General features: G+C 68.9%; 99 protein-coding genes (1 of these 99 running past the window's edge). 41 read left to right on the top strand and 58 right to left on the bottom strand.

Translation table 11 applies throughout. The annotated features are described in order from the left end of the window. Window positions 1-1,006: cbb3-type cytochrome c oxidase subunit I (locus ACPCXD_RS15610; RefSeq protein ID WP_423660235.1), on the bottom strand; the 1,006-nt coding region annotated here is incomplete at its 3' end. 266 nt (window positions 1,007-1,272) lie between these two features. On the opposite strand from ACPCXD_RS15610, the gene ACPCXD_RS15615 reads away from it, so the two are divergent. The 3 genes from ACPCXD_RS15615 to fadD1 are packed head-to-tail and all read left to right on the top strand — an operon-like array spanning window position 1,273 to window position 5,128. After that, entirely contained in the window at window positions 1,273-2,625 is a 1,353-nt protein-coding gene (locus ACPCXD_RS15615) for an NAD(P)-binding domain-containing protein (protein ID WP_160874718.1), read from the top strand. Beyond that, on the top strand, window positions 2,607-3,506 hold the full coding sequence (locus tag ACPCXD_RS15620; protein WP_423660236.1) for an alpha/beta hydrolase: 900 nt from the start codon (window positions 2,607-2,609) through the stop codon (window positions 3,504-3,506). The genes ACPCXD_RS15615 and ACPCXD_RS15620 overlap by 19 nt, the downstream gene beginning before the upstream one ends. Window positions 3,507-3,559: 53 nt before the next feature. Further along, window positions 3,560-5,128, top strand: coding sequence for a fatty-acid--CoA ligase FadD1 (gene fadD1, locus ACPCXD_RS15625; RefSeq protein ID WP_423660238.1), 1,569 nt, complete (start codon window positions 3,560-3,562; stop codon window positions 5,126-5,128). A 51-nt stretch (window positions 5,129-5,179) separates the two neighbouring features. On the opposite strand, the gene ACPCXD_RS15630 is transcribed toward fadD1, so the two are convergent. The 5 genes from ACPCXD_RS15630 to ACPCXD_RS15650 all read right to left on the bottom strand — a co-directional run bounded on the left by ACPCXD_RS15630 (window position 5,180) and on the right by ACPCXD_RS15650 (window position 9,326). Continuing rightward, window positions 5,180-5,905, bottom strand: coding sequence for a hypothetical protein (locus ACPCXD_RS15630; RefSeq protein WP_230825567.1), 726 nt, complete (start codon window positions 5,903-5,905; stop codon window positions 5,180-5,182). 145 nt (window positions 5,906-6,050) lie between these two features. Further along, a complete protein-coding gene (locus ACPCXD_RS15635) occupies window positions 6,051-6,563 on the bottom strand; it encodes a hypothetical protein (protein WP_106200338.1) in 513 nt (170 codons plus the stop codon). Next, entirely contained in the window at window positions 6,560-7,417 is an 858-nt protein-coding gene (locus ACPCXD_RS15640; RefSeq protein ID WP_059382904.1) for a ParA family protein, read from the bottom strand. Before ACPCXD_RS15640 ends, ACPCXD_RS15635 begins: the two co-directional genes overlap by 4 nt. Window positions 7,418-7,512: 95 nt before the next feature. After that, complete coding sequence (locus ACPCXD_RS15645; protein WP_225623746.1) at window positions 7,513-7,956, bottom strand: hypothetical protein; 444 nt, start codon at window positions 7,954-7,956, stop codon at window positions 7,513-7,515. A gap of 167 nt (window positions 7,957-8,123) precedes the next feature. Continuing rightward, window positions 8,124-9,326, bottom strand: coding sequence for a hypothetical protein (locus tag ACPCXD_RS15650; protein ID WP_106200339.1), 1,203 nt, complete (start codon window positions 9,324-9,326; stop codon window positions 8,124-8,126). Between the two features lie 791 nt (window positions 9,327-10,117). Here ACPCXD_RS15650 and ACPCXD_RS15655 point away from each other — a divergent pair. After that, entirely contained in the window at window positions 10,118-15,595 is a 5,478-nt protein-coding gene (locus ACPCXD_RS15655; RefSeq protein ID WP_423660403.1) for an ATP-binding protein, read from the top strand. Between the two features lie 205 nt (window positions 15,596-15,800). Here ACPCXD_RS15655 and ACPCXD_RS15660 read toward each other — a convergent pair whose 3' ends face one another. Further along, complete coding sequence (locus tag ACPCXD_RS15660; RefSeq protein WP_189637380.1) at window positions 15,801-15,962, bottom strand: hypothetical protein; 162 nt, start codon at window positions 15,960-15,962, stop codon at window positions 15,801-15,803. Between the two features lie 97 nt (window positions 15,963-16,059). Next, window positions 16,060-16,839: an alpha/beta fold hydrolase gene (locus ACPCXD_RS15665; RefSeq protein WP_229567611.1), complete on the bottom strand. Its 780-nt coding sequence runs from the start codon at window positions 16,837-16,839 to the stop codon at window positions 16,060-16,062. A gap of 674 nt (window positions 16,840-17,513) precedes the next feature. On the opposite strand from ACPCXD_RS15665, the gene ACPCXD_RS15670 reads away from it, so the two are divergent. The 3 genes from ACPCXD_RS15670 (at window position 17,514) to ACPCXD_RS15680 (ending at window position 20,908) form a co-directional block, all read left to right on the top strand. Further along, a complete protein-coding gene (locus tag ACPCXD_RS15670; protein WP_106200346.1) occupies window positions 17,514-18,347 on the top strand; it encodes a 3-oxoacyl-ACP reductase family protein in 834 nt (277 codons plus the stop codon). A gap of 46 nt (window positions 18,348-18,393) precedes the next feature. Beyond that, window positions 18,394-20,277: a ketoacyl-ACP synthase III gene (locus ACPCXD_RS15675; protein ID WP_423660240.1), complete on the top strand. Its 1,884-nt coding sequence runs from the start codon at window positions 18,394-18,396 to the stop codon at window positions 20,275-20,277. 244 nt (window positions 20,278-20,521) lie between these two features. Then, window positions 20,522-20,908, top strand: coding sequence for an excalibur calcium-binding domain-containing protein (locus tag ACPCXD_RS15680; RefSeq protein ID WP_016694206.1), 387 nt, complete (start codon window positions 20,522-20,524; stop codon window positions 20,906-20,908). A gap of 83 nt (window positions 20,909-20,991) precedes the next feature. Here ACPCXD_RS15680 and ACPCXD_RS15685 read toward each other — a convergent pair whose 3' ends face one another. Genes ACPCXD_RS15685 through ACPCXD_RS15700 form a run of 4 tightly spaced genes read right to left on the bottom strand, consistent with a single transcriptional unit; the run spans window position 20,992 to window position 24,531 of the window. After that, a complete protein-coding gene (locus ACPCXD_RS15685; RefSeq protein ID WP_160874738.1) occupies window positions 20,992-21,705 on the bottom strand; it encodes a maleylpyruvate isomerase family mycothiol-dependent enzyme in 714 nt (237 codons plus the stop codon). A 12-nt stretch (window positions 21,706-21,717) separates the two neighbouring features. Continuing rightward, complete coding sequence (locus tag ACPCXD_RS15690; RefSeq protein WP_016695623.1) at window positions 21,718-22,539, bottom strand: fumarylacetoacetate hydrolase family protein; 822 nt, start codon at window positions 22,537-22,539, stop codon at window positions 21,718-21,720. 5 nt (window positions 22,540-22,544) lie between these two features. Then, the gene (locus tag ACPCXD_RS15695; protein ID WP_016695624.1) at window positions 22,545-23,615 is read right to left on the bottom strand and encodes a cupin domain-containing protein; all 1,071 of its coding nucleotides are present in this window, start codon (window positions 23,613-23,615) and stop codon (window positions 22,545-22,547) included. A 58-nt stretch (window positions 23,616-23,673) separates the two neighbouring features. Next, entirely contained in the window at window positions 23,674-24,531 is an 858-nt protein-coding gene (locus tag ACPCXD_RS15700) for an IclR family transcriptional regulator (RefSeq protein ID WP_160874742.1), read from the bottom strand. Between the two features lie 117 nt (window positions 24,532-24,648). Here ACPCXD_RS15700 and ACPCXD_RS15705 point away from each other — a divergent pair, with 117 nt between their 5' ends. From ACPCXD_RS15705 to ACPCXD_RS15720, 4 genes are all read left to right on the top strand, one after another. Further along, window positions 24,649-25,836, top strand: coding sequence for an MFS transporter (locus ACPCXD_RS15705; protein WP_423660405.1), 1,188 nt, complete (start codon window positions 24,649-24,651; stop codon window positions 25,834-25,836). Between the two features lie 84 nt (window positions 25,837-25,920). Beyond that, window positions 25,921-27,117 (top strand): FAD-dependent monooxygenase, encoded by a 1,197-nt coding sequence (locus ACPCXD_RS15710; RefSeq protein WP_160874744.1) that lies wholly within the window; start codon window positions 25,921-25,923, stop codon window positions 27,115-27,117. A 148-nt stretch (window positions 27,118-27,265) separates the two neighbouring features. Continuing rightward, window positions 27,266-28,423, top strand: coding sequence for a helix-turn-helix transcriptional regulator (locus ACPCXD_RS15715; protein ID WP_160874746.1), 1,158 nt, complete (start codon window positions 27,266-27,268; stop codon window positions 28,421-28,423). A gap of 3 nt (window positions 28,424-28,426) precedes the next feature. Further along, window positions 28,427-29,530 carry a glycosyltransferase gene (locus ACPCXD_RS15720; RefSeq protein WP_160874748.1) on the top strand — a complete coding sequence of 368 codons (1,104 nt, stop codon included), beginning with the start codon at window positions 28,427-28,429 and terminating at the stop codon, window positions 29,528-29,530. A gap of 53 nt (window positions 29,531-29,583) precedes the next feature. On the opposite strand, the gene ACPCXD_RS15725 is transcribed toward ACPCXD_RS15720, so the two are convergent. Together ACPCXD_RS15725 and ACPCXD_RS15730 are read right to left on the bottom strand one after the other, a co-directional pair. Next, a complete protein-coding gene (locus ACPCXD_RS15725) occupies window positions 29,584-30,039 on the bottom strand; it encodes an SRPBCC family protein (RefSeq protein ID WP_160874750.1) in 456 nt (151 codons plus the stop codon). 73 nt (window positions 30,040-30,112) lie between these two features. Continuing rightward, the gene (locus ACPCXD_RS15730) at window positions 30,113-30,913 is read right to left on the bottom strand and encodes a DUF5602 domain-containing protein (protein WP_160874752.1); all 801 of its coding nucleotides are present in this window, start codon (window positions 30,911-30,913) and stop codon (window positions 30,113-30,115) included. Between the two features lie 210 nt (window positions 30,914-31,123). On the opposite strand from ACPCXD_RS15730, the gene lhgD reads away from it, so the two are divergent. Further along, complete coding sequence (lhgD, locus tag ACPCXD_RS15735) at window positions 31,124-32,320, top strand: L-2-hydroxyglutarate dehydrogenase (RefSeq protein WP_160874951.1); 1,197 nt, start codon at window positions 31,124-31,126, stop codon at window positions 32,318-32,320. An 88-nt stretch (window positions 32,321-32,408) separates the two neighbouring features. Continuing rightward, window positions 32,409-33,068, top strand: coding sequence for an SDR family oxidoreductase (locus ACPCXD_RS15740; protein WP_085470453.1), 660 nt, complete (start codon window positions 32,409-32,411; stop codon window positions 33,066-33,068). A gap of 69 nt (window positions 33,069-33,137) precedes the next feature. Here ACPCXD_RS15740 and ACPCXD_RS15745 read toward each other — a convergent pair whose 3' ends face one another. From ACPCXD_RS15745 to ACPCXD_RS15780, 8 genes are all read right to left on the bottom strand, one after another. Beyond that, window positions 33,138-35,036, bottom strand: a complete 1,899-nt coding sequence (locus tag ACPCXD_RS15745) for an FAD-dependent monooxygenase (protein WP_423660246.1) — start codon at window positions 35,034-35,036, stop codon at window positions 33,138-33,140. Window positions 35,037-35,038: 2 nt separating this feature from the next. Beyond that, window positions 35,039-36,376 carry an MFS transporter gene (locus tag ACPCXD_RS15750; RefSeq protein ID WP_423660248.1) on the bottom strand — a complete coding sequence of 446 codons (1,338 nt, stop codon included), beginning with the start codon at window positions 36,374-36,376 and terminating at the stop codon, window positions 35,039-35,041. 154 nt (window positions 36,377-36,530) lie between these two features. Continuing rightward, window positions 36,531-37,463, bottom strand: a complete 933-nt coding sequence (locus ACPCXD_RS15755) for a LysR family transcriptional regulator (protein ID WP_026061793.1) — start codon at window positions 37,461-37,463, stop codon at window positions 36,531-36,533. Between the two features lie 48 nt (window positions 37,464-37,511). Next, on the bottom strand, window positions 37,512-38,864 hold the full coding sequence (locus ACPCXD_RS15760; RefSeq protein WP_423660251.1) for a permease prefix domain 1-containing protein: 1,353 nt from the start codon (window positions 38,862-38,864) through the stop codon (window positions 37,512-37,514). Next, window positions 38,864-39,226, bottom strand: a complete 363-nt coding sequence (locus ACPCXD_RS15765; protein WP_016691962.1) for a PadR family transcriptional regulator — start codon at window positions 39,224-39,226, stop codon at window positions 38,864-38,866. The genes ACPCXD_RS15760 and ACPCXD_RS15765 overlap by 1 nt, the downstream gene beginning before the upstream one ends. A 95-nt stretch (window positions 39,227-39,321) precedes the next feature. Beyond that, window positions 39,322-40,242: a hypothetical protein gene (locus tag ACPCXD_RS15770; protein WP_423660253.1), complete on the bottom strand. Its 921-nt coding sequence runs from the start codon at window positions 40,240-40,242 to the stop codon at window positions 39,322-39,324. A 48-nt stretch (window positions 40,243-40,290) separates the two neighbouring features. Beyond that, window positions 40,291-42,366: a hypothetical protein gene (locus ACPCXD_RS15775; protein WP_160874762.1), complete on the bottom strand. Its 2,076-nt coding sequence runs from the start codon at window positions 42,364-42,366 to the stop codon at window positions 40,291-40,293. A 144-nt stretch (window positions 42,367-42,510) separates the two neighbouring features. Next, entirely contained in the window at window positions 42,511-42,708 is a 198-nt protein-coding gene (locus ACPCXD_RS15780) for a hypothetical protein (RefSeq protein WP_059382923.1), read from the bottom strand. A gap of 210 nt (window positions 42,709-42,918) precedes the next feature. On the opposite strand from ACPCXD_RS15780, the gene ACPCXD_RS15785 reads away from it, so the two are divergent. Then, window positions 42,919-43,824 (top strand): hydroxymethylglutaryl-CoA lyase-like TIM-barrel protein, encoded by a 906-nt coding sequence (locus tag ACPCXD_RS15785; protein WP_277371257.1) that lies wholly within the window; start codon window positions 42,919-42,921, stop codon window positions 43,822-43,824. Further along, window positions 43,821-44,780: a glycerate kinase family protein gene (locus tag ACPCXD_RS15790; protein WP_258260333.1), complete on the top strand. Its 960-nt coding sequence runs from the start codon at window positions 43,821-43,823 to the stop codon at window positions 44,778-44,780. The genes ACPCXD_RS15785 and ACPCXD_RS15790 overlap by 4 nt, the downstream gene beginning before the upstream one ends. 24 nt (window positions 44,781-44,804) lie before the next feature. Here ACPCXD_RS15790 and ACPCXD_RS15795 read toward each other — a convergent pair whose 3' ends face one another. The 6 genes from ACPCXD_RS15795 to ACPCXD_RS15820 all read right to left on the bottom strand — a co-directional run bounded on the left by ACPCXD_RS15795 (window position 44,805) and on the right by ACPCXD_RS15820 (window position 52,262). Beyond that, window positions 44,805-45,806, bottom strand: a complete 1,002-nt coding sequence (locus ACPCXD_RS15795) for a hypothetical protein (RefSeq protein ID WP_423660256.1) — start codon at window positions 45,804-45,806, stop codon at window positions 44,805-44,807. Between the two features lie 83 nt (window positions 45,807-45,889). Then, window positions 45,890-46,384 carry an LppA family lipoprotein gene (locus ACPCXD_RS15800; protein ID WP_160874770.1) on the bottom strand — a complete coding sequence of 165 codons (495 nt, stop codon included), beginning with the start codon at window positions 46,382-46,384 and terminating at the stop codon, window positions 45,890-45,892. Continuing rightward, a complete protein-coding gene (locus ACPCXD_RS15805; RefSeq protein WP_301847133.1) occupies window positions 46,381-47,967 on the bottom strand; it encodes an alpha/beta hydrolase in 1,587 nt (528 codons plus the stop codon). The genes ACPCXD_RS15800 and ACPCXD_RS15805 overlap by 4 nt, the downstream gene beginning before the upstream one ends. Before the next feature lie 128 nt (window positions 47,968-48,095). Further along, entirely contained in the window at window positions 48,096-50,621 is a 2,526-nt protein-coding gene (locus ACPCXD_RS15810; RefSeq protein ID WP_160874774.1) for an ABC transporter permease, read from the bottom strand. A gap of 11 nt (window positions 50,622-50,632) precedes the next feature. After that, complete coding sequence (locus tag ACPCXD_RS15815) at window positions 50,633-51,394, bottom strand: ABC transporter ATP-binding protein (RefSeq protein WP_160874776.1); 762 nt, start codon at window positions 51,392-51,394, stop codon at window positions 50,633-50,635. Window positions 51,395-51,485: 91 nt separating this feature from the next. Further along, entirely contained in the window at window positions 51,486-52,262 is a 777-nt protein-coding gene (locus ACPCXD_RS15820; protein ID WP_160874778.1) for an SDR family NAD(P)-dependent oxidoreductase, read from the bottom strand. 78 nt (window positions 52,263-52,340) lie between these two features. Between ACPCXD_RS15820 and ACPCXD_RS15825 the strand changes: the two genes are divergently transcribed. Then, window positions 52,341-53,111: a deoxyribonuclease IV gene (locus ACPCXD_RS15825; protein WP_145692635.1), complete on the top strand. Its 771-nt coding sequence runs from the start codon at window positions 52,341-52,343 to the stop codon at window positions 53,109-53,111. Between the two features lie 100 nt (window positions 53,112-53,211). Here the strand turns inward: ACPCXD_RS15825 and ACPCXD_RS15830 are convergent, their stop codons facing one another. From ACPCXD_RS15830 to ACPCXD_RS15840, 3 genes are read right to left on the bottom strand one after another with little or no spacing between them, the layout of a single operon-like run. Next, the gene (locus ACPCXD_RS15830) at window positions 53,212-53,823 is read right to left on the bottom strand and encodes a TetR/AcrR family transcriptional regulator (RefSeq protein WP_145692636.1); all 612 of its coding nucleotides are present in this window, start codon (window positions 53,821-53,823) and stop codon (window positions 53,212-53,214) included. Continuing rightward, window positions 53,820-54,575: an ABC transporter permease gene (locus ACPCXD_RS15835; RefSeq protein ID WP_145692637.1), complete on the bottom strand. Its 756-nt coding sequence runs from the start codon at window positions 54,573-54,575 to the stop codon at window positions 53,820-53,822. The genes ACPCXD_RS15830 and ACPCXD_RS15835 overlap by 4 nt, the downstream gene beginning before the upstream one ends. Then, the gene (locus ACPCXD_RS15840) at window positions 54,572-55,309 is read right to left on the bottom strand and encodes an ABC transporter ATP-binding protein (protein ID WP_145692638.1); all 738 of its coding nucleotides are present in this window, start codon (window positions 55,307-55,309) and stop codon (window positions 54,572-54,574) included. The genes ACPCXD_RS15835 and ACPCXD_RS15840 overlap by 4 nt, the downstream gene beginning before the upstream one ends. A 125-nt stretch (window positions 55,310-55,434) precedes the next feature. Here ACPCXD_RS15840 and ACPCXD_RS15845 point away from each other — a divergent pair, with 125 nt between their 5' ends. Further along, entirely contained in the window at window positions 55,435-56,025 is a 591-nt protein-coding gene (locus tag ACPCXD_RS15845; RefSeq protein ID WP_145692639.1) for an AMIN-like domain-containing (lipo)protein, read from the top strand. Window positions 56,026-56,085: 60 nt separating this feature from the next. On the opposite strand, the gene ACPCXD_RS15850 is transcribed toward ACPCXD_RS15845, so the two are convergent. After that, entirely contained in the window at window positions 56,086-56,829 is a 744-nt protein-coding gene (locus tag ACPCXD_RS15850) for an IclR family transcriptional regulator (RefSeq protein WP_237451159.1), read from the bottom strand. Window positions 56,830-56,949: 120 nt separating this feature from the next. On the opposite strand from ACPCXD_RS15850, the gene ACPCXD_RS15855 reads away from it, so the two are divergent. Both ACPCXD_RS15855 and ACPCXD_RS15860 read left to right on the top strand, forming a co-directional pair. Beyond that, complete coding sequence (locus ACPCXD_RS15855; RefSeq protein ID WP_016933927.1) at window positions 56,950-57,765, top strand: SDR family NAD(P)-dependent oxidoreductase; 816 nt, start codon at window positions 56,950-56,952, stop codon at window positions 57,763-57,765. Window positions 57,766-57,795: 30 nt separating this feature from the next. Continuing rightward, window positions 57,796-58,710, top strand: coding sequence for an NAD-dependent epimerase/dehydratase family protein (locus ACPCXD_RS15860; protein WP_016933928.1), 915 nt, complete (start codon window positions 57,796-57,798; stop codon window positions 58,708-58,710). Between the two features lie 60 nt (window positions 58,711-58,770). Here ACPCXD_RS15860 and ACPCXD_RS15865 read toward each other — a convergent pair whose 3' ends face one another. Beyond that, window positions 58,771-59,205, bottom strand: coding sequence for a nuclear transport factor 2 family protein (locus ACPCXD_RS15865; RefSeq protein WP_037223305.1), 435 nt, complete (start codon window positions 59,203-59,205; stop codon window positions 58,771-58,773). Between the two features lie 222 nt (window positions 59,206-59,427). On the opposite strand from ACPCXD_RS15865, the gene ACPCXD_RS15870 reads away from it, so the two are divergent. After that, the gene (locus tag ACPCXD_RS15870) at window positions 59,428-61,329 is read left to right on the top strand and encodes an ABC transporter ATP-binding protein (protein WP_423660261.1); all 1,902 of its coding nucleotides are present in this window, start codon (window positions 59,428-59,430) and stop codon (window positions 61,327-61,329) included. Continuing rightward, entirely contained in the window at window positions 61,326-61,841 is a 516-nt protein-coding gene (locus ACPCXD_RS15875; RefSeq protein WP_016691982.1) for a mycothiol transferase, read from the top strand. Before ACPCXD_RS15870 ends, ACPCXD_RS15875 begins: the two co-directional genes overlap by 4 nt. Window positions 61,842-61,847: 6 nt before the next feature. Here the strand turns inward: ACPCXD_RS15875 and ACPCXD_RS15880 are convergent, their stop codons facing one another. After that, window positions 61,848-63,728, bottom strand: coding sequence for a DEAD/DEAH box helicase (locus tag ACPCXD_RS15880; RefSeq protein WP_423660263.1), 1,881 nt, complete (start codon window positions 63,726-63,728; stop codon window positions 61,848-61,850). Window positions 63,729-63,886: 158 nt separating this feature from the next. On the opposite strand from ACPCXD_RS15880, the gene ACPCXD_RS15885 reads away from it, so the two are divergent. The 3 genes from ACPCXD_RS15885 to ACPCXD_RS15895 all read left to right on the top strand — a co-directional run bounded on the left by ACPCXD_RS15885 (window position 63,887) and on the right by ACPCXD_RS15895 (window position 67,927). Beyond that, window positions 63,887-65,203, top strand: a complete 1,317-nt coding sequence (locus tag ACPCXD_RS15885; protein ID WP_088896712.1) for a TrpB-like pyridoxal phosphate-dependent enzyme — start codon at window positions 63,887-63,889, stop codon at window positions 65,201-65,203. 67 nt (window positions 65,204-65,270) lie between these two features. Then, a complete protein-coding gene (locus ACPCXD_RS15890) occupies window positions 65,271-65,972 on the top strand; it encodes a phosphoribosyltransferase (RefSeq protein WP_423660265.1) in 702 nt (233 codons plus the stop codon). Between the two features lie 152 nt (window positions 65,973-66,124). After that, complete coding sequence (locus ACPCXD_RS15895; RefSeq protein ID WP_145692645.1) at window positions 66,125-67,927, top strand: AMP-dependent synthetase/ligase; 1,803 nt, start codon at window positions 66,125-66,127, stop codon at window positions 67,925-67,927. 72 nt (window positions 67,928-67,999) lie between these two features. Here ACPCXD_RS15895 and ACPCXD_RS15900 read toward each other — a convergent pair whose 3' ends face one another. Genes ACPCXD_RS15900 through ACPCXD_RS15910 form a run of 3 tightly spaced genes read right to left on the bottom strand, consistent with a single transcriptional unit; the run spans window position 68,000 to window position 70,541 of the window. After that, complete coding sequence (locus ACPCXD_RS15900; protein WP_160874788.1) at window positions 68,000-68,632, bottom strand: alpha/beta fold hydrolase; 633 nt, start codon at window positions 68,630-68,632, stop codon at window positions 68,000-68,002. A gap of 27 nt (window positions 68,633-68,659) precedes the next feature. Beyond that, window positions 68,660-69,865, bottom strand: coding sequence for an alanine racemase (locus ACPCXD_RS15905; RefSeq protein WP_423660267.1), 1,206 nt, complete (start codon window positions 69,863-69,865; stop codon window positions 68,660-68,662). A gap of 31 nt (window positions 69,866-69,896) precedes the next feature. Further along, window positions 69,897-70,541 (bottom strand): TetR/AcrR family transcriptional regulator, encoded by a 645-nt coding sequence (locus ACPCXD_RS15910; RefSeq protein WP_026061099.1) that lies wholly within the window; start codon window positions 70,539-70,541, stop codon window positions 69,897-69,899. A gap of 75 nt (window positions 70,542-70,616) precedes the next feature. Here ACPCXD_RS15910 and ACPCXD_RS15915 point away from each other — a divergent pair, with 75 nt between their 5' ends. Continuing rightward, window positions 70,617-71,924 carry a D-arabinono-1,4-lactone oxidase gene (locus ACPCXD_RS15915; RefSeq protein WP_160874792.1) on the top strand — a complete coding sequence of 436 codons (1,308 nt, stop codon included), beginning with the start codon at window positions 70,617-70,619 and terminating at the stop codon, window positions 71,922-71,924. Between the two features lie 27 nt (window positions 71,925-71,951). Here the strand turns inward: ACPCXD_RS15915 and ACPCXD_RS15920 are convergent, their stop codons facing one another. From ACPCXD_RS15920 to ACPCXD_RS15935, 4 genes are all read right to left on the bottom strand, one after another. Continuing rightward, window positions 71,952-72,884 carry an adenosine deaminase gene (locus tag ACPCXD_RS15920; RefSeq protein ID WP_423660270.1) on the bottom strand — a complete coding sequence of 311 codons (933 nt, stop codon included), beginning with the start codon at window positions 72,882-72,884 and terminating at the stop codon, window positions 71,952-71,954. 46 nt (window positions 72,885-72,930) lie between these two features. Beyond that, complete coding sequence (locus tag ACPCXD_RS15925; protein WP_423660272.1) at window positions 72,931-73,692, bottom strand: crotonase/enoyl-CoA hydratase family protein; 762 nt, start codon at window positions 73,690-73,692, stop codon at window positions 72,931-72,933. Window positions 73,693-73,770: 78 nt separating this feature from the next. Next, a complete protein-coding gene (locus ACPCXD_RS15930; RefSeq protein ID WP_016691993.1) occupies window positions 73,771-74,814 on the bottom strand; it encodes a class I adenylate-forming enzyme family protein in 1,044 nt (347 codons plus the stop codon). 131 nt (window positions 74,815-74,945) lie between these two features. After that, window positions 74,946-76,424, bottom strand: coding sequence for a DHA2 family efflux MFS transporter permease subunit (locus ACPCXD_RS15935; protein ID WP_423660407.1), 1,479 nt, complete (start codon window positions 76,422-76,424; stop codon window positions 74,946-74,948). A 94-nt stretch (window positions 76,425-76,518) separates the two neighbouring features. Here ACPCXD_RS15935 and ACPCXD_RS15940 point away from each other — a divergent pair, with 94 nt between their 5' ends. Both ACPCXD_RS15940 and ACPCXD_RS15945 read left to right on the top strand, forming a co-directional pair. Beyond that, complete coding sequence (locus ACPCXD_RS15940) at window positions 76,519-77,214, top strand: GNAT family N-acetyltransferase (RefSeq protein ID WP_120284080.1); 696 nt, start codon at window positions 76,519-76,521, stop codon at window positions 77,212-77,214. Between the two features lie 25 nt (window positions 77,215-77,239). Beyond that, a complete protein-coding gene (locus tag ACPCXD_RS15945; RefSeq protein WP_159418872.1) occupies window positions 77,240-78,259 on the top strand; it encodes a glutathione S-transferase family protein in 1,020 nt (339 codons plus the stop codon). 32 nt (window positions 78,260-78,291) lie between these two features. On the opposite strand, the gene ACPCXD_RS15950 is transcribed toward ACPCXD_RS15945, so the two are convergent. Together ACPCXD_RS15950 and ACPCXD_RS15955 are read right to left on the bottom strand one after the other, a co-directional pair. Continuing rightward, window positions 78,292-78,756 (bottom strand): VOC family protein, encoded by a 465-nt coding sequence (locus ACPCXD_RS15950; RefSeq protein WP_301847083.1) that lies wholly within the window; start codon window positions 78,754-78,756, stop codon window positions 78,292-78,294. Further along, window positions 78,753-79,613, bottom strand: a complete 861-nt coding sequence (locus ACPCXD_RS15955; RefSeq protein ID WP_423660274.1) for an AraC family transcriptional regulator — start codon at window positions 79,611-79,613, stop codon at window positions 78,753-78,755. Before ACPCXD_RS15955 ends, ACPCXD_RS15950 begins: the two co-directional genes overlap by 4 nt. A 57-nt stretch (window positions 79,614-79,670) precedes the next feature. Between ACPCXD_RS15955 and ACPCXD_RS15960 the strand changes: the two genes are divergently transcribed. The 7 genes from ACPCXD_RS15960 (at window position 79,671) to ACPCXD_RS15990 (ending at window position 93,061) form a co-directional block, all read left to right on the top strand. Further along, window positions 79,671-80,405 (top strand): hypothetical protein, encoded by a 735-nt coding sequence (locus ACPCXD_RS15960; protein WP_016691999.1) that lies wholly within the window; start codon window positions 79,671-79,673, stop codon window positions 80,403-80,405. A gap of 2 nt (window positions 80,406-80,407) precedes the next feature. Further along, the gene (locus ACPCXD_RS15965) at window positions 80,408-81,214 is read left to right on the top strand and encodes an alpha/beta fold hydrolase (protein WP_160874794.1); all 807 of its coding nucleotides are present in this window, start codon (window positions 80,408-80,410) and stop codon (window positions 81,212-81,214) included. A 115-nt stretch (window positions 81,215-81,329) separates the two neighbouring features. After that, window positions 81,330-82,418: an ABC transporter ATP-binding protein gene (locus ACPCXD_RS15970; protein WP_229568276.1), complete on the top strand. Its 1,089-nt coding sequence runs from the start codon at window positions 81,330-81,332 to the stop codon at window positions 82,416-82,418. Beyond that, window positions 82,415-83,194 (top strand): ABC transporter permease, encoded by a 780-nt coding sequence (locus tag ACPCXD_RS15975; protein ID WP_160874798.1) that lies wholly within the window; start codon window positions 82,415-82,417, stop codon window positions 83,192-83,194. Before ACPCXD_RS15970 ends, ACPCXD_RS15975 begins: the two co-directional genes overlap by 4 nt. Window positions 83,195-83,275: 81 nt before the next feature. Next, entirely contained in the window at window positions 83,276-87,118 is a 3,843-nt protein-coding gene (locus ACPCXD_RS15980) for an ABC transporter ATP-binding protein (protein WP_423660277.1), read from the top strand. 203 nt (window positions 87,119-87,321) lie between these two features. Then, the gene (locus ACPCXD_RS15985; protein WP_423660279.1) at window positions 87,322-91,098 is read left to right on the top strand and encodes a multifunctional oxoglutarate decarboxylase/oxoglutarate dehydrogenase thiamine pyrophosphate-binding subunit/dihydrolipoyllysine-residue succinyltransferase subunit; all 3,777 of its coding nucleotides are present in this window, start codon (window positions 87,322-87,324) and stop codon (window positions 91,096-91,098) included. 169 nt (window positions 91,099-91,267) lie between these two features. After that, entirely contained in the window at window positions 91,268-93,061 is a 1,794-nt protein-coding gene (locus tag ACPCXD_RS15990) for a thiamine pyrophosphate-requiring protein (RefSeq protein ID WP_258260510.1), read from the top strand. Here ACPCXD_RS15990 and ACPCXD_RS15995 read toward each other — a convergent pair. After that, window positions 93,018-93,731 carry a TetR/AcrR family transcriptional regulator gene (locus ACPCXD_RS15995; protein WP_258260511.1) on the bottom strand — a complete coding sequence of 238 codons (714 nt, stop codon included), beginning with the start codon at window positions 93,729-93,731 and terminating at the stop codon, window positions 93,018-93,020. The genes ACPCXD_RS15990 and ACPCXD_RS15995 overlap by 44 nt on opposite strands. Window positions 93,732-93,801: 70 nt before the next feature. On the opposite strand from ACPCXD_RS15995, the gene ACPCXD_RS16000 reads away from it, so the two are divergent. Genes ACPCXD_RS16000 through ACPCXD_RS16010 form a run of 3 tightly spaced genes read left to right on the top strand, consistent with a single transcriptional unit; the run spans window position 93,802 to window position 97,108 of the window. Then, window positions 93,802-95,364 carry a flavin-containing monooxygenase gene (locus ACPCXD_RS16000; RefSeq protein WP_277371237.1) on the top strand — a complete coding sequence of 521 codons (1,563 nt, stop codon included), beginning with the start codon at window positions 93,802-93,804 and terminating at the stop codon, window positions 95,362-95,364. Then, window positions 95,361-96,188, top strand: coding sequence for an SDR family NAD(P)-dependent oxidoreductase (locus ACPCXD_RS16005; protein WP_271036319.1), 828 nt, complete (start codon window positions 95,361-95,363; stop codon window positions 96,186-96,188). The genes ACPCXD_RS16000 and ACPCXD_RS16005 overlap by 4 nt, the downstream gene beginning before the upstream one ends. Before the next feature lie 8 nt (window positions 96,189-96,196). Further along, entirely contained in the window at window positions 96,197-97,108 is a 912-nt protein-coding gene (locus ACPCXD_RS16010) for an alpha/beta hydrolase (RefSeq protein WP_160874810.1), read from the top strand. Window positions 97,109-97,126: 18 nt separating this feature from the next. Here the strand turns inward: ACPCXD_RS16010 and ACPCXD_RS16015 are convergent, their stop codons facing one another. The 4 genes from ACPCXD_RS16015 to ACPCXD_RS16030 form a co-directional block, all read right to left on the bottom strand. Then, a complete protein-coding gene (locus tag ACPCXD_RS16015) occupies window positions 97,127-98,083 on the bottom strand; it encodes a glycine betaine ABC transporter substrate-binding protein (protein ID WP_160874812.1) in 957 nt (318 codons plus the stop codon). Between the two features lie 132 nt (window positions 98,084-98,215). Then, window positions 98,216-99,409, bottom strand: coding sequence for a malic enzyme-like NAD(P)-binding protein (locus ACPCXD_RS16020; protein ID WP_160874814.1), 1,194 nt, complete (start codon window positions 99,407-99,409; stop codon window positions 98,216-98,218). 469 nt (window positions 99,410-99,878) lie between these two features. Next, on the bottom strand, window positions 99,879-100,301 hold the full coding sequence (locus ACPCXD_RS16025; protein WP_160874816.1) for a hypothetical protein: 423 nt from the start codon (window positions 100,299-100,301) through the stop codon (window positions 99,879-99,881). After that, window positions 100,298-101,152 carry a PHP domain-containing protein gene (locus tag ACPCXD_RS16030; RefSeq protein ID WP_423660283.1) on the bottom strand — a complete coding sequence of 285 codons (855 nt, stop codon included), beginning with the start codon at window positions 101,150-101,152 and terminating at the stop codon, window positions 100,298-100,300. The genes ACPCXD_RS16025 and ACPCXD_RS16030 overlap by 4 nt, the downstream gene beginning before the upstream one ends. A 132-nt stretch (window positions 101,153-101,284) precedes the next feature. On the opposite strand from ACPCXD_RS16030, the gene ACPCXD_RS16035 reads away from it, so the two are divergent. Both ACPCXD_RS16035 and ACPCXD_RS16040 read left to right on the top strand, forming a co-directional pair. Next, entirely contained in the window at window positions 101,285-102,349 is a 1,065-nt protein-coding gene (locus ACPCXD_RS16035; protein WP_258260514.1) for a magnesium and cobalt transport protein CorA, read from the top strand. Continuing rightward, window positions 102,346-104,154, top strand: a complete 1,809-nt coding sequence (locus ACPCXD_RS16040) for a hypothetical protein (RefSeq protein ID WP_423660286.1) — start codon at window positions 102,346-102,348, stop codon at window positions 104,152-104,154. The genes ACPCXD_RS16035 and ACPCXD_RS16040 overlap by 4 nt, the downstream gene beginning before the upstream one ends. Window positions 104,155-104,172: 18 nt before the next feature. Here the strand turns inward: ACPCXD_RS16040 and ACPCXD_RS16045 are convergent, their stop codons facing one another. Both ACPCXD_RS16045 and ACPCXD_RS16050 read right to left on the bottom strand, forming a co-directional pair. Next, a complete protein-coding gene (locus tag ACPCXD_RS16045; protein WP_160874822.1) occupies window positions 104,173-105,282 on the bottom strand; it encodes a winged helix DNA-binding domain-containing protein in 1,110 nt (369 codons plus the stop codon). Then, a complete protein-coding gene (locus ACPCXD_RS16050) occupies window positions 105,279-105,869 on the bottom strand; it encodes a suppressor of fused domain protein (protein ID WP_016692018.1) in 591 nt (196 codons plus the stop codon). The genes ACPCXD_RS16045 and ACPCXD_RS16050 overlap by 4 nt, the downstream gene beginning before the upstream one ends. 73 nt (window positions 105,870-105,942) lie before the next feature. On the opposite strand from ACPCXD_RS16050, the gene ACPCXD_RS16055 reads away from it, so the two are divergent. Beyond that, window positions 105,943-106,788 (top strand): chromosome partitioning protein ParB, encoded by an 846-nt coding sequence (locus ACPCXD_RS16055; protein WP_258260517.1) that lies wholly within the window; start codon window positions 105,943-105,945, stop codon window positions 106,786-106,788. 56 nt (window positions 106,789-106,844) lie between these two features. Here ACPCXD_RS16055 and ACPCXD_RS16060 read toward each other — a convergent pair whose 3' ends face one another. The 5 genes from ACPCXD_RS16060 to ACPCXD_RS16080 all read right to left on the bottom strand — a co-directional run bounded on the left by ACPCXD_RS16060 (window position 106,845) and on the right by ACPCXD_RS16080 (window position 112,496). Beyond that, the gene (locus ACPCXD_RS16060) at window positions 106,845-108,011 is read right to left on the bottom strand and encodes a sn-glycerol-3-phosphate ABC transporter ATP-binding protein UgpC (RefSeq protein ID WP_160874826.1); all 1,167 of its coding nucleotides are present in this window, start codon (window positions 108,009-108,011) and stop codon (window positions 106,845-106,847) included. A gap of 5 nt (window positions 108,012-108,016) precedes the next feature. Further along, window positions 108,017-108,847 carry a carbohydrate ABC transporter permease gene (locus ACPCXD_RS16065; protein ID WP_006554305.1) on the bottom strand — a complete coding sequence of 277 codons (831 nt, stop codon included), beginning with the start codon at window positions 108,845-108,847 and terminating at the stop codon, window positions 108,017-108,019. Then, window positions 108,847-109,728, bottom strand: a complete 882-nt coding sequence (locus ACPCXD_RS16070) for a carbohydrate ABC transporter permease (RefSeq protein WP_088896802.1) — start codon at window positions 109,726-109,728, stop codon at window positions 108,847-108,849. Before ACPCXD_RS16070 ends, ACPCXD_RS16065 begins: the two co-directional genes overlap by 1 nt. Window positions 109,729-109,793: 65 nt before the next feature. After that, a complete protein-coding gene (locus ACPCXD_RS16075) occupies window positions 109,794-111,152 on the bottom strand; it encodes an ABC transporter substrate-binding protein (protein ID WP_423660290.1) in 1,359 nt (452 codons plus the stop codon). 114 nt (window positions 111,153-111,266) lie between these two features. Beyond that, window positions 111,267-112,496 (bottom strand): GNAT family N-acetyltransferase, encoded by a 1,230-nt coding sequence (locus ACPCXD_RS16080; protein ID WP_016692023.1) that lies wholly within the window; start codon window positions 112,494-112,496, stop codon window positions 111,267-111,269. 87 nt (window positions 112,497-112,583) lie between these two features. On the opposite strand from ACPCXD_RS16080, the gene ACPCXD_RS16085 reads away from it, so the two are divergent. Continuing rightward, window positions 112,584-113,024, top strand: coding sequence for a protein-tyrosine phosphatase family protein (locus tag ACPCXD_RS16085; RefSeq protein WP_016692024.1), 441 nt, complete (start codon window positions 112,584-112,586; stop codon window positions 113,022-113,024). A gap of 4 nt (window positions 113,025-113,028) precedes the next feature. Here ACPCXD_RS16085 and ACPCXD_RS16090 read toward each other — a convergent pair whose 3' ends face one another. The 3 genes from ACPCXD_RS16090 to ACPCXD_RS16100 all read right to left on the bottom strand — a co-directional run. Then, a complete protein-coding gene (locus ACPCXD_RS16090) occupies window positions 113,029-113,907 on the bottom strand; it encodes a hypothetical protein (protein ID WP_016692025.1) in 879 nt (292 codons plus the stop codon). Window positions 113,908-113,979: 72 nt separating this feature from the next. Then, window positions 113,980-114,465: a general stress protein gene (locus ACPCXD_RS16095; RefSeq protein ID WP_016692026.1), complete on the bottom strand. Its 486-nt coding sequence runs from the start codon at window positions 114,463-114,465 to the stop codon at window positions 113,980-113,982. Between the two features lie 121 nt (window positions 114,466-114,586). After that, window positions 114,587-115,343, bottom strand: the 3' portion of a protein-coding gene (locus ACPCXD_RS16100) for an HpcH/HpaI aldolase/citrate lyase family protein (RefSeq protein WP_026061106.1). Its footprint extends 203 nt past the window's final position; only the last 757 of its 960 coding nucleotides appear in the window; the start codon falls outside the window, past its right edge; it ends in the stop codon at window positions 114,587-114,589.

The raw sequence follows: 115,343 nt of genomic DNA on the forward strand, positions 1-115,343 counted from the left end.
CACCGGTCGGGACGGCGATCAGGAAGGTCATGAACGAGAAGAACGGCAGCAGCACCGCGCCGGTGGCGTACATGTGGTGCGCCCACACGGCGATGGACAGCGCCGCGATCGCGATGGTCGCGTAGACCAGGCCGCTGTATCCGAAGATCGGCTTGCGGGAGAAGACCGGGAAGATCTCCGAGACGATGCCGAAGAACGGCAGTGCGATGATGTACACCTCGGGGTGACCGAAGAACCAGAACAAGTGTTGGTAGAGGAGCACGCCGCCGGTGGCGGGGTCGTAGATGTTGCCACCGATCACGCGGTCGACGAAAGCCCCCATGAACGCCGCGGCGAGGAGGGGGAAGACGAGGAGCACGAGGATCATCGTGATGAAGATGTTCCACGTGAAGATGGGCATGCGGAACATGGTCATCCCCGGTGCACGCATACAGACCACGGTGGTGATCATGTTGACGCCGCCGAGGATGGTGCCCAGACCCATCACCGCCAGACCCAGGAACCACAGGTTGCCGCCGATACCGGGTGAGTGGATCTCGTCGGCGAGCGGCATGTAGGACGTCCAGCCGAAGTCCGCGGCACCACCGGGAGTGATGAACCCGAATGCCACGGTGAGCGCGCCGAACAGGTACAGCCAGTAGCTGAAGGCGTTCAGGCGCGGGAAGGCGACGTCGGGAGCGCCGATCTGCAGCGGCAGGATGTAGTTCGCGAAACCGAAGACGACCGGCGTCGCGTACATCAGCAGCATGATGCCGCCGTGGTTGGTGAACAGCTGGTTGTACTGCTCGTTCGACAGGAACTGCAGGCCGGGGACCGCGAGCTCCGCGCGCATCAACAGGGCGAGCAGACCACCGAACAGGAAGAACGCGAACGATGTGAAGATGTACATCAGTCCGAGCTTCTTCGGGTCCGTCGTGGTGATCAGGTCGTGAAGGACCGCCCCCTTGGAGTGCGCTCGCGGCGGGTACGGCCGCGTGGGCTTGACGGGAGCGACAACCGCGTTCATCGGGCCTCCTCGAGCCGCCGTGCGGCGGCAACGGTGCGGCGCGGACGGGACCGGCGCGCGCGACGATCACCACCCGCGATGCTGCAGGTGCACCCAGAGTATGCGTTCCGTCACATATGCGCACCGGGTTCGCGGACCGAATTGCGACGCGACGACGGGCGAGCGGAACGTCCCGTGTACACGGAAGAGAACGTGTTCTACATTGTGACCGTCGTCACTGCAGGTCGTCGCTCCGAGCACCTGCACCACCGCGTCGAAGGGACACCATGTCGGCACCTACCACCGCGGTCATCGGCGCCGGTATCAGCGGGTTGACCGCCGGAAAGATGCTGTGCGACTACGGGGTGCCCTACACCTGCTTCGAGAGCTCCGATCGGGTGGGCGGCAACTGGGCCTTCGGCAATCCCAACGGCCACAGCAGCGCGTACCGCTCGCTGCACATCGACACGTCGAAGCATCAGCTGTCGTTCAAGGACTACCCGATGCCGGAGTCCTATCCCGACTTCCCGCATCACACGCAGATCAAGGAGTACCTCGACGGCTACACCGACGCCTTCGGACTGCGGGGCAACATCGAGTTCCGCAACGGTGTCCGCGAAGCACGACGGCGACCCGAAGGCGGGTGGGAGCTCGACCTCGAGGACGGCAGCACGCGCGCGTTCGAGTTCCTCGTCGTCGCCAACGGTCACCACTGGGATCCCCGCGTGCCGGAGTTCCCCGGGCACTTCGCCGGCGAGTCGCTGCACTCCCACCACTACATCGACCCGCGCACCCCGATGGATTTCGCGGGCAAGCGCATCCTCGTGGTGGGGCTCGGCAACAGCGCGGCCGACATCGCCGTGGAGTTGTCGTCGAAGGCGTTGCAGACCGAGGTGACGCTGTCGACGCGCTCGAGTGCGTGGATCGTCCCGAAGTACATCGCGGGCCGGCCGGCCGACAAGTTCTACCGCACCGTTCCGTACATACCGATGTCGTGGCAACGGAAGGTCGCGCAGTGGGGCCAGCCGTTGCTGTCGGGACGTCCCGAGCGGTACGGGCTGCCCACTCCGAACCACAAGTTCTTCGAGGCGCACCCCACGCAGTCGGTCGAACTGCCGCTGCGCCTCGGCTCGGGCGACATCGTCGCGAAACCCGACATCGAACGGTTCGACGACCACACGGTCCACTTCGTGGACGGAACCGCAGCGGAGTTCGACGTCGTCATCTACGCGACCGGCTACAACATCACCTTCCCGTTCTTCGATCCGGAGTTCATCAGCGCTCCCGACAACCACATCGCGCTGTACAAGCGGATCTTCGCGCCGGGTATCCCCGATCTCGCGTTCGCCGGTTTCGCCCAGGCCACGCCCACTCTGTTCCCGTTCGTCGAATGCCAGGCGCGACTGATCGCGGCCTATGCGATCGGCCGCTACGCACTTCCGCCCGAGGACGAGATGCACCGCGTCATCGTCGAGGACCAGCGCAAGTTCACCGGGCACCTGCTCGATCGTCCCCGCCACACGCAGCAGCTCGACTATTTCGCCTACGAGTTCGACATCCGGACGCGCGAGATGCCCGCCGGAATCGCCCGCGCCGGCCGGGCATCGAAGGAGGACGCCTCGTGCACCCGCGTTCATTGACCTTCCCCTCCGAGAGTGAGACGGTCCACGCCTGGCACTTCACTCCCGGCTCCGACGTTCTCGACAGCACCGACGGGGCACCGGTCGTGGTCATGGCCCATGGTCTGGGCGGGACGAAGGACTCCGGGCTCGTCCCGTTCGCCGAACGGCTCGCGGCCGCGGGCATGCACGTGCTCGCCTTCGACTACCGAGGATTCGGCGAGTCCGGAGGCTCCGACCGTCAGCGCGTCGACGTCGCGGGACAGATCGCCGACTACCGCGCAGCCGTCGCGACTGCCCGGCGACTGGACGGCGCCGATGCCCGTCGCGCTGTGCTGTGGGGCGTGTCGTTGTCGGGCGGCCACGTCCTGTCCGTCGCGGCCCAGGACCGGGACATCGCGGCCGTCGTGTCCGTGACGCCCCTCGTCGACGGACCGGCCGCGGGGGTTCTCGCCGCACGGCATCACGCGCCCTCGGCGCTGGCCCGTTCGACGGCGGCGGGGCTCCGCAGCCGGGTGGCGCGACGCTCGTCGACCACCATCCCGATCGTGGGACCACCCGGCACGGTCGCCGCCCTGTCGCTGGACGGCTACCACGAGGACTACCTCTCCCTGGCCGGCCCGACCTGGCGCAACGAGATCGACGCCGACATCGTGCTGTCGCTCGGCACCTACCGTCCCGCGCGACACGCGTCGTCCGTCGCATGTCCCGTCCTCGTGCAGATCGCGGACTTCGATCGCGGCGCTCCCCCGCACGCCGCGGCGCGCGCGGCTTTCCGCGCTCGCGCCGAGGTGCGGCACTATCCGTGCGACCACTTCGACGTGTGGCCCGGCAAGGACTGGTTCGACCCGGCGGTAGAGCATCAGATCCACTTCCTGACCCGACATCTCGCTGCGCAGTAACCCCGAGGGATCCGCCTTCCCGGACCCCTTCCCTTCGCACATCCGAGGTAGCCATGGCAGAGACCGTCCAGCAGGCACTCCGCGACCTGCTCGAGAACGACACCGCGGCCATCGTCCACGACACCGGCAGGTGGACCTGGCGTGAGCACCTGCAGGAGGCGTCCGCTCAGGCGGCAGCCCTCCTGTCGCTGATGGACCGCGACAGGCCGGTGCACGTCGGAGCACTGCTCGGCAACACCCCCGCCTTCCTCCACGCGATCGCCGGGGCCGGGCTCGCGGGCTTCCCGCTCGTCGGCATCAACAACACCCGACGCGGCGAGGGACTGGCACGCGACATCCTGCGGGCGGACTGCCAGATCCTGCTGACCGACGCCGCGCACGCCCCGCTGCTCGACGGCCTCGACCTCGGCGACGTCACCGTCTTCGACGTCGCGAGCCCCGAGTGGCGGGCGCTCGTCGACGGGGCCGGTCCGCTCGAGCCGTACCGGGAGGTCGGTCCGACCGACCCGTTCATGCTGATCTTCACCTCGGGGACGAGCGGGGATCCGAAGCCTGTGATGCTCGCCCACATGATGGTGTTGTTCTCGGGCGGCACCCTCGTCCCGCGGTTCTCGATCACGAGCGACGACGTCGTCTACCTGTCGATGCCGTTGTTCCACTCCAACGCGATCCTCGCCGGGTGGTGCGTGTCGCTGCGCAGCGGTGCAGCGATGGCACCGGCGTCGTTCTCCGCCTCGCACTTCCTCGACGACGTGCGCCGCTACGGCGCGACCTACATGAACTACGTCGGCAAGCCTCTCGCGTACATCCTGGCGACCGTCGAACGACCCGACGACATCGACAACCCGCTCCGGGTGGCGTTCGGCAACGAGGCCACCGACCGCGACATCGAGGAGTTCGGCCGACGCTTCGAATGCACCGTCTGGGACGGTTTCGGGTCGACCGAGGCCGCGGTGATCATCACCCGCGACGAAGGCACCCCACCCGGATCGATCGGTCGAGGACTGCCGGGGGTCGACGTCTACGATCCGGAGACCCTCACCCCCTGTGCCCACGCGGAGTTCGACGACAACGGCGCCCTGATCAACGCCGACAAGGCCGTCGGTCAGCTCGTGAACACGCAGGGCGCCGGATTCTTCACCGGCTACTACAACGACGAGGCCGCTACGAACGAATGTCTTCGTGGCGGCATGTTCTGGTCGGGAGATCTCGCCTACAAGGACGCGGACGGCTGGATCTACCTCGCCGGTCGCACCGCAGACTGGATGCGGGTGGACGGTGAGAACCTCGCTGCCGCGCCCATCGAGCGGATCCTGCAACGACTGCCGCAGCTGAGCCGCGTCGCCGTCTACGGTGTGCCCGACGACCACGTGGGCGACCAGATCATGACCGCAATCGTGCTGCGCGACGAGACATCGCTAGTCCCAGAGGAATTCGAGAATTTCCTCTCCGAGCAGGCCGACCTCTCCCCCAAGGCGTGGCCGAGATACGTACGGATTGCGGCGGATCTGCCCACCACGGCCACCAACAAGATCCTCAAGCGCGCGCTCGAGAAGGAAGGACCCACAGCAGGCGACGGCGTGCTGTGGGTCCGCGAGAACGAGAAGTACGTCGTGGCCTGACGCTGCTCGGCTGCCTCAGTTCTCGCCGAAGTCGCTATCGGGCATGCGTTCTCACCTGAGGATCTCGCTCCGCCAGAAGGCATCGGCGTCGGGAACGGTCTCGGGGTCGTCGAAGAAGGTGGCGAGCGCCTGTGCGGCTGCCGCGGCGTCCGGGAAGCGGCGGCCCTCCATCGGTCCCCGGGTGATCTCGAGCGTCCCGGAGGCCTGATCGAGGCGCCCCTGCACGCGGTAACCCCCGATGTCGGCGACCACCGCGAGCCGTTCGTCGTCGGTCTCGGGATCGGTCACCGCCGGTGCGGCCGGACGTTCGACGCGGACGGCCGCTGCCGGCACCGGCGTTGTGTCGTGCCGAGGATCCTTGACGACATCGAGACCGAGAAGATCCCAATTATCCTGACCGTGAACGACATTGCTGCGCTGGATGGGATGACTGCCGGTCGGGGTGCGGCCGGGGCGGTCGGCGAGCCAGAGCGCGACCTCCTCCTCGATCCCTCCCTCGATATCGTCCGCGTCCACGACGTAGAACGCCGGTACCTCGGGTGCGAGATCGACGAACACCCAGTGCGACACGCCTCCACCGTCGGCGGCGGGAATCCCGTCGCGGCGTCGCGCGAGCCACGGATCGCTCGCCGTCGAGCACACCCTCACCACACGTTCCGATCCGTCCGCACCGCGTACTCGGACGTCCCGCTGTCCCGGGATCGGCTCGGCCCGGCCGCCGCGCGCCAGAACCTCGGCCACGAAGGCCACGGCCCCCTGTCGAACGATGTCCCCCATATCGACTCCTCTTCTCGGTGCGCACACCGAGCGGTGACTCGGGATCGACGCTCGATGTGCCCACGTCCTGCGCGGTCTCGTCGAGACCGGAGGTCTGCTGCGACCATACGTTGCTACGAGCAGAAGAAGAACCGACTGTGACCGATCACCGGAAAGCATCACCCTTCGTGGTGAGCGCCTTGACCCGTTCGACGATGCGGTCCTGCAGCTTGGAGGGGGTACGCCAGCGCATCGCGAGTTTGTCGTAATCCATCGCGTGCTCGGCGATGATGTCCTTGAGCTGTTCGACCCCGAGGGACGCCAGCCTCTCCCGCAGAGTCGCCTCCCCGCTCTCGCGGTACACCGCGAACGGGTCGAAGGCCCCGGGTGCGCGACGGCTACGACGTGGCGAGGTTCGGGCCGCGGCGGGCCGCGCAGCAGGGGCGGGCGCAGGGGCCGGAACGCTCGGGTCCGCGGTCACCGACAGCGCTCCCGCGAGCGCCTTCGCGAAGCGCGGCGTGCGTGCCGCCTCGTCGGCGATCACCTGCACGAGCGCGACGAGCGCGCCGGCCGTACCGGGGGCCGCCTCGTCGAGGCGGAGCAACGCCGAGCTCGCCTCGCCGATGCGCACCCGTAGACGTGCCTGTGCCATGTCGGTATCGGTGCCGGGATTCGTCACAGGTACACCTGCGCATTCATCATGATCGTCTCGGTGAGGATTCTCAGTGCGTCGTACTGACCGGTGTTGCCGTACTTGCGCTTGAGCGTGCCGTAGGGCACGAACTCGGCGGACGCCGCGATCTGATTGGCCTCGGGCACCCAGGCGGGAACGACGTTCGCGATCCGGGGATCGCGCTGGAGCTGTTCGATGATCGTGCGGTGCAGATTCGAGGCACTGCGGTACTTCGTGATGACGAGGCCGATCTCCCGCACCGTGTGGCCGGTCCGCTTCGCGAATTCCTGGATCTTGGTCTGCAGCGGCGGAATCCCGTAGGTGGACAGGATGTCGGGAATCGTCGGGATGAGATAACCGTCGGCGAGACGCAACCCGTTGAGGGTGAGGATCCCGAGATTCGGCGGGCAGTCGACGAGGATGTAGTCGTACCGGTCGGCGATGGGCCGAACAGCGGAGAGCAGTACCTCGACGGGACGGTGCGAGCCGGGATCCGCGTACTGCTGGTGGGTGAGACCCTCCTGGATGTCCATGAGATCCAGCGACGACGCGAGCAGGTCGAGATCACGGACCGCTCGCACGGGCGAGACGTTCTTCTGGACGGCCTTCTCGATGTCGAACGCGTCGGCGTGGGGCGTGATCGCCTTACGGAAGAGCGTCGCGAGGGTCAGACCGAGTTCGTTCAGTTCCTGCCAGCGCTCCTCCCCCACCATCATCGTGGTGAGGTTGGTCTGCGGGTCGAGATCGATCATGAGCACCCGCTGCCCGAACTCCGCCGCCATGAATTCGCCCAGAGCGGCCGTCGTCGTGGTCTTGCCGACGCCACCTTTCAGGTTGATCGTCGCGATTACCCGTGCCACCCCACACCTCTTCGGGAAAGAAATTCATTACTCGATATCGCGAGCAAAACTACCCGAAGGCGGACATACGAGGCAGCCGGGTGGCAGCTGCCGAGTCAGCGGCCCCTCGACTCGACCGCGAGACGGGGCATGCCGGCAAGTTCGTCGGGCGTGACGTACGAATCGGAGGTCGCGAAACCGCTCAGGTACAGCGGCGGCTCGCGGTCGGCGACCGCGCGCACGATCTGCCCCTCCGAGACGAAGACGATGAGCCCTTCGGCATCGGATCCCGGCATGTTCCGCCAGGTGACTCCGGGGGTGTGCATCACACGGTTGAGTTCGCTCATCAGCACCGGGACGCGGAAGTAGTACATCCGGTCCCACGACTCGACACCCGCTGCGGCCGCGACCTCCCCGAGCGTGCGGGACTGTCCGGAGACGAGCACCGATTCGAACTCGGCCTCGAGCTGCGGGTCGTCGACGACGGACACGCTCGTCGCCCCCGAACAACCCGAGACCCCCAGCGCCGCAGCGACAGCCAGCGCAAAACCCGTACGCACGAACCGCGACGCCACCGCGCCCCCCTGTGTATCGACCCCCGATAGGACGCGAGGAAGCTACCACCGGTTCGGACAAATGCACCAGTGAAGACGGTCACTTTCCACGAGTTCGGGGATACGACCCGAAGCGCAGCCGAATCGATGTGACAGATGACAGTAACTCCGAGTTACTCCTTTGCGGTGAGCTCGGCGATGTCCGTCCACAGAGCACTGCGGAGCGCGACCATCGGTTCGGCTGCAGCGCCGAGCTGGTCGCCGACGAAATCGGTGTTCTCGGCAGACAACTCGCGCGCGCCCGACCTGCCGATCAGATCGTCGATCCGCTGGTCGAGACTCGCGGTCCGCTGCGCGATGTGTGTGAGATGCAGATGGTCCTCCGCCCGCGTGAGCAGGTCGCCGATGCGCGCGAGCGCGGTGACGCGCGCAAGGATCTGATCCCATACCGGTTCGAGCGCTGCCACACGGGATTCGAGACCGGACCGCGCCTCGGGTGCCGATCGGATCGCGGACTGCAACTCGTCGAGCAGGTCCCGCAGGGCGACGGTGTCCACCGCGATCTGGGTGAGTTCCTCGGCGAGGTCGAGCTGGGCTCGCTGAACTTCGAAGTACTCCGAACGCCACGCCGCCGACGCCTCGATGCGGTCGTACAGGGAACCGGCAAGGAAGAGCAGGGTGTCGTAGCGGTCGACGAAGCCGTCGTCACCGGAGGGCACCTCGCGTCCGAGCCGCTCGGCGACGCGACGCCCCGTCTCGGCCAGCGGGGTGCGTTCGGACCAGCGACCCACGCGGTCGACGGCGACACCGAGCACCACTCCCCGGGCCTGCTCGACGGGCGTGACGGGCAGGGGTGCCGGGGTGCGTTGCAGTGCGGCGAACAGCGCCTCGCGTTGTTCGATCTCGAGATGCAGGCCGTCGCGCCGGTCGCGGCGCACGGCGCGGACGCCCTGGGCGTAGTGCAGCGGCGAGTGCACGACGGTCTGCCGCGCCGCCCGGATGCGTTTGCCGAGCTCGTTGGCCCGGTATTCGAGTGCGAGTCGCGCAGCGCCGGGGCGCAGGCCGTCGATGCGTGCGCGGAGGCGGGCGTGCTCGTCGGACAGGCGGCGCAGCTCACCGAATCCGTCGAGGGTGGGCAGCCGGCGCCCGACGCGCCGGCGGTTCGCCAGCACCGCACGTGCCGATTCGTCGAGGTAGCCGGCGGCCAGTGCGACCGCCGCGGCATCCGACAGCGGAGCGTGCCTGCCCTCGATGCTGCCGGTCTCGCACCACCGGCGGACCTGCCCGGCGATGCGTGTCCGCCGGTCCACCGACGGGATGTCCCGGCTGGGCGCGTCGTCGCGCCCCGGGAGGTGGGGTCGATCGGCTTCGGACACGGGGATCCTCCTCGCGGCTCGTCCGCAGGCATGTACTGTCCACTGTTCCAGATTCCGCGCGAGCTCGGAGAAATGCCCGGTAACGCCCCGATCCCGGGCGCTCGAAGGTCACGATCCGACACGTCGACGGCCGCGCTCCGGTTCGGTTGAGACCTTCGCCTTTTCGCACCTCGTGACGGATGTCACAGCATTTTCGAGGCGGGCCGGAGCGATTTGTCCGATCCCGGATCATGCCCGATTCCGGGTGCGCGAAAACCGGTGCGTACCAGCAGGAACGAGGGGTCGCCCGAGGCGGGCGGCGGAGGCCCCGGAAAGTTACCGATCGGTGTTACTCCACAGTACCGGCGGCAAGCGAAACCGCAGACCCCCGTCCCGGCGCCTACCTCCGAGCGAAAGCCCCTGCGCGCGAATACCTGTGAGAGAACTCGACCGCGAGAAGACCGCCGATCGGCCCGGACGGGAGCAAAACGTGACAAACCCTCATGTTTCCTCCATGCTGTTATCCGAACGGAGCCTTCGCCCAGGGGGACGTGACCGTCGCAACCGACGGCCGTAGCTGCGGAGATCTGTTCGAAACGGTCCTTCGGACACCGCGGATGTTGCCCGGTGGATCGACGACGAACACGCATGCCCATGCCAACCACGAGGAGCCGACCGCTACATGTTCCCGCTCGCGCCGCCAACACGAGACGTGGAACGTAGGACCGGTTAGTTTGTCCTCCTCATTGGGGTGGAGCTTCGAGACGCGCGCCCGATGCGTGCACAAACCATGGAGAACGGTGGCAACGAGTATGTTCAAGCGGATCGCAGTGGTCAATCGCGGTGAGGCGGCCGTACGCCTCATCCGGGCAGTCCGGGAGCTCAACTCCGAGCACGGCTACGACATCAGGACGATCGCTCTGCACACCGACGCCGAACGACGGGCGATGTTCGTCCGTCAGGCCGACGAAGGAGTGACCCTCCGCCCGTCGACCACGGCGGCGACCCCCTACCTCGATCACGCCGAACTCGAGCGCGCTCTGCTCGAGGCGAAAGCCGACGCCGTCTGGGTCGGCTGGGGCTTCGTCGCCGAGGACCCTGCCTTCGCCGAGCTCTGCGCCCGCCTCGGCATCACCTTCATCGGCCCCTCGGCCGACGCCATGCGTCTGCTCGGCGACAAGGTCGAGGCGAAGATCCTCGCCGAGAAGGTCGGCGTTCCCGTCGCACCGTGGTCCGGGGGACCGGTCGAGTCCCGCGCCGACGCCCGCCGCCACGCGCAGGCCATCGGCTATCCGCTGATCATCAAGGCCCGCTCCGGCGGCGGCGGCCGCGGCATCCGCAAGGTCTATGCGGAGGACGAGCTCGAACTCGCCCTCGAACGCACCCAGGGTGAGGCCGAGCGTTCCTTCGGTGACCCCGTCGTGTTCATCGAGCGTCTCGTCACCGACGCGCGCCACGTCGAGGTCCAGGTCATCGCCGACAAGCACGGCAACGTGTGGGCCCCGGGGGTGCGCGACTGCTCGATCCAGCGCAAGAACCAGAAGGTCATCGAGGAGTCGGCCTCTCCCCTGCTCACCAAGGGGCAGTCGGACCACCTGCGCGCGGTCTCCGCGGATCTCGTCCGCGCGGCCGGATACGCCGGTGCCGGCACCGTCGAGTACCTCTACCAGCCCGACCTGAAGATCTTCACCTTCCTCGAGGTCAACACCCGCCTCCAGGTCGAGCACCCCATCACCGAGGCCACGACCGGCATCGACCTCGTCAAGCTGCAGATCCTCGTCGCCTCCGGCGAGAAGCTGCCCGGCGAGTGCCCCGGCGAGTTCGGGCACGCCGTCGAAGCCCGTCTGAACGCCGAGGACGCTGCCAACGGCTTCGCACCCGCTCCCGGCACCGTGCAGTTGCTCAAGTTCCCGCTCGGGTCCGGCCTGCGCGTCGATACCGGCATCGCCCAGGGCGACGTCATCCCGCCCGACTACGACTCGATGGTCGCCAAGATCATCGCGTGGGGCCGCGACCGCGACGAGGCACTCGCCCGCCTGCGCACCGCTCTGCGCGAGACCACCGTCGTCCTCGACGGCGGCACGACCACCAAGTCGTTCCTGCTCGATCTGCTCGATCGTTCCGAGGTCATCGATGCCTCCGCCGACACCGGCTGGCTCGACCGCACCGGTGCCGGCACCGAGACCGGTCCGTCCAAGGTCGCCGACGTCGCTCTGATCGCGACGGCCGTCGACGTCTACGACACCGACGAGGCCCGCGAGCGCTCCGCCTTCCTCGCCTCGGCCCGCGGCGGTCGCCCGCGTGCCGGACACGCCGTCGGACGCAAGATCGAGCTGAGCTACCAGGGCCAGGCCTACGAACTCGTCGTCGGCCAGGTCGGCCCGCACCGCTACCGTGTCGACACCGGTTCTGCCGAGTTCGACGTCGACGTCGAGCGGCTGGGCGACTACGAGTCGCGCCTGACCCTCGGCGGACACCGCCACAACGTGGTCTCGATCGCCGGTCCCGCCCACTTCCTCGTCGAGGTCGACGGCATCAGCCACCAGATCAGCCAGGACGAGGCCGGCGTGGTGCGCACCCCTGCCCCGGCCGTGGTCGTCGCGGTTCCTGTCGCCGTGGGTGACGAGGTCGAGGCCGGCCAGACGCTCGTCGTGCTCGAGTCGATGAAGATGGAGACCGCGGTCCGCGCTCCCTTCGCCGGCAAGGTCCGCGAGATCCTCGCCGTCGTCAATGCGCAGGTCGACGCGGGCGCCCCGCTCCTGCGGGTCGACCAGATCGTCGAGGAGGTCGTCACCGAGACCGTCGAGCGTGTGGAGTTCGCCGCACCGGCACCCTCGGTCAGCGACGACGTCGCGGCCGACGCTCTCGCCCGTCTCGACTCGCTCGCCGCTCTGGTCACCGGATACGACGTGTCCGCCAAGCGCACCGCGGCCCTGCTCGCCGAATACGAGCGTCTGTCCGGCTCCGTCGACTCGTGCGCGCTCGTCCGCGCCGAGCTCGCGCTGCTGACGACCTTCGCGGACGTGTGCGAACTGTCGCGCAACCGTCCGACCGAGGAGGAGAAGAACAGCGACGACCGGGTCCATAGCCCCCGCGAGTTCTTCCACGGCTACCTGCAGTCGCTCGACGTCGAGGTCGGGGGTCTGCCCGACAGCTTCCGCGCACGTCTCGCCCGCGCCCTGCGGCACTACGACGTCCTCGAACTCGATCGCACCCCGGAGCTCGAGGAGGCCGTCTACCGGTTGTTCCTCGCGCTCGAGCGCATCGAGGCCCACGTCCCCGTGGTCACCTCGCTGCTCGACCGCTGGGTCGAGCGCGACGACACCGAGGTGGGGATCTCCCACGAGCTCAACGAGGTCCTCGACCGGCTGATCGTCGCGACCCAGGTCCGCTTCCCGGTCATCGGTGACACCGCCCGCAACCTGCGGTACCGGTACTTCGAGGAGCCGGTGATCCGCAAGGCCCGCGAGCAGGTCTACGACGGGGTCCGCGGTTCGCTCGCGTACCTCGCCGAGCATCCGCAGGCGACGGACTACGCGCAGCGCATCGATTCGCTGGTCGCCACGCCCGAGCCGCTGATCGACCTTCTCGCACAGCAGATCACGCGTCCCGAGACCGTTCCGGGTCCGTTGCTCGAGGTCATCACCCGACGGGCGTACAAGATCCGCACCCTCGAGGACGTCTGCTCGTGCACGGTCGCCGGGCACCAGTTCGTCACCGGCAACTTCGATCTGCGCGGCACCCGCCTGTACCTGATCTCCGCGGAGGCACCGCACGCCGAGTTCGCCTCGCTGCTCGCCGCCGTCGAGGAGTCGGCGGCATCGGTTCCCGACACGAAGAACCTGGTGATCGACCTGTATCTCGCGTGGGACGACGCTCCGGCCGATGCCGACGCCCAGGCCGACGCACTGCGCGCCGAACTCGCCGCACGCCCGGTGACCGGCGCGGCCCGTCGCGTGACCGTGACGGTCTGCCACACCGACACGGCCGAAGAGCACGTGTTCACCTTCCGCCCCTACGAGACCGGATACGCGGAGGAGACCAACATCCGCGACATCCACCCGCTCACGGGTCAGCGTCTGGATCTGTGGCGCCTGAAGAACTTCGACGGCACCCGCCTGCCCGCCAACCCGGACACCTACCTGTATCACCTGGTGTCGCAGGACAATCCGTCCGACGAGCGGTTCATCGCCCTCGCCGAGGTGCGCGACCTGACGCCGCAGCGCGACGAGTCCGGCCGCATCGTCGGACTGCCGGCCTTCGAACGCGCTCTCGCGAGCTCGCTCGACGGCATGCGACGCGCCCAGGCCAACCGCGGCGGGCGACGTCTCGACGCGAACCGCGTGGTGCTCTACGTGTGGCCCGCCGTCGATCTCGACATGGAGGATCTGCGTCGCATCGGCCGCAACGCCGCGCCGCTGACCGTGGGTGCCGGCCTCGAGGAGATCACCGTCATCGGGTCGTGGCGTGATCGCCAGGACGAGCCGGCACGCGAGGTCGCCCTGCGCTTCTCGTACCGCTCCGGTGCGGGCGTCATCGTGCGGGTCACCGAGCCGCCGAAGGAGCCGCTGAAGCCGCTCGACGAGTACACCCAGAAGGTCCAGCGGTCCCGTGCCCGCGGCACCGTCTACCCGTACGAGCTGATCCCGCTGCTCACCGGCGGCGAGGGCACCTTCGTCGAGTACGACTTCGACGAGCAGGGCACCCTCGTGCCCGTCGACCGCCCCTACGGCCGCAACACTGCGGGTCTGATCGTCGGTGTCGTCGACACCCCGACCCCGCGGTACCCCGAGGGCATGAAGCGCGTCGCGCTGTTCGGTGATCCCACCAAGGCGCTGGGCACCGTCGCGGAGGCCGAGTGCTCCCGCGTGGTCGCCGCGATCGACCTGGCGGAGAGCCTGAACGCTCCCGTCGAGTGGTTCGCACTGTCGTCCGGCGCGACGATCTCCATGGGCTCGGGTACCGAGAACATGGACTGGGTGTCGCGCGGCCTGCGTCGCATCATCACGTTCACGCAGAACGGCGGCGAGATCAACGTCGTGGTCACCGGCATCAACGTCGGCGCGCAGCCGTACTGGAACGCCGAGGCGACGATGCTCATGCACACCAAGGGCATCCTCGTGATGACCCCGGACAGCGCGATGGTGCTCACCGGCAAGCAGTCGCTCGACTACTCGGGTGGCGTCTCCGCCGAGGACAACTTCGGCATCGGCGGCTACGACCGCGTCATGGGCCCCAACGGCCAGGCGCAGTACTGGGCTCCGAACCTCAGTGCCGCCATCGAGACGCTGTTCGCGCACTACGCCCACGCCTACGTCGCGCCGGGCGAGCGCTTCCCGCGCAAGGCCGTGTCCTCCGACCCGGTCGACCGCAACGTGTGCGTGTACCCGCACGTGCATCCGTCCAGCGACTTCACCACCGTGGGCGACATCTTCTCGTCCGAGACCAACCCGGATCGCAAGAAGCCGTTCGACATCCGCACGGTGATGCGTTCGGTGGTCGACCAGGACCACGCGGTGCTCGAACGGTGGGCCGACATGGCCGACGCCGACACCTCGGTCGTGTTCGACGCGCACCTGGGTGGAAACCCGGTGACGGTCATCGGCATCGAGTCCCGCGCGATCCCGCGCAAGGGCTGGTTCCCGGCCGACGGACCGGACCAGTGGACCTCGGGCACGCTGTTCCCGAAGTCGTCGAAGAAGACGGCGCGGGCGATCAATGCGGCGAGCGGCAACCGCCCGCTCGTGGTGCTCGCCAACCTGTCGGGCTTCGACGGCTCCCCCGAGTCGCTGCGCAACCTGCAGCTCGAGTACGGCGCCGAGATCGGCCGGGCCATCGTCAACTTCGACGGTCCGATCGTGTTCGTCGTGGTCTCCCGCTACCACGGTGGTGCCTTCGTGGTGTTCTCGGGCGCGTTGAACGAGAACATGGAAGTCCTCGCCGTGGAGGGTTCGTTCGCCTCGGTGCTCGGTGGCGCTCCGGCGGCCGCGGTGGTCTTCACCCGCGACGTCAACAAGCGCACTGCGAGCGATCCGCGGGTCGTGGAACTCGAGGCCCAGCTGCGGGCCGCGGAGGACGGCGACAAGGCGCGTCTGGGCGTCGAGCTCACCGCTCTGCGCACCGCCGTGCGGTCGGAGAAGCTCGGTGAGGTGGCGGCCGAATTCGAGGCGATCCACAACATCCAGCGCGCACAGCAGGTCGGCTCGGTCGACGCGATCGTGCCGGCGGTCGAGCTGCGGCCGCAGATCATCGCGGCCGTCGAACGCGGCATGGCACGCACGCTCGCGTAACACACGCAGGTAGAACGAGACCCCACCGGAACACTTCCGGTGGGGTCTCGTCGTCGTAGGGCCGTCGTGCCGGTCGGTCGTCCCAGTCGTCGTGGTCGTCGTCCCGGGCGTCGTGGTCGTCGTCGTGCACATCGTCGCAGCGGTCGTCCCGCTCGTCGCAGAAGTCCTCGACGTGGTCCGGCACTGTGTCGTCCCAGTCCTCGAATCACGCGTCGCACGTCGTGACATCGATGTACGGGATGTCGGTGGGCCCGTCTCCCGGCCCCGCGTCCCTGTCCGGGCCGACGTCCGCACGAATGCTTCCGTCGGGGCCGCCGGCCGTCGTCGCGACCGCTACAGCGGTCACGGCCCATGCGGTGCGGCTCATCGCCATGATCGTTCTCCTCGACTCGGTGCTCGTCCTGGTCACCGGTAACTCTGGCGCACGACGATGAGGAGCCGATGAGCCGAGGATGACGAAATCTTCATCCGAGACGCGTACGGATCCAGTCGGCCAGGATCCGGGCCACCTCGTGAGGAGCCTCCGGGACGAGGGCGTGCCCACACCCCGGCACGACGGCCGTGGAGACGAGTTCGCTCCCGAACTCGTCGACGAGCTCACCTCGGGTCTCCGCGGGCCGGAAGACGTCCTCTCCCGCCTGTACGTCGAGTAGAGGTGACGGTGCCACCGTCCACCACGATTCCTTGTCGGTCGCTGCCATCGCCGCCCGCTGCGAGACGATCGCGTCGGGCCACCACCCGTCGAGCCACACCGCAGGATCGTGTCCTTCGGCGAAGAAGACGTCGCGCAGGTGCACGAGCCGTTCGTCGTCGGGAAGCGACAGGTCGGAGCACTTGGCGACACGCTCGGTCAGCGAGGCCGGGAACCGGCGGGCGCCGGCGGCGAGCACGGCGACTCCCCGGACGAGTTCGGGCCGGTCGGCGGCGAGCACCCGGGCCACGTAGTGCCCGAATGCGTGCCCGGCCACCACAGCGGGTGCTGCGTCGAAATACTCGATGACGGCGGCGACGTCGCCCGCGAGGTCGTGCAGATCGAGGCCGGTCATGGGTCCGCGGCTGCTGCCGATACCTCGGGGTTGCGGGCGGAGGACGGTGAATCCCGCTGCCGCGAGGTCGCTCGCGATCGGATCGAATTCGTAGGAGTCGCGTCCGAGGGAGGGAAGCAGGACGACTGCCGGCCCTTCCCCGTCGACACGTACCTCGAGATGGGCCACCGGTGTTTCTACAAGACGAGTGCTGCTCACGGGGCCATCCTCTCACCGCCGCGTAGAGCTGGTCTTCGACACAATTCCCTACCTTAGTGTCGAGAATCACACCGATATGAGGTGTGGCGCGTTTTCACTCGGGGAATACACGGAGACTCACCCCGGTTGAACTCCGGCGGCACGGAGTGCGTAGCACACCGAGAAGCGCCCGACTACATTCCCCGCACGCGAGCAGTCTTCGAATACCTTCTCCTGCAACATATTCCGGATACTTCATTGGACATCCTCGCGTTCACGCCATGTGCACACAGTCGTACCTGACTTGCCGGTAGTACGTTGTGCCATTTTGGAACACTCGAATTCGTGCAGGTTGTATGTCCATGGCGGGTGCGAACATTCAGCATGTTCGTACCGCGCGGTAACCACTTTTTTCGGACGAATACTGTTGCAGTGCATATGTTCTCGACCCAATCGGACAAATCGGTGCGTTTTCGGAGTCCGAATTGTTTCTGGTGACAACATGATCGAGGTGTTGCATGATTGTCGCCGCAGGGAGTTACGAGCCGATGGCGGCTCGTTTCAGGGGACACGCGTTCGAGTCAGGGGGATTCGAAACGTGCTTCTCCACAGGGAATATCAACGCGCAGGGGGCGTTTGCGCGACGTCGGCGACCAGCCGCGCCCTTCGCCCCCTCGCACAGCGAGGAGATCAGCATGACCAGCACCATCGAACCCAGCTCTCAGATCGCTGCCGGCGGAAACAAGCTCCGCGGACGCGTCGCCTTCGTCACCGGCGGCACGCGAGGCATCGGTGCGGCGATCAGCCGCAGCCTGGCGAGCCAGGGCGCCACCGTCGCCGCAGGCTACGGACGCAACACCGCCCAGGCGGATCAGTTCCTCGCAGACCTGAACGAGACCGGTCGCAAGGACGTCCGCTACTCGGTGCACCGCGGCGACGTCGCGAACGCCGACGACTGCCGACGCACCATCGACGAGGTCATCGAAACGCACGGCCGTCTCGACATCCTGATCAACAACGCCGGCATCACCATCGACCGCACGGTGCTGAAGATGCAGGACGAGGACTGGGACACCGTCATCGGCGTGAACCTCTCGGGCGCGTTCTACCTGGCACAGGCCGCACTGCGGCACATGCTCGAGCGTGGCACCGGACGCATCGTCAACGTCTCCTCCGTCATCGGCGAGACCGGCAACATCGGTCAGGCCAACTACGCGGCATCGAAGGCCGGCCTGTTCGGTCTCACCAAGACCCTCGCCAAGGAAGCGGCCTTCTACCTGGCCAAGAACGACAAGCTGGACCCGAACAGCATCGGCGTCACCGTCAACACCGTCACCCCGGGCTTCGTCGCCACCGAGATGGTCGAGGCCATCCCCGAGAAGGTTCTCGCGCGCATCACCGACACCATCCCCGTGAAGCGCCTCGCCGACCCGCAGGAGATCGCCCGGGTCGTGCATTTCCTCGCCGCAGACGCCTCCTCGTACATCACCGGTCAGGTGTGGGGCGTCAACGGCGGCCTGGACATGTGATCCGGCCTCCCCACCCACTACTTCTCATCGAACGGTCCCCTCGCACATGCAGCCATTCGAGCTCAATCGGCACGGCCGAATAGTCTTCCCCTCCAATTTCATTCCCGAACTCGACTTCTCCACGCTGAGCAGCGTCGACCACCTCGACGCCGTCATCCGCCGCGACTTCGACACCAAGGCACCCACGGTCTCGGAGATCCTCTCCCGGCACGAACTGGGCAAGTACGGTTCAAAGTTCGAGATCATGCGGGACATGGCCCTCAATGTCTTCTGGGCCGACCGTTTCACCCTCATGATGTTCGAGCGGCGCGTCACCCGCTGGGGCGACGTGCCCCGCAACCGCGACGACGTCTACATGCCCCGCCTGACTCCCTGGCCCGAGGCCGAGGAGCGGTTGGGTGCCGTCGAGCAGGCCTACCGCGGTCTCCCCCGCGCCTGGGACAGTGCCGCCGAGGACCGCATCTTCGATCGGCTCTTCGCGGTGTTCGGTTCGCGTCGCCACTTCGCCGGCGACCTACCCTCGGTCAAACCGACTGTGACGCAGTTGATCTCCGACCCTGAGAACATCACTCTGCGCGTCCGCCACTACGATCCGAACCACCCCGTCTTCGGATACGACGAGATCCTCGATTGCCACGAGGACGTCGCCGAGCTCGAGGCCCTGAGCCGCTGGTCGATGGTTTTGCACAACCAGCAGCCCTGGGAGGGAAGCGAACTCGAACTCGTCCGGGTCGCAGACCTGAAGGACGACGACTACGTCGTGGTCTCCCACCCGCGCAATCGGGAGGTCCAGCGGTTCATCAACCGGGCCATGTCGGGGAAGACCCGCAAGGCCACCTCGTACACGCGGCACGAACCGGTCGCCCCGTCTGCGCCGTACCCGGCCGTCGACGTGCGTTCGGAGTTCGCGATCGCACCGCGCATCGATGCGATCGCCGTCGCCCATGGCGACCAGGTGTGCACCAACGAGGACCTGATCCGCAACACCGCCTACAACTGGTCGCCCATGTCGGCCGACGAGATCACGGCCAAGACCGGGATCGAGCAGCGCCGGTACACCTCGGGAACCTTCGAGGACCTGGCCCTGACGGCGGCGAAGCAGGCGATCGCCCACGCCGGTGTCGGCCCGCAGGACATCGGTGCGGTCATCACCTGCACGTGCACGAGCGGCCGGCTGATCCCGTCGCTGGCCACGTGGATCTCGGGCGAACTGGGCATCGGGCAGACCCACGCCTCGTTCGACCTGATCGCGGCGTGCGCGGGAATGCCCTACGGCCTGGCCGAGGCGACCCGCATCCTGCAGCAGGTCAAGCGTCCCGTCCTCGTGGTGTGCGTCGAGAAGTTCTCGGACAAGATCGGCACCGTCCGGCCGTCCCGGATGATCTTCGGTGACGGCGCCGCGGCGATGGTGATCTCGCCGGCCGCCGAGGGCGAGGCTCCCGATCTCGAGTTCTTCAACAGCTACGCGAGCGGCCCGACGAGCGAGGTCAACTCGATCATCTGGCCGAATCCGGACTTCGACAACTTCATCACGGTCTACGGACCCGAGGTGAAGACGCTCGCCGGTCGCTACCTGACTCAGATGCTCGACGAGATCAAGGCGCTCCCGTCCCCCGACGATGCCGAACGTTCGCTGCTCGACGACATCGATCTCATCGTTCCCCACCAGGCGAACAAGACGATGGTCATCGAGCTCGCCGCGAACGCCGGACTCTCGGCCGACCGGTTGTACTTCAACATCGAGAAGGTCGGCAACACGTCGTCGGCGAGCATCCCGCTCGCGATCCACGACGCCGTCCGCGACGGGGTCATCACCGAACCGGTGCGTATCTTCGCTCCCGGCTTCGGCGCCGGAGCGGTGGCGGGGTACACCGTCATGCGGGTCGACCCGAAGGTGGTCGTGCCGTTCGAGGAGACCGCCGCCGGCTGAGCCGGCAGATGACGACCGCCGGCTGAGCCGGCAGATGGACCGACGCCGGCTGATCCCGGCGTACGACAGGCATCCGGGCCGTCCCCCGGCAGGCCCGGAGTACATCGGCCCGTTCGCGACATCCGGTCGCGAGCGGGCCGATCGTCGTCTGCGACCTGGCGACGTAACATCCGCGACATCCAGGCCGACATTTCGTTCGGATCCGGCAAATCGGATCCGGACGAAGTACAGAAAGGCCTCGCGCATGAAGTTCCGCCGCATCGTCGCTGCGACGCTGGGGTGTGTGGCTCTGACGGTCGCCGCACCCTCGACCGCCAGCGCCTTCCCTCTCGTGGACCTGCTCCCGAAGGGCATCGCCGATCTCGTTCCGAGCGGATCGTTCAATCCGTTCGCTCCGCCGCCGGCGCCTGTTCCGGCTCCCCCGGCCGCGCCTGCACCTCAGGCGGCTCCGCAGGTCGCACCGGCTCCCCCGGCTCCCCGTCCGGCTCCGTCCGCACCGAGCGGCGGGTTCAAGAACTGCACCGAGGCATGGAACGCGGGCGCTGCTCCGGTCCACCGCAACGACCCCGGATACGCTCCGCGTCTCGACCGCGACAACGACGGGATCGGTTGCGAGCGCGATCCGCGCTGATCGGTCCGTCCGATGAACGGGCGAAGGCCCTTCCATCCTCCAGGGGACGGAAGGGCCTTCGCCCGTTCGTACGTGCAGGAACCTCAGAGCCACCGCGGCGGCGTGAGTTCTCCGCCGGCGACGCCGACGGCTCCGCGACCGGCCGCCCAGCGGACGACACCGGCGAGATCGCCTCGGACGGTGTGGGTGGTCTCGGCGTCGCCGTTCACCCGGACCGCGTCGCGTCCCTCGACCTCGAGCGCGATGCCCGCACCGAGGTCCTTCTTGCGCCACATTCCGACGATGTCGTCGAGCAGCGAGTCGAGGACGACGGGCGGGAAGTCGCCGAAGCGTCCACCGTTGTCGAGATCGACGGCGTGGATCCACACTTCGCGCGTGCGCATCCAGGCGGTCTCCTCGGCCGGCACGAGCCGGCCCTGTGCGGTGCGCACCTGCGCCTGCCACGCGGTCTCCGGCAGGTGCCGCCACTTCTCGTCGAGACGGGCGACGGTGTGCGAGAACAGGTTCCGCAGAGCGGCGGGATTCAGGGTCGCGCCCTCGGCGATCTCCTGTGCCCGCTGCTCGGTGGAGGAGTACATCGGTGTCTCGACACCGGTCGCCGCCCAGTCCATGAGCCGGCACAGCGCTGCCGCGTTGTAGCCGATGTGCGCGACGAGATGCCGGCGCGTCCACCCCTCGAGCAGGGTGGGACCGTCGAGTTCGTCGTCGGTCAGCTCGGCCAGGCGCTGCGACAGGTACGCCGTGCCCCGGCGGGCGATGAGGAGTCGCTCGGACAGGTCGAGATCGTTGAATCCCACGGTCGGCTTCTCCTACTTGATGATCGTCTTGTTCCGGACGGTGCCGAGGCCCTCGATGGTGACCTCGCAGACCTCGCCGTTGCCGATGTACCGCGCGGGCTTGCGGGCGTGGCCGACACCGCCGGTGGTGCCGGTGATGATGACGTCGCCGGGCTGCAGGGTCACGATGTGCGAGATGTAGTCGACGAGCTTGGCCGGGGTGAAGACCAGGTCGTTGGTGTTCGACGACTGCATGACCTCACCCTCGAGGCGGGTCTCGATGGCGGTGCCGAGCTGGTAGTCGGTGTCGAGGAAGGGACCGAAACCGCTGGTCTTCTCGAAGGTCTTGCCCTGATCCCACTGCAGCGTGCGGTACTGGTAGTCGCGCATCGTGTAGTCGTTGATCACGGAGTAGCCGGCGATGTACTCGGCGGCGTCGGCCTCGGAGACCTGGTAGGCCTGCTTGCCGATGACCACGGCGAGCTCGGCTTCCCAGTCGAGCTGCGAACCTGCGTAGGCGGGAACGACCACGTCGTCGTAGGGGCCGGTGAGGGCTTCCTTGAACTTCGAGAACAGGGTCGGGTACTCCGGCAGGTCGCGGCCCATCTCCTTGATGTGGGTCGCGTAGTTCAGGCCGACGCACACGATCTTGCCCGGGGCGGGGACGACCGGGGCGTAGTCGGCGGAGCCGAGGTCGACGGTCTTTCCGGATGCCTGCTCGGCGACCGACTTCCAGTTCTGATCGGCGAGCAGTGCGGACAGGTCGGCGTAGCCGTCGATGACGGTGGCGCTGGAGTCGCTGTCGACGCGGACGGCGGCGGTGCCGCCGTCGAGGCGGAGGGTGGCGAGACGCATGGGGTTCAGGCTCCTTCGGAGATGATGGTGCGGTTGAAGTGCAGACGTTCGACGATCGGCGCGTCGGAGAAGGCGAAGAGATCGACACCCTTGTCGGTCTCGAGCGACCACTCGACCCAGGACGGGACGACGATCATGTCGCCCTTGGTGACGTCGTGACTCTTGTCTGCGAGATGGAAGCGGCCCTCACCGTCGAAGACCTGGAAGACCACGGATCCGACGTCGCGGCGGGCGCGGGTGTGCGCGCCGGCGCGCAGTCGGTGGAACTCGGCGCGGATCGTCGGCATGACGTCGCCGCCGGTGGTGGGGTTGGTGTAGCGGACTGCGGCGTGGCCGGGTTCCGGGGTGGCGGCGTAACCCTCGTCCTCGAGGGCGAGCTGCTCGTTCAGCGCGCGGTCGGTGTGCTCCCAGCGGTAGCACGCGATCGGCGAGCTGGTCTTGCGGTCGAGACCCACGAGCGGGCGCAGACCGGGGTGGACCCACAGTCGCTCGGACCGGGAGATGTCCGGGGTGCCCTCGTCGGTGACACCGTCGGAGCCGAACTCGAAGAACCCGGTGTCGGTGTAGTGCACGAACGGGATGTCGAGGCCGTCGATCCACGCCATCGGCCGATCGGTCTCGTTGTGGTGACCGTGGAAGTTCCAGCCCGGGGTGAGCAGGAAGTCGCCGCGGCGCATGGCAACCGGGTCTCCGTTGACCACGGTCCACACGCCCTCACCCTCGACGACGAAGCGGAAGGCGTTCTGGGAGTGCCGGTGCTCGGGAGCGGTTTCCTTCGGGCCGAGGTACTGGATCGCCGCCCACAGCGTGGGGGTGACGTACGGGACGCCACCGAGACCCGGGTTCGCGAGCGCGATGGCGCGACGCTCACCGCCGCGGCCGACCGGCACGAGATCTCCGGCGCGCTGGGCCAGCGGGTACAGCGTCGACCACTTCCAGACGAAGGGGACGGCCTTGGACGTCGGGACCATCGGCATCAGGTCGCCGATCTGGGTCCACAACGGGTTGAGGTGTTCGGTCTCGAAGTCGTCGTACAGCTTCTGGAGCTCGGGATCGACAGGCTCGGTGGCAGTCATGAAATCTCCTTGTCCGGCGTTGTCTCCAAACTAGGGGCGCCGGAACCGGGGAATCCATCTATTTCTGCACAGTGGAATTCGGGACGTCCGGACCGGCGATATCGGCGACGTCGACCTCGATGCCCCGCACCGCCGCCTGCATCTGCGCGACCAGCCTTCCGCGCAGATGCTGCCGGTAGCGGGTGACCGGCACGGCTACCGTCAGGGCACCGATCGCAGTGCCCCGGCCGTTGCGGATCGCCACCCCGATCGCCGCGACACCCTCCTCCGTCTGCTCGACGTTGACCGCGAAACCCAGCTTGCGTGCCGCCTCGAGTTCGTGCGCGAACTCCTCGAACTCCCCGATGGCCATCCGACGGTCGGTCGCGTAGGCGGGGCTCGGCCCCTGACTGATGTGGGGCTCGTCCGCGGGTCGCAGATAGAGCTGTTCGAGCACCGCACGGGGAAGCTCGGCGAGCAGGATCCGTCCGCCCGCGGTGAGCTCGGCGGGGAGCACCTGACCTCGGCGATCGCCCACACGCAGGATCGATGCCGCCTCCGCCGTCCACAGGAAACGCGCCTGCGAGCCCACCCGGATCACGAGGTTGACGGTCTCGTCGGCGAGCGTGGCGAGAGCTTCCATGTGCGGGCGACAGAGGTCGGTGAAGTCCCGCGTCCACCCCTGACTGGCCGGGCCGACGCCGAGCGCCGGCCCCGGGTGGTACATCCGTTTCTCGTCCTGCACGGCGAAGCCGCGATAGACGAGCATCGCCAGCAGACGGTGCGCGGTGGACGGCGCCGTGCCGAGTTCTGCGGCCGCGTCCTTGAGCCGGATCGCACCCGCATCGCGGAGCAACTGCAGCAGCCGCAACGCGTTGTCGACCGACTCGAGCATGTAGGTCGGCTTGCGGATCGTGCCCATCGGCTTATTCTGCATAGCAGAACTTTATTGCATCGCCGGGCGGCGCGCGCCCACCGTTGAAGAATGCATCTGGAGAACGAGGCTTCACCGACGCGGGCCGGAGGCAACATCACACTCCCCCGTGCTCACGTCATGGCGGTGATCGTCTGCTGGCTGTTCGTCGTGTTCGACGGCTACGACCTCATCGTCTACGGCAACGTCATATCGAGCCTCCAGGGCGAGTGGGGCATCAGCGCCTCCACCGCCGGTACCCTCGGAAGCCTGGCGTTCGTGGGCATGATGATCGGCGCGGTCCTCGCCGGCCGGCTCTCCGACGCGATCGGACGCAAGAACGCCGTCATCGGCTGCGTCGTCGTCCTCTCCGTCTTCACCGCCCTGTGCGCGGTGGCACCCGGGCCCGTGATCTTCGGTCTCCTGCGCCTCGTCGCCGGTATCGGACTCGGCGGACTCGTACCGACGTCGAACGCTCTTGCCGCCGAACTGGTGCCGGACAAGTGGCGCGCCGCGGTCGCGACGATGATGATGTCGGGCGTCCCGATCGGCGGCTCGATCGCCGCCCTCATCGGCATCCCGGTCATCCCCAACTGGGGCTGGCGCCCGATGTTCGCTTTCGCGCTGATCCCCCTGCTCGTCCTCGTCCCGCTGGCGATCAAGGTGCTGCCGAAGCACGCCGTCTCGAACGCCCATCCGGACAACTCCGCGGGTGGTTTCAAGGAACTGCTCGGCTCGCGTTTCCGCACCATCAGCATCATGTTCGCGGCCGTCACCGTCGTGACCCTGCTCGCCTGGTACGGCCTCGGCACCTGGCTGCCCAAGCTCATGCAGGGCGAGGGCACCGATCTCGGCAACGCCCTCACGTTCTCCCTGGCCCTGAACCTCGGCGCCGTCGCCGGTTCGTTCATCACCGCCTGGGGCGGCGTCCGCTGGGGTTCGGTCCCCACCAGCATCATCGCCGCGCTCATCGCCGGCGTCGCCCTGCTGACCCTGCTGCTCGACCCGCCGGTCGCCGCGGTCTACCTGATCTTCGTCCTCGCAGGTGTGGGCACCCACGGCACGCAGGCACTGATCATCGCCGCGGTCGCGTCCTACTATCCCGACCACCTGCGCGGTACCGCCCTCGGCTGGGCCCTCGGCGTCGGACGCATCGGTGCCGTCGCGGCCCCGCAGATCGGTGGCTGGCTGCTCGCCGCCGGCCTCGGTGCCCACTCGAACTTCGTCCTCTTCGGTGTCAGCGCCCTGATCTCGTCGCTGCTGCTGACGGTGATCTGGAAGAAGTTCCCCGCACGCCACGAATCGCTCCGCCCGGCCTCCGCTCACTGATCACACCGCGGTCGATCGCGCCGCGATCGATACGCGCTGACCGCGCCCCGTTCCCCTCTGCTTCACACGATCCGAAGGAGTGTCATGTCCGATCTGAAGGACGCTCGAGTTCTCATTGCCGGTGGCGGCATCGGCGGTGTCGCCAATGCCCTCGCTCTCGCGCAGAAGGGCGCCCAGGTCACGCTGTTCGAGCGTGCCCCCGAGTTCGGTGAGGTGGGCGCAGGACTCCAGATCGGCCCGCACGGCTCGCGCATCCTGCAGTCGCTCGGTGTCTACGACGAGGTCATCGCGAAGGGCGTGCTGCCCAAGAACCTCGTCTTCCGTGACGCCGTGACCGCGGAGATCCTCACGAAGGTCGATCTCGGACGCGACTACCAGCAGCACTACGGCGGTGTGTACTTCGTCGTGCACCGCTCGGATCTGCACTCGGTGCTCGTCGAGGCGGCCCGCAAGGCCGGAGCGGATCTGCGGACGAACTCCACGGTGACCGACGTGGTCACCGAGGGCGACACCGTGCGGGTGATCCTGGAGAACGGTGAGGAGCACGTCGGCGACGTCGCACTCGGCATGGACGGCCTGCACTCGCGCCTGCGTCCGAAGCTGTCCGACGACCAGCCCGTCGGCTCGGGTTACGTCGCCTTCCGCGGCACCTTCCCGATGAACGAGGTTCCGCTCGAGGAAGAGATCGAGGACGTCGTGGGCTACATCGGCCCGCGTTGCCACTTCATCCAGTATCCGCTGCGCCAGGGCGAGATGCTCAACCAGGTGGCGGTCTTCCAGTCCCCCGCATTCCTCCGCGGTGAGGAGAAGTGGGGCAGTCCCGAGGAACTCGCGCACGCCTACGACCACTGCCACGAGAGCGTGCAGACCGCACTGAAGTACCTGTGGACCGATCGCTGGTGGCCGATGTTCGACCGCAACCCGATCGACAACTGGGTCGACGGCCGGATGATCCTGCTCGGCGACGCCGCGCACCCGCCGCTGCAGTACCTCGCCTCCGGTGCCGTCATGGCGCTCGAGGATGCGAAGTGCTTCGCCGACTACGCTGCCGAGGACCTGCAGGGCGACAGCGCGAACTGGCCGAAGATCCTGAAGGACGTCAACGCCGAACGCGCACCGCGCTGCAACCGCATCCTCACCACCGGACGCATGTGGGGCGACCTGTGGCACCTCGACGGTGCCGGTCGCGAGGCCCGCAACGAGCTGTTCCGCACCCGCGACACCTCGAGCTACAAGTACACCGACTGGCTCTGGGGCTACAGCTCCGACCGCAACCGCTGAGAACTCACACAGCGCCACAGAGGAATTCGTCCCGTTCCGGACAATGCCGTCCCCGATCCACCGGTCGGGGACGGCATTCGCCGTATATGCGCCGTTCATCCCGCGCCGAAGGGTGCCGGAGCGAGCGTGACCAGCACATACTGAGAACATGACCGCGTCACGGCAGGCGTCGGCGCTCCGCAGCGAGGTTCGGGACATCGCACTCGGAACCGCCGATCCGGCCGAGTTCCGGCAGGCCGTCCTCGACACGATCCGGCGGCGTATCCGTTTCGACATCGGATGCATCGCCCTCGTCGATCCGGCGAGCATGTTGTTCACGGCCGTGACCATGGTCGATGCCGCTGCCCCCGCCGGACGTGCTGCGGAGACGGTGGCGCACATCGAGTACGGCACGTCGCCCTTCGCGAACACCTACCGCAGGCTCGCCCGGACGCGGACCGGTGTGCAGACGATCCGCGAGGCGATCGACGGCGACATCCGCGACTCCCTGCCCTACAGCGAGGTCCTCGAACCGCAGGGAATGGACGACGAGGTGCGCCTCGTCTTCCGGGGCCGTGACGGTCGCGTCTGGGGCGGCGGCACTCTCATGCGCGGCCCCGGCCGGCGCTTCGACGCCGACGATGTGGCAGCCCTCGCAGGATGCGTGGGCGAGATCAGCGACGGACTGCGGTTGTCGTTGCTCCGCGAATCCCCTCGACTCGCGGCGGACATCTCGTCCGGCGGTTCCGGTCCCGCGGTCGTGGTGGTGGGCGCGGACAACGAGATCGAATCGGCCACTCCCCAGGCGGTCGAGTATCTCGAGCGCCTCGGCGCCGAAGGTTCCTTCATGCTCCCCGCCGTGGTGGTCGCCGTCCGTTTCCGCTACGAGGGTTCCGCTGCGCGCGTCGTCCGTGTCCGTACGGAGGACGGTCAGTGGCTCGTCCTGCGGGCCGGGTTACTGGACGGCCGAGGAGAATCGGCCCGGATCGTCGTCGCGATCGAACCCGCACAACCCGGTCAGCTCGTGGCTCTCACCGCCGCCCTGCACGGTCTCACGGAACGGGAGACCGATGTCCTCGCCCGTGTTCTCGCGGGAGAGACACGCACCGAGATCGCCCGTGGACTGTTCATCAGTCCGTACACCGTGCAGGACCATCTGAAGAGCATCTATGCGAAGACGGGTGTGAACAGTCGCCAGGAACTCGTCGCACGATTGTTCTTCACGCACTGCCTCCCCCGGATCGGTACGGAGATCGGGCCGGATGGGTGGTTCGTCGAGAAACCGGCGCCGACGAACGACCCGGTCGGTGCACATCGGAAGAGGTGAACCGTGGCACGCATCCTGATCGTCACCCTGGAAGGCGGTGGGAACTACCCGCCCGAAGCAGCACTCGGATGCGAGTTGCACCGCCGCGGACATCACGTTCGGGTTCTCGGTCATGAATCGCAACGGAAGGTCGCGGAGGACGCCGGTCTCGTCTTCTGCGGCTACCGGCACTCGCCGACCTGGACTCCCCACGTAGAACTGAGCACCCCGAAAGTGCTGACCATGGCCTACGCCATGATGACCGACCCTGCCGTCGCGCGGGATGTGGAGGACGAGATCACCCGGGAGCCGACCGATCTGGTGATCGTCGACTGCATGCTGTTCAACGCCCAGGACGCTGCGGCGCGCACCGGGGTGCCGCACGTGGTGCTGTTCCATTCCTTCTTCGCCGCATTCGACGGCGCATTCCGGCACGGACCGTTCGGGATCGGTTCGCGACTACGCGGCCTGGGGCCGAAGCGACTGTGGGAACAGGCCGACATGCGACTCGTGTGCTCGGACCGAATGCTCGACCCGGCCGCGCGACGGCGCACGGACGGCTCGATCGTATGGACGGGTGCGATTCACGACGCGAGGGCCGCGGCGGTCGGACGAACACCGCCGTGCGTGCTGGTCAGCCTGAGCACCGCCGGTTTCCCCGGCCAGCGCCGCACCTACCAGAACATCTTCGACGCCGCGGCGGAGATGGACGCGGAGTTCGTCGTCACGACCGGGCCGGCGATCGATCCCACCGGGTTGCGTGTACCGCCCAATGCGACCGTCCATCGGTACGTCCCGCACCACGAACTGATGCCGACCTGCTCGGCGGTCGTCGGGCACGGCGGGCACGCGACGGCCTTCCGGGCTCTCGCACACGGACTTCCGATACTGATCATGCCCATGTCGGCGGTGACGGATCAGGCGATCATCGGTCGTGAGGTCGCGAAGACCGGGGCGGGCATCCGCCTGCGGAAGACCGCCTCGCCCGAGCAGATACGCGCGGCTCTCGCGAGTCTGCTGACCGACGACGGTCATCGCACGGCGGCAACACAACTCGGAGCCCGGCTCCGCACCGTCGACGGTGCATCGGCTGCCGCCGACCGGGTGCTGACGCTCGTCGACCACTGACGAACACGCGAAGGACCGGCACCTGTCCGGTAGGTGCCGGTCGATCCTCCGCATCACCCTTCGATCGCATCTCCCTCCTCCAGAAGCTGTTTCGCATGTTCGAGGTTGTTCCGCACATCGCGCGCGTACAGCTTCTCCACGACCGGCTGGGTGAACCTGCCGAAGAAGTTCCCGACGTCCTCGGTGTCCTGGTGGAAAGTGACGCGGGTTCCCGTCTCCACCGGCTCGAAGCGATAGACGGTCTCGTACCGGATCGGGCTCTTCACACTGCGGCGGTGCTGGGCTCTGCCGGGCTCGACCCGGGCCAGTTCCTCGGTGAGTTCGATCCGCCGTCCGGCAACCTTGACGGTGGCGCGCGAGACGGATCCCTCCTTGCCGCCCTCACCCGAGACCAGCTCGTAGTCCATGACGTTCGTCATGTAGACCGGAGCGTTCTCCGGGTCGGCGAAGAAGGCGAAGACCTCGTCGACGGGCTTGTCGATGACGACGGATTCCTCGGTTACGGGCATGACTTTCCTCCGTTCGGATCGGTGTCGTAGTTACTGTTACTGGTGTACTGCAACGGTTTTCATGAACAATGCGTCAGGATGCCTGACGCGGGACCATCCCTCCGAGGGCGATGTCGTATTCCTGCGCCTGCTCGTCGAATCCGACGCTGTAGACGGTGGGATACCAGGCCGAGTGCTGATAGGCGGCCGGCAACTTGATCTGTTCGCGGATCGTCGGACGGGTCAGCAACCACTCCCGCGTGATCATCGGCTCCATGAACGTGTAGTCGCCGTCCCACGATCCGTTGACGAAGGTCTCGGTGAAGTCGTAGACACCCGGGACCATTCCTTCCGTGATGTCGAGCCAGTGCACACCCATCAACGGCACCGCGAGTTGCGATGCGAGCATCCCCGGCGGGGTCACGTAGTCGCTCGGCATGTACTTCGGGTCCGGGAATCGTTCGGCGCGAGCGGCGTAATCCGGTGCGGCCGGGTCGATTGCTTCGATCGACGCCATGTCGGTCATGTAGAAGTGCATGTCGAAATGGGGCTTCCCGAACAACACGGTCGGATCGTGTCCGCGCGGATTCCAGTTCAGCATGACGTGGTCGAACACCGTGTCGGATGCCTGAACGGGCAGGTGCAGCATGTACATCCCGTCGACATCGGGCAGTCCGTCGAGGGCCGCCGGCGAGAAGCGGATACCGACGGCGGTCGGGGCACCGTTCTCGTCGACGGTGGCATACGCACGCGCGGTTCCGTCACCGACGCTCACGGCCTGACCGAAGTGCAGGTGGGCAGGTGTGGGCACCGCCGACGCCACGCCGCCGACCGCCACGGCGACGCACGCGGCGAGGAGTACTGCGATGGAACGAGATGAACGATGTTTCTTCATGGCACTATCCGATCGACGAGGGTTCTCGGTGAACCTCTCCATTCCGTGGATCCAGTCTCGGCCGGTGTTCGTGACCTCGGCCATCCCTCACTCGGGGGATTTCGCCGAGCGATCCGACAGAAGAGCCCGTCGTCACAGCGTCGCGACATATACTCGCCGGACTGCGGACGGACGTCACGATCCGCGGAGAACAGGGAGCGGCACTTGAGTATTCGCAACCTTCGCGTCGCGGTGGTCGGTGGAGGGATCATCGGTGCCGCGACCGCCCGGCAACTCGCTCTCTCCGACGCCGACGTGACCTTGTTCGAGAAGGAGGACCGGCTCGCCGCGCATCAGACGGGGCACAACAGCGGCGTCGTCCACGCCGGCCTCTACTACACGCCCGGCAGCCTCAAGGCGCGGTTGTGCAGGCGCGGTGTGGAGTTGTTGCAGACGTTCACCACGGACAAGGGCCTGCCCTACGACGAATGCGGCAAGGTCGTCGTCGCCCTCGACGAATCGGAACTCGGCCGGCTCGACGCGATCTTCTCGCGGGCCACGGCGAACGGGGTCCCCGGCATCAGGCGCATCGGTGCCGACGAGATCACCGCGATCGAACCGCACGCCGTCGGGATCGCAGCCCTGCACTCCCCGCACACGGCGATCATCGATTTCGTCGCCGTCACCCGCGCGCTCGCGGACGACGTCGTCGCCGCGGGTGGCACGGTGCGGACCGGTACCGCCGTGACGGCGATCCGCGAGGCGGGCGAGCAGGTCGTCGTCGACATCCCGGGCGATCAGTTGGCCTTCGACCTGGTGATCACGTGCGCGGGACTGCAGTCCGACCGTCTCGCCCACACCTCGGGCGACACCCGCGACCCGCGGATCGTCCCGTTCCTCGGCGACTACCTGCTGCTCGAACCGGACGCGGCGGCGAAGGTGCGCGGGCTGATCTATCCGGTGCCCGACCCCCGCTATCCGTTCCTCGGTGTGCATCTCACCCGCCGGATCGACGGTGAGGTGATGGTGGGACCGAACGCCTTCCTCTCCCCCGGCCGCGAGGCCTATCGCGGCGGGCGCGGATCGTGGCGGGATCTGCGCGACGCCGTCGCCTGGCCCGGTTTCTGGCGGTTCGCCGCCCACAACCTGCCCGCAGCGGGCCGGGAACTGCGCACGGCGAGCAGCACTCGACGGTTCGTCGCCGATGCGGCCGCGTACATGCCCGGGCTGACCGTCGACGACGTGCGGCCGGGTCCGCGCGGCATCCGCGCCCAGGCGATGAACTCCGACGGAGGTCTCGAGGACGACTTCGTCGTCACCGGGCACGGACGGGTCGTGCACCTGCGCAACGCCCCGTCGCCCGGGGCCACCTCGTCGATGGCGATCGCGGAGTATCTCGTCGACCGCGCACTCGAACGCATCGCCTGATCGGGTCACCCGGCGGCGGACGTCACGGTTCGCGGTGACCGGTTCCGGGCATGCTGCACGGGAACCACTTCATCGTCAGGAGGTCTCCATGGCACGAATCGCACTCTTCGGAGGACACGGCAAGGTCGCGTTGCATCTCGAGCGGCTGCTGGCCGATGCCGGTCACGAGACCAGTGCGTTCATCCGCAATCCCGATCACGCCGACGATGTGCGCGCTGCCGGTGGCACGCCCGTCGTCGCCGATGTCGAGAAGATGGACATCGCCGAGATCACCGAGCTGCTGCGCGGACACGACGCGGTGGTCTGGTCCGCGGGCGCGGGCGGAGGGAATCCCGAACGCACCTACGCGGTGGACCGCGACGCGGCGATCGCCTCGATGACCGCCGCGCAGGAGGCCGGGGTGCGCCGGTACGTGATGGTGTCGTACTTCGGGGCCCGCCCCGACCACGGCGTCCCCGAGGACAACAGCTTCTACGCCTATGCCGAGGCCAAGTCGGCCGCGGACGCCCATCTGCGGGGCACCGACCTCGACTGGACGATCCTCGGTCCGAGCGCACTGACCCTCGACCCGCCCACCGGCCGCATCGAGATCGAGGGGCACGGGGCGAGCGACAAGGGACAGGTCTCGCGCGCCGACGTCGCGGCCGTCGCCGCAGCGGTGCTCGAGCGGCCGGGGACGGTGGGACGCACCATCGAGTTCAACAACGGTGACGTCCCGATCGACGAGGCACTCGACGCGCTGCGGTAGTTCCCGCGCAGCAGTCCGCCCCCGGTAGCAGGGGGCAACCGGGGGCGGACATACGAGCGATGTGATCGCTCAGGCCTGCGGGGCGAGTTCCTCCACGCGCAGCGGCGAGGTGTCCGCGGCCGCCGCGATGGCCTCCTCGAACTGCCGGCGGTCGACCTGCGAGCCGAGCACCAGCGCGAGTCGCGTCAGGAAGCCCTCGCGGTCCTCCTCGGCGGCCTGGTCCAGGGCGGTCGACAGGCCGAGCCAGACGTTCTCACGACGCTGGTCGTCCTCGGTGACCTGCTCGGCGGGCCGGGCCGGGAGTTCCGCGCCGGCCGGGGCGGCACCCGAGCGCAGGGACGCGGCGACACCGTCCAGGTCGGCGACCGGCACACGGCACAGCAGCAGACCGTCGGGGCGGATCACGAAGGCCTCACCGGCCGTCGCGCCGAGTGCCTCGACGAGATCGGGCGCGTCGAGGAGTGTCACACCGTCCACCTCTGCGCTGTCGACGGCGAGGGCCGCGACGCTCTCGGGTGCGAGTGCCTGCGCAAGGCCGTTCGCGGCGGCGGCGAGGGCGGCCGAGCCCGCTGCGTCGAGGCCGACCCCGAGCACGGCGAAGCCGGTGCCGCGCGCGTCGTTCAGCGACGTCTCGCGACCGGCGATGCGGATCCGGCGGTCCTCGACGGGATCGCCCGGGAGCACACCTTCGGTGCCGGGGGCGACCGACCAGGTCAGCGGCGACAGTCGGGCGTGCGTGGCGCTGGACTGACGCGGGTTGATCAGGTGCCCGAACTCGGGGCGTCCCACGGCGAGCGTGAGGATCGCGTCACGCGTGGTGCGGTAGCCGTGGCTGCCGGGGCTCATGATGAGCGTGGACTTGCCGGCGTTGGCGACGTTCTGCTCCCACGCGTTGTGGCGTTCGAACGAGTACGCCGTCAGCAGGGCGGGTTCGGCGTTGCCGTTCACGACCGCGGCGAGCTGCCACGCGAGGGTCTCGGCGTCCTCCATGCCCGAGTTGAGCCCGCGCACACCGAAGATCGGCACGAGATGGGCCGCGTCACCGGCGAAGAGGAGACGGTCGTGGGTGAACTCGTCGAGGGCGAGTGCGCGGGCGCTGTAGAAGCCCTTCCACTCGAGGGTCCACGGCAGGTCGTTCTGCAGCCAGTCGAGGTGCTTGGCGATGCGGGCGCGGATCGCCTCCTCCTGCGTCTCGATCTCGGCGTCCTCGGACGGGTCGAGCTGGTAGTCGATGCGCCAGATGTTGCCGGGCTGCTTGTGCATGATGATCGTCGAGCCGGGGTTGCTCGGCGGGTCGAACCAGACCATGCGCTCCGCGGGGAGATCGGACTCCCAGTGGATGTCGGCGATGACGTAGCGGCCCTCGTAGCTGGTGCCCTGCAGACGCAGGCCCGCGAGTTCGCGCATGCGGCTGCGGCCACCGTCGGCGGCGACGACCCAGCGTGCGCGCAGGTGCCGCTTGCCGGCGGCGGTGTCGACCTCGAGGGTGACCTCGTCCTCGCCGCGCAGGATCCCGGCGATCGGCGCCTGCCAGTGCAGGGTGACGAGGGGGTTCTGCTCGATGGTGTCGACCATGATCTGCTCGAACTCCGACTGGGAGACGTTGATCATGGGCGGGCGGACGTCGAAGTCACGTTGCGGCATCTGGAAGTGCAGGACCTGCTGGTCGCGGTAGAAGCTGCGACCGCCGACCCACGGCAGCACGATCTTCTCGAGTTCGTCGCCGAAGCCGAGGCGGGCGGCGGCCTCGAGGCTGTGGCGCGAGATGCAGATGGCACGCGAGCCGAAGGACACCTGATCGGCGGCCTCGAGGATGGTGACGGGCACACCGCGCTGGGCCAGCCCGAGGGCGACGGCCATGCCGACCGGTCCGGCACCGACCACGACGACGGGCAGCGTCTCGTCGGCGGGAGTCATCGACTCGAACTTCGAGGCGGGGTACTTGGGCGGCTGGTAGTAGGTCGACATGATCAGGCACCTTCCTCGGGAGAACGGCGGGAGTCGGTGGTGTTCGCGTGCCCGGCGGACGGCACGCGCAGCAGCAGGATGCTCATGAGGCTGATCAGCGCGATCAGCACGAAGTAACCGGTGATGGACATCGAGGTGCCCGTCGCGGCGAACAGGGAGGTCGCCACCATCGGTGCGAGACCGCCGCCGAGGATCGCGCCGACCTGGTAGCCGAGCGACGCACCGCTGTAGCGGATCTTGGCGGGGAACAGTTCGGCGAACAGTGCCGACTGCGGACCGGCGCAGCAGCCGAGGGTGAAGCCGAGGCCGACCATCGCGAGGAGCATGACCGGCAGGAGCGCCGTGTCCATCAGGGGGAAGAACAGGGCGGCGGCGACGACCAGGCCGGCCGAGGACCGGATGTAGACGGTGCGGCGTCCGACGAGATCCGAGCGCCAGGCCGCGAAGGCCATGCCGGCCATCCAGAACGGGCACGAGGCGATGAGCAGCGCGAGCATCGTGGTCTTGCTGAACCCGAGCGTGGCCTCGCCGTACTTGAGGACGTAGACCATGTAGGCGTAGGCGATGCCGTTGGTGGCGATGAAGGTGCCACCGGCGAGCAGCACGGTCTTCCAGTGCTGGGTGAGCACCTCGAGGATCGGCAGCTTCTCCTCGGCCGCGGCGGCGTCCTTGGCGGCCTTGAACTCCTCGCTCTCCTCGAGACCCAGGCGGATCCACATGGCGACGAAGACGAGCACCGCCGAGGCGAGGAACGGGATGCGCCAGCCCCACGCGTTGAAGGTCTCCTCGCTGAGGAAGGCGGTCAGCGGCAGGTAGACGAGGTTCGCGAGCAGCACACCGGCCGGCACACCGATCTGCGGTGCCGCGCCGTAGAGGCCGCGCTTGCCGGCCGGGGCGTTCTCGGTGGCGACGAGCACCGCTCCGCCCCACTCACCGCCGACGCCGAGACCCTGGATGAATCGCAGGGCGACGAGCAGGATCGGTGCCGCGACGCCGATGGCCGCGTAGTTCGGGAGCACGCCGATCGCCACGGTCGCGAAGCCCATCAGCAGCAGCGAGACGACGAGCATGGACTTGCGGCCGATGCGGTCGCCGAAGTGGCCCATCACGACGCCGCCGATGGGGCGCGCGATGAAGCCGACGGCGAGCGTGGCGAAGGCGGCCAGAGTTCCGGCGACCTCGGACGAGCCGGGGAAGAACTGCGGGCCGAGCACGAGCGCCGCGGCGGTGCCGTAGATGAAGAAGTCGTACCACTCGATGGCGGTACCGACGAAGCTGCCGAGCGCGGCTTTGCGTGCGGCTCTTGCCGACGTCTGCGGCGTCGAGTCAAGGACTGTCATGTTCAGTGCCCTCTCCGGCGGTCGATCCGAGGCATCCGATTAACGAGCGTTCGGACGCAGTGGGACCAATCATGAGAGCGGTCACATCGTTTGCAAAGCGCACAAAGTCGGTGAATATCCCCGGAAATTCCGTGGATGGGGCCGTTCGGCCACGTCAGAGTGCCTGCGAGGTCCTCGCGACATCGACGACGAAGTCCGTGAAAGTTTGGGCAACACGGCTCGGAAGGGCGTCCTTGCGCCACGCGAGCACGACCGGCACCGGTTCCGGAGTCGGGTCGACGACGGGCAGCAGGACGAGTTTCCGGCCCTCGTAGGTGACGTCGACAGCGGGTCGCTGCACGAGCAGGGTCCACCCCAGTCCGCGCCCCACGAACGATCGTGCCGTCTCGAAGGTCTGCGTCCGGTATGCGATGGACGGGGTGAAGCCGGCCTCCGCGCACACCCGCAGGGCGTGGCCCGAACTCGGCGGGGCGTCGAGGAGCACCATGGGCTCGTCGGCGAGGTCGCGCAGGCGTACCTGCGAGGCCCCGGCGAGCGGATGGTCGGCCGAGACGAGCACCATCGGCTCGCGCACGTCGAGGGTGACCGTCTCGAGTCCCGGTTCGAGATCGAGGTCGTAGAGGAAGGCCACGTCGAGCTCGTGCGAGTCGAGCAACATCCGCAGACGGTTCTGGGTGTCCTCGCGAAAATCGACGTCGGCGCGCGGATGGGCGCGGGTGAACTCGGCGATGAGGGCGGGCAACAGCGTCGGCGCGAGGGAGAGATAACACCCCACCGCCACCGGACCGACGATGTCGCCCGCCTCCGACCGCGCGTCGCTCTCGAGTTCGCTCGCATGGTGCAGCAGCATCTTCGCCCGCTCGAGCACCGCGTGACCGGTCGGTGTGAGCTTGACGCCCCGCGCGCGTTGTCGGACGAGGAGCTTGACCGCGAGAGCCTTCTCCAGATCGGTGATCGCGGACGAGAGCGCCGAGTGGGACATGTGCATCGCGTCGGCGGCCGCGGTGATGGTGCCCCACTCGGCGACGGCGACGAACGCGGCGAGTTGCCTCATCGTGTACGTGGGCACCGCGTCCGTCCTGGGCATGGTCCTACCGTAGTCCCGGGTCCCGGCCGCTCTTGCGGGCGGAAGCGCTCACACGAACCGGAAGAGCGGCGGGATCGCGACGACCGCCAGTGCCGCCCACCCGCAGTAGACGGGCAGGTAGCGCATCTGCCAGCGCTCGACCGCCGCGAAACCGGAGCGACCCCGCAGGAACGAGATGCCGAGCCACGCCGCCCACACGAGGTTCACCAGGAGGACGAGGTTCAGGCCGAGGGCGGTGACCTTGTTGGCGGTGAAACCGAACTCGGCGATGCGGGTGGCCATCGCGGTGAGCATCAGCAGGTCGACGGCGAGCGCCGCGGCGATCAGCACGACCTGCAGCAGATCGAAGACGTCCGGTGCGGCGTGCGGGTCGCGGGCGGAGATCGAGTAGAGCAGGAGCCCGAGGACGAGCACGAGGATCAGGTCCATGAGGATCAGCAGGCCCCGGTCGACGTCGAGGACGCTGTGGGACGCGATCACCGCGACGAACAGCGCGACCAGCATGAGGATCGTGACGGGCGTGAACACCCGGGTGAGAACGGGTGCGATGTTCTCCACGACCTGCTGTTTCGCCTCGACGAGCCAGGCCGCGACGACGATCGCTCCGGCCGGCCCGAACGGGACGATCCACTGTTCGAAGAACGGTTCGATATCGATTCCCAGGGCGCTGAAGGCACCCGCGGTCAGCCCCATGAGCACGCCACCTCCGAGCGCGAGCAGCGCCAGGTACACGGCGCACTCCCCCGTGAAACGCACGAAGTCCATGCGACGGCGATGGGATCGCCACTGCCCCGCCACGTAGGCCGCTCCGACGACGAACCACAGGGCGACCGGGGCGTGGATCGCCGCGATGATTTCGGTGGCGCCGCCCGGCTCGAACGGGAAGGCGTTGAGCACGATCGCCGCGAGGACGAACGGAACAGCAAGGAGCGCACTGCTCTTCGCGCTCATCTCCCGCTTCCACGCGAAGTACAGTGCGAGGAAGGGCAGCACGAGCACGGCGGCGTTGCGCACCAGCGCGGTCTCCGGGAGCCATTCGAATCCGGCCCGGACGGCCAGACCGGCACCGAGCGTGCAGGCGAGGACGACCGCGAGTTCCCTACGGCGCCGAGGGGTTCCGGATTCCTCATCGCGGCCACCACCCGAGAGGACGAGCTGTTTCCACAGCCGGTCGGAGTGTTCCTGGGCGAACTCGCGGGAGATCTCGTCGAGACCGCCCATCCGGCCGACCGCGACGAGGAATGCCTCGTCGGCCGACAGTCCGACCGACACGAGATCCGAGATCTGTTCCCGCAGATGATCTTCCATCTCGTCGATGTCCGAGGACGAGATGACCCGATGGTCGGCGACGTAGCTGCGCCAGCCGGCGATCCGGTCCTCGAGAGGTGCGTCGAGTGTCATCACGACCACCCCGGCGCGACGGCGGGAGGCAACTGGGCCGACTGCCACACCTGGTGCAGCGCCTCGGCGACGACCGTCCACTGCGCCGCCCGTTCGGCGAGGACCTCGCGGCCCGCATCGGTGATGGCGTAGTGCTTGCGACGGCGGCCGTTGTCGGCGACACGCCAGGCGGCGGACACGTGCCCCGCCCGCTCGAGACGGTGCAGGAGGGGATAGAGCATCCCGTCGGTCCACTGCATCCGGCCCTGCGACAGCTCGTTGACGCGTTTGATGATCGCGTACCCGTACGACTCGCCCTCGGCGAGGATGCCGAGCACGAGCGGGGTGGCGGACGCGGCCACCAGATCCTTCTCGATGAACATGTCGTCCTCATACCTAGAAGTTCTATGGATAACGGTGACCCTAGCAGATCTAGGTATGAGGACCGAGCGCTCTCCGCGAAGCGGTGCGAAAGCGTCTACTGCCGGTCGTCGGATCCGGCGGTTGCGGAATCGGCAGATCCCGAAGCGGAAGATTCCGAAGCGTCGGAGCGACTCCACGTCTCCGTCACCCGCGCCCGCCCGCGTTCGAACACGTCGCCGAGGACTCCCCCGACCGCCTTGAGCGGGCTGCTCATCGAGTCCAGGGCCTCGGCGATCACCGGGTCCTCGTCGTCGAGCCAGCCCGCCTCGTCGGCGCGGCACGCCCACCGGAAGTCGTCGAAGTCCTGACGCAGACCCGCGAGCACCTTCGTCGTCCGTCCCGACGACAGGCGGCGGACGACCTCGATCGGGGTGCCCTCCGCGAACCGGGCGAGCGCGGCACGGGCGCGGCGCAGCAGTTCAGCGTCCTGCGTGAAGTGGTCGGCCAGGACCTGACGGGCAGAGGCCAGCGCGTCGCGCAGTTCGTCGTCGGGCGTGCGCGCCAGGTGCACGCGATGCCACAGGAACAGGCAGTCCTCGACCATCACGAGCAACTGCAGCGTCTCCCCCAGCGCCTCCTCCACCGCGACCTTCTGCAGCAGTTCGACGTGCTCGCCCACCGCCGCGTCGAGTCCGAGATCGTCGAGCGACGACGAGACGTGCCCGCGCAGACGCGTCACCGTCCGGGCGAGGACCTCCCCGAGGTCGGCGATCGCCTGCCAGTCCCGGTCGGGCAGACCGCCCGTGTGGTCGACGATCGATGCCGCCCGGGTCAGAGCATTGTGGGTCGCGACGATGTCGCCGGCCGGCTCCGCCCCGGCCAGGTCGAGCACGCGGTCGACGGTTCCGGGCGCCGCATCGTCGCCTTCGAGACGCACGACGGCGGCCTCCACCGACGCGACTGCTCCCCGCAACGCCTCGAGGACCGCGTCAGGGGCGGTGGGGACTGCAGCGGTGGGTTTCGACGTGTCGACCATTCCCCAATCGTGCTACGTCCGAGGGCCGGATGCATCACGTCCTCCGGCTCAGTTCGGGACGCGCACCCAAGCCTGTTCGAGCAGAGCCACCACTTCGGTCTCCCTGCGGGCCCGGTAGGCCGACAGGATCCGGCGCGGACGCGACTCCCCGTCGAGACCGAGAGCGGACGCCAACGCCGACGCGATCCGTTCCTCGGGGACGGTCTCCGGTTCGGTGTGGCCGATGAGCGAGAGCGCCTTGCGCAGCGGTTCGGCGTTGTCGGCGACGGTGCGCAGCGGCAGGACGTCGAACCGGCCGTCGGTGCGGACCTCGAGCAGCAGCTCGTTGTCCTCCTCCACCCCGACGTCCTCGAGGAACCGGCGGATCGAGGACAGACGCGGCACCGGTCCCGTCCAGCGCAGGGTCTGGCCGCCCAGGCGGGACGGGAGCACCACGTGCCCACCCGGTGCGCACCCGGCGATCGCGGCGACGGCGGACGGAACCGTGAACTCGGCTCCCCGCAGGTGGTCGCGGGTCGCGGGGATGCGCAGACGCCAGGCCTCGCCCAGCCGGTAGAGGCGGCGCGTGCGCTCGGGCACGGAGATCGGGACGTGCGAGCGGTGACGGCGCCGGACACGGCCGTCGACGACCTCGAAATCCCCTCCGGCCGTGAACGTCCGGGCGGAATCCTCGGAGATGCCGAATCGGTCGACGAGCGCGGCGACCACCATGTCGCGATCGGCACTGCCGCCGCGGGAATCGACCAGCCGTGCGATGCGGGTGCGGATGGCGGTGACCACGTCGACGTCCCACTCGGCCAGCGCCCAACGTTCACCGTCGGACGTGAAGCGCTCGTCGTCGGCGAGTTCGGAGACGAGGGTGTGGACGTCGGCGTTGACCCCCATGCGCGCGACGAGCGTGTCGGCGGTCAGGGGGTCGCCGAGCACCTCCAGGACCTGAGCGGCGCGACCGGCGAGTCCGTCCGGCGGGGACAGCAGACGGCGTTCGAAGGTCGTCGTGCCGCAGTACCGGGTCCACGCCTCGAACTCGTCGTCGGGAAGCGACCACACGGCCTTCACCGCGGCAGGCTCGACCACACCGTTCGGCGATTCGAACTCCGAGAGCAGTCCGCGCGTCTGTTTCTCGGCGTCGGGCAGATCCGGTACTGCGATCCACCCGTCCGCGACCTCGAAACGGTCGTCGAGGCGGTGCAGCACCCGCCACAGGGGCACGTCGAAACCCGGGACGGTCCGGCCCAGCACCGGGTGGGTGCGCACCATCCGGTCGAAGGCCGCCACCGGCCGCACGTCGACGCGCAGCGCCGCGAGCAGGTCGCCGACCGCCGTGCCGAACGGGAAGGTGGACGGCGCGGCCGGGTCGTCGACGTCGTCGTGGACGCGGCGCCGCAGGGCCGTGCGTTCCGCGTCGGGCAAGCCCTTCAGGTAGTCGGTGAGTTCGGCGATCGGATCGGCCGGCGCCGCCACCGGCAGGTCGCGGGCGGTGAGTGCTCGCAGCCGGGCCGCGGCGTCCTGGATCTCCTCCGGCGCCCCGTCGTCGATCACGGCTTGCAGGAGAGGAGCATCGTCCCGGCCGCACACGCGACTCCACCGCGCCAGCGCCGCCAGGTCGTCGAGGAGCAGCGCCGCGGCAGGCACCCGCGCGGCACGCGGATCGGCTTCGAGGGTGGCCGGTTCGCGGAGCACCGTCGCGACGAGGGCGGCGCAGACGATCTCCTCCACCGCATCGCGGTCGGCGCCGCGGATCCCGAGCAGGTCGGCCGGACTGCGGCTGAACAACTCGGCGGTGGTGGGTGCGTGCGGGAGGCGCGCGACGAGGGTCGCGGCGGCCGGGCCGAGATCGAGTGCGGCCACGGGCACTTCGTCCTCACGCAGCAGACCGTCCGCGAAGCGCAGCTCCGGGTGGTCGGTGACGTAGATGTGGGCGAGTTCGGCGCACAGTTCGGGGATCTCGGTGTGCTCGCAGGTCTCGGCGGGCGACTCGTTCTCCCACCAGCGGGACGACGACACGAGTGCCCCGAGAGCGGCGGTGCGGGCCGATCCGTAGCGGTCGATCCACGGCATCAGATCCACCCAGCGACGACTGTCGAGTTCGTCCGACGACAAGGCACGAGACCACAGCGACACTGACCGTTGCTCCTCTTCCACGCCCGGCGGAGGCCGCGGGCCCCCTCTCCGGCGTCGACGCCGCGCTCGTGCAGCGCGTCCACGCGAGGCGCCCTCGACCCGGACGCCGGTTCTCACCCTACAGTCCGAACGCCCCGTTTCCCGTCAGGTGAGGGCGATGTCGGAGTCGGAGTCGTCACGCGCCTCCGGACGCAGCCGCAGCAGGACGAGTCCCGTCACCGACGCGACGATGAGCGAGGCCACCAGCCCGTTCACGTGCAGCGCCCACACGGCGATCACCGCCCCGGCCAGTCCCCCCAGCAGAGCGATCCAGAGCAGTACTTTTCCCAGGACCGAAGCCATTTCCCTGCACCTTCCGGCAATTCACGATCAGAACGGTGAGGATAGTGTCATCTGTCACAGTCCTCGCGAAAGTCCATCGGTGTGTCGACGGATCGTGCCCCCACGGTGACCGGGGCATACTGGTGCGGTTCGAGACGGTGGGGTCGGCAGGAACACGACGGGGAGGCGGAAACTGTGGCGGGACCGACGAGTGACCGAGCGCGCACGGACGTGATCCTGCGGGACGTGACGCTGCGCGACGGACTGCAGCTGACCGGCAAGCTGCTTCCCACCGAACGCAAGGTGGAGATCGTCCGGACGCTGCTCGCAGCGGGCGTGCCCGAACTCGAGATCGGGTCCCTGGCGCGCGCCGATCTCGTGCCGCCGATGGCGAACACCCTCGACCTCGTTGCGGCGCTGACCGAGGAGGAACTCGACCGCTGCTGGATCTGGGTCGCCACGCCGCGCCATGTCGAGAAGGCGATCGCGGCCGGTGCCCGCCGGTTCCAGTACTGCTTCTCGGTCTCCGACGCCCACAACCGCGCCAACATCGGCCGCGACACCGAGGACAGCATCGCCGCGATGCCGGCGGCGATCGAACGCGCCCACGCCGCCGGCGGCAGCATCCAGTTGTGCCTGGCCACCTCGTTCACGTGCCCGTTCGACGGGCCGGTCGACCCCGACCGCGTCGTGGAGATCGCGTGCGACCCGCGCACCGACGGAGCCGCCGACATCGTCGTCGCCGACACCCTGGGTCAGGCCGTGCCCGGCCAGGTGTCGTCGCTGGTCGCGCGGCTGGCCGCCGAATCCCCCGACCGGCGGATCGTCTACCACGGTCACGACACGTGGGGTCTCGGTGTCGCCAACAGCCTCGCCGCGATCGACGCCGGAGCGACCGTCGTCGACGGTGCGCTCGCCGGCCTGGGCGGATGCCCGTTCGCGCCGGGCGCGAGCGGCAACACCGCGAGCGAGGACCTGCTGTTCGCGACCCGTCCGTCGTGGCTGGATCCGGAGGTCTTCGGCTCCCTGGTCCGGCTCGGTGAGGACATCGTCGCCGAACTGGACGAACCGAACCGGTCGCGTGCCCGGCAGGGCGCCCGCTCCGAGGCCGAGGCCTTCGACTGGGTGCTCCGGTGACCCGCATCCTGATCGCCCCCGACAGCTTCAAGGGCACCTACACCGCCGTCGAGGTCGCCGACGCGATCGCCTCCGGGGTGGAGAGCGCCGGGCACACCGCGATCCGGATGCCCGTCGCGGACGGCGGTGAGGGCACTCTCGACGCGCTCGCCGGGCCCCTCGGTCTCGCCCGGATCGAGGTCGAGGCCGTGAATCCGTGGCGGTCACCGTGCCGCGGGCTGCTGGGGATGTCGCCGGACGGCACGGCGGTCGTCGAACTCGCAACGGCGAGCGGCATCACCACCCCGCACGACGGTCCGCGCGACGCCGTCACCGCCGACACCTACGGCACCGGGATGGTCATGGCCGAAGCCGTCCGGCGGGGAGCACGGCACATCGTCGTCGCGGCCGGTGGATCGGCGACGACCGACGGTGGTGCGGGCGCGATCGCCGCGATCGACGAGCGGGGTGGGCTCGACGACGCCCGCGTCACCGTGCTGTCCGACGTGACGACCCGCTACACCGATGCGGCACGGATCTTCGGGCCGCAGAAGGGCGCCGATACGGCGGCCGTCGCGCTGCTCACGCGCCGCCTCGAGGAGACCGCGTTGACACTCCCCCGCGACCCGCGGGAGGTCGACGGCTCGGGTGCGGCCGGTGGTTTCTCCGGTGGGATGTGGTCGCGGTTCGGTGCCGAACTGCGGTCTGGAGCCGACTTCGTGCTCGACGCAGTGGGATTCGACGACGCCGTGCGCACCGCCGATCTCGTGGTGGTCGGCGAGGGACGACTCGACGGCCAGTCGCGGGCGGGCAAGATCGTCTCGGCGATCCTCGCGCGCTGCGGCGACGTTCCGGTGGTCGCGGTGGTCGGTTCGGTCGGCGACGACCTCGGCGACTACCGCGAGCGGTTCGCCGACGTCGTCGTCGCGTCCGATGCGGAGGCGCTGACGCGCGCCGGTCGGGCACTGCGAGTCTGAGCGGCGCGCCCGATCACCGGCCGGTCACGGAGCGGTGGGAGGCGCGCTGCCGCAGGGTATCTCGGTGGGCGTCTCGGGCGTCGGCACCGGGTCGACCGGATCGGACGCGTGGGCCGGCCACGATGCCGGTCGCGCCTCGGAGCACGGGTCGGCGGCGGGTGTGCGGTCGGGCGACGGCACCGGCGACGGCGGGGGCGCCACGGCGGTCTGCAGACCGGGCGCGGAGCGTTCCGCCTGCACGCCGCTGCTCACCGCGACGGCCAGTCCCCCACCCAGCAGGGCGACGAGCGCGACGAGCGTGGCCAGCAGGACGGTGCCGCGACGGCGGTTCGTGGGCGCGGCGACGACCGTCGGGGTACGGCGGGCGGCTGCGACGAGCGCGGCGCCGGTCGCGCGATGCCAGGGCACCCCGTGCGGAGTCACGAAGGGAACACCGAGGACGGTGGCAAGTTCTCGTGCCGGACGGGCGTCGCCGGGACGCAGATCGAGGAAGACCACGGCGTCGGGCGAGGTGCCGGCGCGGGCGACCGCTTCGTCCATCGCCTCGGGCAGCGACTGTGTGTAGGGACCGAACTCGTCGCCGTCGGGGCTGACCGTGGACAGCACCGTGCGCGAGGGGACGTCGACCATCGATGCCGATTCGACGCCGTAGGTGCGGGTGTGCAGGGCCAGGACCGGCAGTTCCGCGAGTTCCGGTGCGCCGGCGAGGAAGGCCAACCGCGCTTCGTCGAGCAGGACCGAGTCGACGTCGATACCGAGTACGGCTCGCACCGCCTCGGTGACCGGTTCGGCGTCCTCGTCGTTCTCGGGACCGGTCACCACCGCGGCCGCGGACAGCGTCAGTGACGCCGCGGCGGCACGTTCCGCCATGGCGGAGGCGGCAGCGGCGGCGGCCTCGGCCGGTGTGTCCCCGGGTGCGTCGAAGCCCCGCTGGGAGTCGAACGGACCGAGACTCGGAACGTCGGCATCGACGAGGACCGCGCACACTTCACCCTCGTCGACGGAGATGCCGAGCATCGGGCGCATCTGTTCGTCCCTCCACGGCTGCCAGCACGAATCACGACGGCCCGAGCGGCCGTCGCTCGGACGAGCCTAACCGACATCCGGGCCTACTCCCGGTAACAACCGACGGTGAGTCCGACGGTCGCGGCGACGTAACTGCCGAAGGTGATGTACGAGCCGTCGGCCGCGAACATCCGGACGGCGAAACCGGTATCCGGAGGCAGCACATGGCGACCGTGGAAGCCCGCCCGCGCGGCGGTGTCCTCGAAGACCCTGGCCGCACGGTCGAGTTCGTCGACCGGCACCGGCCGTCCCGACCCGTGGATCGGAAGGTGCACCGTCAGACCCGAGGTGCCGTCGGGCAACGTGCATCCCGCCGTGGTGCTCGCGTACTTCGGTTCGAAGCGCACGCCGGGGAACTCGGCGGACAGTGCGGTGAGGACGTCGCGCTGCACAGCGGTGTAGAACTCGACCGCGCCCGCGCTGGTCGTGGCGACCGGTTCGGGCATCGCGACCGGGGTCACCGTAGTGGTGCACGCGGCGAGCAGTGCTGCCGGAACGACGACGCTCGCCCCGAGCCGGGAAGTCCACGCAGAGGTCACGGCGTACTCCGTTCCGCGGTGCCCGCGACGACACCGGCAATGTGGTGGGAACTCGACGTTCCGGGGGTGAGATACGAGCTGTGGCCGGTGATGCCCGCGAGCGGGACTCCGGCGGTGGTGGTGCCGGGACCGGCGGGAAGATGCGTCAGGCCGTCGAGGAAGCTCGGGTCGCCCCCGAAGGTTCCGACGTCGGCGACGATGTCGCATTCGGCTTCGACGAGATAGGCGGAGCCGGGCGGGATCCGCAGGTCGGTCACGTCGCCGGTCCCGATCCCGGGAGCCCCGACGAACACCGCGGCGTCGACCGCACCGGTCTCCCTCAGCGCCAAACCGGAGACGACGGCCCCGTACGAATGCCCGACCGTGGTGATACGCGGGTCGTCGGGGCGCGAGGCCGCGATGCCGTCGAGGAAGTCGACCAGGCGAGGCGCGGCGATTCGGGCGGCGAGGTCGGAGACCGGACTGCGCTCGGTGAACGCGAGACCCCATCCCCAGTGGGGCGCCTGGTAATTCAGCCAGGTGACCGCCGCGACGGAGGGATCGCCGCCGGTGAGGTGGAGCCGAGCGGAGTCGCGCAGCGCCGCGACCTGCGCGTCGTAACCCTGCAGATTGCCCTGCACGGTCGAGCCGGCGCCGGGGACGAAGACGGCCAGGTGGTCGGCGGTGTCGACGTCCCCGACGGCCACCGCCGCCATCGCTTCGCGTCCGGACAGGTCGAGGGCGATCAGTTGCCGGTCGCCGTGGGCGAGGGTCGCGTCGATCGCGTCGAGGGCCTCGATCTTCCGCACTGTCTGTTCGAGCCCGGCATCGGCGTCGGTGAACAGTCCGGTGACGCCGAGAGGGTCGATCACGGTGCCACCGAGGAACATCGCGTCGAGTTCGGCCCGCAGTTGGGTCGCCACGGATTCGAGGCGGCGACGTTCGTCGTCGAGCAAGGCACGATTGGCGAGATCGCGAGCCACGGCGGGTATTCCGTCGAGGGCACCGATCCGTTGAGGATGTTCGGCGACCAGCGCGGTGCGTGCCGTGTCGTCGAGACCGTTCCACCACTGCGCGACCTGCACGGGACCGGTGGCCGGATCGGGCAGGGCCGGCAGCGTCGTCGATCCCGACCGTGGAATCGCGGTGTGGAGGCGATCCTGTTCGCCGAGAACCGTTCCCGACGGCTCGGATTCGGCACTCAGGCGAGCGGCGGCCTCGCGGTCGAGCCCATCGGCACGGACGAGCAATGATCGCAGCGACGCCGCGAGCAGTTCGTCGCCGTCGAGCGGGAAACCCCGTGCAGCGGCCCTGGCCTGCAGCTCGCCCAGTTCGGCGTGCAGTGCCCGCAGTCGCGGCACGACGAACCGCGCACACGCGGACACCTGCCGGTACGCCTCGGCCTGCGCCGCGAGATCCCGCCCGCACGAGGAGAATACGGACCTTGCTCCATCGTGGGCCGCACCGCTCCAGGCGTCGCCGAAGGATGCCGACCGCACCACGTCGCCGGCCACGGCGTCCACCGCGTCGGCGCACGCCGCGAGTTCGGTCGCCATGCGCTCGAGCGCATCCGGATCCCACCCCGCCAGATCGTCCACCCGCATACCACCACCCCCTGCCGCGGAAGCATAGGGGGCACCGACGACGACCGGCCCACGGAATGCTCCGCGGGCCGGTTGCTGTGGACAACTCCACTGCCTGTGGACAACTCGTGTCCACCTGCACTTTCTGCCTACATGTCGCTGATCGCTTCGAGCGGCGGCGTCTTCGCCGCACGCTGGCCGGGCCACAGCGCCGCGAGGACACCGATGATGCCGGACGCGACGAGCATGCCGACGACCTGCGACCACGGCACCGAGATGATGTCGAGTCCCTGATCAGCGAGGGTGCGCACGAACGCCCAGCCGAACGCGAGACCGAGCACGACACCCACGACCGCACCGAATACTGCGATGAGCAGCGACTCCAGGTAGATCGTGCGACGCACCTGGGCGCGTTGCATACCGACAGCGCGGAGCATGCCGATCTCCCGCCGCCGTTCCACCACCGACAGTGCCAGGGTGTTGACGATGCCGAGGATGGCGATGACCACGGCGAGGGCGAGCAGGCCGTAGAGGATCGCGAGGAGCATGTCGATCTGCTGCGCCTGCTGTCCCTTGAACTGCTCACGGTCGAGGACCTGCACGATCACGTAGTCCTTGACCGCCTCCTCGATCGACGCGCGCACGGTCTCCGGATCGGCACCGTCGACGGTGTTCATGAGGACGACGAGCGCCGACCGGTTGTTCGGCGGCGTGAACTGCTCGAACAGCTGCTGCGAGACGACCCACGGACCGATCAGCTGGTTGTCGGTGAAGATGCCGGCGACGGTGGTGTCGACGGTGTCGCCGTCGCGGCTGGTGAGCGGAACGGTGGAGCCCACCTCCCAGCCGCGGTCGTCCGCCGAGGTCTGCGAGACGAGGATCTCGTTCCCGGTCACCTCGAAGGCACCCGCGACCATGTCCAGGTCGAGAACGTCCTGGAGGGGTCCGCCCGCTCCGGTGCCGAACTCGAAGTCCTCGTCGATCTTGGCCTGCACGCCGTAGGCGGGCACGACCTCCTCGACGCCGTCCACCCCGCGGACCGCCTCGGCGGCGGGGGCCGGGACGCCGAACATCTGCGGCCCGGTGAGCATGAAGTCCGCTTCGACACCGTTGTCGACGAGCGCGTCGACACTGGCCTTCGCCGACGACCCGAACACACCGATGACGGAGACGAGCATCAGACCCAGGGTGAGGGCGAAGGCGGTCGCGGCGGTGCGACGTGGATTGCGGGTCGCGTTGGTGCGCGCGAGACGGCCGATCGCCCCGAAGGGCCGGGCGAAGACCGCGCCGAGCGCGTTCACGACGGGTCGGGACAACGCCGGTGCCGCGAACAGCACCGACAGGATCAGCAGGAAGGCACCGATACCGACGGTCGCGGCCGCGCCACCACCGACCTGCTGTGCGCCCACCACGACGAGCGCCGCACCGACGATCGCGCAGAGCACACCGATGATCGTGCGGATGCGCAGCGACTCGACGGTCGCCGTGGATTCCTCGCGCATCGCGGCGACGGGCGGAACATGGGTCGCGCGCCGCGCCGGGGCGTAGGCGCTGACCATCGTCACGACCACGCCGACGAGCAGCGCGACGATCACGGTGCGCGGGGACAGCTGCAGCGGTCCCGACGGCAGTCCGAGATCCGCGGCGTTCAGTGCCGCGCGCAGACCGTAGGCGAGGGCGACGCCCGCGGCGATACCGATGATGCTGCCGATCAGGCCGACGACGAAGGCCTCGAGGGTGACCGATCGGCCGACCTGCTTGCGGCTCGCGCCGATCGCGCGGAGCAGGGCGAGTTCGCGCAGTCGCTGGGCGACGATCATCGAGAAGGTGTTGTAGATGATGAACGTGCCGACGAGCAGTGCGATCGCGCCGAACGCGAGCAGGAAGTAGTTGAGGAAGTTCAGAGCCTCGGCGACCTGCGACTTGGTCTCCTCGGTGACCTCGGCTCCGGTCTGCACCTTCAGATCGGGCAGCGCCGCCGCGATCTCGTCGCGCAGCTGCTCGGGCGAGAGCGAACCGTCGCCCGCGACGTCGAGGAAGCCGACGTGCCGGCCGTCGGTGAACAACTGGGAGGCCTGTTCCTCGGTGAACAACGCACCGATGTAGCCGCCGGTGTCGGTCTCGAGTTCGTAGATGCCGCTGACGGTCACCGGCACCATGCCCTGCGAGATGGTGAGCACGGTCGTGCTGTCGCCGATCGAGAGATCACCGCGTTCGGCCGCGCTCTCGTTGAGCGCGATCTGCCCGCTCTCCGCCGGCGGTCCACCGGCCACGAAGGTCTCCGGATCGCCGACGAGACGGTCGGGCGGGATGTAGGCGTAGCCCTCGGCGGGTGCGCCTCCGGTCTGGATCGCGGCGCCCTCGGAGTCGAGGACGATGATGCCGCCCCCGATCGACGGGGACGTGCGCTCGACGCCGGGGAGGGCGGCGACCTGGTCCACGGCCTCGATCGGGACACCGCTGGTGCCGTACTGCTCGGTGCTGACGCGGACGTCGACGCCCTGGGCGACGTCGCCGAAGATGCCGTCGAAGGTGCGCTGGAGCGTGTCGGTGAAGACGAACGAACCGGTGATGAAGGCCGTGCCGAGCACCACGGAGAGCACGGTCAGGGCGAGCCGCACCTTGTGTGCGGCGAGGTTGCGCAGGGCAACCCTGCGGATGGGATTCCCACTCATCGCGGTGTCTCCTATTCCGCCACGGGAGCCGCGGAGGCGGGATCGAACTGCTTCATCCGGTCGAGCACACGTTCGGCCGTCGGTTCGCGCATCTCGTCGACGATGCGTCCGTCGCCGAGGAACACCACGCGGTCGGCGTAGCCGGCGGCACGCGGGTCGTGGGTGACGATCACGACGGTCTGGTCGAACTCGTCGACGGCCGCGCGCAGGATGGACAGCACCTCACCGGACGAACGCGAGTCGAGGTTGCCGGTCGGCTCGTCGCCGAAGATGATCTCGGGCCGGCCCGCGAGGGCACGCGCGCACGCGACACGCTGCTGCTGGCCACCGGACAGTTCGCCGGGACGGTGTCCGAGACGGTCGGTGAGACCCAGACGGGTGACGACGGTGTCGAGCCATTCCTGATCGACCTTGCGGCCCGCGATGTCCACCGGGAGGGTGATGTTCTCGAGCGCGGTGAGGGTGGGGACGAGGTTGAACGCCTGGAAGACGAAGCCGATGCGGTCGCGCCGCAGCTGGGTCATCCCCTTGTCGGACAGGGTCGTCAGATCGGTGTCGCCGATGAAGACCGCTCCGGAGGTCGCGCTGTCGAGACCTGCGAGGCAGTGCATGAGAGTCGACTTGCCCGATCCGGAGGGACCCATGATCGCGGTGAACTCACCGGCGGCGAAATCCGCGGTCACACCGTCGAGGGCGTGTACCGCGGTTTCTCCGGTGCCGTAGATCTTCTTCAGGTCCTGGGCGCGGGCTGCTGGGGCCGAGTGCAGTGGCATGCACCCATCTTCCCGGTGCCGGGACCACTGCACCATCGGGGAGGACCCCGATCTTCGATTCGGGGATACGGGTGTATGCCGGGGCGGTGGCTCAGGCCCAGCGTGCCTGGCCTCCGTCCAGCGGGATCGTCGCGCCGGTGAGATAGCGTGCGTCGTCGCTCACAATCCACGCCACGGCGCGCCCGATGTCCTGCTCGGGGTCGCCGATGCGGCGGAGCGGGATGGTTTGCACGAACTCGGCGGCCTCCTCCGGGTTCGTCTCCGTCCACCATTTCAGGCCGGGCGACAGGGCGTGCGGGGCGATGGCGTTGACGCGGATGCCGTCGGTCCCCCATTCCGCTGCCGCGGTACGGGTGAGCGACCGCAGCGCCTCCTTGGTCGAGGCGTAGCCGCCGTAGCCGCTCATGTCCCAGCGCACCGCCGCGGAGGTGACCATGTTGACGATCGATCCGCCGCCGCGTTCCTTCATGATCGGGTGGACGAGCTGCATGGCGTGCAGCGCCGCGAGCGGACCCGAGCGGTACGCCTTCTCCAGCACGGCCGGCTTCAGGTCGAGCAGCGGCCCGAGCGGATTGAAGCTCGCATTGTTGACGAGGATGTCGACACCTCCGAACGCCCCGACCGTCCGGTCCACCGCGGCGGCGATCGCCTCCGGATCGGCGATGTCGCACACGACCGGCTCGGCGATGCCACCGAACGCGCGGATCTGCTCGGCGGTGTCGATCAGCTTCGATTCGGTCCGGCCGGCGACCGCGATGGCCACGCCTTCGCGGGCCAGCGCGAACGCGACCCCCTGACCGATCCCCTGACCTGCGCCGGTGATCAGCGCGACCCTGCCGTCGAGTTTCCCGCCTTCGAGTGTGCCCATGCGAGGAGTCGAGCAGATTCCGGGCACGTCCGGGTGTTGCGGTCCCGGTCGGCGGGACACTGCCCTAACCTGTGGCACATGCGGATAGGTGCGCACGTCCGGCAGGACGACGATCCCATCGGTCAGGGCGAGCATCTCGGTGCCGATCTGGTGCAGGTGTTCCTGTCGGACCCGCAGAAGTGGACGAAGCCCGGTGAGCATCCGCGCACCGAGGAGATCCTCGCGTCGGACGTCGACGTGGTGGTGCACTCGCCGTACGTCATCAACGTGGCGAGCCTGAACAACAGGGTGCGGATGCCGTCGCGCAAGGCCGTCGCCGACCACGCCGAGGCGGCCGCGCGGATCGGCGCGCTCGGGCTGGTGGTCCACGGCGGGCACGTCCGCGCGGGTGAGGACGTCGCCGCCGGGGTGGAGAACTGGCGCAAGCTGTTCGAACGGCAGGAGGACAAGGGCGGGTTCGGGGTGCCGATCCTCGTCGAGAACACCGCGGGCGGCGACTTCGCGATGGCCCGCTACATCGACGCGATCGGGCGTCTGTGGGACACCATCGGCGACTACGGCCCCGGATTCTGCCTCGACACCTGCCACGCCTGGGCGGCCGGGGAGGATCTCGTCGGTGTCGTCGAACGGGTGCGTGCGGTCACCGGCCGGATCGATCTGGTGCACCTGAACAATTCGCGTGACGAGTTCGATTCGGCCCGCGACCGGCACGCCAATCTCGCCGACGGGCAGATCGATCCGCAGTTGCTCGCGGAGATCGCGGTGCAGGCCGACGCACCGATCGTGCTCGAGACCCCGGCGGAGGGACTCGCCGAGGACATCGCCTTCCTGCGGGAGCACTCGACCTGACGACGCACTCCGTTCTACGTTTGCGTCGTGCGCGGACCGATGCACCGTGTCGACGGCGCGCCTCTGTCTCCGACCGAAGCGCACGCCCCCGAAGCTGCGGTCACATGCCGGGAAGCTCGCCGGTCAGATAGTGCTGCACGGTGGGGGCGACGATCCCGACGAGCTGCTCCGACGGCATCGACGCGAGCGGTTCGAGTCCGATGATGTAACGCACCAGCATGATCCCGGTCATCTGGGTGGCCACCAGCTCGGCCCGCAGTCTGCCGGTGCCGACCGGACGATCGATGCGCTCGAACAACGGCGCGAGCGCGACCTCCAGCAGGAACGAGCGGATCAGACCGCTGTCACCGCCTGCGATCTGCGCACGGAACATCGCCACGGCCGCGTCGCGGTGCGGCGAATCCCACACACCGAGAAGGGCGGTCACGAGAGCACGGCCGAGATCCTTGGGTGCGGCCGCGTAGACGGGGGCGAGGACGTCGCGCGGATCGACCGGCAGCGCGATGGACGCGGTGAACAGTTGCAGCTTGGTGCCGAAGTAATGGTGCACGAGCGCCGGGTCCACCCCGGCACGGGCTGCGACCGCACGCACCGTCGTCTTGTCGAATCCGTTGGCGGCGAACAGTTCCCGGGCGCTCGCGAGGATGTCGTCGCGCGCGCCCGAGTTCCCGGGGCGGCGGCCGGGGCGCCGCGTCCCGGCCTCGCTCGTCACGGGGTGCGACGGCGCAGTGTCGCCGCACCGAGCGTGAGGGCCGCGGCGGCGAACGCCGCGACGACGATCAGATCCCGCACCATGACGCCGGTGACCCCAGGATTCACGGTGATCTCCTGCAGCGCCTCCACCGCGTAGCTCAACGGCAGTGCGTTGCTGATCCAGCGCAGCCAGTCGGGCAGATCGTCCCGGGCGACGAGCAACCCGCACAGCAGGAACTGCGGAATGACGATCACCGGCATGAACTGCACGGCCTGGAACTCGGTGCGGGCGAAGGCGCTGCACAGCAGCCCCAGGGAGACCCCGAGGACGGCGACGAGAACCGCGACGATCAGCACCCACAGCACCGATCCGGCGCTGGTGACGTCCAACAGCCAGAAGGCCACCACGCAGGCGAGACCGGCCTGGACGGCCGCCGCGAGCGAGAAAGCGCTGCCGTAACCGGCGAGCAGGTCGAGTTTCGTCAGCGGTGTCGTGAGTAGCCGTTCGAGGGTGCCCGAACTGCGCTCGCGTTGCATCGCGATGGAGGTGACCAGGAACATCACGACGAACGGGAGGATCCCGAGCATCGTGACGGCGATCCGGTCGAACAGCGAGACTCCGCCCGGACCGGTGGGGGCGTTCTGGTACATGAAGTACAGCAGCGTCATCAGCAGGCTCGGGACGAGCACGATCATCGCGACGGTGCGATGGTCGGCCCGCAGTTGACGCAGGATGCGGGTGGTCGTGGTGGCATAGATGACAGCGCTCACGGTCGTGCTCCCGTCCGGTTCCGGATGAGTCGGAGAAAGGCGTTCTCGAGGCCCGTCTCCCCCGTCTGTTCGCGCAGTTCGACCGGGGTCAGCTGGGCCACCAGTCGGCCTTCGCGCAGGAGGACGAGCTCGTCGCAGTGGTCGGCCTCGTCCATGACGTGGCTCGACACGAGCAGGGTGGTGCCGCGGTCGGCGAGTGCACGGAAGTGCTCCCACAACTCGGCGCGCAGCAGCGGATCGAGTCCGACGGTGGGTTCGTCGAGCACGAGGAGTTCGGGATCGCCCACCAGCGCGCACGCGAGCGACACCCGTCCGAGCTGGCCGCCGGAGAGGGCCGACGTCCGGTTGTCGGCGTGGTCGGTCAGCCCGACCGCCGCGAGGGTGTCGGCGACCGCGGCGCCCTTCCGCCCGTAGAGGGAGGCGAAACAGGAGACGTTCTCGGTGACGGTCAGGTCGGGGTAGACGCTCGGCGACTGAGTGACGTACCCGATGCGGCGGCGCAGTTCGGCGCTGCCCGCGGGCAGGCCCAGCACCGTGACCGTGCCGGATTCGACGATCTGGGTGCCGACGATCGCGCGCATCAGGGTGGTCTTCCCGCAGCCCGAGGGGCCGAGCAGTCCGGTGATCGAACCGCGCGGGACGCGCACGCTCACGCCCTCGAGGGCTCGGTGGGTGCCACGCCGGACGTGCAGGTCGCGGATGTCGACGGCGTCGGAGATGTGGTCGATGTTCATGGTCCACTCAATTCATCGAGTGTTGAAATCATCCTCGGATGAATTGTGCGCCTCACGTCTCGATCCGGTCAACCCCCGCGAGCGTCGCCAGGGGTCGCCAGCAGCTCCGACGTACCATGAGCCCCATGAAGCACACGCGTCTCACACTGGCCGTCACCGCAACAGCACTGGTCCTGGCGGGATGCTCCGCCGGCGGCGACGAGCCCGCGCCCTCCCCCGCCGTCTCGGTCGACACGCCGACGTCCTCGGCTCCCGAGACCACCATCTCCGACGCGGTCCCGCGCGACGCGCGCGAGAAGGTCTCCCCGGCCGGAGAGGGCGCGAAGCTCACCGTCGTCGACATCCGTACCGGACGTCACGAGGGCTTCGATCGCGTGGTCTACGAACTCGGCGGCGAGGGCACACCGGGATGGCGGGTCGGCTATGTCGACGAGCCGCTCCAGCAGGGCAGCGGCAACGAGGTCGCCGTCGCAGGCGACGCCGTGCTGCAGGTGCTCATCGACGGTTCGGCCTATCCGTTCGACAGCGGTGTCGAGCAGTACGACGGCCCGGATCCCGTGCTCGCCGATGCCGGCGGATCCGTGGTGGAGGTCAGCGGTTCCGGGGTCTTCGAAGGTGTCACCCAGTCGTTCATCGGCCTCGCCGCCCACGGCACCCCGTTCTCGGTGTACTCGCTCAGCGGGCCGACCCGCGTGGTGATCGACGTGGCCCGGTGACCGCTGCTGCTGTCCCGACACCGGCTCGGAGGTGACGTCCGGGACCGAAACGGGCTGACCTCACGACCGGACTGCGGCACCGTGTCCGTGCTGCCACGTCCCCGCCACCCGTCCCGTCGGTGGGGACGCCTGGATACGTCGCCAGATCTCCGCCGCCGCACTCTGCACCGACACCAGCAGGCGTCTGTCGCCGATCCGGGCGGACGGCCCGAAGACCGAGAGTGCGGCCGCCTGTCCGGTGTCGATCCGGCCGATAGGCACCGCAGCGCAACCGAATCCTTTCCTGCACTGTTCCTGGTCGTAGGCCAGGCGGGTCTGCCGGACACGTTCAGCTTCGGGAGAATCGCTGCCCAGCGCGGCCAGAAGCGCTCTGCCGATGGTCGACGACGAGGCCGGAAGTCGTTTGCCTGCCCACGAATTCGACACAGCCGAACCTTCGCCACCGATCGCCTCGAGATACACCGCATCGTCCCCGTCGAGGACACCCAGGTGCACGACGCACCCACTGATGCGGTGGAGCCGGTGCAGAGTGGGCAGAGCGGCTCGTCGCACCATGTTGTGCTGTGCGGCCGCGGAGCCGAGTTCGATCATCCGCAACCCCAGCTGGTAGTCCATTCCGTCCCGATGGACCCACCGCAGCTCGACGAGTTGTTCCAGTGCGCGATGGACGGAGGTGCGCGACAGTCCCGTAGCAGCCACGATCCGGGACAGAGTGAGGCGTTCCGCGTTCTCCAGCGCGGACAGGATCAACGCGGTGCGCTGGATCGTGCCCTTCGGAACAGTCTGCGGGTCGTCGATGTGCATCCGGTCTCCTGTGTCGTCCTCACGGTCTTCGTAGCACCACGGCAGAACACCGTCGGGCAAACTTCCGGACACCGGGAACAGACCTGTCGCGGAAGACCGTGGTTCCTGTGTACTCGGCCTGTGACCCACCCCGTCTGCTCGCGACCCGGACCTCTGCTGCAGGGCCGGCGCGCCCTGGTGACCGGCGGTTCCGGAGGAATCGGGGCTGCGGTGACGACGGCGTTCGCCGCACACGGTGCCGATGTACTCGTCGTCGATGTCGATACCGGCGCCGAATTCGACTTCGACAGCGCTGCAGGCGGTTCCATCCGGATCATGGAATGGGACGTCCGTTCGGCGGTGTGCGCACCCGAGATCGTCGATCACCGACCGGACGTGCTCGTCAACAACGTCGGCCACTATCTGCGGCCCCCGCATCGCTTCACCGACAACGACCCGTCGCTGTGGGACGAACTGCACGAGATCAATCTCGGCCACGTCCTGCGTCTGACGCACGCCCTTCTCCCCGGTATGGCCGAGGGTGGAGGTGGTTCGATCGTCAACCTCACCACGGTCGAGGCACACCGGGCGATTCCCGGTCACGCTGTCTACTCCGCGTACAAGGCGGCACTGAGGCAGTTCACGCGGTCGCTCGCCGCAGAGGTCGGACCGGACGGCATTCGGGTCAACGCGATCGCCCCGGACCTCATCGATTCCGTACAGGTTCCGTACGACCGACTCGTACCGGAACAGGATCGAGCGCTGTGGCCCACCTGGTCGCCTCTCGGTGGCCCCGGACGCCCCGAGGACGTCGCCGGAGTGGCCCTGTTCCTGGCGTCGGATCTGTCGCGTTTCGTCACCGGCGGCACGATCCACGTCGACGGCGGTACCCATTCGAGCGGAGGCTGGGTCCCGAGACATTCCGGTGGGTGGACCAATCGCCCCCGACATCCCTGATCTGTTCCACGACAACGAAAGATGTAACACATGAAGATCCTTCTCGTCGGTGGTACCGGCATGATCGGCACGCACGCGGCGCTGCTCCTTCGCGAACACGGTGACGACGTCACGGTCGCCGCTCGCGGAGCGTTGCCCGACGATTCTCCGGTAACCGGGTTTCCGCTCCTCGTCGGCGATTACACCGTTCCTACCTTCACCGCAGAACAACTCCGGGGTTTCGACGGTGTCGTCTTCGCTGCCGGACAGGATCCGCGGCATCGCACGGACGGGGGCGACGACGAATCGTTCTGGGAGACCACGCAGAGCATCGGTGTGCCCCGCTTCGCCGCCCTCGCCAAACAGGCCGGAGTGGGTCGTTTCGTGCAGATCGGCAGTTACTACCACCATCTGCAACCGGCCTTCGCAGACACCAACCCCTACGTGGCGGCGCGCCGGGACGCCGACGAGGGCGCACGGGCGCTGGCCGACGACTCGTTCACCGTGTGCACCCTGAACCCGCCCTCGATCATCGGGGCGGTACCGGGTGCTTCGGCCCGGCGCTACCGGCGCATGGTGTCCTGGGCGGCCGGCAAGGAACCGGCCTTCCCGGACTTCGCTCCTACGGGAGGCACCAACTACATGTCGGCGCACTCCCTCGCCCAGGCGATCCACGGCGCGCTGCATCGAGGAGAATCCGGCAAGGCCTATCTCGTCGGCGACCAGAACCTTCTGTACAAGGAGTTCTTCCAGCTCATGGTCGATGCCGCCGGCGGCGATCGCAACATCCCCGAGCGGGACGAGTCGCATCCCTTCCTGCCCGACGCTGCGATCGTGCAGGGCAGAGGCAACCGCCTGTCCTACGAGCCGGCGGCCGAAGAAGTGCAGCTCCTCGGATACGACCGCAACGATTGCACTCGGGCCGTCGAAGAGCTCGTCGAGGTCGTTCTCGCTGCCGGTCGCTGACCGATCCCGGGCAGTCGGTTCGGACGGGATCCGACCGAACCGACGCCGGGACGGGGTGGTTCAGGCGGTGGGCACCGTGACGGGACGATCGTCGATGATGTCGACGATCAGTTCCCTGCGGGCGATCCGCCAGCGACCGTCCTCACGCCGATAGGCATCCCGATAGCGGAGGGTGATCGCGCTGTCACGCATGCCGTCCCTGCTCCGGTACAGATGGTGGGCGAGGCAGTACACCCATCCGGTGGCGCTGTCACCGTCCACGTCGATCACCCGCTGATGCACGGCGTGGTGGGTGGCGTGCAGGTGCGCGGTGCCGTCGAGCACCATCGCGACGATCGCATCCCGGCCTACCGTGATCGCCGTTCCGGCACCGCGGGTCATGACGGGAGGTCGGACGAACTCGGCGTCCGCTGTGAACAGGGCAGCCAGCGCGGCCGGGTCACGGGTGTCGACCGCCACCGAGTACCGGCCGGCCGGATCCGAAAGATCGTTCATTCGATGCAGTATCCGGTCTCGGACCGTGTGGCCGGTGCCGGAGTCCACTGAATGGAACTGAATGGGATCGCCAACCGATCCTCGGCGGGATCCTCCCCGAGTTCCGATACCGGTGACCTCGCCCGTCGGCGACGGCGCCCCGCCCCTGGACATCACACCTAGGCTTGACCTCGAGCGCACTCGAGGTCCTAGCCTCGGCTGCGACCCGAGGAGGCCGACACCATGAGCATGGAAGTCACCGCGTGGAACGCGATGTACAACGCGATGCACGCCGAGAGCGACCGCAGGCCGTTCTCCCGAGCGAGCCTGCGGCGGATCGCCGAGTTCGCCCGGCCGCACCGTCGCAACATCACCTTCTATCTTGCCCTGAGCGTGACCATCGCAGCGCTCGGCGTCGCGACCCCGGTGCTCGCCGGGCGGGTGATCGACGCGATCGTCGACGGCGCCGCGGTCTCGGTCGTGGTGCTGCTCGCGGTGATCATCGCCGCGATCGCACTGGTCGAGGCCGGCCTCGGGATCGCGAACCGTTGGTTGTCGGCGAGCATCGGCGAGGATCTCATCCTCGACCTGCGCACCACGGTCTTCGACCACGTGCAGCGCATGCCGGTCGCCTTCTTCACGAGAACCCGTACGGGCGCGCTCGTCTCGCGCCTGAACAACGACGTCATCGGTGCGCAGCGCGCCTTCAGCGACACCCTGTCCGGCGTGGTCGGCAACATCGTCACCCTCGCGATCACCCTGGTGGTGATGGTCGGGATCTCCTGGCAGATCACACTTCTCGCACTGCTGCTGCTCCCGATCTTCGTGGTCCCCGCCCGGCACATGGGTGCCCGGCTCGCGCAGCTCAGCCGGGAGGCGGCCAACCACAACTCGGTGATGAACACGCAGATGACCGAACGGTTCTCGGCTCCGGGCGCCACCCTGGTCAAGCTGTTTGGCCGTCCGGCGCAGGAGTCGAGGGAGTTCGCCGTCCGGGCGAAGCGGGTCCGCGACATCGGGGTACGCACCGCGATGCTGCAGAGCGTGTTCGTCACGGCCCTGACACTGGTGTCCGCGCTCGCGCTCGCGCTCGTCTACGGCCTCGGCGGCTTCTACGCCCTGCGCGATCAGCTCGATCCCGGTTCGGTGGTCGCGATGGCGATGCTCCTCACTCGCCTGTACTCGCCGCTGACGGCGCTGGCCAGCGCCCGCATGGACGTCATGAGTGCGATGGTGAGCTTCGAGCGGGTCTTCGAGATCCTCGACCTGAAGCCGCTGATCGAGCAGTCGCCCGACGCCCGGCCGGTGCCCGGCGGCCCGGTCGCAGTGGAACTCCGGGACGTCGCCTTCGCGTATCCGTCCGCCGACAAGGTCTCGCTCGCCTCCCTCGAGGAGGTTGCGGTGCTCGATTCGCGGGGCGGCGAAGAGGTGCTGCACGACGTGTCGTTCCGCGTGGAACCGGGCCGGATGGTCGCGCTGGTCGGATCGTCCGGTGCAGGCAAATCGACCATCGCCCAACTGATCCCGCGACTATATGATGTCGATTCCGGTGCCGTGCTGCTCGGCGGAGCGGACGTCCGCGAACTCACCGCCGATTCGATCCGCGCGACGGTCGGGCTCGTCACCCAGGACGGTCACCTGTTCCACGACACGGTCCGCAACAACCTGCTGCTCGCCCGCCCCGAAGCCGGCGAGGACGAACTGTGGGACGCCCTGCGTCGCGCACGCCTCGAGCCCCTGATCGCGTCGTTGCCGAACGGACTCGACACGGTCGTCGGCGAACGTGGCTACCGGCTCTCCGGTGGTGAGCGTCAGCGGCTGACGATCGCGCGGCTGCTGCTGGCCCATCCGCGGGTGGTGATCCTGGACGAGGCCACCGCTCATCTCGATTCGACCTCGGAGGCCGCCGTGCAGGAGGCGTTGACCGAAGCGCTCGAGGGTCGCACCTCGGTGGTCATCGCACACCGTCTGTCGACCATCCGCGCCGCCGACGAGATCCTGGTCGTCGAGGCCGGACGCATCGTCGAACGCGGCAACCACGACGATCTCCTGGCGGCGGGCGGCCGCTACGCGGAGCTGTACCGCACGCAGTTCGCCGATTCGGGACCGAAGGTGTCGGCGGGAGCCCCCATACTCGACGCATGAGCGCCCGAGAACACGACCTGTTGCTGAAGTTGCTCTCCAACCAGTTCGACGCCCTGCGCAACGCGCTGTCGGGCCTGACCGAGGATCAGGCCCGCAGCGCGCCGAGCGCATCGTCGATGAGCCTGGCGTCGCTGGTCAACCATCTCGTCGACGGTCTCGTCGCCACGGACGGCCGGATCCGAGGCGACAACCCTCGCGACGCCGACCCGGTCGCGGCGTGGCAGGCCGGGTGGCGGGTCGAGGAGAGCGAGACGGTCGCCGACCAGCTCGCCCGTCTCGACGCCGAGGCCGAGCGGTTCGCCGCGACGGTTCACGGCGAAGCCGATCTCGGCCGGGTCGTCGAGATCTCCCCCGGCGTCGCGCAGTGGCTCGATCAGGGCGAACCGTTCACAGTCCGGTTCCTGATCCTGCATCAGATCGAGGAGTGGGCCCGCCACGCCGGGCACGCCGACATCATCCGCGAGTCGATCGACGGAGCCACCGCCGACGTCCTGGCGCAACGGACGAGCTGACGGCCGTCAGTCGCGGTAACCGCCGCGACCACCACGGTCGTTGCGGTCGCTGCGGTGTGTGAAGTCGCCGGAGCGGCCACCACGGCTGTCGCCGTACTCGCGCTTGCCGCCGCGGTCGCGCTTGCCGTGATCGCGCCGGTCTCCCCCGCGTCGATCGTCGCCGCGACGGTCGTCGCGTCCGCGATACGAGCTCGGACGTCCGGACGGTGCGCCGGAGTCGGGCTGCAGCTGGATGAGCACACCCGAGATGCGGGTCGAGCGCAGTGCCTCGAGGGTCTGCGGCGACAGATCCTTCGGCAGCTCGACGAGGCTGTGATCGGCACGGATGCTGATGTGCCCGAAATCGCCGCGGCGCAGCCCGCCCTCGTTGGCGATGGCACCGACGATCGCACCGGGCTGCACGCGGTGACGCTTGCCCACGGCGATGCGGTAGGTGGTCATCTCCTGGCCGTCGCGACCGACCTTCGGCCCGTCGTCGAAGCGACGCGGCGGACGCTCGCGCTGTTCGCGCTCGCGGCGCTGCGGAACGAACGGCTCGGGATCGGCCTCCATGAGGAACGACTCGCCGTCGCGCGACAGCACCGCCAGCGCGGCCGCGATGTCGGCGAGGGGCACGTCGTGCTCGCGCTCGTAGTCCTCGATGAACGTGCGGAACAGCTGCAGGTGATCGGAGGCGAGCGCCTCGGTGATCGAGTCGTTGAACTTCGACACGCGCTGGGCGTTGACGTCCTCGACGGTGGGCAGCTGCATCTCGGCGAGCGGCTGGCGGGTGGCCCGCTCGATCGCCTTGAGCAGGTGCCGCTCGCGCGGAGCGACGAAGAGCAGCGCGTCGCCGGTGCGGCCGGCGCGGCCCGTGCGGCCGATGCGGTGCACGTACGACTCGGTGTCGTGCGGGATGTCGTAGTTGACGACGTGGCTGATGCGCTCGACGTCGAGACCACGCGCGGCGACGTCGGTGGCGACGAGGATGTCGAGCGTGCCGTTCTTGAGCTGGTTGATCGTGCGCTCGCGCTGGGCCTGCACGATGTCGCCGTTGATGGCGGCGGCGGAGAAACCGCGGGCCCGCAGGCGCTCGGCCAGGTCCTCGGTGGCCTGCTTCGTGCGCACGAAGATGATCATGGCCTCGAAGGTCTCGACCTCGAGGATTCGGGTCAGCGCGTCGAGCTTGCGCTGATGGGAGACGAGAACCCAGCGCTGGGAGATGTTCGCCGACGTCGTCGTCTTCGACTTGACGGTGATCTCCTGCGGATCCTTCAGGTACTGCTTCGACAGCCGGCGGATCGCGCCCGGCATGGTCGCGGAGAACAGCGCGACCTGCTTGGTGTCGGGAGTGTCGGCGAGGATGCGCTCGACGTCCTCCTGGAAGCCCATGGTGAGCATCTCGTCGGCCTCGTCGAGGACGAGGAACTCGAGTTCGGAGATGTCGAGGGTGCCCTTGGCGAGGTGATCGATCACACGTCCGGGGGTACCGACGATGACCTGGGCGCCGCGGCGGAGGCCGGACAGCTGTACACCGTATGCCTGACCGCCGTAGATGGGCAGGACGTTCAGGCCCGGGATGTGGACGGAATACTTACCGAAAGCCTCCGCGACCTGCAGCGCGAGCTCTCGGGTGGGCGCCAGCACCAACGCCTGGGGCCGCTTCACGGAGGTGTCGATACGCGAGAGGATCGGCACCGCGAAGGCGGCGGTCTTGCCGGTGCCGGTCTGAGCGAGACCGACGACGTCCCGTCCCTCCAGCAGCGGTGGGATGGTCGCCGCCTGAATCGGCGACGGGGACTCGTAACCCACATCCGAAAGAGCTTGCAGCACACGTGCATCGATGTCGAGATCGGCAAACGTGAGAGCTGCGGTCTCCTGGTCGGGGGCGTCTTGAATATCACTCATTTGACCAGCAGTTTATCGGATGAACCCACCTCTTCGCGCCCGGACCCGGCCGCGACCTGGGCACGAGCGCGCGAATAATGACTCACCCCACCCCGTCGCCGGCACCCGGGGCGCGTCACACTGGGCGGGTTCCGTGTCCCCGACCGAAGGATTCCACAGTGACGGCCACCCCCTCCGCGCAGGCATCCACGACGCCCCCGTCCGTCGCCGATTCCGGCATTCCGACCCACTGGTACAACATCGTCGGCGACCTCGAGGTGGCCCCGCCGCCGCACCTGCACCCCGGCACCCGCGAACCGATCACCGCCGACGATCTGGCGCCGCTGTTCGCCTCGGGACTGATCGAGCAGGAACTGTCGACCGAGACCGACATCGAGATCCCGGAGGCCGTGCGCGAGGTCTACGCCGGATACCGCACCACTCCCCTGTTCCGCGCCCGCTCGTTCGAGAAGGCACTCGGCACCCCGGCCCGCATCTACGTCAAGTACGAAGGTGTGAGCCCGGTGGGCAGCCACAAGGTGAACTCGGCGGTGGCCCAGGCGTACTACAACTCGCTCGACGGCGTCACCCGACTGACGACGGAAACCGGTGCGGGCCAGTGGGGTTCGGCCCTGTCGTTCGCGTGCGCGAAGTTCGGTATCGATCTCGAGGTGTGGCAGGTCCGCGCCTCCTACGACTCGAAGCCCTACCGCCGCTTCCTCATCGAGACCTACGGCGGCACAGTGCATCCCAGCCCGTCCGATCTGACGGAGGCCGGTCGCGCCGTCCTCGCCGAGCACCCGGACACACCCGGCTCGCTCGGCATCGCGGTCTCGGAGGCCGTGGAGGTCGCGGTGAAGGACGCCGCCGCCCGCTACACCCTCGGCAGCGTGCTCAACCACGTGGTGCTGCACCAGACCGTCATCGGACTCGAGGCCGTGGAGCAGCTGCGGGCCGCGGGTGAGGACCAGGCCGACGTGGTCTTCGGTTGCGCGGGCGGCGGTTCGAACCTCGCCGGCCTGTCGTTCCCGTTCCTGCGCGAGGTCATCCACGAGCGGGCGACCACGCGTGTCGTCGCCGTCGAGCCCGCGGCGTGCCCGTCGATCACCCGCGGTGAGTACCGCTACGACCACGGCGACATCGCGGGTCTGACGCCGCTGCTGAAGATGCACACCCTCGGCCAGGACTTCATCCCGGATCCGATCCACGCCGGCGGGCTGCGGTACCACGGCATGGCGCCGCTGCTCAGCCACACGGTCGAGCTCGGCTACGTGCAGGGACAGTCCGTGGCACAGACCGACGCCTTTTCCGCGGCGGTGCTCTTCGCCCGCAACGAGGGCATCGTGCCGGCGCCGGAGTCGTCACACGCGATCGCGGCGGCCGCGGAGTATGCGCGCGGCCTCACCGAGCCCGAGGTGATCGTGATCGGCCTGTCCGGCCACGGCCAGCTCGATCTGCCCGCCTACCACTCCTACATGTCGGGCGAGCTCGACTGAGATCCCCGTCGGTCCGTCCGGGCGGCGAATGCTCGCCCGCCCGGGCGGACCGTCCCATACTGGACGTGTGCGGTACGCCACGCGCGAGGAGGCGGGCCGGCGACTCGCCCGGTCGGCCGGGCACCTGCGTGACGCCGACCTGGTGGTTCTCGCACTTCCCCGCGGCGGCATCCCCGTCGCCCGCGAACTCGCCGCCGCCCTCGACGCCCCACTGGACGTCCTCGTCGTCCGCAAGCTGGGCGTGCCCTGGCATCCGGAACTCGCGATGGGCGCGATCGCCGAAGGCCCGGACCTCGAGTCCGGGGAGCCGACAGACGGCGTCTTCCGCGTCCTCAACGAGGACGTGATCCGGCGCGGGCGGATAGCCCCCGAATCCGTGGACAACATCGAGAGGCGCGAACTCGCCGAACTGGCCCGCCGCGCCGATTTCCTGCGCGCCGGTCGCGCCCGCATACCACTGGAGGGCCGCACGGCGGTCATCGTCGACGACGGGGTGGCCACGGGCGCGACGGCGGCGGTGGCCTGTCTCGCCGCGCGCGCATCCGGCGCCACCCGCGTGATCCTCGCGGTGCCGGTGGCCTCCCCGGAGGCGTTGCGCCGTGTGGGCCGGGCGGCCGACGAGGTGATCTGCCCGTGGACGCCGGTGGACACCGACAGCGTCGGCGCTGCGTACGCCGATTTCCATCAACTCGACGACGACGAGGCCGTCCGCCTCCTCCGCGATACCGGTACTTCGGGTACCGGAAAAGCCGACGAGACTATCCGATAGTGGTAATGCTCGTTACCGGCGGGTAGCATTGTTACGTAGATCACTGCTTATCGGACTGTAAAAAAAGGGCAAATCGGTCCGAGGGGTAATGCATTTCCCAATGACATGTGATGCAATGCACACCGACAGTATCTAACGATGGAGGGGTCACAGTGAGTGAGATTGCCGTGCCACAGTCGTTCTCGATCCCCGAGAACACGTCGATGGCCGACAGCGTCTTCCGCCACGAGAAGGAGTCGCCGGAGTTCGTGCCGTTCGAGCGGCTGGTCGACGGCAAGTGGGTTCCCGTCACCGCGCGCCAGTTCGCATCCGAGGTACGCGCCGTGGCGAAGGGCCTGATGGCGTCGGGCATCGAGCTCGGCGACCGCGTCGCGGTGCTGGCAGCGACCCGCTACGAGTGGGTGCTCCTCGACTACGCCATCTGGACCGCGGGCGGTGCCACCGTCGCGATCTACGAGACGTCGTCGGCCGACCAGGCCCAGTGGATCCTCGAGGACTCCGGGACCAAGCTGCTCATCGTCGAGAACTCCGGTCACGTCGACACCGTCCGCGAGGTCGCCGAGAACGCCCCGACCGTGCGCGAGGTCCTGCAGATCGAACCCGCGCCGGGCGGCAAGAGCGCGGTCGACGAGCTCATCGCACGCGGCACGGCGGTCACCGACGAGCAGGTCGAGGAACGGCGCAACTCGGTCACGGCCGAATCCGCGGCGACCCTCATCTACACCTCCGGCACCACGGGCCGGCCGAAGGGCGTGCAGCTCAAGCACCGTCACTTCGCCTCCGAGTCCGCCGCCTGCGGTCTCGCCCTGCCCGACTCGATGCACGAGGGTCAGCGCACCCTGCTGTTCATCCCGATGGCGCACGTCTTCGCTCGCCTGATCTCCTTCGCGGCCTTCGACAGCAAGGTCACCGTGGGCCACACCTCCGACCTGTCGACGCTGCTCGACCAGTTCGCGGTCTTCAAGCCGAACTTCATCCTGTCGGTGCCCCGCGTGTTCGAGAAGGTCTACAACTCGGCGAAGCAGAAGGCCTACGACGGCGGCAAGGGCAAGATCTTCGAGAAGGCCTCCGAGGTCGCGATCGAGTACAGCAAGGCACTCGAGAACGGCGGCCCCGGCCTCGCCCTGAAGATCCAGCACTTCGTCTTCGACAAGCTGGTCTACGGCAAGCTCAAGGCCGCGCTCGGCGGCAACGTCACCCGGGCCGTCTCGGGCGGTGCCGCACTCGGCTCACGTCTCGGCCACTTCTTCCGCGGTGTCGGCGTCACCATCTACGAGGGCTACGGCCTGACCGAGACCACCGGCGGCATCATCATGAACACCCCCGCCGCCCAGAAGATCGGCACCGTCGGCAAGCCGTTCAACGGCTGCGCCGCGAAGATCGCCGAGGACGGCGAACTGCTGCTCAAGGGCCCCCAGGTGTTCGACGGCTACTGGCAGAACGACAAGGCCACCGACGAAGCCATCCGCGACGGCTGGTTCCACACCGGCGACATCGGTGCGATCGACGAGGACGGCTTCATCTCGATCACCGGCCGCAAGAAGGAACTGATCGTCACCGCGGGCGGCAAGAACGTCGCACCGGCGGTCCTCGAGGACTCGCTGCGCGCCCACCCGCTGATCAGCCAGGTCATCGTGGTCGGCGATTCCAAGCCGTTCGTCGGCGCGCTGATCACCCTCGACCCGGAGGCACTGCCGGGCTGGCTCGAGCGCCACAACCTGCCGGCGGGCACGACGGTCGCGGAACTGATCAAGAACCCCGACCTGATCGCCGAGATTGACGAGGCCGTCGCCGAGACCAACAAGAAGGTCTCGAAGGCCGAGTCGATCCGCAAGTACCGCATCCTCGAGACCGACTTCAGCATCGAGAGCGGTGAGCTGACCCCGACGCTCAAGCTCAAGCGGAACATCATCCACGACAAGCACGGCGCCGAGATCGCAGCGATCTACAACTGACGCTCCGAACACCACCGGGCCCCTCGCAACCGCCACCGCGAGGGGCCCGGTGGTCTTCCGGGGACTGCGGTGTCAGACGGACAGGCCGCCCACGAACTCGGCGACGTCCGAGGTCACCCTGCGATGGACGGGCTCGTGGAGCAGGTCGTGACCGGCATCGGGATAGTCGAGCAACTGCGCCCGCGGCACCGCCGCCGCCCAGGCGCGCACCGGATCGATCGGGGCGAGCCGGTCGTCGACGCCGTGGACCAGCAGGACCGGCAGGTCGCTCGCACGAAGGGCTTCGGCCGTCGCCGGCAGCGCCGCGGTGCGCGGCGTACCGCACAGGACGACACCCGCGAAACGGGTACCGCCGGAGACGCCCCTGCTCAGCGCCGTCAGGACGGTGGCCGCACCGAGCGAGTGCCCCATCGCCACCAGGGGCAGACCCGACTCGGAGGCGATCCCGGCGAGCACGCCGAAGTCCTCGGCATGGCGCCCGACATCGCCCGGTGAACCGGGTTCTCCCTCCGACAGTCCGTGTCCGGCGAGGTCGAGACCCCACAGCGCGATGCCGTGGGTCGCGAGACCGGACGCGAAACGGTGGTAGTGCCCGGTGTGCTGCCCGAAGCCGTGGGCGAACACGACACCGGCACGCGCATCGTCGACCGGCCAAGACCGCCAGTGGACCCGGCCCACCGATCCGGGGAAGAACGTCAACGGCATGGACTCATTCTCGCCGGAGGCGAGAGGTCACCAGCAGCCGCCCTCGCCGCGGTAGGTGGGCGCCTCGGTGCGTCCGTGCTCGTCGACGAGATACACCCGGTCGAACCTCTCGCACAGTTCGCCGGCCTTCGCGTGGCGGAACCACACCCGTCCGCCGATGGGGATCGACGCGGCCGCGCGACCGCGCACCGGGGTCTGCACCTCCCCCGCGCCTTCCGTCCCCAGCAGCTTCAGTCCCGCGGGGCGGACCGGACGCGGGACCCGCGAGACCCCGGGCGGGCCGGATGCGATGTAGCCGCCGCCGAACAGCGTCGTGATCGACGGGGCCGGTTTCCGCACCGCGGGCAGCGCGAAGAACATCGACGGCTTCGGCGTGAACGCGCGGTAGCCGTCGAACAGGGTGGGGACGTACAGTCCCGATCCCGCCGTGGCCTCGGTGACGACCCGGTCGGCGGTGGTCACCTCGAGCGAGCCGGTGCCGCCGCCGTTGACCAGTTCGAGTCCGCCCACGACCGCTCGGACCGCCTCGACCACGGCGCGTCGGCGCGAAGCGAGTTCTCGCGCCGACAGACCCTTGACGAGCCGGACCGGCAACGAGGAGTCGGGCAGACCCGCGATCTGGGCCTCGTAGAACATCACGCCGACGACATCGAACCCGGCGGACTCGGCGCGACGGGCCAGCTCGGCCGCGGTCTCCGGGGTGCGTATCGGCGAACGCCGCACCCCGAGGTGGACCGGGCCCACTCGCAGCGACGCATCGATGTCCAGGCAGACCCTCGGGCGGAAGTCGTTCTCCCCCACTGCCTCACGAGCTGCCTCGTGGATGACGCGGAGATGCTCCGCCGAATCGATCATGAGCGTGATCGCCTGTGCCGCTTCGGGCGACGCCGCGAGACGCCCGAGTGCCGTCCGGTCGACCGTCGGATATCCCATCAGGATGTCGCGGGCGCCGTGCTCGACGAGCCACAGGGCCTCGCGCAGCGAATACGCCATGATGCCGCGAAAACCGCCGCGGGCGGTCAGTTCCGGGCCCAGGACCTCGGACAGGACGGCGCGGCACCGCACCGATTTGCTCGCGACCCGCACGGGCACACCGTTCGCGCGGCGGATCAGGTCGTCGGCGTTGCGCCGCAGGGTGGGCAGATCGACGGCGGCGAACGGCGGGTCGAGGTCGGCCGTCGCCGCCTGCACCCGGTCGAGGGCGTCGTCGTCAGCGGAAGCAGCACGGAGCACGGGCGATCCCTTCGGAAAAGGTCGGGTCGGGTCAGGAACGTTCTACGGCACGGGTCGCGATGATGTCGGCGACGACTCCCAGTTCGGTCGTGGCCGCGTCGCCGTCCCGATCGACGAGCCACCGGAGTACGACTCCGTCGAGCACGGACAACGACAGTCGTGCGAGCGTCTCGGTGGGCAGCGACCATTCGACACCGCACCGCTCGGCACAGGAGTCGAGGAACAACCGGGCCTGCTCGTCCATCAGGCGGTACTGCTCGATGGCGATGTCGCCGCCGGCGGGACTGCCGTCGGTGCGCTGCCGGAGCGAGTAGGCGGTGATCTCGTAGGTGAGGGTCTGCAACCCCGGCGTGGATTCGATCGCCGACCACATGGCACGAAGACCGGTGTGAAGCATCGAGCGGAGACAGTCGACGCCGCCGGCCTGCTGCGTGTCGACGGGCACGTCGAAGGCCGCATGCATGGCCCCGGCGAGTTCGCCCACGACGGCGTTCGCCATGGCGACGACGAGGGCTTCCTTGCTGTCGAAACAGTAGTGGACGACGCCCAGTGACACTCCGGCCTTCTCGGCGACGGCGCGGACCGTGACGGCCCCGACTCCCCCACCTTCCGCCAGTTCCAGTGCTGCACCCACGAGTTGGGCGCGGCGCTCGTCAGCAGGCAACCGATTCGGCATGACCTGATGGTAGAGGTCGGGAAAGATTCGCGAGCAGGAGTTGACTTGGACGCTCGTCCAGGTCGAAGATGAGGCATGGCCACCTGGCGCAACTGGGCGCGTACCGAGCGCGCGACACCCCGCCGTTTCGAGACTCCCGGCAGCGTCGACGACCTCGCGCGCGTCGTCGTCCGCGCCTCCGAGCGAGGCGAACACGTCAAGGCCGTGGGCGCCGGGCACTCGTTCACCGGCGCGGCCGTCACCGACGGCACGCTGATCTCGCTCGACCGGATGTCCGGTCTCGTCGCGGTGGAACCGTCGGCCACCGGCGCGCGCGTCACCGTGCGGGCAGGGACGCGACTGCACGACCTGAGCGACCTGCTGTGGACGCAGGGCCTCGCCGTACCGAATCTCGGCGACATCGACGTCCAGTCCGTCGCCGGCGCGATCTCGACCGGCACCCACGGCACCGGTGCGACCTTCCGCGGACTGGCGGCAGCCGTGTGCGGTGCGACGATCGTGCTCGCCGACGGCCGGATCGTCGACTGCTCCCCCGAACACGAACCCGACCTGTTCGAGGCCGCGCGGCTCGGCCTCGGCGCTCTCGGCGTGCTCGCGACCGTGACGCTCGACTGCGTCCCCGCGTTCCGTCTGCGCGCGGAGGAAGCACCCTCGTCGCTCCGCACGACACTCACCGCCCTCGACGAACTGCGCAGCGGTGTCGACCATTTCGAGTTCTACTGGTTCCCGCACACCGACGGCGTGCTCGTCAAACGCAATACCCGACTCCCCGGCGAGGCACCGGTGCAGCCGGTCGGGCGGGTGCGCACCCTCCTCGACGACGAACTGCTCTCCAACGGCGCGTTCGCACTCTTCCAGCAGGTCGGGACGCGAATTCCGGCCACCATCCCGGCGCTGAACCGGGTCGCGTCACGGGCGTTGTCCCCGCGCACCTTCGTCGACCGCAGCTACCGGGTGTTCGCCTCCATCCGCCGGGTGCGGTTCCGGGAGATGGAGTACGCGCTCCCCGCCGAGCACCTGCCCGAGGTCCTGCGCGAGATCGATGCGTGGCTGCAGCGCAAGGACGTTCGCGTCGGTTTTCCGGTGGAGGTGCGGTTCGCGCAGGGTGACGACGTGTGGTTGTCGACGGCCCACGGCCGCGACACCGCCTATGTGGCCGTGCACCAGTACCATCGGCGCGACCACGCGGCCTACTTCGACGGTGTCGAGCCGATCCTGCGTGCGGCGCAGGGACGCCCGCACTGGGGCAAGCTCCACTCCCTCACCGCCGACGACCTGCGCGAGCTCTATCCCCGGTTCGACGACTTCCTCGCCGTGCGCGACCGCGTGGATCCGCACCGCACCTTCACGAACCCGTATCTGCGCCGCGTCCTGGGCGAGTGACGCCCGGGCAAACGCACCCGGACGGACTCAGAGGAAGGCGGCGTCCCACGAATTGCGCCGGAGCACATCCCGTTCGGCGTCGGTGAGACCGAGCTGGTCCTTCAGTCCCGCGAGGTTGTCGTCGACGTAACCGCCGAAATAGGCGGGATCGTCCGAGTGCACGCTCACCGACAGGCCCGCCTCGAGCATGCGGCGCAGCGGATGGTCGGCGAGCGTATCCACCACGCGGAGGCGGACATTCGAGAACGGGCAGACGGTGAGCGGAATACTCTCGTCGACCAGGCGCGCCACGAGCTCGGGATCCTCGAGCGAGCGGATGCCGTGGTCGATGCGCTCGGCACCGAGCAGATCGAGGGCCTGCCACACGTATTCCGGAGGTCCCTCCTCCCCCGCGTGCGCCGTGATGTGGAGGCCTTCGGCCCGTGCCCGCGCGAAGACGTCCTCGAACAGCGACGGCGGGTGGCCCACCTCCGCCGAGTCGAGGCCGAGCGCGATGATCGGCGCGCCGAGGCGCAGCAGTTCGCCGAACACCTCGTGGGCTTCGGGCACGGGACGATCACGCACGATCGACGCGATCATCGCCGCGTCGACCCCGAACTCCCGGTATGCCCCGGCGACGGCGTCGGAGAGCCCGGCCACGACCTCGGGCAGCGGGACACCGCGTGAGGTGTGGGCCTGCGGATCGAAGAAGAACTCCGCGCGGGTGACGCCCGCCCGCGCCGCACGAGCGAAATAGGCGCGGGCGAGGTCGGCGAAGTCCTGTGCGGTGCGCAGGACCTCCATGTTCGCGTAGTACAGGTCGAGGAACGACTGCAGGTCGGTGAACCGGTAGCGCCTGCGCAGATCGTCGAGATCGCGATAGGGCAGCTCGACGCGGTTCCGCTCGGCGAGGGCGAGGATCAGTTCGGGTTCGAGCGTGCCCTCGATGTGCACGTGCAGTTCTGCGAATCCGTCGGTCACCTGATCCTCGCCATCTCTCGTTCGGTTGCCCTCGAGTGTCAGGAGCTCAGCGACCCTTCCACACAGGAGGCCGCTTCTCGGCGAAGGCGGTGGCGCCTTCACGCGCGTCCTCCGAGGTGAACACGGGCCCCATGATCTCCATCTGCTTCGCGAACGCCTCCTCGCTCGACCAGTCGGCCGAGCGGACGATGATCTCCTTGGTCGCCGCCACGGCGAGCGGTCCGTTCGCCGTGATGCGCTCGGCCAGTTCGAATGCGCCCTCGAGTGCCTCACCGGGTTCGGTGAGGCGGTTGACGAAACCGTATCCGTAGCCTTCCTCGGCGGTGAACGCGTCCCCGGTGAGGGCGAGTTCGAGGGCCTTCTGGTAGGGGATGCGCGACGGCAGGCGCAACAGGCCACCGCCACCGGCGACGAGGCCGCGCTTGACCTCCGGGATGCCGAACTTCGCGTCCTTCGCGGCGACGACGAGGTCGGTGGCCAGGACGAGTTCGGTTCCGCCGGCGAGGGCGAATCCTTCGACGGCGGAGATGAGCGGCTTGCGCGGCGGCGCCTCCGTGAAGCCGAGGCCCTTGCCGGGCACGACCACGTTCTCGCCTGCGACGAACGCCTTGAGGTCCATGCCCGCGCAGAAATTGCCGTCGGCGCCGGTGAGCACACCGACCGACAGGGAGTCGTCGCTGTCGAGCTGGTCGACCGCCTCGGCGAGCGCGTGGCTCACGGCGGCGTTGACGGCGTTGCGCGCCTCGGGCCGGTTGATGGTGATGACGAGAACGCGATCGCGTCGTTCGAGCAGGACTACGTCGGACATGGACACACCTCTCCACTACGGAAAATGCCGGTTCACCCGGTTACAGGCTGTATACCCGACGAGAACCTGTTCCAGGGTTCACGACACCCGGACGGCGATCTGATCGACGAAGCCCTCGTCGTCGATGCGCACCTGATCGCCCGTGCGGAACCAGCCGTCGTCCGTGAACGCCTCGTCCGCGGCGCACGGATCGCGCCAGTAGCGGCGGGCCACGCTCGGTCCGCGGCAGAGCAGTTCGCCGACGCCGTGCTCGGCGTCGGGTCCGAGCAGTGCGACCTCGATCCCCCCGAACGGCACGCCGACACTGCGGGGATGGCGGGCGCGGTGTTCCGAAGGCAGCAGCAGGCCGATGCCGCCCGTCTCCGCGACACCCCATCCCCGCACGAAACGTGAGGCGGGGAAGGCGGCGCGGAGATGGCGCCACGGTGCGCGGATCACGCGGGACCCCGAGACCACGACGGTTCCCCCGAAGGCGAGTGTGGGCAGCAGTTGGACGCTGCATCCGACCGCCGTGGACAGCGGCGCGGTCAGCACCGTCCGTACGCCGTCGCCGACGAGATCCATGGCGTGGGCGACGGCTTCGATCGTCGACAGCACGTTGGTGTTGGTCAGTTCGACGCCGCGCAGTCCACCACCGGCGACGCGCACGTAGTAGAGCACCGCGAGTTCGTCCGGTGACGCGCCACCGTCGAGGAAGGCGACGCCGTCGGGAAGATCGGAGTCGAGGGTGAGTACCGCCCCGCTGTGGACCTCGACCTCCGCCGCCTCCTCGGGGCTGCAGCTCGGGTCGGGGAGCACCGGGACACCGCCGGCGAGGACCACGCCCAGGAAACCGATCAGCCAGCGGACGCCGTTCGGCTGGTGGATCACCACCCGGTCGGCGGGGCCGACGCCCTGATCGAGGAGGCCACCGGCGACGCGGGCGGCGGCGGCCCACAGTTCGCGGTAGGTGAGGGTGCGGCCGCATCGGTCGACCACGGCGACGCGGTTCGCGAAGCGCAGCGCACTCCGGTCGAGCAGCTCGGCGAGGCACGGCTCCAGGCAGTCGTACTGGAGGATGCCGCTGTCGCGGCGAGTGACCCGATCGTCCCGGAGCCAACGACTCCCTGCAGGAATTTCCACTACGGCCACCGACATGCCACCTCCCACCCGGCGTGCGTGCCTGCACTATATGGCGTGGATCACAGCCATGTGAGGAAACGACGGGTCACGGACACCTCGGAGGGCGCCGCGGGTGGTCGACGGATCAGCCGTCAGGCGCTCGCCGGCGCCGAACGCTCCTCGGCGGCACGCTGTTCCTTCTGGCTCGCGGGCCGGTCGAAGGCGAGCACGGCCACGAGCCCGACGAGCAGGATGCCGGCGGGTAACCACAACGATTCGGCCATCGCCGCGGCGAACGGTTCGCGCAGGGGCTCCGGCAGGACCGCGCCGGACGTCTCCATCTCCGCCACACCTCCTCCTCCCCCGCCGACACCGTTGGCGGTCAACCGCGCCGCCATGATCGCGCCGAGAGCGGCACTGCCCATCACCGCGCCCACCTGACGCGTCGTGTTGTACACACCGGAACCCGCGCCCGCCCGGCTCGGTGCGAGACCGTTCGTCGCGGTGGCCGAGAGCGGCGACCAGATGCCCGCGTTCGCCACCCCGATCAGGGCGATCGGGAGCAGCAGCTGCCAGATCTCCGCGTCGGGGGTCATCACGAGGGCGAGCCAACCCAGTCCGATGGTGAGCAGCGAGAAGCCGGTGCCCGCGATCAGTCGCGGATGGGCCCGGTCGACGAGCCTGCCAACGAGCGGCGCGAGCACCCCGCTGAAGACCGCCATCGGCACCATGAGCATCGCAGCACCGGTCGGGCTCAGACCGCGCACCGACTGGGCGTAGAACATGATCGGCAGCATGACGCCGGTGATGGCGAAACCCATCGTCGCGATGCCGATGTTCGCCAGCCCGAAGTTGCGGTCCCGGAACAGCGACAGCGGTACGAGCGGTTCACCGCGGTTGCGCGACTGCTGGACGACGAACACGACGAGCAGCACGATGCCCAGGCCGATCAGTGCCCACACGCGGGCGGTCCACTCGAACGAGTTGCCCTCCTGGATCCCGAACACGAGACAGAACAGGCCGGCACCGCTGAGCAGCATGCCGAGCACGTCGAAGCGGTGCGGGCTCGTGGGCAGCACGGGCACGTACCGCACGGCCAGCGCGAACCCGACCATCCCGACGGGCACGTTCACGAAGAAGATCCACTCCCAGCCCAGGCCGTCGACCAGGACACCGCCGGCCAGCGGCCCGACGAGTGTCGCGACCCCGGCCACGGCGCCCCACAGTCCCATCGCGGTTCCGCGCCGCTCACGCGGGAAGATCCGCGTCACCACGGCCATGGTCTGCGGCGACATGAGCGCCGCGCCGAACCCCTGGAAGACGCGGGCGACGATGAGCATCTCGATCGTCGACGAGAAACCGCACCACAACGACGCGATCGTGAACAGCACCAGCCCGCAGAGATAGACCCGGCGCTGACCGAAGCGGTCGCCGAGGCGGCCCGTCACGAGCAGCGGCACCGCGTAGGCGAGCAGATACGCGCTCGTGACCCACACGACAGCGGCGATGTCGGCCCCGAAGGTCCGCATGATCGCCGGGTTGGCGACGGCGACGATCGTGCTGTCCACCAGGATCATGAAGAAGCCCAGGCACAGGGCGCCCAACGCCGCCCATCGGGCACCGTCGGACATCTCCACCGCCACATCGGACCCGCGTTCGCGCGTGCCCACCTCGCTGTCGTCGCTCACCGGACCTCTCCCCTCGTCGGCGGTCTACGGTAGCGGGGTGGACCCGCACATCTCGAGCATCGCCGCCCTCGCGTGGTGTCGTGCACTGGGCCTACCCGACGGCGCTCTCGTCGAACCCGGGTGCGTCACGCGCATCGACGACTCGGTCCGCGACGTCCGACTGCTCGCCGTGGGACGCACCACCGCGATCGTCGGACCCGGCACCGCGGTCTTCCGCCTCGCGGCCGAACCCGACCCGGCCGAGATCGACGCCCCGAACGCCGAGCTCGTCGTGGCAGGCCACGCGGGTCGCACGGAGATCCTCGCTCTGTGCACCGACTGGATCGACGCGACACGCGTCGAGAACCCGCTCATCTCCGACGACCCCGAGGACCTCGCCGAGCTACTGCGGTGCTGCCCGCCCGACGACGTCACCGAGGCAGAACTGTCGCCGACGGGACCGTCGCGCGTGTTCGTGTTGCTCGACGACGATCACCGTCCCCTCGCCGGCGCGGCCTACAGCGAACTCGGGTCGTTGCTGGCCGACGTGCGGGTGCTGACGACACCGCCGGCGCGCCGGCTCGGGCTCGCCTCGACGGTCGCGACGCTGGCGACCCACGACGCGCTCGATGCCGGACTCGTCCCGCTGGCCCGCATGCGCCGCGACAACCGCGGTGCCCGGACGGTCGCGGCGGTGTCGGGATACGACATCTGGGGAACCCTCGTGACGGTTCGGGTTCCACCCGGGAAGTGACGAGTGTGCGCGGAAGGATGCGTAGGTGACCGAGAACAAGTACGTCGAGCCGGGTGCGGAGTTCACCCGCGACACCAACTACATCCCCACCCGCATCACCGCGGACGGGCGTGACGGCTATCCCGTCGAGTCGGGGCGGTACCGGCTCGTCGCCGCCCGGGCGTGTCCGTGGGCCAACCGCACCCTGATCGTGCGGCGGCTGCTCGGTCTCGAGGACGCTCTGTCGCTGGGACTGTGCGGCCCGACGCACGACGAGCGCAGCTGGACGTTCGACCTCGACCCGGGTGGGGTCGACCCCGTCCTCGGCATCCCGCGACTGCAGGACGCGTACTTCGCGCGCTTCCCGGGATACGACCGCGGCATCACCGTCCCGGCCGTCGTCGACGTGCCCACCGGGCAGGTCGTGACGAACGACTACCCGCAGATCACCCTCGACTTCTCCACCGAGTGGACGCAGTTCCACCGCGAGGGCGCCCCTGATCTGTATCCGGAGGAGCTGCGGGACGAGATCGACGAGGTGGCGGAGCTCGTCTACCAGGACGTCAACAACGGCGTGTACCGGTGCGGTTTCGCCGGTTCGCAGGAGTCCTACGACAAGGCCTTCGATCGGCTCTTCGCCCGCCTCGACTGGCTCGAGGAACGCCTCGGGGCGCAGCGTTATCTCGTGGGCGAGACCATCACCGAGGCCGATGTGCGCCTGTTCACCACGCTCGTCCGGTTCGATCCCGTCTACCACGGGCACTTCAAGTGCAACCGGAACCGGCTGGCGGACTTCCCGGCGCTGTGGGCCTATGCGCGCGATCTGTTCCAGACACCCGGCTTCGGCGACACCATCGACTTCGTGCAGATCAAGCAGCACTACTATCTCGTGCACACCGACGTCAATCCCACGGGCATCGTGCCGAAGGGACCGGATCTGTCGAACTGGCTCGATCCGCACGGCCGTGAGGCGCTCGGCGGGCGGCCGTTCGGGGACGGCACACCGCCGCCCCCGCCGCGTCCGAGCGAGGTGGTCCCCGAAGGGCACGGCGCGGTCGCCCGCTGATCCCCTGCGACGCTGATCCCCTGCGACGGTTCCTACGGCCGACGAGGTCGGTAGGTGCCGATCGTCCAGTACACGCCGTGCGGGTCGCGGCAGGTGAACCCGTGCGATCCGTAATCCTCGTCGCGGAGTTCGACGGTCACGGTCGCGCGGACCGCCGGGTCCTCCGCCTGCGCCGAGGCGAGCACCCTCTCGTACAGGGCATCGACGGTGGCGTCGTCGGGAAGCACGAGATAGGCGGTGCCCTTGTCGGCGTGCTGGTCGAGCGGCGACCCGCGACCGGTCGAGCCGAGCATGACCCCTCCGCCGTGCGGCCAGAGCAGGGCTGCGTGGTCGACGCGGTCCCCTACCCCGTAGACCTCCGCTTCGTCGAACCCGAGGGTCTCCACGAGGAAACGGATCGCGCCCCGGGCGTCGGTGTAGGAGAAGCACGGCCACACCGTGTCGAGGGTGGGTGCGACGGTGGCCGACTGCTGCGTGGAATTCGTTGTGTTCGTCATGCCTCCGAGTGTCGGCCCGGAACGTCTCGATCGTCTTGGACGAATGGGAACACCTCGTCCTCGAGCCACCGCGACGGCGGGACGCCCGCCAGATCGCGCCAGTCGCGGGCGAGATGCGCCTGGTCGTAGAAGCCGCACTCGGCGGCGACATCGGCGAGGCGGCGGCCGGGGTCGGCCCGCAGCATCCGTCGCGACCGGTCGAAGCGCGCCACCCGGGCCACGTCCTTCGGGGACAGTCCGAACTCGGCGGCGCACCGGTTCGCGAGGTGCCGCCTGCTCCATCCGAGTTCGTCCGCGACGGCGCGGACCGGGCGGGCCGGATCCGTCACGAGCAGGTGCCAGGCGCGGACGAGGTGCCCCTCCGGGCTTGTCGACCGCGCGGAGACCAGGCGGCGAGCGAGGATCCGGTCGAGGACGGCGAACCGCTCGTCCCAGGATCCGGCCGCGGAGATCCGGTCGAACAGCTCCCGGCCGTCGGCGCCGATGACGTCCTCGAGATCGACGGCCCACGGACCGAGTGCGGCGGCGGGCACACCCAGCAGGGCGCGGGCACCCGCGGGGGTGAGCGCGAGCTGGATCCCGTGCTGCCGTCCGTGGTGGACGATGGGCACCGGTTGCGTCGACAACCCTCCGGCGAGTGCGTCGAAACGTTCCGGGCACCGTCCGTCGCCCCGCGAGAGTTCGACGGGTTCGGAGATCGTGAGGATTACGGTGACCTCCGGAGAGGGCATACCCAGATGGGTCCCCGGCGGGAAACCGTCGAGCCGATACCCCTCGTACGACCGTACGTAGGGTGTCAGCAGGGGTGCCGGACGCCGCCTGGCGCCGTCCGACACACCGACTGCGGACCCGGTCATGGCACCAGCGTAGTGAGAGCAGTCCGGAAGACAAGAGCACCGGAGGACAGGGGCACGATGAGCAGCAAGGCAGGCGTCGCAGAGGCCTTTATCGTCAAGATGCTGGACAACGGCGCGAGACTGCAGGGCCCTGCGGTGGCCAAGTACGTCGATCTCGTGCGGCGCTCACACCCCGACGAGTCCCCGGCGCAGATCATCGAGCGGCTCGAGAAGCAGTTCCTGCTCACCGTCACCGGCAGCGGGTCCGCGGCGGGTGCGACCGCGGCCTTCCCCGGCATCGGGACACTCGCGGCCATCGGCGCGGTGGGCGCCGAGACGGCCTTCTTCTTCGAGGCGTCCGCGCTGCTCACCCTGGCCATCGCGTCGGTGCACGGGATCGAACCCCACAACCACGAGCAGCGCCGCGCGCTGGTACTCGCCGTCTCCCTCGGCGACGCCGGCCGGGAGATCGTCGCGACCGCGACCGGCGCGTCGCTGCGGAACTGGCCCAAGGCCCTGACCACCGGCGCGGGCGGCACCCAGCTGAAGACGCTGAACAATTCCCTGGTCAAGAAGTTCATCCGCCGGTACTTCGCCAAACGCAGTCCGCTGCTGATCGGCAAGCTCGTCCCCGCCGGCATCGGTGCCGCGATCGGTGGCGTCGGCAACCGCGCGCTGGGCAAGCGCACGATCCAGAACGCCCGCGACGCCTTCGGTCCGCCTCCGGCCGCGTGGCCTTCCGCCCGTCCCGTCCTCCCGGCGAGCGGAGAGGCGCCGGCGCTCGACGCCGGTGTTCCGGTCACGAAGGACTGACCGTGCCGGCCGACGGCAAGGTGTTCGTGCGGGAGTCCGGTGCGGGACCGCGCACCGTCGTCCTGCTGCACGGCTTCTCCGATCACGGCGGTACGTGGTGCAAGGTCGCGCCGGCGATCGCCGAACGGCACCGGGTGCTCACGGTCGACCTGCCCGGTTTCGGACGCAGCGCGCAGCACTGGCAGACACCCGTGCTCGACCACTACGTCGACGTCCTGGCCGACCTCGTCGACGACGTGCCCGAGCCGGTGTCGCTGGTCGGGAACTCGCTCGGTGCGGTCACCGCGCTGGTGTTCGCGTCGGTCCATCCGTCCCGGGTCGACCGCGTGGTGCTCGCCGACATGCCTGGTCTCGCCGGGATCCCCCGGTGGTGGACGCGAGGTGTGCGCATGCCGGTCGAGCTGTCGCGCCTGTTGCTGCGTCCGCTGCCCGCTCCGGTGATGCAGCAGGCCATGGGTGCCCTGTATGCGCGGGCCGCCGTGCACCGACGCGGCACCTTCGACCGGGCGGCGCGTACGGCCTTTGCGGCGAACTACGCGACCCGCGAGCAGGTCGACACGCTGCTCACGGTGGGCCGGCACGCGATCGGTGAGCTCGGCCGGCTGCCGATCCCGGAGATGGTGCACGCCCTCGACATGCCGGCACTGCTGGTGTGGGGCGCACGCGACCGGTTGACGCCCGCTCATGCGGCGCGGCGGGTGCAGGCCGGCGGCCGAAGACGGGTGGTGATCATCCCCGATGCGGGGCACTGTCCTCAGCTCGACGCGCCCCGCGAATTCCTCGACGCCGTCCTGCCCTTCCTCGACTGACCCGTAAGCTCACGGCGACCGCGGTACGAGCCGCACCCACATCTCGACGACGCGGGGGTCCGAATCCGTGACAGCACCGTCAGCGCAACCGCCGTACGGCACACCCGATCCCCGGGTGCCCTCGGGGGCACCGGGCGCGGGGATCGCCGTCCACGGCCTGAGCAGGACGTTCGGTGACCACACGGCGGTATCGAATCTGTGGTTCACGGTGCCGCCGGGCTCGATCACCGGTTTCCTCGGCCCCAACGGATCGGGCAAGACCACCACGCTCGGCATGATGCTCGGCCTCGTCCGGCCGAGCGCCGGGAACGCCTTCGTCGACGGCGTGCCGTTCACGTCCCTGCAGCAGCCCGCACAGGTCGTCGGAGCGGTGCTCGACGCGCGCAGCGCCCACCCGAAGCACCGGGCGCTGACGCACCTGCAGGTCTACTGCGCCGCGATCGGCGTGCACGACGAGCGGGCGAGGCAGATGCTCGATCTCGTCGGCCTGGGGCCTGTCGCGCGGCGTCGCATCGGCGAGTTCTCCCTCGGCATGCGGCAGCGACTCGCCCTGGCGACGGCCCTGCTCGGACAGCCGCGTTATCTCGTGCTCGACGAACCGGCGAACGGGCTCGATCCCGAGGGCATGGCCTGGCTGCGCGACTTCCTCCGCGCGTTCGCCGCCAACGGCGGGACCGTGCTGATCTCGAGCCACATCCTGCGGGAGATCGAGCAGATGGCCGACCGTCTCGTGATCATCGCGAACGGGCACCTGGTCGCGGAGACCTCGATGACCGACCTGCGCGACGCCTACCGCTCGCGGGTGTTCGTCGCGGCCTCCGACCCGGCCCGCCTCGCGACCGCACTCGCCGCGGCCGGGCACACCGACGCGCAGGTGCAGCAGGACGGACGGCTCGCGGTGGTCGGCGTGACTCCCGACCGCATCGCCGAGATCGCCGCGACCGCGGAGGTGACGCTGTTCGGGACGAGTGTCGAGCACGTCGATCTCGAGCAGGTCTACCTCTCGATGACGGCCGGTCGCTACGCGGCCGCGCCGGTCGCGCAGTATCCGGGGCACGGCCCCCACCATCCGCAGGGCCCGCAGTACCCGGGTGCACAGCAGTATCCGAACGCCCAGCAGTACCCGCAGTCGCAGCAGTACCCGCAGTCGCAGTGGGGGCAGCCGAACCGACCGCCGACCGGGCAAGGAGGTCCCACCGCATGACCGCGCTTCTCACCGCCGAGTTCCGCAAGGTCCTGAGCCTGCGTTACTGGTGGATCCTCGGCATCGCACCGCTGCTGGTGGGACTGTTCTGCGGGGCACTGACGCTGCCGGTCGCGCGGCAACTCGAACTCGGCTTCGGGGACGGTTTCGCCGAGGCCGTCGCCGCCGCGGTCGGCATCTCCCTCTCGCTGTCGCTGGTGTTCCTGTTCGCCGCGATCTTCGGTGCGGTGGCGACGGGCAGCGAGTTCGCGCACCGAACGATCGTGACGACCTTCCTCACCGCGCGGGGACGCGACCGGGTCGTCGGGGTGAAGTTCGCGACCGTCGCCGTGATCGGGTTGCTGTACTGCCTCGTCACGGAAGTCGCGGCGGCCGCGACGCTCGTGTTGTTCGGTGGGGGCTTCGACGGTGCCGATCTCGGATCGGTCGTCAAGGTGATGGGGATCGGCCTGTTCTGCGCGCTGTTGTGGTCGCTGATCGGAGCGGGGCTGGGTCTGCTCACGCGGTCGACGACGGGCAGTGTGCTCGCGATCTGCGCGTGGGTGCCGTTCGGGGAGCTGATGGTCTCGGTCGTCCTGCACGGTCTCGGTCTCGGCGCCATCGCGTCGTACCTGCCGGCGCAGGTCACCTGGTACGTGCTGTTCTCCGCGGTGTCGATGCCCGAGGACGTCACGCTGGAGATGACATGGCCGGCGGCTCCGCTGCTCCTGGTCCTGTGGACCGTGGTGCTCAGCGGCCTCGGCTGGTGGCGCGCCCGCACCGCCGACGTCCTCTGACACCTCCGGCGACCTGCGTCTCCGTCGCTGGTCGAGCGGCTCCGCCCTGCCCTGTCGTCGCTCGGCGCTAATGTCGGTTCGATGGCACACGACCCGATTCCGCGCTCGCCGGGATGGATTTCCCGGCTCGTCGCCGAATGCCTGAAGCACCGCAGAACAGCCGTCGGGGCGCTGGCCGTCACCGTCGTCGCCGCCCTGATCGACATCACCTTTCCGCTGCTGACGAAAGTCGCGGTCGACAGCGCGACCGGGCAGGGCGACGTGCCCGCCGACGACCTGCGTCTGATCGGTCTGGCCGCAGCGGCGATCGCAGGCGGTGCGGTGATCCGGTTCGGCTGCCAGTACGGGCGTCGCATGCTCGCCGGACGCCTGTCGCTCGACGTCCAGCACGACCTGCGGCTGCGTCTGCTCGGCTCGCTCCAACGTCTCGACGGCCACGGCCAGGACCGCATCCGCACGGGCCAGGTGGTCTCGCGGTCCATCACCGACCTGCAACTCGTGCAGGGCCTGCTCGCGATGGTGCCGATGTCGGCGGGTGCGCTGCTGCAGTTCGTGCTCGCGCTGGTGATCATGACGACACTCTCGCCGCTGCTGACGCTGGTCGCGGTGATCATCGTCCCGATCATCGCGGGCATCGTGCGGGTCGTACGCCCGAAGCTGTTCGCGGCGACCTGGTCGGCGCAGCAGCGCGCGGCCGACCTCGCCCAGCACGTCGAGGAGACCGTCACGGGCGTGCGGGTCGTGAAGGGATTCGGGCAGGAGTCGCACGCGGTCGACCAGCTCGAGGGACACGGTCGCAGGCTGTACGCCGAGCGTCTGCGCGCCGCCCGGATCAACGCGTGGTTCTCGGCACCGATGGGTTCGATCCCGCAGTTCGGGCTCGTCGCCACCATCGCGCTCGGCGGCTGGCTCGCCCTCGAGGGCGGGATCACCGTGGGCACCTTCGTGGCGTTCACCGCCTATGTGGCGACGATGACGGCGACGACCCGCACCCTTTCGCAGGTCGTGATCATGGCGCAGCTGTCCCGCGCCGCCGTCGAGCGGGTGTACGAGGTGATCGACACCGAACCCGACGTCGCCGATCCCCCGCATCCCGTCGAGCTGCCCGACGGTTCGCTCGGGGTGCACCTGAAGGACGTGACCTTCGGCTTCGACGACGACCGGGACGTGCTGCGCGGCCTCGACCTGGAGATCGCGCCCGGCGAGACCGTCGCGATCGTCGGCCCGGCAGGCTCGGGCAAGACCGTGCTGTCGCTGCTGCTCCCCCGCTTCTACGCGCCGCACCGCGGATCGGTGTGCCTGACGGCGGACGGCCGCGACCTCGACGTCGCCACGCTCCGCGCCGACGATCTGCGCGGGGCGGTCGGCCTCGTCTTCGACGAGCCGTTCCTGTTCTCCGACACGGTCGCGTCCAACATCGCTCTCGGCCGGCCCGACGCATCGGACGACGAGATCCGCGCCGCGGCCGCGGCGGCACGTGCCGACGACTTCATCGAGGCCCTCCCCGAGGGATACGACACCGTCGTCGGCGAACGCGGCCTGACGCTGTCCGGCGGGCAGCGGCAGCGGGTCGCGCTGGCGCGGGCGCTGCTCGTCGATCCGCGGGTGCTGATCCTCGACGACGCGACCTCTGCGGTCGACGCCGAGACGGAGGCCGCGATCTACGGCGCGCTACGGGCCGGCCGGCGCCGCACGACTCTCGTGCTCGCCCATCGGCGGTCGACGCTCGCACTCGCCGACCGGGTCGCCGTGCTCGACGAGGGACGCATCGTCGACATCGGGACGGTCGAGGAACTCGACGAGCGCAGTCGCGTCTTCCGGCGTCTGCTCTCGACCGACGACGAGGCCGCACCGGCACCGGAACGCCCGGTTCCGGCCGGCGCGTTGTGGCCCGAGGAACCGGACGACGACGAGCCGTCCGGGACCGTCCGGAACCCACCGGCCGTCGGTGGAGGTCGCGGCGGACCGGCGGGCGGTGGCGGCCGTGGAGGGCCGGTGTCCGGTGCGCTCGGTGCGGTCGCCCCGACCCCGGAACTGCGCGCGGCCGTCGACGCGCTTCCCCCGGCCACCGAGACCCCCGGCCGCGATCCGGCGCTGCAGTCCGAGGCTCTGCGCCTGCCCGACCCGCAGTTCCGGCTGTGGACGACCCTGCGCCCGGTGCGCGCACTGCTGGCGGTCGTCGTGCTGTGCCTGGCGGTGGAGTCGCTGACGAGCATCGCGTTCCCGTCGCTGGTGCGGTACGCCGTCGACCGCGGGGTGACGCCGGGCGATCCGTCCCGGCTGTGGCAGGCGACCGCCGCGGGTGTGGTGCTCGCGCTGCTCGGCTGGTTCGTGGTCGCGATCCTCACGGTGCTCACCGCGCGGGCGGGCGAACGGGTGTTGTTCGGGCTGCGCGTGCGCTCGTACGCGCACCTGCAACGGCTCGGACTCGACTACTACGAACGCGAGCTGTCGGGCCGGATCATGACGCGGATGACGACCGATGTGGATGCGCTGTCGCAGTTCATCCAGACCGGCCTGTCCACCGCGGTCGTGGCGGTGCTGACGCTCACCGGTATCTCGATCGCGTTGATCGCGACCGATCTGTCGCTGGCCCTGGTGGTGCTGGCGGTGCTGCCCGTGCTGGTCGGCGCGACCCTGTGGTTCCGGAAGGTCTCCGGGACGGCGTACGCGCAGTCCCGCGAACGCATCTCCCTGGTGAACGCGGATTTCCAGGAGAACGTCACGGGTCTGCGCGCCGCTCAGGCCTACCGCCGGGAGGAGACCGCCGCACGCAGGTTCGCCGAGCGCGCGGAGGCCTATCGGCGCAGTCGCCTGAGGTCGCAGCGGGCGATCTCGCTGTACTTCCCGTTCATCACCTTCCTGTCCGATCTGGCGCTCGCGGCGGTCGTCTTCGTCGGCGCCCGCGAGGTGGCGTCGGGCGCGGTCGGCCCCGGTGTGCTGATCGCGTTCGTGCTGTATCTGAACCTGTTGTTCGCACCCATCCAGCAGTTGTCGCAGGTCTTCGACGGGTACCAGCAGGCGCGGGTCGGTCTGCGCCGGATCGGCGACCTGCTGCGGACCGAGAGCTCGCTCGAGTCTGCCGAGGAGGGCACGGTCGCCATCACCGGGCACCTCCGCGGCGACGTCGACCTGCGGCAGGTGGGCTTCCGGTACAGCGAGGCCGACCGTGAGGCGCTGAGCGATGTGGACCTGTCGATCCCGGCCGGGTCGACGGTCGCCCTGGTGGGCCGCACCGGCGCCGGGAAGTCGACGGTCGTCAAACTGCTCGCCCGGTTCTACGACCCGACGTCCGGTTCGGTGCGGGTGGACGACACCGATCTGCGCCGTTACCGTCTGCGCGACTATCGGGGCCGGCTCGGTGTGGTGCCGCAGGAGGCGCACCTGTTCACGGGCACGGTGGCGACCAACATCGCCTACGGCCGGCCCGACGCGACGCGCGAGGAGATCGAATCGGCCGCGCGTGCCGTGGGGGCGCTGGACATGCTCGCGGGACTATCCGGCGGCATGAACCATCCGGTGGGTGAGCGCGGTCAGGGTCTGTCGGCGGGCCAGCGTCAGCTCATCGCGCTCGCGCGCGCCGAACTGGTGGATCCCGATCTGCTGTTGCTCGACGAGGCCACCGCGACCCTCGATCCCGCCACCGAGAAGGCGGTGCTCGAGGCGGGTGCGCGGGTGGCCCGCTCGCGGACGGCCGTGGTGGTGGCGCACCGTCTCGCGACCGCCGCGCGCGCCGATCTCGTGGTGGTCGTGGACGACGGCCGTATCGTCGAGTGCGGGCCCCACGACGAGCTCCGCCGAGCGGGAGGTCTGTACACCACTTTGTGGCAACTCGCTACCGGTGGTCTCGTTCCTGAGGAGCCCGAGGTCCTGCTCACTTCGACGACGGAAGGATCGAACATGAGATCGTCCTCACGTTTGTAACGGGGTGCGCGCTGCGCCGATGCACCTTAGAGGGAATAATCGGCTCTCGAGAACCGTCATCGATGGAGACCCCATCGCACCAGATTGTGAGGTAGCCCACCGACATGCGCGGTCAGTTCGGATCGTCACATGCCACGGGCTAGCCTCATATTCACAGGCGCTCCGATCGGGTACCGAAGAAAGAAACGAGGCGAACAACTGCCGTGAGCAGCAGCTCTACATCACAGTTCGGACAGAACCAGTGGTTGGTTGACGAGATGTACCAGCGCTTCCAGGACGACCCTTCGTCCGTGGATGCGAGTTGGCACGAATTCCTCACCGACTATTCGCCGGAAGCCGCGGTGGCCGGAGGCACCAACGGCTCCGACACCGCCACGACCGAGAAGCCCGCGCCGAGCACAGCATCTGCGCCGAGTTCCTCCGCTTCGGCCCCCACCAAGCCTGCACCGAAGGCCGAGACCGCGTCGGCCAAGCCCGCACCGCAGGCCGAGGCCGCACCGGCCGAGCCTGCGCCGAAGGCGGAGACCAAGCCTGCGGCGCAGCCGAAGGCCAAGGCCGCGCCTGCGAAGCCGGCTCCCAAGCCCGCCGCGGCCCCGTCGGGCCAGGCCACCGAGGAGAAGAAGGTTCTGCGCGGCGCCGCTGCTGCCGTTGCGAAGAACATGAACGCCTCGCTGTCGATCCCGACGGCCACCAGTGTTCGCGCGGTGCCTGCGAAGTTGATGTTCGACAACCGCATCGTCATCAACAACCACCTCGCCCGCACCCGGGGCGGCAAGGTCTCGTTCACCCACATCCTCGGTTACGCGATCGTCCAGGCGGTCAAGGCGTTCCCGAACATGAACAACCACTTCGCCGAGGTCGACGGCAAGCCGAACCTCGTCGTGCCCGCGCACACGAACCTCGGTCTCGCGATCGACCTGCCCGGCAAGAACGGCCAGCGTTCGCTGGTCGTGGCGGCCATCAAGAACTGCGAGACGATGAACTTCGCGCAGTTCTACTCGGCCTACGAGGACATCGTGCGCCGCGCCCGCGACGGCAAGCTCACCGGCGACGACTTCTCCGGCGTCACGATCTCGCTGACCAACCCGGGCGGTATCGGCACCGTGCACTCGGTCCCGCGTCTGATGCAGGGCCAGGGCGCGATCATCGGCGCCGGCGCCATGGAGTATCCGGCGGAGTTCCAGGGTGCGTCCGACGCGCGGATCGCCGAGATGGGCATCGGCAAGCTGCTGACGCTCACCTCCACCTACGACCACCGCGTGATCCAGGGCGCGGAGTCGGGTGAGTTCCTGAAGAAGATCCACGAGCTGCTCATCAGCGACGACTTCTACGACGGCATCTTCCACACCCTGCACATCCCCTACGAGCCGGTCCGCTGGCGCAAGGACGTGCCGGAAGGTCTCGTCGACAAGCACACCCGTGTGCTCGAGCTCATCGCCGCCTACCGCAGCCGCGGCCACCTCATGGCCGACACCGATCCGCTGCAGTTCGTGCGCGACAAGTTCCGGTCGCATCCCGACCTCGACGTCACGACCCACGACCTGACGCTGTGGGATCTCGATCGCGAGTTCAACGTCGGTGGCTTCCACGGCCGCCAGAAGATGAAGCTGCGCGACGTGCTGTCGGTGCTGCGCGACGCGTACTGCCGCCACGTCGGTGTCGAGTACACCCACATCCTCGAGCCCGAGCAGCAGCAGTGGCTGCAGGAGCGGGTCGAGGCGCACCACGTCAAGCCGACGGTCGCCCAGCAGAAGTACATCCTGAGCCGCCTCAACGCCGCAGAGGCGTTCGAGACGTTCCTGCAGACCAAGTACGTCGGTCAGAAGCGCTTCTCGCTCGAGGGCGCCGAGTCCGTCATCCCGATGATGGACGCGATCATCGACCAGGCCGCCGAGCACACGCTCGACGAGGTCGCTATCGCGATGCCGCACCGCGGTCGCCTGAACGTGCTCGCGAACATCGTCGGCAAGCCGTACTCGCAGATCTTCTCGGAGTTCGAGGGCAACCTGAACCCGGCCGCTGCGCACGGTTCCGGCGACGTGAAGTACCACCTCGGCGCCGAGGGCACCTACATCCAGATGTTCGGCGACAACGACATCAAGGTCTCGCTCACCGCGAACCCCTCGCACCTCGAGGCGGTCAACCCGGTGCTCGAGGGCCTCGTCCGCGCCAAGCAGGACATCCTCGACAAGGGTGAGGACGGCTTCACCGTCCTGCCGCTGCTCCTGCACGGCGACGCTGCGTTCGCCGGTCAGGGCGTCGTCGCGGAGACCCTCAACCTCGCGCTGCTGCGCGGTTACCGCACCGGCGGCACCGTGCACATCGTCGTCAACAACCAGGTGGGCTTCACCACCGCGCCGGAGCACTCGCGTTCGTCGGAGTACTGCACCGACGTGGCGAAGATGATCGGCGCGCCGATCTTCCACGTCAACGGCGACGACCCCGAGGCCTGCGTGTGGGTCGCGAAGCTCGCCGTGGACTTCCGCGAGAAGTTCCACAAGGACGTCGTCATCGACATGATCTGCTACCGCCGCCGCGGTCACAACGAGGGCGACGACCCGTCGATGACCCAGCCGGCGATGTACGACGTGATCGACACCAAGCGCAGCGTCCGCAAGAGCTACACCGAAGCCCTGATCGGCCGCGGCGACATCTCGCTCAAGGAAGCGGAAGACGCCCTGCGCGACTACCAGGGACAGCTCGAACGGGTCTTCAACGAGGTCCGCGAACTCGAGAAGTACCCGCCGGAGCCGTCGGAGTCGGTCGAGCTCGACCAGACCCCGCCGAAGCGTCTCGACACCTCCGTCGACCGGTCGGTGCTCGAGCGGATCGGCGACGCCTTCGCCGAGGCGCCCGAGGGCTTCACGGTCCACCCGCGCGTCAAGCCGGTGCTCGAGAAGCGTCGTGAGATGTCGCGCAACGGCAAGATCGACTGGGCGTTCGCCGAGCTGCTGGCGTTCGGTTCGCTGGCCGAGGAAGGTGCCCTGGTGCGCCTGGCCGGTCAGGACTCGCGTCGCGGCACGTTCACGCAGCGCCACTCGGTCATCATCGACCGCAAGACGGGCGACGAGTACAGCCCGCTCGCCTCGCTGGCCAACCAGGCCGGCAACGGCGGCCGCTTCATGGTCTACGACTCGGCGCTGACCGAGTTCGCGGGTCTGGGCTTCGAGTACGGCTACTCGGTGGGCAACCCCGACGCGCTCGTGCTGTGGGAGGCGCAGTTCGGCGACTTCGTCAACGGCGCGCAGTCGATCATCGACGAGTTCATCTCGTCCGGTGAGGCCAAGTGGGGTCAGCTCTCCGACGTCGTGCTGCTGCTGCCGCACGGCCACGAGGGCCAGGGTCCCGACCACACCTCGGGCCGTATCGAGCGCTGGCTGCAGCTGTGCGCCGAGGGTTCGATGACGGTCGCGGTTCCGTCGACCCCGGCGAGCTACTTCCACCTGCTGCGTCGCCATCATCTCGACGGCATCCGCCGCCCGCTGGTGGTGTTCACGCCGAAGTCGATGCTGCGCAACAAGGCCGCGGTCAGCAACGTCGAGGACTTCACGCAGGGCAAGTTCCGCTCACTGCTCGAAGAGGTTCCCTACGAGGAGGGCACGGCCGACCGGTCGAAGGCCACTCGTGTGCTGCTGACCTCCGGCAAGATCTACTGGGAACTGCTGGCGAAGAAGCAGAAGGAAGGTCGTGACGACGTCGCGATCGTGCGCATCGAGCAGCTGTACCCGGTGCCGCGTCGCCGCATCGCCGAGACGCTCGAGCAGTACCCGAACGCCACCGAGTTCTTCTGGGTCCAGGAGGAGCCGGCGAACCAGGGGGCCTGGCCGTTCCTCGGCCTCGCGCTGCCGGAACTGCTGCCCGAGAAGCTCAGCGGTATCAAGCGCGTGTCGCGTCGCGCGATGTCGGCACCGTCGTCCGGCTCGAGCAAGGTCCACGCTGTCGAGCAGCAGGAGATCATCGAGAAGGCCTTCGGTCGCTAGAAGCTCCGTTTCGGATCCTTCGGGTCCTTGACGGTTCTCATGTGAGCCGGGTCGGTTCGTCCCCGCGAGGGGCGATCGACCCGGCTCACGCCTTTTCCGGTGTGTTTCGGACCGGGCACGACGGGCACCCTTCGGAGGACCCCCGATCGCGTCCTGCGAGGAGCTACCGATGGCGAATCCGACCGTGGCCGACTACCTGTTGCACCGCCTGCGCGCGTGGGGGGTGGACCACGTCTTCGGATATCCCGGCGACGGCATCAACGGGATCCTCGCCGCCTGGACGCGTACCGGCAACGATCCGGTCTTCGTGCAGTCCCGGCACGAGGAGATGAGCGCCTTCGAAGCCGTGGGCTATGCGAAGTTCACGGGCCGGCCCGGAGTGTGCATGGCGACCTCCGGCCCGGGCGCGATCCATCTGCTCAACGGCCTGTACGACGCGAAACTCGACCACGTTCCGGTGGTGGCGATCGTGGGCCAGACCGACCGCTCCGCGATGGGCGGGTCGTACCAGCAGGAAGTAGACCTGCACACGCTGTACAAGGATGTGGCGTCGGCGTTCGTGGAGACGGTGACGGTGCCCGAGCAGTTGCCGAACGTCCTCGACCGGGCGATGCGCACCGCCATCGCGTACCGCACGCCCACGGCCGTCATCATCCACGGCGACGTGCAGGAACTCGAGTACTCTCCGCCCGGCCACGAGTTCAAGATGGTGCCGTCGAGCGTCGGCTTCGATCGTCCCCGGATCGCACCGGACGACGACGCGATCCGGCGGGCCGCGGAGATCCTCAACGCCGGGGACAAGGTCGCGATGCTCGTCGGCAGCGGCGCCCGCGGTGCGCGGGCGCAACTCGAGCAGGTCGCGGATCTGCTCGGCGCCGGGGTGGCGAAGGCCCTGCTGGGCAAGGACGTGTTGTCGGACGAGTTGCCGTGGGTCACCGGATCGATCGGGTTGCTGGGCACGCGGCCCACCCACGAGATGATGACCGGCTGCGACACGCTGCTCATCGTCGGTTCGTCGCTCCCCTACAGCCAGTTCCTGCCCGAATACGGCCAGGCCCGCTGCGTGCAGATCGACATCGACCCGAACATGATCGGGATGCGCTATCCGAACGAGGTCAACCTCGTCGCGGATGCCGCCGCCGCGCTCGACGCGCTCGTCCCGCTGCTGCAGCGTAAGGAGGATCGGTCGTGGCGTGAGGGCATCGAGCAGAACGTGCAGCGCTGGTGGCAGACCATGGGGCAGCAGGCGGAGGTCGAGACGGAGTTCGTCAACCCGCTGCGGATGTTCGCCGAGGCCTCACCGCGACTGCCGGACGATGCGATCGTCACCGCCGACTCGGGTTCGGCCGCCAATTGGTATGCGCGCCAACTGCAGTTCCGCGGCGACATGCGCGGCTCGCTCTCGGGCACCCTCGCGACGATGGGTCCGGCGGTGCCGTACGGGATCGGCGCGAAGTTCGCGCATCCGGGTCGTCCGGTGGTCGCGTTCGCCGGCGACGGGGCGATGCAGATGAACGGCATGGCCGAGCTGATCACCATCCAGCGGTACTGGCAGCAGTGGGCGGACCCGCGGCTCGTCGTCGCGATCATCCACAACAACGATCTGAACCAGGTCACCTGGGAGATGCGTGCGATGGGTGGGGCACCGAAATTCGCGGAGTCCCAGTCGCTTCCGGACGTCGACTACGCCGCCTTCGCACGCAGTCTCGGATTGGGCGGCGAAACCGTGAAGTCCTCGGACGAGATGGGCTCGGCCTGGGATCGCGCGCTGGCCGCGGACCGTCCGACGGTGCTCGACGTGTACACCGATCCGGACATGCCGCCGATCCCGCCGCACGCGACGTGGGAGCAGTTCACCGATGTCGCCAAGGCCGTGCTCGCCGGTGACGAGAACCGTTGGGGCTTCGTGAAACAGGGCGTCAAGACGAAGCTGCAGGAGTACCTTCCCGGAAACGATCGCTGAGAGCCCCACCGGCCGGAGCAGTGTCACCGACCCGAGCATCGTCACCGGCCGGAGAGTGGAGCGAATGCGCCGCCAGCGCAACGCCGGACAGCGCCGCGATGGCCAGTTCGACGAACTCGTCGCGGGTGAGTTCGGGATCGCGTAGCCACGCGATGGTCGTGTCCTCGACGAAGGCCACCCAGCCGCGCACGGCGAGTCGCACGGCCGGCGTCGGCTCGATTCCGATGGCAGGCAGGTGCGCGACGGTCCGGTCGACGAGCGCCGTGCGGGTGTCCTCGAAGGCCGCCCGCATGTCGGGGTCGCCGCTGGTCGCGCCGCGCAGGATCGAGACGTACATGTCGCGGCGCCGGGTGACGTAGTCGACGTACGCGACGAGCGTGCCGCGCAGCATCTCTATCGGTTCGAGGCCCTCGTCCGGTGCGGTGTACTCGACGAGATCCCGGCCGATGCATCGCACGAGTTCGACGTGGTAGTCGTGCTTCGAGGCGAAGTAGTGGAACAGCAGCCCCTTCGAGACCCCGGCCCGTTCGGCGACCTCGTCGACGGAGATCTGCTCGAGGGGCCGGTCGGCGAGCAGTTCGAGGCCCTGCTCGATCAGCTGGGCCCGACGTTGGGCAGGACCGAGGCGGGTCCGGCGGGGTCCGGGACTGTCGTCTGTCACGTCCACCATGCAAACACCGTTATTGAATTATGGTCAACAAGTGTTGACCAGGTCACTGGAACGCTCTAGCCTCAAGTACATGAGTCTTCCGGTTACAGATACCGTCGCCGACGCGGAGATCCGTCAGGTCGACACGCTGATCATCGGCAGCGGGTTCGCCGGGCTCGGTGCGGCCATCCGACTGTCGCAGGCGGGCAAGGACTTCCTCGTGCTCGAACGCGCCTCCGAGGTGGGCGGCACCTGGCGCGACAACACCTACCCCGGTGCGGCGTGCGACGTGCCGTCGAACCTGTACTCCTACTCGTTCGCCCTCAACCCCGGCTGGACGCGCTCGTTCTCGCCGCAGCCGGAGATCCAGGAGTACATCCGCTCGGTCGCCGACCGGTACGACGTGCGGCGACGCACTGTCTTCGGGTGCGACGTGCAAACGGCCCGTTGGAACACCGCGACGCACCGCTGGGACGTGGCCACCACGCGCGGGAAGTACAGCGCCAAGGTCGTGATCTCCGCGGTCGGCGCCCTGTGCGAGCCGTCGCTGCCCGACATCGAGGGCATCTCCGGCTTCGAGGGCGAGATCTTCCACTCGGCGCGGTGGAACCACGACGCCGACCTCGCCGGCAAGCGCGTCGCGGTCATCGGCACCGGCGCCTCCGCCATCCAGATCGTGCCGGCCATCGCGGGCACCGTCGGCCGTCTCGACGTGTACCAGCGCACGGCACCGTGGATCCTCCCCCGCTTCGACCGCGAGTACACCGCACCCGAGCGGTTCGCCTTCCGCTACATCCCCGGCTTCCAGCGTCTCTCGCGCGCCCTGCAGTACACCGCCCGCGAGACGCAGGTCGTGGGTCTGGCCAAGGCCCAGGCCTTCATGAAGCCGCTCGAACTCGCCGCGCGCATCCAGGTCCGCCGGCAGATCCGCGACAAGGAACTGCGCCGGAAGGTCACGCCGAACTACGGCATCGGTTGCAAGCGCATGCTGATCTCGAACAACTACTACCCCGCGCTCGACCGGCCGAACGTCGACCTCGTCACCGACGGCATCGCCCGCGTCACCCCGCGTGGCATCGTCACGAAGGACGGCACCGAACGCGAGGTCGACGCGATCGTCGTCGCGACCGGCTTCCACGTCACCGACTCCCCGACCTTCGCCGGCATCTTCGGCAAGGACGGCCGCTCGCTCGCCGAGGTCTTCGACGAGACCGGCATGCAGGGGTACAAGGGCAGCTCGGTCGCCGGCTTCCCGAACCTGTTCTTCCTCGTCGGACCGAACACCGGACTCGGCCACACCTCGATGGTGTACATGATCGAGTCGCAGCTCGAATACGTCGTCGACGCGATCCGCACGATCGACCGCAACCGCATCGGCACGGTCGAGGTCCGCGAGGACGTGCAGGACGAGTACAACCGCGACCTGCAGCGCGCGCTGCGATCGAGCGTGTGGAACAACGGCGGGTGCGCGAGCTGGTATCTCGACAAGCACGGCAACAACACCACGCTGTGGCCGGGATTCACCTTCGAATTCCGCCGTATCACCCGCAGATTCGACCTCGAGGCGTACCGCAGCGTCGCCGAGTCGGATCTCCCCGTCGCCACCGACCGTCCCGCGCAGGAGCGCACGTCCCGAGAGGCAGCAGTTCGATGAGTGATTTCGCAGGCCGGGTCGTCGTCGTCACGGGCGCGGGTTCCGGGATCGGACGGGCTCTCGTCCTCGCCCTCGCGGCTCGAGGTGCCCGCCTGGCGATCTCGGACGTCGACACCACAGGGCTCGAGGAGACCGCGCGTCGCGCACGGGATCTCGGCGCCGAGGTGAAGGCCGATCATCTCGACGTCACCCAACGCGAGAAGGTCCTCGAGTACGCCGAGCAGGTCGCCGCCCACTTCGGCGCGGTCCACCAGGTGTACAACAACGCGGGCATCGCCTATCACGGCGACCTGGAGCGCACCGAGTTCAAGGACATCGAGCGCGTGATGGACGTCGACTTCTGGGGAGTCGTCAACGGCACCAAGGCTTTCCTGCCGTATCTCATCGCGTCGGGCGACGGCCACCTGATCAACGTCTCGAGCCTGTTCGGGTTGCTGAGCATCCCGGGTCAGGCGGCGTACAACTCGGCGAAGTTCGCCGTGCGCGGCTTCACCGAGGCGGTGCGGCAGGAGATGCTCGTCGCACGGCATCCCGTGCAGGTCACGTGCGTGCATCCCGGTGGTATCAAGACCGCGATCGCGCGCAACGCCGCCGTCCCCGACGGCGACGACCAGGCGACCTTCGCGGAGTTCTTCGACCGCAAGCTCGCACGCACGACCCCCGAGGACGCGGCGAAGACCATCCTCACCGGTGTGCGGAAGAACAAGGCGCGCGTGCTCATCGGCGCCGATGCGAAGCTGCTCGACGCCTTCGTCCGCGTCGCCGGACCGGCCTATCAGCGTGTCGTCGCCACCGTGACCTCCCGGGTCGTGCCGAAGGGATAGGCTGCGGCATGCCTCCGACACCGCAGTTGTCACCGCGGGTGGCGCGTACCGCCCTGCGTCCTCTCTTCCGTGCCCTGCTGTCGCCGCGCTGGTCGTTCGCCACGCAGCGTCGGTTGCTCGATCTCGCGGCGCCGTTGCAGTTCCTCCCGAAGGACACCGTGGTGCGCCCGATCCGGCTGGCGGGACGCCCCGCCGAGCGGATCACCGTGGGCGCCACCGAGCGGACCACGGCGATCCTGTACCTGCACGGCGGCGCGTACACCGGCGGGTCGCTCGCCACGCACCGCTCGCTCGCGGCGCATCTCGCCGTCGCGTCCGGATCGGCCGTGTACGTCCTCGACTACCGGCTCGCTCCCGAGTATCCCTATCCGGCGGCGCTGAACGATGCCGAGGCGGCCTATCTCGAACTCGTCAGCGAGCACGGTTTCGAGGTGCCCGGCACCGCGATCGCCGGCGACTCGGCCGGCGGTGGCCTCGCCGCGGCCACCACACACCGGCTCATCGACCGTCACGGGATCACCCCGCCGGCGCTCGGATTGTTGTCGCCGTGGACCGACCCGGCCGCTCGCGATCTGCCCGACGTGAACGACGTCGTTCTGAACAAGGGCTGGGTGTATTCCTCGGCCGAGGCGTATCTCGCCGGCGGCGATCCCACCGATCCCGGTTACGCGCCCATCCACGCCGATCCCACGGGTCTGCCGCCGACGCTCATCCAGGTGGGCACCGCGGAGATGTTCCACCCGCAGGTGCGGCAGTACGCCGAGAAGCTCCGGGCGGCGGGCGTCGACGTCACCCTCGTCGAACAACCCGAGCTGTGGCACGTCGCGCCGTTGCAGGCGTCGCTCGTTCCCGAGGCCGCCGCGGCGATCTCCGACTTCGGTGTGTTCCTCCGCGACCGGATGGGCACCCGCGCGGGCTGAGTACTCGCAGGGTGCCGTTCACGCTCCGGCGTGTTCGTCGATCCATTCGCGGGCCACGGTCTCGGGATCGTCTCCCTCCGCGACACGCGCACGCAGTTCGGTGAGATCGCTCGTGGTCAGTTCACCCGCAATGGTCCGCAACGCGTCGAGTTGTGCCTCGTCGAGGGTGCCCTTGCGGAAGACCGGGACGACGTTCTGGGCCGGCAGGACCGGTGCAGGCGCATCGTCGGCGTTCGTGTCGTCCTGCGGGCTGCGGTCGGGTGCGTCGGGCACGGTGCTCACGGGCGAATCCGCGTCGATCTCCGCGAGGGCGGACGACGTCGTGGTGGTTCCGACGACCGTGTCGGGTTCCGACGCGACGGCGACGGACTGTGCATCCTCGATCCGTCGCACCTCGCGCGGGCGACAGTCGGCGCGTTCGAGGGCGGTGAGTCCACCGGCGATTTCGAAGTCCTCGGTCACCGCGAAGGTCAGGTCGGCGCAGCGGCCGGCGAGGTCGGCCACGCGGCTCACCGACCATTGCGTGAGTCGTTCGCGGTCGGCGAGCAGCACCGCGCGGTCCTGCGCCGAGGCGTAATCGGAGATGGTCAGTTCGTCAGGCAGTGCGCGCGCCAACGCCTCGAAGACGTCCTCGGCGTCGGTCGCGTCGGCACCGGGATCGTAGGACGCGAGCAGCCGTCCCGTGTAGCCGGGGATCAGCGTGAGATCGGCGGCGTCGAGCGCTGCGGTCGGATCGGCGACGCCGGAGCGGACCTGCACGTCGATCCCGCTACCGCGCAGCGCTCCCGCGTACAGCTGCGCGAGCAGTTCCTCGTCGGGTCGCTCCCCCGCCCCGACGATCACCGTCGTCGACGGTGCCGCCTCGTCGAGAACGGGCGACGCACATCCCTGGAGCACGGCCGCCGCCGCACATGCGGTGAGCACCGTCGCCGCGACCGGCCGGATCCGTCTCGCTTCGTTCGCCACGGCGGTCATTGTCGCCCACCGGTGTGCCACGGTCCGCACGTGCCCGACCGTCCGGCCCGCCGAGACGCCGAACGCCCCGATCCGGAACCCTTGTGCGGTTCGGATCGGGACGTTCGGTGCGATCTCGCCGGGAGCGAATCCCTAGTCGGTGACGCCTTCGGCCTTCGCCGCGGCCGCGACGGCCTCGGCGACGGCGGGCGCCACACGCGGATCGAGCGGGCTCGGGACGATCTTGTCCGCGGCCAGTTCGTCACCGACGACCGAGAGGATGGCCTCGGCGGCGGCGAGCTTCATGCCCTCGGTGATGCGGCGGGCACCTGCGTCGAGCGCGCCCTTGAACACACCGGGGAAGGCCAGCACGTTGTTGATCTGGTTCGGGAAGTCGCTGCGACCCGTCGCCACGATCGCGGCGTGCTTGTGGGCGATGTCGGGGTGGATCTCCGGGTCCGGGTTCGACATCGCGAAGATGATGGCGTCGTCGGCCATCGTCGCGACGATCTCCTCGGGCACGGTGCCGGACGACACGCCGAGGTAGACGTCGGCGCCGTCGAGTGCCTCGGCGATGCCGCCCTTGCGGCCCTCGGGGTTGGTGCGGGAGGCCAGATCGGCCTTGATCTCACCGAGATCGGTGCGGTCGGCGGAGATGATGCCCTTCGAATCGAGCACCACCACGTCGCGCGCACCGGCGGCGAGCAGGATGTTCGTGCACGCCACGCCGGCAGCTCCGGCCCCGGAGATCACGATGCGCAGGTCGGCGATGTCGCGGCCCTGCACCTTCACCGCACCCTTGAGGGCGGCCAGGGCGACGATGGCGGTGCCGTGCTGGTCGTCGTGCATGACCGGGCAGTCGAGCGCCTCGATGACGCGCTTCTCGATCTCGAAGCAGCGCGGGGCCGAGATGTCCTCGAGGTTGACGGCGCCGAAGGACGGACGCAGCCGGATGAGGGTCTCGACGATCGCGTCGGGATCGGTGGTGTCGAGCACCAGCGGGATGGAATTCAGGCCCGCGAACTTCTTGAACAGCGCGGACTTGCCCTCCATCACCGGCAGCGAGGCACGTGCGCCGATGTTGCCGAGACCGAGGACCGCGGTGCCGTCGGAGACGACGACGACCAGGCGGTTGGTCCAGGTGTAACGGTCGACGAGGGTCTCGTCGGCGGCGATGGCCCGGCAGACCTGGGCGACACCGGGGGTGTACGCAATGGACAGATCGCGCTGGTTCTCGAGCGGCGCGGTCAGCTCGACCGACAGCTTGCCGTCGACGTGACTCGAGAAGATCTCCTCGTCCGTCAACTCGAGCTTCTGAGGGGTAGGTGCATCAGACACAATTGACACGATGACACTCCTGCGTGTTCCGAGTCGACCTCTGGACTCGGTTGCTGCGAAAACACCGCAGTTCAATGCATTTCACACACGTGCATGCATCGAGTTGCAGCGCTTCGCCAAGGACATTGGATTGAAGCTTCCGGGCGCGATCACGACTGCCGCTGTACAACGCTGTACGGCTTCCGGAACGTGATGGAGCCGGGGCGGGTGGCCCTGGCATCGAGCCCTGGGTGATCTAGCCCTGGGTGGGTCTGCCATCCTTCGTCCGATTCCGGGGTATTCCGGCTTTCGGATTGCCGCAAGTTTGCCACCTTCGCAGACGAACAATCAAATCGGCATCGATTGCGAAGGTCTCACGGTTTTGTCGCCTCACCTGTGAGTTTACGTGCCGTGAACACCGCCCCGCGGGCGCATCGCGATGAATTTCCGCAGTTACACGACGGCTACCGACGGGTAGCCGAGATGGCACTCGGGGCCGTCATCCCCACCACTGGGTGATCATCAGAATCGATGCAGTGAAGATCACCACAAGGCTCGACAGGAGTGCCACGCCACCCGAGCGCCGATCCGCCGTCACCTGGGCGATCACGGCCACGAGCGCGGCGACGACGTGCGCGGCGACCGAGGTGGTGCCCGGGCCGGGGAAACCGCGGTCGCCGGCGAGGTACTGGGCCCCGCACACCACGAGCGTCAGGACCAGCACCGCCCCGCACACCACGCCGGAGAGAGCGCGGAGGGCGCGGACCGGCAGACTCGCGCGGCGCGGTGCGGGTTCGTACGGATCGGCGTAGTACCCCTCGTCCGCGTAATACGGTTCGTTGTAGTACTCACTGTCGTAGTAGTTTTCGTCGTTCGGCGACCCGTACTCCTCGTCCGGATACCGCGCACCCCGTCGCCTCATCCCTCGAGCACCTCCACGCCGGTCGCGCGGTCGAGCAGCGCCTCGTACGCCGCCGGAGCCGTGGTGAAGCTGCCGAGCCTGATGGTCTTGTTGTCGCCGTGATAGTCGGACGATCCCGTGACGACGACCCCGAGCGACCGCGCGAGATCGCGCATCGTCCGCACGTCCTGCTCGTCGTGATCGGGATGGTCGGCCTCGACACCGCCGAGTCCGAGTTCGGCGAGTTCCTCGATGTGGTCGAGGGCGAGGAGCCGCCCGCGCGCACGTGCCCGGGCGTGCGCCACCACCGGCACACCACCCGCGGCCGTCACCATCTTCACGGCGTCGACGAGCGGGGTGTCGGCCTTCGGTACGTAGTAACGGCCGCGCGGCGACAACAGCTCGGTGAAGGCGTCGGCCACCGTGGGCACCACACCGGCGGCGACGAGCGCCCGCGCCAGATGGGGCCGGCCCGCGGCGGGGCCCGCCTCGGCGAGCACCGCGTCGATGTCGATCGGCAGACCGTCGTCCGCCATCCGCACACCCATCGCCCGGATCCGCGACACCCGTTCGCCACAGAGCCGCTCGAGTTCGGCGACGAAGACCGCATCGTGCGGGTCGAAGAGATAGGCCAGCAGGTGCACGGCAACCGGGGCGCCGTCCTCCCCGCGTCCCGTGCAGGACATCTCCATTCCCCGGACGAGACGCAGACCCGTCGGCAGGGCCGCCGCGGCCTCGTCCCATCCCGCGGTCGTGTCGTGGTCGGTCAGGGCCACGACGTCGAGACCCGCCCGGGCAGCGGCACGGACCAGTTCCGCGGGACGATCGGTGCCGTCCGATGCGGACGAGTGGGTGTGGAGATCGATACGCACGCCACCAGTCTGTCAGGTCGGCGGGCTAGCATGACTGGAGCTGCCCCGCCCGGTCCCCATCGACGGGCGACCGCCGCGCCGCGGGCCTGCGACCGGGCCGCGTCCCAGCGGCATGCCGTGAGGAAGGACAACATGCCGCACCAGCCTTCTCGTGCCACCCGTCGCGACCCTACTCCCCCGGTTCCCACCGTCCCCACCGAGCAAGCGGTGGTCGACTGCGCCGTCTACGTCGACGGGCACCGCCTGCCCGGCCGCTACAGCCACACCGAGGCAGTCGCAGAGGTACGTCGGCGCGGTACGGGATTCGTGTGGCTCGGGCTGCACCACCCCGACGAGGAGCAGATGACGAACGTCTCGCACACCTTCGGACTCCACGAGCTGATGGTCGAGGACGCCGTCCACGCCCACCAGCGCCCGAAGCTCGAGCGCTACGACGACGTGCTGTTCCTGGTGCTGCGCACCGTCAGTTACATCGAGCACGAGTCGGTGACGACCACCAAGGACATCGTCGAGACCGGCGAGATCATGTTGTTCACCGGCCCCGACTTCATCGTGAGCGTCCGGCACGGCGACCACTCCGAGCTCTCACACGTGCGCAAGCGTCTCGAACGCGACCCCGATCATCTGTCCCGCGGTCCGGCGGCCGTGCTCCACGCGATCGCCGACCACGTGGTCGACTCCTATCTCGCCGTCACCACGGCCGTGCAGCCCGACGTCGACGACATCGAGGAACTCGTGTTCACCCCCGACACGCGGATCGCGGTCGACCAGATCTACATGCTCAAACGCGAGATCGTGCAGTTGCGCAGGGCCGTCGTGCCGCTCGCCGAACCGCTGCAGCAACTCATCCGAGCTCCTGGGAACCCGATCCCGAAGGACGTCCGGCGCTACTTCCGCGACGTCGCCGACCACCACACCACGGTGTCCGACCGCATCGCCGCCTTCGACGAGACGCTCGGCACGCTGCTCGACGCGGCGATCGCGAAGGTCACCGTGCAGCAGAACACCGACATGCGCAAGATCTCCGCGTGGGTCGCGATCGCCGCCGTACCGACGATGATCGCCGGGATCTACGGCATGAACTTCGATCGCATGCCCGAACTGCAATGGGAGTACGGCTATTACGTCGTGCTCTCCGCGATCGTCGCGATCACCGTGGGACTGTTCGTCACCTTCAGGCGCAACAACTGGCTGTGACGACCGAACTCGACCGAGCCCCGACACGCGCTGCGCAGGCGGCGCGATCGCCGCGGCGCCACGTGCTCGCCGTCGCCCTCGTGCTGATCCTGCTGCAGACGATCCTCCGGACCGTGGTGGCCGCGACCGGCGAGTTCTACTGGGACGACCTGATCCTCGTCGGGCGCGCGGGGTCGTATCCGTTGCTGTCCGACGACTTCCTGCGGTACGACCACGACGGTCACCTGATGCCCGCCGCCTTCCTCGTGGCGGGGATCGCCACGGCGATCGCGCCGCTGGAATGGTGGCCGGCGGCGGCCTCGCTCGTGATCGGTCAGTTGCTCGCGTCGCTGGCGGTGCTGCGGGTGCTCTGGTTGCTGCTCGGCCCGCGACGCGCTCTGTGGGGACCGTTGCTGTTCTATCTCCTCACGCCGCTGACGCTTCCGGCCTTCGCGTGGTGGGCGGCCGCGCTCAACGCGTTGCCGCTGCAGGCCGCACTGGCCTGGGTCGCGGGAGATGCGCTGCAGTACAGCAGGACCGGTCGACGGCGTCATCTCGTGAGCGCCCTCGTCGTCACCGCGGTGGCCCTGGTGTTCTTCGAGAAGTCGGTCCTCGTTCCGTTTGCCGCGTTCGCGACGGTCGCGCTCGCACACCACGTCGACGGACTCACGCGGTCGATCCGCAGCACATGGGCGCAGGCCCGGCCGTTGTGGCTCGGGTCGACGGCTGTGCTGGCCGTGTGGGCGGTCTGTTACGCGACGGTGGTCGAGTCCCGGTTCGGGATCCCGCCGTGGTCGATGGTGGCCGGGCTGACCCATCACGGCATCTCCTACGGGCTGTTGCCCTCACTGCTCGGTGGTCCGTGGGAGTGGGAACGGTGGAATCCGAGTCCGCCCTGGGCCGATCCCCCGCTCGTGCTCGTCGTCGTCGCGTGGCTCGCCGTCGCTGTTGCGGCGGTGTGGACGGTGCGCCGGCGGCACCGGACCGGGCCGGTGTGGCTCGCGGTGATCGCCTACGTCCTGGCCTCGCTCGCGGCGATGATCAGCACGCGCTTCGGCCCGGAGACCACCTACGAACTCGCGCGCACGCTGCGCTACTTCGCCGACTCCGCGGTGGTCGTCGCGATTGCCGCGGCGCTGATCCTGCGCGCCCCGCGGCGGGGCACGACGTCCCGTCCTCGCGTCGTTCGTGCGACCGCCTGGGCCTGCGCGGCCGTGTTCACCGTCGGCTCGCTGTGGTCGACCGTGACGTTCGCGCGCAGCTGGTCGGACAACCCGACGGGTGACTATCTCGGGGCGGCGAAGGCCGCGCTCACCGCCCGGCCCGACGAGCCCGTCCTCGACCACCCGGTGTCGGTGTGGATCCTGCTGCCGGTGACCTACCCGCACAACCTGGTGGGGTCCGTCTTCTCCGCGCTGCCCGGCCGGTCCGACATCCGCGACCACGCGACCGACCTGTGGGTCCTCGACGATCTCGGACACCGCACTCCCGCCGACCTGCTGCCGCTGCGCTTCGTCCCGCCCGGCCCCGAACCCGACTGCGGTTATCGCGTCACCACCGGCGCCGTCACGGCCGTGCCGCTCGACTCCCCTGCGGGCGACTGGGAGTGGACCGTGCAGGTGAACTATCGGGCCTCCGCCGACGGCACGATCGACCTCGGTTTCCCCGGCCACGCATCCGTCACGGTTCCCGTCACCGAAGGACTCGGGACGGTGTACGTCCGCGTCTCCGGGGACGGCTCGGCGTTGCAGGCGCGCTCGTCCACTCCCGGCACCACCGTGTGCCTCGGTGCCGGATCGCTCGGGGTCGTCGTGCCGCAGGGATGACGACGGGTCGGGAGCGCCTCAATCGGCGTCGACGAACCGCACGTCGTGTGTGCCGGCCTCCGGCGCCGCGAAGTTCAGCAACCGCAGGCCCTCGGCTTCGAGCGCCGACCGCGCGGACACAGGGATCGTCCGCCACAGCGTCATCTCCACGGCGGCAGCCTTCCGGTCGGTCGTGACGCGGGCGCTACCGGCGACCGTGCCTCCGACGAGCAGCAGGGGCGCGATGATCCCGTTCTCCGCCATGATGCGCTTGCGGTGCTCGTCCGAGACGAACCGGGTGCGGTCGGCGTGCGAGAGGAGCACGTTGTCGAACGGCGCGAGGATCCGTACGGGTGCAGGGGTCGACGGGTCGGGTCTCGGCGCGTCGGGCAGGTCGAACAGTTCCGTTCCGCGTTCGTCCCGGAAGATCACGAGTTGCGGGCGGAGCCGGTCGACGATCTCGGCGAGCCGGGTCAGGCCGCACCAGGTCTGCACGTCCCTGACGCTCGCGGGACCGAAGGCCGCCAGGTACCGCAGGATCAGCCGATCGGGCCCGGGAGGCGCGGGCGATGGACCGACATACTCGTCGAGGTGCGCCAATCGTGGCTGTCCCGATCGTCCCCACAGTCCTCGCGGCGGCACCTGCACGAGCGGGAGCAGGCACCGCACCGCGTGTGCCAGCGCGGCCGGATCCTGCTCGGGGAACCGTTCGGCGAGCAACGGCCGCAGCTCGGCCTGACTCATCGGGGTGCCCGCCAACAGATCCCGGGCGACCGACACGAGCGCCGACCGGTCGAGACCCTCGAGGCCGAGGCGGTGGGCCTTGTTCGCGTCGACGCCCCGGTCGAGCACCGGCTGCACCCACGGTCGCAACGCGTGCGCGTCGGCGCCGGAGACCGCGAACACGGTGCCGCGCATCAACGCGATGCGGACGACCGCCCGCGACTCCAGCAGCTCCGACAATGTGTCGGGCCGGAAGTTCCGTATGCGGGTCCACAGCGCGAAATACGGGGCGAGAGGTGCCTGCGCCTGCAACCCGAGCAGGTGCTCGATCATCGACAGGGCATCCGTGCTGCTCCGCCGCAGCAGGTGCTGGCGGGCCAGCGTGGCGCGTCCGAGCGCGCGGTCGGTGAGAACCGGGACGGTCACAGACGTGCTTGCGCCCGGCGCGGGTCGCTCAGGTCGATGCCCGCTTCCTCCCATGCCTCGCGCAGCGCCTCGGTTCCCTTCAGCCGCTTCCAGGCCGCCTCGGTACCGGTGATCGGGCGGGCCTCGAAGAAGTGGACCGGGTCGGAGGGCTCGGGCAACTCCAGCGACGGCACGTCGGCCGCCTCGAGCAACACCGCGGTGAACGGGGCACCCGGCCACAGCGGCTCCCCGAGATCGAGCAGGGCGTCGTCGGTGAGAACCACGCCCTCCACGGCGGGCAGCGCCGCGAGCACCGCAAGGGTGCGGTGGACGCCGGCGGTGACGCCCTCGTTGTCGCGCAGGCTGAGGACCAGTTCGGCACGCGGCCCGCGCGTCGGGTCGGCCACCATGTCGGTCGGGTCGCCCATCGGGTGCCGGGAACACCCCAGGGTTGCGTACCGCAGGAGTTCGGAGCCGCGGAATCGGAGGACCTCGATCGGTTCGAGACCGAGGAAGGTCACCGACGCCGATTCCGGTTCCGGATCACCCGGCGCGGTCAGGTGCTCGGTGAGGTGGCTGCGGACGGTGGCGAGAACTGCGTCGGTCACCCCTGCAATGTAGCCCCCGTCCCGCACATGCGGTTCCCACCCGGACCTGTGCACCGCCCGGTACCGTCGAAGCGTGGCTCGCGACACCGGTTTTCCGGTCTCCGATGCCGGCGACGATTTCGCCCGGCAACGCCGGCGCGCCGAGTACGCCCGGCTCATCGCATGGCTGCGCCGCGAACCGGCCGACGTCAACACGGTGCTGCCCTTCGACGACGTCGTCGCCGCCCTCGGACGCCTCGGTGAGCGGCGACTCGGGTTGCAGATCATCGAGGTCGCCTCGATCGTCGGCAGCGTCGACCGCGCCGACGACTTCGACCGGCGTTTCCGCCCCACCTCGGCGCGTCTGCGCGCACGCTGGGAACGCATCGCGGCCGCGCGGCGCCGCGGCGAGGCCATACCGCCGATCTCCGTGTACCGGGTGGGGCCGATGCACTTCGTGCAGGACGGGCACCACCGCGTGTCGATCGCCTACGCGCAGGGCGATCACACGATCGACGCCTACGTCACCGAGATCACCACGAAGGTGCCCGCGGAGGGCATCAGGGCCCGTCCCGATCTCGTGCGCAAGGACCACTTCCGGATGTTCCTCGGCCGCGTCCCCCTGCACGGCGCCGAGCAGGACGCGATCCGCGTGTCCGACCCGTGGGGGTACGCCGAACTGGCCGAGGCCGTCGAGGCGTGGGGTTTCCGGCTCATGCAGGATCTCGGCGAGTACCTCACCCGCGAGGAGGTCGCGCGTCGCTGGTACGAGGAGGAGTTCGTCCCCGTCGTCGCGATGGCCCGCGAAGCGGGAATGCTGCGCTCACGCACCGACGCCGAGGTGTATCTGTGGATCGCGAGCGAGCGGTACCGACTCGTGCGGCGGCACGTGTGGAGCGAGGAGATCGTCGACGAACTCCGCAGCCGCGCACCCCGCTGACGACTTCGGTGGATCCGGCCCCGCCTTCCGGGGTCGGATCCACCGAAGTCGGTTTGTCAGAGGGTGACGTTCGCGCCGGTCTCCTGATCGAACAGCGCGATCTTCGCCGGGTCGAACCACAACTGCACGGTCCCGCCCTTGGTGGCCTGCGATTCCACCGACAACCGCGCGACCAGCGATTCGGCCGACATGTCGGCGCCGGCGTCGGCGGCGAGTTCGTCGAGGTCCTTCGAGTGCACACCGGGCCCCTCGGCCGTGAAGTACGCGAACTTGTCGGAACCCATCGACTCGAGCACGTCGACCTCGGCGGAGAAGGTCACGCCCGTCTCCCGTTGGGTCGGGTCGAGCAGGTCGGCGTCCTCGAAGTGCTCCGGACGGATACCGACGACCACCTCGCGCGACGGATTGTTGCGGCGCACGGTCTCCCACCGCTCGTCGGGCAACCGGAACTCGCCGAACGAGGTGCGGATCGAACCGTTCTCGATCTGTCCCGGAACGAAGTTCATCGACGGGGACCCGATGAAGCCGGCGACGAACAGGTTCTGCGGATGGTCGTACAGTTCCTGCGGCGCCCCGACCTGCTGCACGAGCCCGCCGCGCATCACGACGACGCGGTCGCCGAGCGTCATCGCCTCGGTCTGGTCGTGCGTGACGTATACCGTCGTGGTCCCGAGACGCTTCTGCAGTCGCGCGATCTCGGTGCGCATCTGCACGCGCAGCTTGGCGTCGAGGTTCGACAGCGGCTCGTCCATGAGGAACGCCTTGGGGCTGCGCACGATCGCCCGCCCCATGGCCACGCGCTGCCGCTGACCACCCGACAGGTTGGCGGGCTTGCGGTCGAGATGCTGTGTGAGATCGAGGATCCGGGCCGCTTCGTCGACCTTGCGGCCGATCTCGTCCTTGGGCACCTTCGCGAGGGTGAGCGGGAACGCGATGTTGTCGCGCACCGACATGTGCGGATACAGCGCGTAGGACTGGAAGACCATCGCGATGTCGCGGTCCTTCGGCGCCCGCTCGTTGACCCGCTCCCCTGCGATGCGCAGTTCGCCGTCGGAGATGTCCTCGAGACCGGCGATCATGTTGAGCGTCGTGGACTTTCCACACCCGGACGGGCCGACGAGGATGATGAACTCGCCGTCGGCGATCTCGAGATCCACGTCGCTGACGGCCTTCGCTCCGTCCGGATATTCCTTCGTCACCTTGTCGAGCACGATCTCGGCCACGGTAGTTATCCCTTCACTGCGCCGGAGGTCAGTCCGGCGACGATTCGACGTTGGAAGATCAGGACGAACACGATGATCGGGATCGTGATGACGACGGCGGCCGCCGCGATCGACCCGGTCGGTTCCTCGAACTGCGAGGCACCCGTGAAGTTCGCGATCGCGGCGGGTGCGGTGATGGACCGTTCGGTGGAGGTCAGCGAGATCGCGAACAGCAGGTCGTTCCAGCAGAAGATGAACACCAGGATCGCCGCCGTGATGATGCCGGGAGCGGCGAGCGGAGCCACGACCTTCCGGAACGCCTGCCCCGGTGTCGCGCCGTCCATCTTCGCGGCCTTCTCGAGTTCCCACGGGATCTCCTTGAAGAAGGCCGACAGGGTGTAGATCGCGAGCGGCAGCGAGAAGGTGATGTACGGCAGGATCAGCGCCGCCCACGTGTCGAACAGTCCGAGGCCGCGCATGATCTCGAACAGCGGGCTGACGAGGGAGATCTGGGGGAACATCGCGATGAGCAGCGCCACGCCTACCAGGATCTTCTTACCGGGGAAGTCGAGCCTGGCGATCGCGTAGGCCGCCATCGTCCCGAGGATCACCGCGATGACCGTGGCGATCAGGCCGATGCCGATGGAGTTGATCAGGGCGCTCGTGAACGCGTCGGTGCGGAAGATGCCGCGGTAGTTGTCGAGCGTCCACTGCTGCGGAATGAACCGGCCGTCCTGGATGGTGCCGGGCGGCTTGAACGACAGGCTCGCGATCCACAGCACCGGGACGAGTGCGTAGAGCAGGACGATCAGGTTCACCGCCGACCACGACAGGGTCCGTTTCCTGGTCTCGGCCATCATCGGCCCCCTTCGTCCGAACCGGGCGCGGATGCACCGAACAACTTGATGAACACGAACGCGATGATCGCGACGCACAGGAAGATCAGGACGCTGATCGCCGACCCGATGCCGAGGTTGAAGGCCCGGAACAGATTGTCGTAACCGAGGATCGACACCGACCCGGTGCCGTTGGCACCGCGGGTGAGGACGTAGATGTTGTCGAAGATGCGGAAGGCGTCGAGCGTGCGGAAGAGCAGGGCGACGAGGATCGCCGGTTTCATCAGCGGCACGATGATCCGCACCAGACGCGTCCACGCTCCGGCGCCGTCGACCTGTGCCGCCTTGAGCAGATCGTCGGGGACGAGCGCGAGGCCGGCGAGGAGCAGCAGCGCCATGAACGGCGTGGTCTTCCACACCTCGGCGAGCACGATGATCGCCAGGGATGGGATCTGGTCGGTGAGTGGGGCGCTGCCGTCGGGCAACAGATTCGCGAGATAACCCGTGCCCGGGGTCCACGCGTAGTACCAGCTGTAGGCGGCGGCGACGGTGACGATGCCGTACGGGATCAGCACCACCGTGCGCACGATGCCCTTGCCGACGATCGTGCGGTGCATGACGAGAGCGATCGCCAGACCGAGCACGAACTCGATCGCGACGGAGACCAGGGTGACGAGCGAGGTGACGACGAAGGCCTGCCACCAGAATCCGTCGCTGAGCACCGCGACGTAGTTCGACAGTCCGACGAAGCGGCGCTCGTCGGGGAATCGCAGATCGTAGCGCTGCAGACTGAGCCAGACGGCGTATCCCACCGGATAGGCCGTCACGGCGAGCATCACGATCGCGGCGGGCGCGACGAGCAGCAGACCGAGTCGTCGTTCGGCCTTCTTCCCCTCGGACAACGCTGCTTTCGTCTTCGTCGACGGTTCCTTCGGGGTCTCGTCGGTCGGTTTCGATTCGACGGCGGTCACGGGATCAGTCCTTCCGAATTGACCGCCTTCTGCACCTGTTCGGCGAGTTCCTCGACGGTGCGGGGCGGATCGATCTGGTCGACCGGGTTGAGGGTGGCCGTCACCAGCGTCGAAATGCTCTGGTAGGCCGGTGAAGCGGGACGCACCGCGGCGTTCTCGAGACCGGCGCGGACCTCACGCCAGGCCGGATAGGCCTCCTGGAATTCGGGGTCGTCGTACAGCGAGGCCAGCGTCGGCGGCACGCCGCCACCGATGGCGTTGTTGCGCTGGTTCTCCTCGTTGCGCAGGCACTGCATCGCCTCGAACGCGAGGTCGGGGTGGGTGCTCGTGCGGGCGACGGCGATGTTGAACCCGCCGATGGTGACCTGGGCGGGCTCGCCGGGGATCACCGAAGGGTACGGGGCGGGAAGGAAATTCTGCTCACCGTCGACGGTCAGGACCGTGTTGCCGGTGTCCTGCGAGGTGACGTTGCCGTTCTCGTCGATGAAGGGCAGGGCCGCTTCGTTCTCCAGGATGCCCGGCAGGACGAACGGCCAGTTGACCTGGAATGCCGTGCGCCCGCTCTCCATGCCGAGACGGACGGCCGCCTCGTCGGCCTGGTTCAGGGACGGATCGGCGCCGGGCGCCGTCGCGACGCGTTTCATGATGTCGAGCGCGGTCACCGCGGCGTCGTTGTCGGTGAGGGTGACGGTGACACCGTCCTCCCCCACCACCGAACCGCCGGCGCTCGAGAGCAGGGTGTTGAACCACACCATCAGCCCCTCGTACTGCCGGCCCTGCACACCGATCCACGACGGCCGGCCCTCCTCTGCGAGGCCGCTCGCGATCTCGATCATCTCGTCCCAGGTCTCCGGAGGTCGCCCGTCCGGCATGAGATCCTTTCGGTACCAGAGCAACTGGGTGTTGGTGTTGAGCGGCGCGGCGTACAGCTGGTCCTGCCAGGTCGCCGATTCGAGGGGGCCTTCGAGGGTGCCCTCGGAGACCGCGGCGGCCACGTCGTCGGGCAACGGCAGCGCCCACCCGGCCTCGGCGAACTCGGCGGTCCACACGACGTCGAGGGTCATGAGGTCGAGTCCCGGGTCGTTACCCGTCAGCCGCCGCGCCAACTGCAGTCGCTGGTCGTCGGCGTTCTTCGGAAGTGTCCTCTGCTGCACGCGATATCGGCCGCCGGCCTGCTCGGTGCACACCTCCGCGGCCTGCGCGTACTGCTCGGCACCGTCGGCGGCCGTGTAGAAGGACAGGACGACACCCTCGTCGTCGCTGCCGCACGCGGCCAGTCCCGACGCCAGGAGCACCGCGGCCGCAGAAGCTGTGAACGCCCGGCTCGTCCGCCGTCTCTTGCCCGACCGTCTCATGCGCGACTCCGCTCGCATCGGGGACCTGATGATCCGACGATATCGCCCGTACCGGCCAGCCGTAGCAAAACGAGCAGGGCGTACAACCGGAGCGGAATCGGCACGACGACGAGGTCAGAAGGAGGTCCCCGAGAAGGGTGCCTGGGGCCAGGAGAACAGCAGGTCAGCGGTGTCGACGGCCTCCGGTCGGTGCACCCGGGCGCGACCCGCGTCGACCATCCGGTGCCAGCCCTGCCGGCCCAGCAGGAGCGCACCGAGGTCGGCGATGTCGATGGTCAGATCGGCCGGTCCCGCGGTGCGCGCCACGCCGTCGGCGGAGATCTCGAAGACACCGGCGTTGTCGGTCAGCAGCGGATCGGTCACCTCGACGGTCACCGAGCCGAACCCTCGGTAACTGCGCGCCGACAGCGCCCGATCGAGGTCGAGGATGCGCAACCACGTCTCGTCCGAGACCGAACGGAAGTGCACGGCACGCGCGTCGCCGAGCATGAGCGGGAGCTGATCGTCCTGCGGAAGCGCCGCGAACCGCAAGGTGTCGACCAGATCGAGGTCGAGCAGGAACCGGATCAGGCCGGCGTACGCCCCGGGCGACGGAGCGAAGAAGTCGTCGACCACGACGGTGCGGTTGCGACTGGTGAACCACCCCTGCGTGTCGATCGGGTGGTACCGGACGAAACCGTCCTCCTGCCCCGGTTCGCCGTGCACCGCCACGTACATCGGATCGGTGAGCGAGTCGGCCCGCCACCGGCGCGAGTTCCACCAGTACTCCGACCGGTCGATCATGCCGGGGCGCGGCGGCAGATGACGGGAATGTATCTGCGCCAGCACGTCCCACGCATCCGGATAGGTCAGCAGACGCACCGCTCCGGACTCGGGCACGTCGGGACGCAGCGCGGCACCACGCACGTCGACGTCGACGGACACCGAGGTCGAGGCGACGCCGTAGCCGAACCGGCCGTAGATGGTCGCTTCGGAGGCCCGCAGCGTCGCAAGGATCTCACCGCGGTCGCGCGCGTCGCTCAGCTGCCGGTGCACGAGTCCGGAGATCACGCCGCGACGCGTATGGGTGGGCAGCACACCGATGTGGGTGACCGCCGCGTGCGGTACCCGGGCACCGCCGGGCAGGGTCAGGTTTCCGCTCGTGGCATCCACGGTGCCGACGAGCATGCCGTCGAGGAAGGCGCCCCACGTGCGACCGGCCTCGAGGTAACGGCTCACCGTCCCGTCGGGAACCTCGGGCCACGAGGGCAGGCCCACCATCGCCGTGCGGAACAGCGCGGACGCCTCCCGCAGTTCGGCTTCCGACTCCAGAATTCTGATCTCCGGTTCCGTTCGCTCACCCATGGAACGACATTATCGAGCGCGAACTTGCACCGCGGGTGAACGGCCGTGACGTTCGGTACACCGGCTCCGGGCGGGTAGGTTTCCAGCGTGCGACGCGAGTGGGATCCAGCAGACACCGGGGTGCTGCAGCTGCCCTCCGGCCGACTCGTGCGGGGACGCGGGATGCGCAGACCGGTGTTCGACGAGCCGTTCCCCGACTTCGGGGTGTATCTGCTCGGCCGACCCCCGGCAGCACCGTTCGAGTGGGAGTCGCGGTGGATCCACTGGCCCGACTTCCGCACGCCGCGCGACCCGGAGGACGCTCTCGCCATCCTGTACGAGGCGTGGATCCGGGCGGGACGGCAGCGGGTGGAGGTCGCGTGCGGGCGGGGACGCGGCCGCACCGGCACCGCACTGGCGTGCCTCGCCGTCCTCGACGGGCTCTCCCCGGAGGAGGCGGTCGACTTCGTTCGGCGGCACTACCATCCGCGCGCGGTCGAGACTCCCTGGCAGCGAAAGTTCGTCGCGCACGCGAAGGCGCACTCCTGACGGCTCAGTTCTTCGTCCGGGCCAGGTCGGCCTCGGCAGCCGAGACGGCACGTTCGGCGGCGACCACCCGTTTCTTCGCCTCGGCGGCGGCGCGACGCGCGAAGGTGCGTTGCTGCTCGGCGTGTTCGAGCTTCGCCCGCAGCTCGGCGACCTCCTCCTCGTGACGGGCCAGCTCCTGCTCGGCCGCCGACGCGGCCTCGCGCGCCTCCTCGGCCGCGTTGTGCGCCGAGTCGAGAGCGGCAGCGGCCTCGTCGATCTCCGCCTCGCGAGCCGCCTGCGCCGCCTTCTCGCGCTCGGTGGGTTCGCGCTCGCCCTTGCTCGTGCGTGCAGACTTGCCCGCTGCCGTTCGGTCGTCCTCGTCGTTCTCCTCCGACCCTCCGCGGACGACGGTGAGCGGCATCGCCGACAGGTCGCCGAAACCGTCGGACTCGACGATCGCGTCGAGCCGGCCCTGCCGGACCTGCTCCCCGATGTCGGGATCCGACAGTGCAGCGTTGAGGGTGCGCCCCACCTCGCGCAGTGCGCTCTCCGAGACGGTGCGGCCGCGGTCGGCAGCGAGCCGTCCCGCGTCGCGCTCGAGGGCGGCGACCACCCGGCGCCGCTGCTCGGACAGTTTCCGCATCTCGCTGCCGGACAGTCGTCGTTGCGCGGTGCGCAGGGCAGCTCCGATGTCGAGCAGCGCCGCGAGTTCGTCGGCCCGTTCGCGGGCGAGCAGGTTGACCATCCAGGCCGCGACCGTCGGTTTGCGCAGTCTGCCGATGGCCGCCGTCAGCTCGCGGTCGCCCGCTTCGCGTGCCTGCGCCGCGAATTCGGAGCGGGCCGCCACGAAGTCTCCTGGGTCGAGGCCGTAGAGGGCGTCGGCCACCGAATCGAGGTCGGGCATGGGATCGACAGTAGTGGCGCGAGGCCCGTCGCGACGAGTGCCGTTCTCGGCGAACGCGCGACCTCCCGACGATCAGATGGCCAGCTTGGCGAGGATGTCGCGCGCCTTCTCGGCGGTGGGCGGCTGGCACAGCACGTCGTAGCGGCCGGCGACGAGCTGCATGGTGGACGAGAAGTCGCGCTGGCCGCGGGTCGCGGCGTACGGGATGGTCGCCGAGATGAGGCCGAAGACGATGCCGCCGACGAGGCCGACGAGCAGCGGGCCGAGGAAGTCGGTGGAGAAGATGCCGAGCAGCAGACCGAAGAACACGCCGAGCCATGCGCCCGAGACGATGCCGCCACCGATCACCTTCGGCCACGTGAGCCGACCGGTGACCCGCTCGACCTGCATGAGATCGACACCGACGATGGTGACGTCCTCGACGGAGAAGTTCTGATCGGCCAGATGGTCGACCGCGCGTTGCGCCTCGGCGTAGGTCGGGTACGAACCGACGGGCCAGCCCGTGGGAGGAGTCGGCAGACCGGGTACCTGGCGACCGGGTCCGAGGGGATTCGTCATGTCGTTTCGGCTCCTTCGCGATGCACGCCGACCGTCGCGGCGCCGGTCTCCATTCTGCCTCGACGGGGACCGGCACGCCGCGATGGTTCGCCCGATATGTTCTTTTTCCTGGTCGTTCCCGTCAGGAGGCCGGCGGCTCGAACTTCTGGGTGCGCTGCAACCCGGCGGCGCGGCCCTTGGCGGAGATCACGAGGGCCATCTTCCGGCTCGCCTCGTCGATCATCTCGTCGCCGAGCATCGCGGCACCGCGGGCGCCGCCCTCGGCCGAGGTGTGCCACTCGTAGGCGTCGAGGATCATCTCGGCCTTGTCGTAGTCCTCCTGCCGGGGGCTGAAGACCTCGTTGGCCGCGTCGATCTGACTCGGGTGCAGCACCCACTTGCCGTCGAAGCCCAGGGCAGCGGTGCGCTGCGCCGACCGGCGGAAGGCGTCGATGTCGCGGATCTGGAGGTAGGGACCGTCGATGGCCTGCAGCCCGTGGGCACGCGCGGCCATGAGGATCGTCATGAGGATGTGGTGGTAGGCGTCGCCGACGTCGTAGCCCTCGGGCTGCTCACCGACGACGAGGGTGCGCATGTTGATGCTCGCCATGAAGTCGGCGGGACCGAACACGAGCGTCTGCACGCGCGGGCTCGCCGTCGCGATCTCGTCGATGTTCGTCAGCCCGATGGCGTTCTCGATCTGCGGTTCGATGCCGATCCGTCCCACCTCGAGACCGTGGGCCTTCTCGACCTGCGTGAGGAGCAGGTCGAGTGCCTTCACGTGGCTCGCGTCGGGCACCTTCGGCAGCAGGATCGCGTCGAGGTTCGCGCCGGCGCCACCGACGACCGTCGCGACGTCGAGATAGGTCGCGTCCGTGGTCCAGTCGTTGACGCGCACG

This window comes from Rhodococcus sp. AB351 (genome assembly GCF_049538275.1).
Taxonomy (GTDB): Bacteria; Actinomycetota; Actinomycetes; order Mycobacteriales; family Mycobacteriaceae; genus Rhodococcus.

Coding starts and splice junctions, on each gene's coding strand:
- ACPCXD_RS15615 (WP_160874718.1), top strand. CDS start 1,273: ATGTCGGCACCTACCACCGCGGTCATCGGCGCCGGTATCAGCGGGTTG.
- fadD1 (WP_423660238.1), top strand. CDS start 3,560: ATGGCAGAGACCGTCCAGCAGGCACTCCGCGACCTGCTCGAGAACGAC.
- ACPCXD_RS15630 (WP_230825567.1), bottom strand. CDS start 5,905: ATGGGGGACATCGTTCGACAGGGGGCCGTGGCCTTCGTGGCCGAGGTT.
- ACPCXD_RS15655 (WP_423660403.1), top strand. CDS start 10,118: ATGTTCAAGCGGATCGCAGTGGTCAATCGCGGTGAGGCGGCCGTACGC.
- ACPCXD_RS15660 (WP_189637380.1), bottom strand. CDS start 15,962: ATGAGCCGCACCGCATGGGCCGTGACCGCTGTAGCGGTCGCGACGACG.
- ACPCXD_RS15670 (WP_106200346.1), top strand. CDS start 17,514: ATGACCAGCACCATCGAACCCAGCTCTCAGATCGCTGCCGGCGGAAAC.
- ACPCXD_RS15675 (WP_423660240.1), top strand. CDS start 18,394: ATGCAGCCATTCGAGCTCAATCGGCACGGCCGAATAGTCTTCCCCTCC.
- ACPCXD_RS15680 (WP_016694206.1), top strand. CDS start 20,522: ATGAAGTTCCGCCGCATCGTCGCTGCGACGCTGGGGTGTGTGGCTCTG.
- ACPCXD_RS15690 (WP_016695623.1), bottom strand. CDS start 22,539: ATGCGTCTCGCCACCCTCCGCCTCGACGGCGGCACCGCCGCCGTCCGC.
- ACPCXD_RS15695 (WP_016695624.1), bottom strand. CDS start 23,615: ATGACTGCCACCGAGCCTGTCGATCCCGAGCTCCAGAAGCTGTACGAC.
- ACPCXD_RS15700 (WP_160874742.1), bottom strand. CDS start 24,531: ATGCAGAATAAGCCGATGGGCACGATCCGCAAGCCGACCTACATGCTC.
- ACPCXD_RS15705 (WP_423660405.1), top strand. CDS start 24,649: ATGGCGGTGATCGTCTGCTGGCTGTTCGTCGTGTTCGACGGCTACGAC.
- ACPCXD_RS15710 (WP_160874744.1), top strand. CDS start 25,921: ATGTCCGATCTGAAGGACGCTCGAGTTCTCATTGCCGGTGGCGGCATC.
- ACPCXD_RS15715 (WP_160874746.1), top strand. CDS start 27,266: ATGACCGCGTCACGGCAGGCGTCGGCGCTCCGCAGCGAGGTTCGGGAC.
- ACPCXD_RS15725 (WP_160874750.1), bottom strand. CDS start 30,039: ATGCCCGTAACCGAGGAATCCGTCGTCATCGACAAGCCCGTCGACGAG.
- ACPCXD_RS15730 (WP_160874752.1), bottom strand. CDS start 30,913: ATGAAGAAACATCGTTCATCTCGTTCCATCGCAGTACTCCTCGCCGCG.
- ACPCXD_RS15740 (WP_085470453.1), top strand. CDS start 32,409: ATGGCACGAATCGCACTCTTCGGAGGACACGGCAAGGTCGCGTTGCAT.
- ACPCXD_RS15745 (WP_423660246.1), bottom strand. CDS start 35,036: ATGTCGACCTACTACCAGCCGCCCAAGTACCCCGCCTCGAAGTTCGAG.
- ACPCXD_RS15750 (WP_423660248.1), bottom strand. CDS start 36,376: ATGACAGTCCTTGACTCGACGCCGCAGACGTCGGCAAGAGCCGCACGC.
- ACPCXD_RS15755 (WP_026061793.1), bottom strand. CDS start 37,463: ATGCCCAGGACGGACGCGGTGCCCACGTACACGATGAGGCAACTCGCC.
- ACPCXD_RS15760 (WP_423660251.1), bottom strand. CDS start 38,864: ATGACACTCGACGCACCTCTCGAGGACCGGATCGCCGGCTGGCGCAGC.
- ACPCXD_RS15765 (WP_016691962.1), bottom strand. CDS start 39,226: ATGTTCATCGAGAAGGATCTGGTGGCCGCGTCCGCCACCCCGCTCGTG.
- ACPCXD_RS15770 (WP_423660253.1), bottom strand. CDS start 40,242: ATGGTCGACACGTCGAAACCCACCGCTGCAGTCCCCACCGCCCCTGAC.
- ACPCXD_RS15780 (WP_059382923.1), bottom strand. CDS start 42,708: ATGGCTTCGGTCCTGGGAAAAGTACTGCTCTGGATCGCTCTGCTGGGG.
- ACPCXD_RS15795 (WP_423660256.1), bottom strand. CDS start 45,806: ATGCGCCCGATGCTCGGCATCTCCGTCGACGAGGGTGAAGTGTGCGCG.
- ACPCXD_RS15805 (WP_301847133.1), bottom strand. CDS start 47,967: ATGCGGGTGGACGATCTGGCGGGGTGGGATCCGGATGCGCTCGAGCGC.
- ACPCXD_RS15810 (WP_160874774.1), bottom strand. CDS start 50,621: ATGAGTGGGAATCCCATCCGCAGGGTTGCCCTGCGCAACCTCGCCGCA.
- ACPCXD_RS15815 (WP_160874776.1), bottom strand. CDS start 51,394: ATGCCACTGCACTCGGCCCCAGCAGCCCGCGCCCAGGACCTGAAGAAG.
- ACPCXD_RS15820 (WP_160874778.1), bottom strand. CDS start 52,262: ATGGGCACACTCGAAGGCGGGAAACTCGACGGCAGGGTCGCGCTGATC.
- ACPCXD_RS15825 (WP_145692635.1), top strand. CDS start 52,341: ATGCGGATAGGTGCGCACGTCCGGCAGGACGACGATCCCATCGGTCAG.
- ACPCXD_RS15840 (WP_145692638.1), bottom strand. CDS start 55,309: ATGAACATCGACCACATCTCCGACGCCGTCGACATCCGCGACCTGCAC.
- ACPCXD_RS15845 (WP_145692639.1), top strand. CDS start 55,435: ATGAAGCACACGCGTCTCACACTGGCCGTCACCGCAACAGCACTGGTC.
- ACPCXD_RS15850 (WP_237451159.1), bottom strand. CDS start 56,829: ATGCACATCGACGACCCGCAGACTGTTCCGAAGGGCACGATCCAGCGC.
- ACPCXD_RS15860 (WP_016933928.1), top strand. CDS start 57,796: ATGAAGATCCTTCTCGTCGGTGGTACCGGCATGATCGGCACGCACGCG.
- ACPCXD_RS15865 (WP_037223305.1), bottom strand. CDS start 59,205: ATGAACGATCTTTCGGATCCGGCCGGCCGGTACTCGGTGGCGGTCGAC.
- ACPCXD_RS15870 (WP_423660261.1), top strand. CDS start 59,428: ATGAGCATGGAAGTCACCGCGTGGAACGCGATGTACAACGCGATGCAC.
- ACPCXD_RS15875 (WP_016691982.1), top strand. CDS start 61,326: ATGAGCGCCCGAGAACACGACCTGTTGCTGAAGTTGCTCTCCAACCAG.
- ACPCXD_RS15880 (WP_423660263.1), bottom strand. CDS start 63,728: ATGAGTGATATTCAAGACGCCCCCGACCAGGAGACCGCAGCTCTCACG.
- ACPCXD_RS15900 (WP_160874788.1), bottom strand. CDS start 68,632: ATGCCGTTGACGTTCTTCCCCGGATCGGTGGGCCGGGTCCACTGGCGG.
- ACPCXD_RS15910 (WP_026061099.1), bottom strand. CDS start 70,541: ATGCCGAATCGGTTGCCTGCTGACGAGCGCCGCGCCCAACTCGTGGGT.
- ACPCXD_RS15915 (WP_160874792.1), top strand. CDS start 70,617: ATGGCCACCTGGCGCAACTGGGCGCGTACCGAGCGCGCGACACCCCGC.
- ACPCXD_RS15925 (WP_423660272.1), bottom strand. CDS start 73,692: ATGTCCGACGTAGTCCTGCTCGAACGACGCGATCGCGTTCTCGTCATC.
- ACPCXD_RS15935 (WP_423660407.1), bottom strand. CDS start 76,424: ATGTCCGACGGTGCCCGATGGGCGGCGTTGGGCGCCCTGTGCCTGGGC.
- ACPCXD_RS15950 (WP_301847083.1), bottom strand. CDS start 78,756: ATGACGAACACAACGAATTCCACGCAGCAGTCGGCCACCGTCGCACCC.
- ACPCXD_RS15955 (WP_423660274.1), bottom strand. CDS start 79,613: ATGACCGGGTCCGCAGTCGGTGTGTCGGACGGCGCCAGGCGGCGTCCG.
- ACPCXD_RS15960 (WP_016691999.1), top strand. CDS start 79,671: ATGAGCAGCAAGGCAGGCGTCGCAGAGGCCTTTATCGTCAAGATGCTG.
- ACPCXD_RS15975 (WP_160874798.1), top strand. CDS start 82,415: ATGACCGCGCTTCTCACCGCCGAGTTCCGCAAGGTCCTGAGCCTGCGT.
- ACPCXD_RS15980 (WP_423660277.1), top strand. CDS start 83,276: ATGGCACACGACCCGATTCCGCGCTCGCCGGGATGGATTTCCCGGCTC.
- ACPCXD_RS15990 (WP_258260510.1), top strand. CDS start 91,268: ATGGCGAATCCGACCGTGGCCGACTACCTGTTGCACCGCCTGCGCGCG.
- ACPCXD_RS15995 (WP_258260511.1), bottom strand. CDS start 93,731: ATGGTGGACGTGACAGACGACAGTCCCGGACCCCGCCGGACCCGCCTC.
- ACPCXD_RS16000 (WP_277371237.1), top strand. CDS start 93,802: ATGAGTCTTCCGGTTACAGATACCGTCGCCGACGCGGAGATCCGTCAG.
- ACPCXD_RS16005 (WP_271036319.1), top strand. CDS start 95,361: ATGAGTGATTTCGCAGGCCGGGTCGTCGTCGTCACGGGCGCGGGTTCC.
- ACPCXD_RS16010 (WP_160874810.1), top strand. CDS start 96,197: ATGCCTCCGACACCGCAGTTGTCACCGCGGGTGGCGCGTACCGCCCTG.
- ACPCXD_RS16015 (WP_160874812.1), bottom strand. CDS start 98,083: ATGACCGCCGTGGCGAACGAAGCGAGACGGATCCGGCCGGTCGCGGCG.
- ACPCXD_RS16025 (WP_160874816.1), bottom strand. CDS start 100,301: ATGAGGCGACGGGGTGCGCGGTATCCGGACGAGGAGTACGGGTCGCCG.
- ACPCXD_RS16035 (WP_258260514.1), top strand. CDS start 101,285: ATGCCGCACCAGCCTTCTCGTGCCACCCGTCGCGACCCTACTCCCCCG.
- ACPCXD_RS16065 (WP_006554305.1), bottom strand. CDS start 108,847: ATGGCCGAGACCAGGAAACGGACCCTGTCGTGGTCGGCGGTGAACCTG.
- ACPCXD_RS16075 (WP_423660290.1), bottom strand. CDS start 111,152: ATGAGACGGTCGGGCAAGAGACGGCGGACGAGCCGGGCGTTCACAGCT.
- ACPCXD_RS16080 (WP_016692023.1), bottom strand. CDS start 112,496: ATGGGTGAGCGAACGGAACCGGAGATCAGAATTCTGGAGTCGGAAGCC.
- ACPCXD_RS16090 (WP_016692025.1), bottom strand. CDS start 113,907: ATGCCCGACCTCGATTCGGTGGCCGACGCCCTCTACGGCCTCGACCCA.
- ACPCXD_RS16095 (WP_016692026.1), bottom strand. CDS start 114,465: ATGACGAATCCCCTCGGACCCGGTCGCCAGGTACCCGGTCTGCCGACT.